The sequence below is a fragment of the Pseudomonas sp. NY15463 genome (genome assembly GCF_048068415.1).
Classification (GTDB): Bacteria; Pseudomonadota; Gammaproteobacteria; order Pseudomonadales; family Pseudomonadaceae; genus Aquipseudomonas; species Aquipseudomonas mosselii_C.
On record NZ_JBLUQD010000001.1, the window covers coordinates 275,971 to 390,343 of the forward strand.

The window sequence follows — 114,373 nt, forward strand, 5'->3', positions numbered from 1 at the left end:
AGGTCCCATTCGTGTTCATCGACACGGATGAAGTGGGTCTTGTCGCGGTTTTCGAGGAAGGGCACGCCCTTGCCCATGCGCGTGTCGCAAATGATTACCCGTGGTTGCGCGCCAGTGTGCGTGCGGGCCTGGTCGAACGCCTGCACCAACGCGTCGAGGTCGTTGCCATCGACGCGCTGCACATACCAGCCGAAGGCTTGCCAGCGATCGACGATCGGCTCGAAGGCCAGCACTTCGCTGGAATGACCATCGGCCTGTTGGTTGTTGACGTCGACGATGGCGATCAGGTTGTCCAGACGCCAGTGGCTGGCGGACATCACCGCTTCCCAGGTGGAGCCTTCGTTCAGTTCGCCGTCCGACAGCAGGTTGTACACCCAACTGTCCGAGCCTTTGCGCTTGAGCCCCAGGCAGGCGCCGACGGCGATACCCAAGCCGTGACCCAGCGAACCACCGGTGATTTCCATGCCGGGCGTGTAGGCGGCCATCCCCGACATAGGTAGGCGGCTGTCGTCGGCGCCGTAGGTCTCAAGCTCTTCCTCGGGGATCACGCCGGCCTCAATCAAGGCCGCATACAAGGCAATGGCGTAGTGGCCGATGGACAGATAGAAACGGTCGCGTTGTTCCCAGTCGGGGTTGGCTGGGTCCAGGCGCAGGGCGTGGAAGTAGGCCACCGCCAGCAGGTCGGCGGCGCCCAGAGCCTGGCCGATGTAGCCCTGGCCCTGAACTTGGCCCATGCGCAGGGCGTGACGGCGGATATTATGGGCGCGCGCAGCCAGGGGCCGCGCACCCGGGGTAGCGGGTACGGCGTTCATGGAGTGACTCCTTGCAGGATGCGAAAGTGAGGAATTAACGATTGACTAGGCTGGCCGGCACGCGGAACACCAGCAGCGCGCCGAACAGCAATACGGCGGTGATCAGGTACATGCCGATGGCGTTGCTGCCCAGGGTGCTGGTGATCCAGCCAATCAGGAACGGTGAGCAAAAGCCGGCCAGGTTGGCGAAGCTGTTCACCGCCGCGATGCCCGCAGCAGCCGAGACACCGCCGAGTAGCGTGGTTGGCAGCATCCAGAACAGCGACGAGGCGGACAGGATGCCGGCCGCCGCCAGGCACAGGCTCAGGATCGACAAGCTCAGGTGGCTGGCGAACAGCGCTGCCAGGCTCAGGCCCAGGGCGCCAGCGAGCATCGGTATGGCCAGGTGCCAGCGGCGTTCGCGGTGACGGTCGCCGCTGCGTCCGGCCAATAGCATGGCAACGATCGCGCAGCAGTACGGCAGGCTGGTGAGCAGGCCGATGTGCAACGGCTCGCTGACCCCGGCATTGCGCACCAGGGTCGGCAGCCAGAAGGTGATGGCGTACTGGCCCATGACCACGCAGAAGTAGATGCCGGCCAGCAGCCACAGACGTCGGTCGCGGATAAAGTCGCCCACCGAGCCGTGATGGGTCTTGTGCCGTTCGTCTTCGGCCAGTTCCGCACGCACCAGCGCTTTCTCTTCGGCGCTGAGCCAATGCGCTTGCTCGACGCCGTCCTTGAGGTAGCTCAGCACCAGCACCCCGACCAGTACGGTGGGCAGTGCTTCGAGCACGAACATCCATTGCCAGCCGGCCCAACCGTGCACTCCGGCGAAACGCTCCATGATCCAGCCCGACAGAGGCCCGCCAAGCATGCCCGACAGGGGAATGGCGATGAACCACAAGGCGGTCATCTTGGCGCGGCGGTAGGAGGGGAACCAGTAGGTCAGGTACAGCAGCAGGCCGGGTGCCAGGCCGGCTTCGGCAACCCCGAGGAAAAAGCGCAGCACGTAGAACTGCCAGGCGGTTTCGACGAAGGCGAACAAGGCCGAAATCAGCCCCCATGTGATCATGATGCGGGCGATCCAGCGCCGGGCACCGACTTTGTGCAGGATGATGTTGCTCGGTACTTCACACAGGAAGTAGCCGATGAAGAACATCCCGGCGCCCAAGCCATACACCGCTTCGGACAGCGCCAGGTCGTCCATCATTTGTAGCTTGGCGAAGCCGACGTTGACCCGGTCGAGGTAGGCGCACAGGTAGCACAGCATGAGAAAGGGCATCAGCCGCCAGGCCGTCTTGCGATAGGCGTGGCTGCGCGCGGCGGTGGCCGCGTCGAAGGCGAGGGTAGTCATGTCGATCTGATCTCTTGTTGTTATCGATTGCCCCGCCGTGGCGGGGCTCAGATACGAAATATCCGGGTGTGACGTGGGCGTCAGTGGATCAGCATGCCCCCATTGACGTCGAGGGTGATGCCGGTCAGGTAACTGGACAAGTCGCTGGCCAGGAACAGTGCGGCGTTGGCCACGTCGCGTGCTTCGCCCAGACGCCCGAGCGGGATGCCCTCGATGATGGCGTGGCGACGCTCGTCCTGCATCAGCCCACCGGTAATGTCAGTGTGGATCAGCCCAGGGGTGATGGCATTGACCCGCACGTTGTCCGGGCCCAGTTCGCGAGCCATCGCCTTGCCGAGCCCGAGCACGCCCGCTTTGGCTGCGCTGTAGTGAGGGCCGCCGAAGATGCCGCCACCGCGCTGGGCCGAGACTGACGACATGCAGATGATACTGCCGGCGCGTTGGGCGCGCATGCCAGGGATAACGGCCTGGGACATCAGCAGCGTGCCGCGCAGGTTGACGTCGAGGATGCGATCATAGTCCTTGTCGGTGATCTCCAGGGTCTTCACCGGCTGCGTGATCCCGGCGTTGTTGACCAACACATCGATGCGTCCGAAGTGCGCCAGCACTTGAGCCACCGCGTCACGCACCTGGGCTTGGTCAGCGACGTTGGCGGCTACGCCCAGATGTCCCTGACCAAGTTCGGCAGCGGCTGCGCGGGCGGCTTGCAGATCGAGGTCGAGGATCGCCACCTTGGCGCCGTGGGCGGCGAAGGTCTGGGCCGTGGCGCGGCCGATACCGCGGGCAGAGGCGGCGCCCGTGACGATTGCGAATTTGCCTTCGAGTAGCATGGGGAACTCCGACTGTTTGTTGTTGTGTGCACAGCTTGGTGTGCCGGCGCACGTGCGGCAACGCAGTGGCTTTCAGCCTATGCTGAAAAAAATTCAGCACTGGGCAGACGTGTGCGCAGACGGCAGAGTAGGGCGCCTGGGCGCAGCGCTTATTTCATGAAGGCAGTTCGATGAACCATGACTCGGGCAAGAAGCCCATACAGCTACCACCGTTGAAAGCAATTCAGGCCTTCGAGCAAGCGGCACGCTTTGGTAACGTGGCGCGCGCGGCCGAGCAACTGAACCTCACGCCCTCGGCGGTCAGCCATCAGATCGCCAATCTTGAGGCGTTGATCGGGCGCCCGTTGTTCTTGCGTACGGCCAAGGGGGTGAGCCTGACCGCCGCAGGCGAGCAGTACCTGCGCGAGGTGTCCGGAATCTTGCAGAGCCTGGCTACCGCCACCGAGCGCGCCGGTAGCGCGGTAGGCTTCGATTGCTTGCGCCTGCACGCAGCGCCCAGCTTCGGCTTGCTCTGGTTGCTACCCCGACTCGAGCGCTTTCGCGCCAGCCACCCGGATATCCAGATCAACCTGTCTTGCTCTTACGAGGCGCTGCATTTCGGTCGGCATCAGATCGACGTGGATATTCGCCATGGCTATCCCAACTGGCCGAGCCTGGAGGTGCGCACCATTCGCCACGAGCGTGCCACGGTGCTGGCAGCGCCGGCGCTGCTGGCGCGCCAGCCCATTCGCCAGCCGGACGATCTGCTGGGGCAAAACCTGATTCTGTCGGAGTCGGCGCTGGTGCAATGGCCGCAGTGGTTCGCCCAGCAGGGTGTATCGCTGCCCCAGGCGCCGTTCGCGCTGAGTTTCGACCGCTCTTACATGAGCCTGGAGGCGGCCAGCCATGGCTATGGGGTGGCCTTGGAAAGCTCATTGCTGGCGCAGGACTACGTAGCCCGTGGGCAGTTGGTGGATGTGTTCGGCGATGCGCTGGCCAGCCCTGTGAGTGCCCATCATCTGGTGTTCCCCCGTGGGCATGCCGAACTGACGCGGGTGCGAACCTTCTTGGAATGGATGCAGGGACAGCTGGGGCATGACTTCAGCTACTAGTGCCTTGCCTCGGTAATGAGCCGTTCACTTCTGGTGGCGTCAGTGGGCTTTATACGATCAGGGACACAAGCGGCTTTGCGCCGCGATGGGCTGCAAAGCAGCCCGTTTGGCGCCGGTCAGAAGCTCGCCTTGACCTGCAATCCCAGCACCAAGGCATCCTCGATGGCCTGGCCGGAGAACGCCCCCGGCTCGACGATGTACTGCACGTCCGGGCGCAGATTCAACCAGGGCGTGGCCTGGTAGCCGTAGCTCAGCTCGATCAGTTGCTCGGCGCCGTCGAGGTGGGGGAACTGCTGGCCGGCATCGAACGCTTCGTCTTCCTGTACTTGGCGGCTGCGCGGGTTTTGTACCGCGCGGCCATAACCCAGGGCGACGGTATCGCGCGGGCGGCCGTCGAACGGCTTGTACAGCACCACGCCGGCACCATACCAGCGGGTGAACGGCGAGGCGGCTTCGCTGGAGGCCGAGTATTGGCCAAAGGCATGCAGGCTGCGACCCGGCGAGGTCGAGTCGTTCCATATCGCCTGGTCGATCAGCAGGTAGTGGCCGCCACGCCCGGCCACTTGCTTGTCGCTGCCGATGCGTTTGACGTTGGAGCTGTCGTAGTAATACCCCAGTTTGTACTCGCCTGGCAGCTCAGCCTGTAGCTTGTACACCAGTTCCACCGGTAGCACGGTGCCGGTGGTGTGCTTGGGGCCCAGGTGCCAGGCGCGGGTGGGGTTGCCGTTGCTCTCGGGATCGACGTTGAACGCCGCCACGCGCAGTTGCCACGAGGGCGAAAGGTCATATTTGACCCGCGCCCCTAAGTGCGCGTTGGGGTAGTTGCTCCAGCCGCTGCCGCCGGACATGTTCAGCGGGTGGCCGCAGAAACCGGCGTTCATGAAGTTGCACAGGATGCCGCTGTCCAGACCGCCGAGGTCGTTGCCCATGGCCATGTAGCCGAGTTTGAGGTTCAGCGCCGGGGTGAAGTTGCGCTCGTAGCTCAGTTCGGTCAGGCGCGTATACAGGCCACCGTAGTTTTCCTGGATCGGCAGGCGGTTGCCCGCCAGGTCTTCGGAGGCGCTGTTGCCACGCCGATCGTTGATGGTCAACTGGATCTTGCCGGCGTTTTCCAGGCCATAGCGTTTCGATAGGTCGAACTGCACGCCGAGTTTGATATTTTGCGAATAGCGCGCCGAGCGGTGCAGGCCGCCGTGGGCGTTGTAGGCGGTTTCGCCGCTGTAGTCGCCGGTGAACGTGATGCCATCGGCTTCCATTCGATGGCGCAAGCCGCCCCAATCGCCGGTCAGCGTGTTGCGGGTCATCAGATCGGTGTCGGCGAAGGCGGCGCTGCTGGCCAATACCAGCAGCAAGGTAGGGGTGAGGCGCATTGCGGGGGACATTTCGGTTTCTCAGGGGGTGTTCGGGGCCTTTCGCAGGTGATGCCTGCTGCTGCGGGGACTGCACTGGCGTGAGTCCTCGCAGCATCGGGTGCGGCCTGCGCTGGCGTCAGCGGCTTACGGCAGGGAGTAGGCGATCACGTAGTCGCCACGGTCGGTCGACTGACGCGCACCGCCAGCGGTGATCACGACGTATTGCTTGCCGGTCTTGGGCGAGGTGTAGGTCATCGGGCCGCCTTGGCTGCCCACCGGCAGGCGGGCTTTCCAGATTTCGCTGCCGTTGCTGCTGTCGTAGGCACGCAGGTAGAAGTCCTGGGTGCCGGCGATGAACACCAGGCCACCTTGGGTAGACAGGGTTCCGCCGAGGGTCGGCAGGCCGATCTTGATCGGCAGGTGCATGCGAATGCCCAGGGGGCCTGTGTCTTCGACAGTACCAACCGGCACCTGCCAGGCGATCTGGCGGGTCTTCATGTCGATGGCGGTCAGGGTGCCGAACGGCGGGGCCTGGCACGGAATCCCGGCGACCGACAGGAAGCGGTTCTTGTTCACCGCATACGGGGTGCCCTTGAGCGGCACCGCGCCCATGCCGGTGTTCAGCGCTTCGCCACCGCCAGCGGCGGCGCCTTTGTTCTGCGACGGGATCATCTGGATCCACAGGCCCAGGCGCATGTCGTTGACGAAGATGAAGCCATGCACGGGGTCGGTGGAAATGCTGCCCCAGTTCATGCCGCCCAGCGACCCAGGGAAGCTCAGCGACAGGTCCGTGCCGGGTGCGGTGTACAGCCCGTCGTAGCGCATCTTCTTGAAGTCGATGCGGCACAGCAGCTGGTCATACGGGGTAGCGCCCCACATGTCCGACTCGGTCAGGGTCTGGGCGCCGATCTGCGGCATGCCGACCGATTTGGGCTGGGTCGGGGAGTAGGGCTCGTTGGGAATGTTACTTGGCTTGACCGGTACTTCATCGACTTGCGTGAGCGGCTTGCCGGTGGCGCGGTCGAGCACGTAGATCTGCCCGGCCTTGGTCCCGATCACCACTGCCGGAACGCGTTGGCCGTCGTCCTTGGTGAAATCGATCAGGCTCGGCTGCATCGGCAGGTCGAAGTCCCACAGGTCGTTGTGCACGGTCTGGTAGACCCACTTCTGGTTGCCGGTGGTGGCGTCCAGGGCCAGCACCGAGGCGCCGTAGGTGTGGTCCAGCTTGCTGCGCTCGACACCGTAGATGTCGGTGGACGAAGAGCCCATCGGCAGGAACACGGTGTTCATCGCCGGATCGTAGGACATCGGCGCCCAACTGTTGGGGGTGCTGCGCACATAGGTGCTGCCGTCGGCCGGTGCCTGGCGGTCTTCAGGATTACCCGGGTCGAAGGCCCAGCGCATTTGCCCGGTGATCACGTCGAAACCACGGATCACGCCGCCTGGCATGTCAGTCTGGACGTTGTCGGCGACGCGCCCGCCCACCACCACGGTGGTGCCGGCCATCAGCGGCGCGGATGACAACTGGTAGTAGGAGTCCGGCACATCACCCAGGCCGGCCATCAGGTTGACCTGGCCGTTGTTGCCAAAGCCCTGGCAGAACTCGCCGGTGTCGGCGTCCACGGCGATCAGGCGACCGTCGATGGTGTTGGTCAGCAGGCGACGCTGGCAGTTGGCACCGGCCGCTACGCTGACGACGCTGATCGGCGAGCTGTTCGGCTGGGTGGGCTGGGCGAGTGGGGCGCTGGCATCGAAGTAGGCCATGCCTCGGCAACGCTGCCAGACCTTGGACTGGGCGTTGATCGCGTTTTTCCACAGTTCCTTGCCAGTGTCGGCATCGAGGGCGATCAGGTTGTTGTGTGGGGTGCAGATGAACACCTTGTTGCCGATCTGCAGTGGGGTCAGCTGGTCTTCTGCACCGTTGCCGTCGCTGATGGCCACGTCACCGGTGTGATAGGTCCAGGCCACCTTGAGCTTGTCGACGTTGCCACGGTTGATCTGATCGAGGGCGGCGAAGCGGCTGCCACCTTCGGTGTTGCCGTAGTGGGCCCAGTCTTTCTGTTCCTTGCCGGCTTCGACCGGGCTCAGGCCAGGGCCGTTGCCCGTGGGGACAACGCTTGGGTGAGCGACGAACATGTTGCCGACCGCGATCACCAGTACCACCGCCAGCACAGCGGCCACGCCATAGGCGCCACGACCTGCTTTGGTTCCCTGGGCACGGGCCAGCATTGGGTAGACCAGCGCGACCACCAAGCCAATCGCGCCGAACATGAACAGGCGCGAGAACAGCGGCCAGAACACCAGGCCCGAATCGGCCAGGGCCCAGATCAGCGTGCCGATCAGAAATGCGGCGTATAGCCAGGCGCCGGCAGGTTTGCGGCGTGCGATGAGCGCGCCGGCGATTGCCATGGCCAGGCCGCCGATCAGGAAGTACCAGGAACCGCCCAGGCCGGCCAGCTTGACACCGCCGGCGGCCAGGAGCAGGCCGAGCAGGGCAATGATCACGCCCAGGCCGACTAGGATGAGTGTGGAGGCGCCAGAGGCGCGCGGGTTGTCTTTCATGCCAGGTATCTCGCAGGTGGAATGCGGCGCAGTTTAAGCCCTTAGCAAGCTAATTAACAAGTTAGTACATTTACATTCGGGACCGATTGTCGCAGGTGTAAATGCGTCGGGCTGTGGGGAAAAGTGTAGATCGGGTGGCGAAAAAGGGCTTAAAAAGCGGCGCTCCACGTGATGGGCATGTCATCGCCTCTCGACCATCGTCGTAGAGGGGCGGGTCAGGGCGCATTGCTATCAGCCTGGATAGAACACTGCCAGCCACACGGTCGTTACCCCGGCTTCGGTCCATTCCACCCGATGTTTGCAGTGCGGTGGGATGTTCAGGTGATCACCGGCGCGCAGCACGCGCGTGTCGCGCTCGTGGGCCAGGCGCAGCCCGGCGCTACCGCTGAGCACCGCCACCCATTCGCCTTCGGGCTGGTCGTACCAGAACCCCGGCGGGCTGGCCTGGCCGCTGGAGACGATACGTTCGATACGTAGGCCCGGGCGGCTGAGCAGGGCGTCGAACTGTTCGGCGGCCTGAGGATCGATGGCGGGCAGGGCAGTGAAGAGGTTGTCGGGCATGCGCGTCTCGGCTGTGGTTGATTCCAGGCCCTGATTGTAGGAAGGTTCCGGGCTTTGCCCACGGATATTCGCATGGACAAGCTGCTGGCGATCAAGGCGTTCATGGCCACTGTCGAGGCTCAAGGCTTTTCGGCGGCGGCGCGCCGGCAGGGCGTTGCGACCTCGTCGGTGACCCGCCTGGTGGATGCGTTGGAGGCAGAACTGGGCGCCACCTTGCTCAATCGCTCGACACGCCAGGTTAGTCTTACCGAAGCCGGTGCCGGTTACTACCAGCGTGCCAGGGACATCCTCGAAGCCCTCGCCGAAGCCGATGCGCGGGTCGCCGACCGTGGCGAGGAGCCGATTGGCGTGCTGCGCCTGTGCCTGCCCGTGGAGTTCGGCCGGCGGGTGATCGCCCCACACCTGGGCGGCTTCCTCGCACAGCATCCGGGACTGGAGTTGGACATCGACCTCAGCGACCGCTTCGACGACTTGCTCGAGGGGCGTTACGACCTGACCATTCGTCTGGGGGAGCCGGCCCCCAGCGACGAGTTGGTGTGTCGACAGTTGGGACGTTTCCAGCGGTGGCTGGTGGCCAGCCCCGAGTATCTGGCGCAACAGGCGGTGCTGGAGCATCCCCGGCAACTGCTCGCTTGCGCCTGCCTGCGCTTTCGCTATGGCCAGTCAGCGCGCCCCTGGCGCGTTCGCGGTGACGGTCAGGACCTCGAACTGAACGTCGCTGGCCCGTTGCGCAGCGCCAATGCCGACCTGCTGCGTGAAGCGGCCCTGGCGGGGAGCGGGGTAGCGCTATTGGCCGACTGGCTGGTGCGCGAGGATGTCGCAAGCGGGCGCTTGCAGCGCCTGTTCGCGCACTGGCAAGTCAGTCCTGGAAGTGCCAGCGACGCGATCAATGCCTTGTACCTACCCAATCATCGTGGGTCTCGACGGGTGATGGCGTTCGTCAACTTCGTCGAGGGGCTGCTGATCGACTAGCGTTGCGCACTACGCAACGACCTGTTGCGTGAGTGATGGATTCTACGCAACGCCACGTTGCGCCAAGATGCGCCTACATTCCCACGTGCATCGAGGCTTCCCCATGCTTCCCTCTCTTGCTGTCGCCCAGCCATCAGCCCCAGGCCTGAGCCGCGCCCTGGTGACGCTGCTGGCCTTCTGCTGCGGCGCCATCGTCGCCAATATCTACTATGCCCAGCCCATCGTCGGTTTGATCGCCCCGGACCTGGGGCTGTCCGCCGAGCATGCCAGCTGGATCGTCTCGCTCACCCAGCTGGGCTACGCCCTTGGCCTGTTGCTGCTGGTGCCACTGGCCGATCTGCTGGAGAACCGCCGGCTGATGATCGCCACGGCGGTACTGGCCACCGTCAGTCTGCTGCTGGCGGGTACCAGCGGGCATGGCCAGGGTCAGTTGTTTCTCGGCTATGCGCTGCTGATCGGCTTCAGTTCGGTGGCGGTGCAGATGCTCATCCCACTGGCCGCGCACCTGGCGCCAGAGCAGCAGCGTGGCCGTGTGGTGGGCAACATCATGGGCGGCCTGTTGCTGGGCATCCTGCTGGCCCGACCGTTGTCGAGCTTGGTGGCTGACCACTTTGGCTGGCGCGCGGTGTTCGTCGGCGCGGCCGGGGTGATGCTGGCGATCATCCTGCTGCTGGCCTTGACCCTGCCGCGCCGGGTGCCGGAGCACAAGGCCAGCTATGCCCAACTGATGGCGTCGTTGCTGGTGCTGCTGCGCCGTTATCCGCTGCTGCGTCAGCGCTCGCTGTACCAGGCCCTGATGTTCGGCGCTTTCAGCCTGTACTGGACCGCCGTGCCGCTGGCCCTGGCCGGTGAGTATGGCCTGTCGCAGAGCCAGATCGCGCTGTTCGCCCTGGTCGGTGCTGTCGGTGCGCTGGCGGCGCCGCTGGCTGGGCGCCTGGCCGATGCCGGGCATGCGCGGCGCGCTTCGCTGCTGGCCATGGGACTGGCGCCGCTGGCACTGCTGTTGGGGTTGAGTGCGCCGGGTGCCGGGGTGATCGGCCTTGGACTGACCGGTGTGCTGCTGGACTTCGCCGTGCAGATGAACATGGTAATCGGCCAACGTGAGGTGTACGCCCTGGACCCAGCCAGCCGCGGGCGGCTCAATGCGCTGTACATGACCAGCATCTTCCTTGGCGGCGCGCTGGGTTCGGCATTGGCCAGCGCGGTTTATAGCCAGTTCGGCTGGAGTGGCGTCGCGACGCTGGGGGCGGGGCTGCCGGGGTTGGCTCTGCTGGTGTTCCTGATCAAGTCGCGGCGCGCCTGAGGTGGCGACCGCTGGGCAAGTGCGGCACCGACTGGCCGCGCGACGCGCTCAACGGGTCAATGGCAGCACCACGCCAATCAACGCGAACAGGCTGCCACACCCCCGGTTGAAGCCCTTGCCGCCCTTGGCCAGCCAGGGCCGCACGCGAAAGGCCAGGCGCGCCAGCAGGTACTCGACCACGCATTCCACGCTGGCAAAAGTCGCCGCCATCACCACCAATTGCACCAGCAGGCCCCGTTGTGGGTCGATGAACTGGGGCAGGAAGGCACCGTAGAACAGCAGCACCTTGGGGTTGGCCAAGGCCGACAGCAGGCCTTGGCGGAACAACCCGGCGTTGTCCAGTCTTGCGGCGTTCGCAGTCTGCGCCAGCTGCAATGCCGGGCTGCGCCACAGTTGCACTCCCAGCCACACCAGATAGGCGCCGCCGACCCACTTGAGCACCGTCAGCACCGAGGCCGAGGCTTGCAGCAGGGCGCTCAGGCCGAACATCGCCAGGGCGATCAGCGCGCTGAAGCCAACCACCCCGCCGACGATGGTGAACAGCGTACGGCGTGCGCCATACAGCGCCCCGTGGGTGAGCGCCAGCAGGCTGTTGGGGCCTGGGGTCAGAGAAAGACCGATGCTGGCGAGCAGGTAGATGAGCCACGTGTCGAGTGCCATGCCGATGCCTTTGTGTATTGGACGGGGCCAGTGTAGGGCCGGCAACGGCTTTTGCAGGGTATGATCTGGTCATTCGACGGTAATATCTGGACAAGCCCATGACCCCTGATCTGCGCCTGTTGATCCTGCCGCTGCCTGAGTTCGCGTTGTTGCCGTTAGGCGCGTTCCTCGACAAATTGCGCTTTTCCGCCGATGACGAGGATTACAGCCGGCAGCGCTACTGCACTTGGCGCATTCTCGGCCTGGACGCCGAGCCGCTGGTGTCGAGCAGTGGTGCGGCGCTGCAAGTCGACCTGCTGCCTGCGCAGGTCGACTGGCAGGCATTCGATTACCTGGTGGTGTTCGGTGGGCGCAGTGCTGCTGCCACGGCGGCGCTGGCGACGCGCTATACCGCGCTGCTCAAGCGCGCGGCCAACGCATGCGTGAAGCTGGTGTGCATCGACAACGCGGCATTCTTGCTGGCAGCTTGCGGTTTGCTTGATGGCCATAAAGTGGTACTGCACTGGCGCCATGAGGCCGAGTTTCGCACCGCGTTTCCACGGATTCAGGTGTTGACCGAGCAGTTGTACTGCTTCGACGGTGGACGCATCAGTTGCGCCGGAGGCACTGCGGCCATCGACCTGGCGGTGGCGCTGATCGCCCGTACTAGCGGTCGGGAGCGTGCGCTCAAAGGCCTGGCCGACATGCTGGTGGACGAAAGCCGCGACAGTCGCCACGCGCTGCGTTCGCTGGACGCAGCGCCCGGGCACGCACGCCAGGTACAGCGGGCGGTGGCGTTGATGCGTCATCACCTGGGCACGCAGGTGTCGGTCGAGCAGTTGGCGGCGACGCTTGGGATCAGTCGGCGCCAGCTGGATCGACAGTTCCAGGCGAGTTATCAGATGAGCGCCAAGGCTTGGTGGCATGAAATGCGTCTGCAACAGGCGCGTTGGCGATTGCTCAATTCGAGTCATGGCCTGGGGCAGATCGCCGAGGAGGTGGGCTTGGGCGATGCCAGTTACCTGGGCAAGTGCATCCGCCAGCGTTTTGGCTGCACGGCGTTGGCGTTACGGCGCCAGGCGTTGGCTGGATAGGCGCAGCGCCCCTTCGCGGGTGTATTGCGCGAGGGGGCGAGCAGTTTCACTGCGGCGTTGCGAACAACCCCGTCCAGTAGATCCCGGCATCGCTCTTCGGGTCCACGGCATAGGCCGCGCCCATTTCGCGGTAATCGGGGTTCATCAGCGTGGCGCAGTGCCCAGGGCTGGCCAGCCAGCCGTCGACCACCTTGCGCGCACTGTCACGGCCGGCGGCGATGTTCTCGCCGATCTGCCGGTACAGATAGCCGGCAAGTTCGGCGCGGTCGCCTGGGGTGCGACCGTCCTTGTCCAGGTGATCGAAGAAATTCTGGTTGGCCATGTTGCGCGTATGGTTGGCAGCCACTGCCGCCAGGGTGGTGTTCCAGCTCAGCGCCGGTGCGGCGGGGAAGGGCTGGCCGCCACACTGGCGCGGTACGTTACGCGCCGCGTTGACCTCTTGCAGCAGCTTTTGGCCCTCGGCCTGCCAATCGCCCAGGCGGCCGCTGAGCAGCGGCCGGGCCAACACGATGCGCCAGTCGCGACCCTCCTGGCTGACGCCGATGTCGACGAACTGCGGATCGAGTATCACCTGGCAGAAGCTTTCTTCGATGGCCTTCATGGCCGCGCTGGCATCGCGCGGGCCAGACAGGCTGATGGCCTGCACGTTGACCATCGGGTAGGCGGCACGGCTCATGGCCTGTTGCAGGTCACGGGTGCCTTCGGGCGACAGCGCCAGGCGGGTGTCGCTGTTCAGCGGCCCCAGTTCCAGCGATGCCTCGCCGCCGCAGCGCTGGGTCTGGCTGCGGTAGCTGTTGATCGTATCGATCAGTTGCGCTTCTTCGCCGGTGAAGGCCGAGGCACTGGCCGAGGCCAACAGGCCCAGCGACAGGCCGAAAAGGCAGGCAACGGATGGGACGCGCATGTGGATCTCCCTGTAACTGGCAGCGTCGGGTTTTGCGCTGCTCATCCTACACAAGCCCAAGGCGTTTGGCCCGGTCCCGTGCGCTGTGCATGAACGCCGGGGCTATCGGCGGTTCATGGCAAAAGAGGGAATAGACCGTAGTCTGGCCGAAAAGTGCGACAACCTGTGCACGTCAAGCAGGATTGATCCAAGGCATGTCGCAGTCACCTCGCCGTGCTCGTGCGTGGTTCGCGGCTCCTTGTATCAATCGACACTGCACACGCGTGGCTGTTCCGCGGTGCCGGCCGCGCAGGCGGTGATAAACCCGCTCACCGCGAGCGCCCCTGCTAGCGCGCCAGCGCCTGGTTGGGCTTGTAGAACAGGAAGTGCGTGGTCTGCGCAGTGCGCCGGTAAGCCTTGGCCCACGCGGGATGCACGCTGCGATCATGGAAATACAAGGCGCCATCGGTGGCGTCCTTGAGCTGCTGGTTGAGCGCCTTGCGCGCGATTTCCTTGGCCACTGCGTAGCGCTCGGGCTCCTCGACCTGGTCAGGGCGCCCGTCGCACCACCAGGAGAACTGGCAGCTCTTGCTTTCCACCCCCTGCTTGACCACCGCGCAAATGCTGTCGGGGAAGCCGTCATGGCCCACGCGGTTGAGTACCACGTTGGCCACTGCGCTCATGTCCTCGGCGTCGGCGCCTTTGGCCTCCCAGTAGAGGGTGCGCGCCAGGCAGGTGATGCTGTCGTCCATGGGCGCCTGGCCCACCGGGTCTACCGCCTGGACCTCGGCGGGGGTGATCTTTTCCTTGGGTTTGGGCGGGGGTGCATCCTCGACCACTTTTTGTTCGAGCACCTGCGCCTTGTCTTCGGCGACCGCCGCCTTCTGGCTGTCGGCGGCGCTGAGTGGGGCTGTGCACAGGGCCAGGGAGAAGCCGAACAGCATCAGGTGAGCGCGCATGGTCGAGTGTCCGCTGAGAAGGTGACGGTGAGTCTAGCTGCGCGCCGTCAACTCAGGGTCAGGCTCAGCATCAGCGGCAGGGTGATGGCGGCGGCCACGGTTTGCAGGGCGATGATGGTCGCCATCAGCGGCGCGTTGCCGCCCATCTGGCGGGCCATTACGTAGGATGAGGAGGCGGTCGGCAGGGCCTGGAACAGCACCGCCACCACCGCTGCCGGGCCGCCTAGACCGAGTAGGCGGCACAGGCCCCAGGTGGTCAGCGGCATGACCAGGAACTTGAACAGCGAGGCAGCGAGCAGTGGTTTGGCCTGTTGGCCCAGCCGTGCGCCGCCCAGCGCCGCGCCCACGCACAGCAGCCCTAGCGGCAGGGCCGCCTGGCCCAATGCCTTGACCGTTGGTTCGAGCCCCGCCGGCAGGCCGATGCCAGTGACCCGCAGCAGCAGGCCACTGGCGCAGCCGATGATCAGCGGGTTGGCGAAGATCGCCTTGAGTACGCTGAGCGGCGAGCTATGACGCGCGCTGAAGCGGGCGAACACCAGTACGCAGAGCAGGTTCACCAGCGGCACGATCGAGGCGTTGGCCACGGCCGCCAGGGCGATACCTGCGCTGCCGTAGATCCCACTGGCTAGGGTCGCACCGATGTAGTTGTTGAAGCGCACGCCGCCTTGGAACACCGAGGTGAAGTCAGCCCCATCGTGGCTGGCCGCGCCCTGGTAGAGCAGCAAAAGCAGGGCGCCGAGTAGCGTGGAAAGCATCAGCACGCCGACCATGCCCAGCACCGGTACGCCGTCGAGGTTGGCGGTGGCCAAACCGTGGAGAAACAGCGATGGCAGCAGCACGTAGTAACTCAGGCGTTCTGCCCCTGGCCAGAATGTGTCGGCGAGAAAGCCGCGCACCCGCAGCCAGGTGCCCAGGGCGATGAGCAGGATGATGGGGGCCAGGGTGGTCATCAGCAGGTGCAGCATGTTCGTCGGTCCGTGGTCGGGTACCGGCACAGGTTAGCGGAGGGCAGTCAGCAGAAAAAACGGTGTTTTCTGCAGTGACCATTGAGAAAAACTCAACTGTATGGACGCAAGGCCTGGTGTGGGCCGCTGGTGTAGCGCTTACGCCGTGGTTCGGTTTGGCTCGAAACACTCGCTGCAATCCATCCGCACATTGCGCAACTTCGCTGTGCGCAGATGCGCCGCATACAGCGGCTCGGCGAAATAGCCGATCAATAGCGTGCGTCGACGACCGCCCTGCACGTTCAGGCTGCCGGCATGCACCAGGTCGACGTCGAACACCAGGATATCGCCGGCCTGCCCACTCAGTTGCTGCGTGTGCGACTCGTCGTCGAAGTTGAAGGGCGCCTCGCCCACGCCTGGGCGGTGGCTGGCCGGGACCAGACGGGTGGCACCGTTGTCCGGGCCATAGTCGTCGAGAAACGCCAGGGCGCTCACGCTGTCGCCCGGGCGTTGGCTCGACAGGTCACGGTGCAGCCGTTGATGGCCGCCACCGGGCATCGGTTCGCGGCCCTCGACCTGGGCCAGGAAGAAACGCTCGCCAATCAGTTCACCTGCCACTTCCAGTAGCGCTGGCAGGCGACACAAGGCCTGCACCGTGGGGTCGTGGTCGAGCTGTGCGTGGCGCCAGTCGTGGCCGCGAGGTACCGGCCATTGATCGCTGGGCAGGTAGCCTGAGTCGAACGTGGCGCGTAGCCCTGGCAGCCAGTGGCTGGGTATGGCCCCGCGCAGCAGGGCGTATCCGCTTCGATGCAGTTGTTGGCGATCCATCATGTCGTTCCCGGGCGCTAGGGGCATCGGGCGATGGTAGCGGCGCTGGACCAGGATGGCGAGTTGTGGCTCAGAAATGCGCCTTGAGTGCCTGCCGATAGAAGTCGAACGCATCCCGCGCCCCTTCGATGGCGGCCTCTTGCTGCGCGGGCAGCAGGTCCAGCCCGTCAAGCAGGGCGACGAATGCGCGCCAGTGCAGGCCACGCCCCTCGGGGTGGGCGGCCAGGTGGCGCGCGCCATGGCTTGCCCCCAGGCCGATCAGTTGGCTTTGCTTGAACAGGAACGCTGCGCCTAGGTTGGAGCCTTCGCTGCAATACAGCCAGCCGATCGCGTGCCAGGCGTCCGCAGGTTCCACCGACTGCGGCTTGGCCGGCACGTCCAGGCCCAGGTCGCACAGGTCGGCGCACACCGCCTGATAGCGCGGCAGCTCGCGCAGGCCCGGTAGCAGCGCGTTGAGTCGAGGCTGCTCGTAGAGTGCGTCGATGGCGCCGTGGAAGGTGTGTTGCAGGCGCAGGAAGCAGCCGTAGCGCTCCAGGTTCTCGAAGGGGCGGGCCGCCATCACCAGGGTGTCGACGCTATCGTGGTCGCTGCTGGAGCCGGCCTTCAGGCGTTTGCTCAGGGGCAGTTCCGGGATGGCTTGGAGCAGGGCATTCATGATGTCGTTCCAGTCAGTATTCGGGTTGCCTGCATGATGGTCAGCGACGCGGCTTCGGACAACGGGCTGACCATTAAGAATGCTTAAGGCCCGCGCCAGGGCCTAGAACGTCGACTCGCGAATCACCACCACCAGCGCCCGGCGTAGCGCTTGCAGCAACGGGCTGCGCGCAGTGCCTGTGATGATAGCCGTACCGCGCAAGGTCGTCAGGTCTGTCGCGTCAGCGGCCGCTGGGCTGAGCAGAACCCGGTACAGCGCCTGCTCCGGTTCAGGCACCTGCTGGGCATCGAGCTTGGCGGCCAGCGCCCCTTGGTACACCGAGGCCAGTTCCGGGGCCGAGGTGAGCTTGCCGGTGGCGGTCTGGCTGACATCGTCCACGTTCAGTCGCAGGCGCGCCCGACTGGCGTCCTCGGGCACGAACCAGGCCTCGGCACCGGCCAGGATGCGCTCGCGGTCGGCTTCGGTGACGAACGCCTCGACCCGTAGCTGGCGCTCATCTACCAACGTGCCCAGCCATTCGCCGGCTGGCAGCCATTCCCCCGCCGCCAATGGCTCGGCCAGATCTGCCATGCGCCCGGCAAACGGGGCGCGCACCTGCAATTGCGCCAGTTGATCCTGTAGCGCCTGACGCCGCTGCAAGGCCACCCGTAGCTCATCCTGGGCCACCGCCTGGCGTGCGGCGCCTTCGCTGGCGCGCACTTGCAGGCTGCCTTGCTGGCGCAGCAGGGCGATTTCCTGCTCCAGGCGCGTCAGATCGTGTTCCAGCCCAGGCGATACCAGGCGTAGCAGGGTCTGCCCGGCGTGTACCGACTGGCCGGGCTCGACTTCGATCGATTGCAACTGGGCATCAGCCGGGCTCACCAGGATCGCCTGCTGCTCGGCGCGTAGCAGCGCCGGGGCGTCGATGCGGCTGCTCCACGGCAGGATCGACAGGGTCAGCGCCAAGGCCAAGACGCCTGCGAATGTCAGGGTGTTGCGGTTCATGCGGTAGTCCTTGCGACGTTGGTGCCAGTGCCCAAGCTCCTGCCAGATCGGTCGCAGGATGAAGTGCACGATCTCGACGACGAACAGCAGCACGCCGAGCAACTTGAAGGCAAAGTGATAGACCAGCAGGGCAATTCCCAGGAACAGGAAAAAGCGGTACACCCACGTGGCGAAGGCATAGCCCAGCATTACCCGGTGCAGCCATGCACTGAAGTATTCCGGGCGTGGGTCCCCCAGGCCGAACAAGGCCTCGCGCAGGCGCCAGCGCGCCAGGGCGAAGGCGCGCTCTTGCAGGTTGGGCACATCCAGCAGGTCAGCGAACAGGAAGTAGCCGTCAAAGCGCATCAACGGATTGAGGTTGACCGCAAGCGTCAGGATCCACGTGGTACTGGCCAGCATGAACGCCGCACTGCGCAGCGGGCCGTCGGGCAAGAAACTCCAGGCCAGCGTGGCCCAGGCCGCCAGACACAGCTCCACGCCCATGCCGGCAGCGCCGATGGCCAGGCGCTGATGGCGTCGGGTCAGGCGCCAGGCACCGCTGGCGTCGGTGTATAGCACCGGCCACAACACCAGCAAGGCCACGCCCATGGTCGGCACCCGGCAGCCGAAGCGCTTGCAGGCGTAGGCGTGGCCAAACTCATGCAGCACCTTGCTCAGGCTCAAGGTACAAGCCGCCAGCAGCGCACCTTCCAGGCTGAAGAAGTGCAGGAACGTGTGGGTGAAGCTATCCCACTGGCGTGTGGTCAGGTACAGCCCCAGCAGCGCGGCCAGTACGCTCGCGATCACGAAGCCGCGCCCGAACACGCGCTGCACCGTTGGCAGGGTGCGCTCGAGAAACGCGTCCGGGCACAGCAGCGGGATGCGGATCGACAGGTAGTGTTGCAACAGCCAGCCGGCCCAGCCAGTCTGGCCGGCCTCGCTACGCTGACGCAGCTCGCCCAGAGCACTTTCGCCCGCCACATCGACCAATTGCTGGCTGCGCAGGAACTGCGCGAACTGCTCAACTTCCTGGGTTTGCATGGCCAGGGTGGTGCGTTGGCTGATCGCTTCGGCGACCCCCTGGGCGCTGCCTGCGGGCCAGTGGGCGAGCATTTCTGCCTCGGGCCAGCCGATGCGGTAGAAGCGGCCACGGGCCGGGTCTTCCAAGGTCCAACTGGGCGAGCCATCGCGCGAGCGGGGGCCCGGATGCAGGCGCAGGCTGCGGCGCAGGGCTGGCAGGCGGGCTTGGCCCGGGGGCAGGGCAGGTGCGTTCATCACCACCCCAGGTACACGCGTGCGGCGGCCAGCGGGCGACGCAGCAGGTAGTTGAACAGCAGCGTGCGCTCGCCATACAGCTTGGCGGTGCCTTTGAGACCCACCCGCAGGCGCGGGTCGTCTTCGCTGAACGCCGCTTGCAGGCGGTAGGCCATGGTTCCGTCACTGCTGGGCGAGGCGCGGTAGCCGTGGCGTTGCAGGGTCGCCTGCAGTGGGCTGCCGGGTTGGCTGTTGAGGAACAGGCGTACTTGTGCGCCGGGCGCCAGGGCGATGGCATCGGCCACCGGCAACAGCACCTCCAGGCGCGTATCGCGTGGGTCGGCCACCTGCATGATGCGCTCGCCCAGCGATACCGGGCGGCCGATCCAGTCGCTGGGGTCGTCGAAGATCGCCACCCCATCGCGGGGGGCGAGGATACGCGTGCGTTGCAGGTTGCCTTCGAGGTAGGCGACATCGGCGCGGGCCTGGTCGCGGCGGGTTTGCAGCTCGGCGAGCTGCGCCTTGGCGCGTTCGTCGAACAGCGCCTGCTGGCGGGCCTGGCGCAGTTGCGCTTCGGCGGCGGCCAGGCCCTGGCGGGCGTTTTCCAGGCGGCTGTCCAGCTCGCGATGGTCCAGCTGCACCAGCGCCTCGCCCTGGCGCACGGTTTGGTTGGGTTGGACCAGGATGCGCTCGACCACCGCCTGCAAGGGGGCTCGCAGCACCGCAGGCTCGCGGGCGACGATCTCGGCGGGGGCCAGTACGCTCTGGTGCACCGGCAGCAATGCCAGCGCCAGCGCCACGGCGGCGCCGATCATCACGGCGCGCTTGGGGCGTCGACGCAAGCGCTGCAACAGCGCGGGCTGGCTGTGCTGCGTGAGGCTGGCCCATGCGTGGGAATAGGCGTCTTGCAACAGTTGCAATAGCGCACGCTCGGCATTGCCGGGAGCCCCCTCGCGGCTCAGCAGCAAGGCCCCCAGCCATTCTCCGTCGCGTCGACGCAGCGGCAACCAGATCAATTGCGTGGCCAGGTAATCCGGCCACGCCTCACGGCTTTCTGGGGGAGCATCTGTGCAGCTCAGCACGCGCAGTTCAGTGGCCTGCGCCTGGCCCTGCCAGTACTCGCACAGGCGCCCCAGCCACTGCACGAAAGGCGCGTTGGCCTCGACCTGGGACAAGCCCGAGCAGTGCGTGACCCCCGGCCCGCCGACTTGCCACAGCAGGGCTTCGTGGTAGTCGAACAGTTGGCGGCTGTCGTTGACCATCAGGAATCCCAGTCCGCTCAGGTCGGCTTCGGCGCGGGCGCGGCGCTCCAGTTGCAGCAGCAGCGCCATGCGCTCGGCGCGTGTGTCCCGGGCGGGCCGTACGGCAGCGTTCACGATCCGGCTCCTGGCGGCGCGAGCAAGGCCACGCCACTCATGCCCGGCAGCAGTGCCGAGGTGTCGCCGGTCATGCGCGCGAACACCTTGAGCGACTGGCTGACCGGGTCGATGGCGGCGCCCAGGCGCTCGACCTGGGCCTGGTAACGCTGGCCGGTTTCATCGAGCTGTACCTCGAATGTCTGCCCGGCCTGGAGCCAGCCGAGCCAGGCCGACGGCACGATCAGCTCCAGCTGATAGACACTGTCGTCGTAGATGGCCAGCAGCTCGGTGCCCTCGGCCACGTGCTGCCAGCGCTGCACCATGCGCTGCGAGACACGTCCGGCGAATGGCGCATTCAGCGTGCAGCGCCCGAGCATGGCCCGGCCCACGCCGCTTTCGGCCTGGGCGATGGCCAGGTCGGCGCGGGCCTGGGTGACTTCGCTCTGGCTGATCGACTCCAGCGCATCGAGCTTGCGCGCCACGTCGAGCTTTTTCTGCGCCCCGGCCAACGCGGCCTGACTACGGCTGAGCTGGGCCTTTTGCACCGAGCAGTCGAAGGCCGCCAGGCGCTGGCCCTGCTTGAAGGTATCGCCTTCCTTGACCTCCAGTTCCACCAGCTTGCCGCTGATCTCGCTGGACAACACGGTCTGGCGGATCGGGCTGAGCTGCACCCGCAGCTCGCCGTCTGCACGGTCGGCCTGGGCGCGTTCGGCGGCTACCGCCATCAGGATCGCCAGGATGGCCGCCCACTTGCGTTGCCTAGCGGCCATGGTCGTGCTCCACCGGCACCAGCTCGGCCCCGCGCAACGAACCCAGGCTTTCCCACATATCCAGATGCACGACCTGGCGTGCTACTGGGGCTGGCGTGGCCTTGGCCAGCACCGGCAGCGGTGGGGTGAGCGCGACCTGCTGGGCGGCGGCGATACCGGCCGGGATCTGGCCCTGGTTCAGGCGCACGCTGTTGGCGGCGATGGCCTGGCTCAGTTGGGCGATGCCGGCGCCGGCAATACGCTCAGGCAAAGGATCCAGGCCGGCGGCCTGGTACACCGCGCCATGCGCCACTTGCAGCTCGGCATAGGCGCGATCCCGAGTGCGGGTCGCCAACACGGTTTCGGTGGCGGTGCGCACACGCTCCAGGCGGCTTTGCGCCTGGCTGGCGTAGGCCCGCTCGCTCTGTTGGTAGATGCCACGTTGGACCTGTTGCAGTTCGCTCGAACGCTCATACACCTGACTGGCGCGCTGGAACTCGCGCCAGGCCACGTTGACTTGGGTCAGCACGGCCATGCGCATGGCTTGGCGGCGCAGCGCGGCCAGTTGCTGGCGGCTCTCGCCGGTCTGCTTGACGCTGGGGTAGGCCAGGACGTTGAGCAGGTTCCAGCTCACCTGCAGGCCGGCGTCGGCCCAGTGATCATTGACCAGGTAGCTGTTGCTGTCGTAGTTGCTGCCGACGAACAGGTTGGCCCCTGGCAGCAGCTTGAGCAGCGCGGCGCGCGATTCGAGCACGGCGTTACGCGCCTGGTAGCTTTCGCTGCGGATCTCCGGGCGCTGGATCATCGAGGTGACTTCCAGGTCGGCCAGATCGTAGGCCAGCGCTGGCCGGGCATAGCTGCTCTCGGCCGGTGCAGCCAGGCTGTAGGCGGTGTTCGGCGGCAGGTTCATCAGGCTGGCCAGGCGCGCCTTGGCCACCGATAGCTCAGCGTCAACCACTTCCAGCTGGCGGACCATCTCCAGCAGGCTTTTCTGGTAGCGCAGCGATTCGATTGGCGCCTGCAAGCGTTGGCGCTCGCCTTCGCGGGCTTGCTCCAACGCTGCGCGGGCATCGCTCAGCGCTTGTTGCACCTGGGATTGCAGGCGCTCGGCGCCGGCTGCCTGCCAGTAAGCTTCACGCACCTGCTGGACGATGTCGGCGACTACCTTGCGGCGCGTTTCCTCAGCGGCCAGGACCTTGTTGGCCTGGGCTTTGGCGCTGAAGTAGCTGACGCCGAAATCCAGCACGTTCCACGAAAGGCGCAGGTTGGCGTCGCGGCTGGCGCGGTCGGTACTGGTGGAGGGTTCCAGCGATTGCCGGCCAGTGGTCACCGACTCGCTGGAGGAGCCCGCCACGTTGTCGCGCCCGCGCCAACCGGCGCTGGCCGCCAACTGCGGCAGCAGGCCGAGGTTGGCCGTGCTCAGGGTGTTGTCCTCGAGTTGGCGCTGCATCAAGCCGACGCGCTGTTGCACGTTGTACTTCACGGCGCGGGCCATGGCCTCTTCGAGGGTAACCGGTCGGGTCAATGGCTCTTGTGCAGCGAACAGGCTCTGGCGGTCGGCGTTGGACTCGGCCAGTTGCTGCTCCGGGGTCAGCGGCTCGGGTTTCACGGCGCAGGCTGACAGGCCCAGGGTGGCGCAGGCGATGGCCAGGCTCAGCGAGACGCGGTTCAAAGTCGTGCGGGTCATGTGTTCAAGCGTCCTTGATGCTTTCAGGCAATGTGTTGGAAGTCGTCGTTGGCCCATTCGCCCAGCTGTTCGAGCAGTTCCAGGGCCTCGCGGTACAGGGCGCCGCTGGTTTGCTGGCCAAGCTGCTGGCTCAGGTTCGCCGGGCGCTCGTCGGTGGCGTGGCGGGTGCCCTGCGGGTCTTGGCCCTGGCTGCGGATATGCAGCGGCAGGCGTTGTTCGCGGCCGTTCTCGTCACGCAATACCAGGCTCAGGCGTACCTCGCCGTGACGTTGCAGGTAGCGGCTGTCGATGCGGATCTCGCTGCTGCGCGCGTCGAAACTGGCCCAGCTCGGCAGTGGCAGGCCGTTGGCCAGGGTCACCCGCTGTACATCGGCGCCTTCGGGAATGTCTTGCGCCAGGTGCAGACTGACCCAGCGGCCGTCCTGCGTGCCGAGGTCGACCTCGGCGCGCAGGGTCTTGCCGTCGAAGTGCACGGCGCTGGCGCCGTCGCCCTGGAAGCCGCTGTCGGTGATGATGCGGTCGGCATTGGCCAGTTGCCTGGCGAGGGTGGTGCGGTTGCTGGCCAGGCCGCCGTCGTCCAGGGTGCTGTGACGCACGCTCTCGGGGGCGGGTTGGAACAGCGGGTCGTTGCCGGGCTCGACTGCGTTGAACGTGCGTTCTTCACGCTCGGACGCGGCCTGGCTGACGGCGACGGGCAACGCCGGGTTAGCGGCGGCATTGACCACCGGGGTCACCGGGTCGCTGCTGGCCGGGTTCGCCACGACCAAGGTCAGGGTGACCTCGGTGCTGCCGCCCTGGCCGTCGTCGGCGCGCAGGGTGATGCTGTAGCTGCCTGGCGTGGTGGGTGCCGTGCCGCTGAGGGTGTGGCTGGCCGGGTCGAACTGGAGGCCTTCGGGCAGCTCGCCGACTACTTGCCAGGTGAGGTTGTCGTCGTTGGCGTCGCTGAACAGGCTGTCGGGCAGCTGCACTTGGTAGGCTTGGCCGATGCTCACTTCGGGCAGGTGGTAGCTGCCATCGGCCACCGGGACCGCGTTGGCCACCGCCAGCTCCAGAACCAAGGTGGTGGACGCGCCGCTGGCGTCGGTCACCTTGAGGGTCAGGTTGAGGCTGCCGAGCTCGCGTGGCGCGGTGCCGGACAAGGTGCGCGTGACCGGGTTGAACGTCATGCCGGTGGGCAGGCCGCTGATGCTGTAGGTCAGTGGCGCGCCTTCTGGGTCGGTGAACAGGTCGGCCGGTAGCTGCACGCTGTAGCGGGTGCCGGCTTGGGCGCCGGTCAGGGCATAGTCGGCGTAGGCCTCGTTGAGCACCGGTGGCTGGTTCGGCGGCAGCAGGGTCACGTCGATGTTGAAGCTGTTGCTGGCCAGGGCGTCGCTGGCGCTGCCGTCGTTCAGCATCAGGGTCAGCGCGTGGCTGCTGGGCTGGGCTGGGGCGTCGGCGCTGCTGGTCCAGGTCAGCTGACGGACCAGTGCGTTGGCCTGGGCGCGAGTCAGGGCGGTGGTGAAGGTTAGGGTGGTGACGTTGCCGTCGCGCACCAGGGTCGCCACCTGATTGCCGTCCAGCAGCACGTTGTTGCCATCAAGGCTGTAGCCGTTGCCGGCCAGCAGGCCGATGCTGTCGCTGGCCTGGCTGCTGATACTCAGGCTCGCGCCTTGGTAGTCGTCGGCCGCGTCCAGCTCGGCGTCACTGAGGGTCAGGCTCGGGTCGAGCAGTACCGGGGTGCGGTCGTCTGCCTCCAGTTGCGGGCCGTCCTGCGGCTGACTGGCGATGACCGTGGCAGCGTTGCCGAGCACCAGCACGCCGTTGTCGGTGATCAGCACGTGGCTCGCACCGCCGACCTGCTCGCTGCCGCTCAGGGTGTTGCCTACGGTGGTGTAGCGATTGAGTGTGCCGTCCTGCTGGGTGACGAACAGCACCGAGCCGTCTGCAGATACCGCGATGTCGGTGATGCTGCTGCCACCTTGCACGCTGCCAAGGTAGGTGAGGGTGCCGCTGTCGCTGTCGAGGCGGTAGCCGGTCACCTGGCTGTCGTTCGCCACGTAGACGGTCTTGCCGTCGGCGCTCACGCTCACCTGTTGCAGACCACTCAGGGCGCCATCGCCTTCGCGACTGTAACCCAGCAGCGTCAGATCGCCCTCGCTGCCCTGGCGGTAGACGATCAGGCTCGAGCCGTTGCTCGAGTCGGTGACCACGAACACCAGGTCGCCCTGGGTGACCACCGCGCTGGGCGACCACAAGTGGGGCGCGCTCCACATGCTGGCTTCCAGGCCGCCGCCGTAGGTGATTTCGCCGCTGGCACTGTCGCGGCTGAAATACAGCACGGTGTAGGCGTTGATCACGAACAAGGTCTTGCCGTCGTCCGACAGGGCCAGGCCACGCATGTCGTAGAGGGCGCTGGCGTCGATCTCGTACTGGCTGACCACGGTGGTTTGCAAGGTCAGGCGGCCCTGGCCATCGGCGCTGAAGCACAGGATGGCGTTGCCGTCGCGGTTCAGTGCGTAGAGGCTTTTGCCGTCGCTCGATAGTTGCAGGTGGCCCAGGCCGAAACCGCTGTCCAGGGTGCTGACGTGGGTCAGGGCGCCGCTGTCGTCGCGGCTGAACAGGGCGATGTTGCCCTGGCCATCGACGATGTACACGCGCAGGCTGTCGGCAGACACTACGCTGGTGGTGGGTGTGCCCAGGCCATAGTCGCTCAGGTCCAGATCCTGGACCCGCTCCAGGTCGCCCAGCGACAGCACCGGGTCGTCGGCCAGCACCGGGGCGTCGTTGACGGCGGTGATGTTCACGCGCAGCACCAGGCTATCGGCGGCAAGGCCACGCTGGTCGGTGAGGGTGACGGTTACCGCCACGCTGGCCACGGGCACGTCGCTGCTGTTGGCGTAGGTGATCTGGCGCAGGGCGTTTTGCACATCGGCGGTGGTCGGTATCTGCCCGGTGGCGTCACTGAAGCGCAGGGTGAGCACGCCGTCGCTGACGCTCAAGGTGCCGATCACCTTGCCGTCCTTGATCAGGTTGCCATTGTCCAGGCTCAGGCCGTTGCCATCCTTGAAGCCCAGTTGGTCGCTGCTGGTGTGGCCATCGCCCAGGGTCACGCGGATCACCGCGCCGTCGTAGTTGCCAAGGCCTGCATTGAAGGCGTCCATCTGGCTGTCGCCGACGCTGGCGTCTGGCGCCAGGTAGACCGCCTCGCCCTGCTCGGTGTAGCCAACGGCACTGCCACTGGCCTCCAGGGTTGGGGCGGTGTTCGGGCTCAGCGCCGGGGCCAGCGTGACCTGCGCCTGGCGGGTGGCGCTGCCGAGGTCGCCGCCACCGCCGCTGTCGCGCACGCTCAGGCTGATGCTGCGAGTGCCGCTCAAGTTGTCGCCGCTGTTGCTGTAGGTGAGGCTGTTGACCATGTCCTGGGCGCGCTGCACATCGCCGTTGACGTACAGCACCAGTTGGGTCTGTCCGCCGCTGCGGATGATCGTGTACAGCTGCCCGCTGGCGCTGGTCTGTACGCCGGTCAGGGTGTTGTCCAAGTCAATCTTGCCACCGTCGACGCCGATGATGTCGCCGCTGGCGGCTGGGGTGAGGGTCAGCACCACTTGCCACACCTGCTGGTCCGCCTCGACCACATCGATCGTGGTGTTCTCGAACAGTTTTACCGGCTCGCTTTCGGCATTGTAGGTGGGCCTCAGGCCGGTGGTATCGACCACCGGGGCATCGTTGACACCCTCCAGGGTCAGTTCCACCAGGCGGCTGTCGCGGTAGCCCTCACCGTCGTTGAGCTGCACACGCAGGCTGGCGCTGCTGGCCGGGTCCTGGCTGGTATTGCGGTAGGCGATGCTGCGCAATACCTGCTGGGCGTTGGCCTGGCTGACACTGGCGATGAAGGTCAAGGTGAGGGTGCCGGTGCTTTGCACGAAGGTGGCGATGGCCTGGCCATCGAGCAGCACCTGGCCGTTCTGCAAGGTCAGGCCGCTGCCTGCGAGCAGGCTGAACACGTCTTCGGCGTTGTCACCGCCGTCCCGCGCGATCACGATGCTGGCGCCGTCGTAGTCGCCCAGGCCGCCATTCAAGGCGTCCAGTTGCGGGTCGTGCAGGGTGCCGCCGGGCAGCACGGCCACGGCGTCGCCGTCCTCGATGTAGGTGGTGGCCTTGGCCGTCAGGTCGAGCACCAGCAGGCCTTCGTTGCCGAAGTTGCCGGTGAGGTAGAGCTGGGTTGCGTCGGCGCTGAAGTTGGCGCTGCGGATCTCGTTCAGGTTTACGTTGGCGATGCTCAGGGCCTGGCCGGCGCCGAGGCTGCCATCGCTGCCCAGGTGGTACAGGCTCAGCTGGCTTTCGCCCACGACGATCAGGGCGCTGCCGTCGCTGCTGACCAGCAGGGTTTTCGGCACGCTGTCGAGGGTGAGCGTGCTGCCGAGCGGGGCCAGGCTGCCGTCGGCACCCACTTGCAGGCTGTACAGCGTGGTGCCGTCGGCCAGATACAGGGTCTGGCCGTCGCCCGCCAGTGCCAAGCTGTTGGCATAGTGCTCGCCGGCACTGCCGGCCAGGTGCTGCACCAGGCTCAGGGCACCGTCGTCGCCCACGCGGTAGACGCTGACCAGGGTGCTGCCGCCGGAGGTGGCGGCATACAGGTACTTGCCGTCAGCCGACAGTTGCAGGTCGGTGTACCAGGCGTCGGCACCGGCTGCGTTGAAGCGGGCGGTCTGGGTCCAGCTGTCGCCGCTGCGGGTGAACACCAGCAGGCCGCGGTCGCTGCTCAGGTAGGCGGTATTGCCCAGCACCTGCACGTCGTTGGCAAGCCCTGCGTCGGCGGCGAACGTGCCCAGCGCGGTCAGGGCGCCGCTGCTGCTGTCGCGGCTGAACACCGCGATGCCATGGCTGTCGGTGCTCAGGTACACGGTCTTGCCGTCGTTGGACAGGCCGAGCCCGCTGCTGCCTTCGCCCAGGCCGTTGCTGGCGGTTGCCTCCACGGTGCTGCTCAAGCTCAGCGAGCCATCGCTGGCACGGGTGAATACATACAGCGTGCTGAAGTTGACATTGCCGCCCGTGCCGGTGCTTTCGTCGTACACCCACTCGCTGGTGCTGCGCAGCACGTAGACCTGATCGCCGATGCTGACTACGCCATTGATACCGGCATAGGGGTCGGGCCAGTCGCCTGACTGCACCCGCTCGGCCAGCTCCAGCGCACCGATGTCCGCGCCCAGTACCGGACTTCGGCGGCTGACGTTGACCTGGGCGGTGAGGGTGGTGCTGGTAGTATCGCTGCCGCCGTTGGCCGTGCCGCCGCTGTCCTTGACCGCGCTCAGGGTGATGCTGCGCACGCCCAGGGTGGCGCCGCTGGCGTCGTTGTTGGCGTAGCGCGCACCATCGACCACTGCGGCGGCCGCGCTGGCGCTGATGCCGGCGCTGGAGCCCAGCACCACGGTGGCGGTGCCGTCGCTCAAGGTCACGCTGTAGCTCAGGCCGCCTGCGGTGACGCCGCTACCGGCGACCAAGGCGATTGGCGTGCCGTCGAGGTTCAGGGTTTCGCTGGCAGCATCTTGCACGCCGCTGACGGTGAAGGTCAGGCGGGTGATGGTCTGGCTGGCTTCGACCGCATCGATGGCGCTGGCGTCGAACAACTTGACGCTGTCCTTGCCGGGCTCTTGCAGGCTGTCCACAGCAGTGCCGCTGACCACTGGCGCATCGTTCACAGTGGCGATCTGCACCCGCAGTTCGCGGGTGGTGGTGCCACTTTTGTAGTCGTCCTGGAAGGTCAGTTTCAGGCTGACACTGGCCTGTGGGTCGTTGCTGGTGTTGGTGTAGGCAATCTGCCGCAGGACCTGGTTGGCCACGGCCGTGGTGGTGTCGGCGGTGAAACTGACGGTTATTTTGCCATCGGCGCTGGTGAGGGTGGCGATGGTCGCGCCGTTGAGCTGGATCTGCTCGCCGACGCGCGTCAAGCCGTTGCCAGCGGTGAAGTCGAACACATCGTCGCGGCTGGCGCCGCCTTCGCGCTCCAGGGTGATGACCGTCCCGTTGTAGTTGCCCGCGCCACTGGCCAGGGCGTCGAGTTCGACATCTGAGATGCCCAGGTTGGCGCCGGGGTGAATGGTGTCGGCCTGGCCTTCGGTGTAGTCGAGTTGGGCCGCGTCGGAGACGCTGATCATGGCCAGCCCACCTGCGGTGAAGAAGCCGCCGCCGTAGATCGAGCTGCCATCGGCCGAGACGGCGATGCGGTAGGCACGGCCTGCGGTGCCAGTCACCTGCTTGACGAACACCGGCTTGCCGTCCTCGCCGATGCTGTAGATACGCAGGGCGCCAGTGTTGGTGCCGGCGAACAAGGTCTTGCCATCGGCGGAAAGGCCCAGGCCCCAGACCTGTCCGCCCGTGGCGAGCTGTTGCAGGCCGGTCAAGGTATTGCTGGCGGCCTCGTACTGGAAGGTCAGGATCGAGCCACTGGTGCCGTTGGTCACGTAGACGAAGCCGCTGTCAGACACCGCCACGCTGCGGGCGAACGAGGTCAGGCCGTTGCCGGTGATCTGTGCGGTGCGCGTGAGGTTGCCTGCGCCATCCGCCTCGTAGACCACCAGGATACTTGATCCAACCACGTAGACATTGCCGCGGGTGTCGGTGGCCACGGCAAAGGCGGTATTGAAGGTGCTGTCGGTGATCACCGTGGCTGCTGACAGCACGCCGTCGGCGTCGCTGCGAAACACCAGCAGGGTATTGCCGGCCACGGCATACAAGGCACTGCCGTCCTGGGCCATGACCATTTGCTTGATCTGCGTGCTGCCGGCATCGAGGCTCTGGCCAGTGGCGGTCAGGCTGCCGTCGGCATTGACGTCGAACACGCTGACCACGTAGTTGCCGCCAGCGGCTTTCTGGCCGACGACATACACGTGCTGGCCATCGGCCGAGTACACCGCGGAAGCGGCGCCCAGCAGGCCGTCCACCTCCACGCCATTGGCCGCGTTGCCATCGTCGCTGGTGCCTTGGACGATACGCTGGATCAAGCTCAGCGCTCCGCTATCGGCGTTACGGCTGTAGACGTACAGGGTGCTGTTGCCGCCCGGTGTGATGGCGTGGCCGGCATTGCTGTTGCCCAACACGAACACTGTGCGCCCGTCGTCGGAGACTTCAACGCTGTACACATAGTCGCTGAAACCGCTCAGACCGCCCTCGTGGGTGTACACCAGGGTGCTGCTGTCCACCTCGATGGCCGGTTTGCTGTTGGCGGCTTCGGCCTCGGAGATGATTCGCAGGGTCAGCTCGGTGCGCGTGGAGGCGCCTGCGCTGTCGGTGACGGTCACGGTGATGGTGTGATCGCCGACCACGCCTGCGGTGCCGCTGATGGTACGGGTGTCGGCGTCGAAGCTCAGGCCGGCTGGCAGGTCTTCGACCGCCCAGGTCAGCGTGTCGCCGTAGGTCTTGTCCTGGTCGCTGAACAGGTCCTGGTCGAGGGTGACGCTGTTGCCGCCCACGGTGATCAGCACGGTGTCGCTGGCCGTCGGGTTGAGTTCCGGGGCGCGGTTGGCGATTTGCGCCACCTCGAGGGTAAGTTCGATCGCAGCACGTTGTCCGCTGGCGTCGGTGACCGTGACGGTGACGTCGAACGCGCCGGTGGCGCTGGTGGTGCCGCTGATGGTGCGGGTCAGGTGGTCGAAGCTCAGGCCCTCGGGCAGGCCGCTGACGCTCCACACCAAGGCATCGCCGTCGGCATCGCTGAACAGCCCGCTGGGCAGTACGGTGCTGTAGGCGGTTTCGCTGGTAGCTGCTGGTGGCGTGTAGCTGCCGACGTTGCCCACCGGCACGCTGTTGGCGCGCAGGGTCAAGCTTAGGACGCCGCTGGCCAGCAGGCCGTCGCTGACCGCAACTTGCAGGGTCATCAGGCTGCCGGCCACGGTGTTGCTGGCGGCTCTGTAGGTGAGCTGCTGCAGTACCTGGTTAGCCACGGCCTTGGGCGTGTCGGCAGTGAAGGTGACGGTCAGGGTGCCGTCGTTGCCCACGCTGAAGGTGCCGATGACGACATCGTTGTGCTTGACGGTGCTGCCGTCCAGGGTCAGGCCGTTGCCGTCGGCCAGGCCGAAACTGCCACCGCTGACGCTCGGGTCGACAGTGATGCGGGTGCCCTTGTAGTTGTCGAGGACTTCGAAGTTGGCGTCCCTGAAGCTCAGGTTTTCACCGAAGGTGTTGGCCTGGCCCAGGTTCAGGGCCTGCACGCGGGTGTAGCGGGTGGTGTTGTCGCCCGTCACCAGCAGCGAGCCGTTGCTGGAGAGCGCAATGTCCTGGCCGGTGGTGTTGCTGGCTTGGTTGCTGGTCAGGGTGAGGTTGCCGTTGGCATCGACCTGGTAGACGTTGAGCGCGCCGTTGCTCGATGCGGCGTACAGCTGACGGCCGTCGTCGCTGATGGCCAGGCTGCTGACACCGGTCATGCTCACGCTGCCAGCGGGCGTCAGGGTGCTGCCGTCGAAGCGCACGAGGGTGATCGTGCCGGTAGTGGGGTCGCCGATGTACAGGGTCTTGCCGTCGGGGGCGATGACCAGGCTGTCACGGGTGCTGTTCTGGGTCAGACCGTCGAGGCTGATGTTGGTCAGTTGCTGCGGCAGTTTGCCTTCGCTGTCGCGCTGATACACGGCCAGCGTAGGGCCGCTGCCGGTATTGCCCTTGTACAGCACGAACAGTGTGTCGCCGTAGCTGACGATCACACCGCCGCGGTTGTTGCCGATGGTCAGGGCTCGGGTGAAGACGCTCAGCGCGCCGGTATCGGTGTTGCGGCTGAAGACCACCACGTCGTTGCTTTCGGTGCCGGCATACACGTACTGGCCGTCGTCGGAAATCGCCAGGCTGCCGCTGATGCTGCCGTTCTGCGTTGAGTAGGCGCTGCTGGCGCTGATCTTGCCGTCGCTGCCGATGCTCAGCAGTGTCACGTCGGTGCCGCCGTTCTGGGTGTAGATCGACGTGCCATCGGCGCTAATGAGCATGTCGGTGATGCTGCCCAGGCTGCTGTTGCTGTAGGTTTGCAACTGGGTCAGGGCACCGCTGGCATCGACCGCGAAGACCTGCACACTGCTGCCTCCGGCGACGTAGGCGAAACGCCCGTCGGCCGACCACAACACTTCGCTGCCGGCACCGATGCCCAGGTCGCCGGCGCTGTAGGTTTCGCGGCTGTTGAGGCCGCCGCTGTCGCTCAACAGCGGCGCTACGTTGACCTGGTTGTCGAGGGTGACGCTGGCTTTGATCTGGCTCAGGTCGGCATTCTGGCCGCCCTCATCGGTCAGGCTCTTGAGGGTGATGGTGACGGTGGAGCTTTCGACCGACTTGTCCAGCACCTGATAGCGCATGTTGTCGATGACAGTCTGCACGTCGGCGGCAGTCACCGGTGCATCGGCGGCGTTCAGTTGCAGGGTGATGTTGCTGACGCCTTCGACGACGCTGACCTGCCAGGTGTAGCCATGGCTGGTCACGCCGGCCAGGGCGTCCTGCAGGACGATTTGCGCACCGTCGATCACCAAGGCCTGGTTATCTGCGCTGCTGTTGACCTGCAGAGTGAGTTGGGCCAGCGGCTGATTGCTGCTGTCCAGGGATACCCTGACGTTGTCGAACAGGTTCACCGGCGCGAAGCTGTCGGTGGCATCCTTGATGGTCACCTTGCTGTCAACGGTGTCGGCCGCGACCCCCGGTGTGGAGGCCGTAGCGTCGACTTTGGCAGCCACTGCTTCTGCGGTAGCCACTGCCGCTGCATCCAGCAGGATGCGCGGTTCCAGGGCCAGCGCCAGGCGGGCGCGCGGGCTGCGATTGCGAGCGTTCGGGTTGATGGTCATGGTCTCGAAGTCCTGTCGATGAATGCGGGCGCGGCCTGGGGTCACTCGACCAGGCGTGCGTAAAACTCGTGCTTGATCTTGTCGGCGATGTCGTCCAGCAGGTGCTGGATCTGCTCCTGCCCTTGGTTGAAGGTCGGCGCGTCGGCGAAGGTCATGCTGCCGCCGCCCTGAGCGCAGGTCTGCAACGGCACCCCGGCGACCCGATCAAACAGCTGGCGGCCGAAGTCCTGCGGATCGCCCGGGCGCACACCGATGAAATGGAACTTCAGATGGCGGCCACGGAAGCTCTCGCACAGGTCCTGGAAGCGCTTGGACGCGGTCACGGTGCCACCTGGGTCGTTGTTGCCGCTCTGCACCGCTTCGCCGACCTGGCCGGCGTTGAAGGCATCGGTGTCGAACCAGTCGCCGATCGTGTTGGCCAGCATCACGATGATCTTGGCGTTCTGAGCGTTGTCGCTGTCGGGGAAGTCCAGCGGCAATTCGCTGTCGCCCCAACCGGCGCTGCCGCGCATTTCCGGCGACAGGGCATGGCCGGCCCAGCCCATGGCGATGGCGTAGTTGACGTTGAAGCCGGTACGCATTTCGTCGAGGCGCTCCTCGACCTTGCTCAACTGGTTGGTCAGCGGTAGCAGGGCGGCGCGTGGGCAGCCAACGTTACCGATGATGAAGCGGGTGTCGTTGACGCCGGTGGCCTGGCCGAAGTCGGGGTTGGGGCCGGTCCAACTGATGCTTGGCTCCAGTGGGTGGTTTTCGGGCAGGTCGTGGCGGTAGTAGACGCGGGTGAACTGGCCGACCGGTGGTTGATCCCAGAAGTAAACCTGGCCCGGATACAGACCACGGTTCATGCACACGCGCTGGGTGCGCGGGTCGGGCATGCGCCCGTCGCCCAGGTCGCGGATGCCGGTGCGCCACAGCGAGGTCAATTCTACCGGGCGGATGGCCGCGCCGGTCGCCCAGCGGCGCAGGCGCCCGGTGTCTTCGCGGTCGTACACGTTGACCACCTGGCTGTAGGGCACCAGCGACAGCCAGATGCGTTTTTCGCTGTTCTCGTCGTCATCCAGCAGGCGCGCGGCGAAGCGCTTGAACAACTGGCGCAAGGCGGCCAGTTCGGTATTGTTCTCGGTGCCGCTGTTGGGGATCACGATCGCCACTTCGGTCGCGCGCGCTACCACTTCGACGGTGGAGTGCACGCGCATCTGCTTCACTTGCCCGCCCAACAGCTCGGGGTTGGCCTCGAAGTTGACCTCGACCTTGTAACGCACCCGCTGGTCGTTGTCGGTCTGCTCTTCGAGTTCGACGTTCTGCGGGCCGATCTGCCTGGCCAAGCTGCTGTCCATCCCCAGGTTGTTGACCACGTAGCCATACGCCAACTGGTGTAGCACGGTGGGCGATTTCTCGTTTTTCATCAGCCGCTCGTTGCCCACCGCCATGGCCGCGGCGTCGGTCGCGCGCTTGACCTGCGCAGCGCTGCTGGTCATGCGGTGGGTATCCAGGGCATAGGCGGTGGCGAGCAGTGCACCGCCGATGGCTAGAACCATGAACGAGGCGATGCTGCCGCGTTGGCGGTGGCGGGCGCCGGTCATGGTGGGTTTGCGGGAGGGCATGGGCGTTGGGGCATCCGGGGTGGCGGGCGAGGGGATCGCGCGGGATGCAAAGATAAGAATAATTCCCAATATCGCTCAATGGGCGCTTCATTAAGAATGCTTAAGGGAGGTGCTGCGTGGCGTGTCTGTGCGCAGTGAGTGCCTACGCCGGGTTGGCGCGGGTGATAGGCCCGTCGCTCGATGAGCGGGGCTGAGGCGGGGCGTGGGAGCTATAGCTGTGCTGCCTACCTCACGCGGGTAGGCAGCAGGTTTGGATCTTAGTCCTTGGCCAGGTTCGAGCGGCCCTGGCGCTCGCTCTTGTACTGCATCGCCACCGACGGTGCCGGCTTCGCGCTACCGGTCTCCAGCCATTGACGCAAGCGGCTGGCATCGGCGAAATGGGTGTACTTGCCGTAGGCATCGAGGATGACCATGGCTACCGGGCGGTTGTCCATCTTGGTGAGCAGCACCAGGCAGTGGCCCGCTTCGTTGGTGAAGCCGGTCTTGGTCAGCTTGATGTCCCAGTTGTTCTTGTTCACCAAATGGTCGGTGTTACGAAAGCCCAGGGTGTAGTTGGGTTTGCGGAACGCCACGGTCTTTTCGCGGGTGGTGGACAGCTCGCTGAGCATCGGGTACTTGCGTGCAGCCATCAGCAGTTTGGCCAGGTCCTGGGCGGTGGACACGTTCTGCGTCGACAGGCCGGTGGGTTCGAGGTAGCGCGTGTGGTTCATGCCCAGGCTGCGTGCTTTGGCGTTCATGGCCTTGATGAAAGCCCCGTACCCCCCAGGATAGTGGTTGGCCAGGCTATTGGCTGCGCGGTTCTCCGAGGACATCAGGGTGATCAGCAAGGTTTCGCGGCGGTTCAGCTCACTGCCCAGACGAACCCGCGAGTACACGCCTTTCATCTCCGGGTTGTTGGCGATGGTCATGGTGAGCATTTCATCCATGGGCAGCTTGGCGTCGAGCACGACCATCGCGGTCATCAGTTTGGTGACCGAGGCGATGGGACGCACGCGATCGGCGTGGCTAGCGTACAGCTCCTTGTTGGTGTTCAGGTCAATCAGCAGGGCGCTGCCTGAGGCCAGGTGAAGCTTGCTGGGGTCTGGCTGGACTTTGGCCGGGGGTTGTGCAGCAGCGGTCGACGGTAGGGTCGCAGTACCTGTGAGCAACAGCAGCAGGCTGAGGATGGACAGGGATGTTTTCACGTTGAGGCTCACTAAATGTTGGTATGTCGTTGGCTGTGCAAGGGTTTTCCCCCAAAAAACCGCTGCATTGTGGAGTATGGCCCAAACCCTGTCGAATGCCTTATGACTAAAGGGCGCAAGGTGAACGAAATTTAATCCTGTACCCATTACCGACATTTCCTACTTCGCCAATTCGGCCCAATCATTGGCCGAATTCAACCCGTTCGCATCGGGCGTGACGCTGACTGCCGGGAAACTTGCCTGACCTCAGGAGGTAGGGCGAGCGTCACGACCGATGCGGTTTGGCTAGGAGGCACCCGGCCTCGGCGGCTGTCGTGGGTCAGCTATGCGTCAGTGAGAGGCTGCTGATAATGCACACCGAGCCATCCTCGGCAGGGGTCGAGTCGGTGTAGTCGATTTGGTTGTAGACCCCGCCGTGAAACTCGAACAGACGAGAGTCCCAGGTGTCGTCGAGCAGCAGGGCGCCGGATGAACCCGATGCGCCATTGCACACTGCTGCAACGGTGACCAGTCCTTTGGCGGTGACGTGGATGCTGACGGTGAACTTCGCCCCTAGAGGCACGCCTTTGAGTACGGTTGTGTTCACTGGCGTGGTTTGGTTGTACGTGGTGCGAAAGCCCATGGTGATGTTCCCCTTGTTCCAGAAAACCTTCACCGGAGGGCTGTCATCCCCCCGTACATGCACCTGCGCTATCACCACCTTTTGCGCCGAATTGACCTGGGTGAGGGTCATCTGCTGGCGGTTCCAATGGTTCGCTGCACTGGCTAGCGTCCAGTTGGTCGATTCAGACCATTCACAACGGGTGCGATGCGTGCTTTTGCTCGAGGCACCCAGGGTGGGGGCTGAGAGCTTTACCGAACCATCGGACAAAACGCTCACGAAGCTCGGGTACTGGGCAATTGCCGCAGCACCATTGAGTTCGAGCGCAATGGGGTTCGTTGGCGAGGCGGGTACGGGGGTGGTGATCGTCAGGGCGTTGATGTTTACGGTCACGGGCACTTCTCCTTTTCGGTGGAGGACGAGGACGGCAGTCCAGAACGGACTGCGGCTCGGTGGCCGTCTAACCGTGCAGCTTGCGGTTGCGGGGTGAGCACCCGCATCCAGGTGATTTCCCGTTTGGTCCTGTCACCAAGGCCAAGCAGTGAAATCAGTGTTTCCGGTGGGATCGGTGATCCCGTCCCTGGGCACTTTTTAGCATAGCGAGCTGACTGTGCGGTAGTCGCCTGAGCTGAGATTCTAGATCTCCTGCCCCAGACCTTCGGGTATTTATCGCTGAACGGCCCGATTTTCAGGCTGGGTGCAGACCGCCTCGAGATACTTCCAGCGGTGCCTAGATACACACCATGAGCAGCGCTGCGACCAGTGCAGGTGGCATCACCACCAACCCTACGCGCAAAAAATGCCAGGCACTGACATTCACCCCTTCACGGCGGATCGCCACCAGCCAGAGCAGTGTGGCCAGGGACCCGGTGATCGATAGGTTCGGCCCCAGGTCGACGCCGATCAGCAGCGCCGCAGTGGTCTGTCGTGGTAGCTCTGCCAGTGAGCCCATCGACCCTGCAATCAACCCCGTGGGCAAGTTGTTCATCAGGTTACTGGCCAGGGCGGCAGCGCTGCCTGCCACCCAGCTGGCCTCGATGGGTGAGGTGTGGGCCAGGTTCGACAGCGCCTGCGCAAGGCGCACCACCAGGCCGGTTTGGGCGAGTGCTTCGACCAGCACGAACAAACCTGCCACCAGCGGCAGCACGCCCCAGGCCACATGGCGCAGCACCGGCATTGGGCTGCGCCGCTGCTGCAGGTGGATCAGCGCCGTCGTCGCCACGCCCGCGCAGAACGTCGGCAGGCCCAGTGCGCGGTCCAGTGCCGAGGCGCCCAGCAATAAGGTGGCGGTAGCGCCGATGCCCACTGCGCACAGGCGCGCGCCTGAAGTCAGGGGCTGGGGGTCCACGCTCAAGGCCAGCGGTTGGCGGATCTGCCGACGTTGGGCGATGCGCAGCGCCAGGTAGGTAAGCACGATCGCCGCCAGCGACGGCAGGCTGAACTGCCTCAGCCAATCCAGCAGCGGTGGCATCTGGCTTGCGAACACCACCAGGTTCGCCGGGTTGGAGATCGGCAGTACAAAACTGGCCGCGTTGGCAATGAAAGCACAAATGAACAGATAGGGCAGGGGGTCGGCTTTAGCGGCCTTGCATGCGGCGTACACGGCTGGGGTCAAGACCACGGCCGTGGCGTCGTTGGACAGGAACACGGTAACCAGGGTGCCGACCAGGAAAACCAGGTCGAACAGCCGTTGTCCCGAGCCCCGCGCGTGCTGGACCGCGTAGCGGGCGAGCCAGTGGAACAGCCCTTGCTGGCGGGCAAGTTCGGCCAGCACCATCATGCCGATCAGAAACAAGTACACGTCGCCGCCTTCGGCCACGGCGGCCAGCGCGCTGGTTGGCGTGATCAACCCCAGACCGACCAGCAGTAACGCACCGCCGATTGCCCAGATGTACTCCGGGATACGCCAGGGGCGCAACAGGACACCGCAGGTGGCCAAGGCGGCCACCGTCCAGATGATCGATGGATGTTCGCTGACAGGCATGGTTGGGTCAGATTCCGGCTGGGGTAGTCGAGGATGATGGCGCGGTGCTGCGGCAGGTTTCGGGCAGCGCTACCAGCACGAGCAGGAAGGCGCCGCTGGCGATACCCGCCAGGGTCAGGAACGCGGCGTCGTAGCCGGCTGCCTGAACCACCCAGCCGGCAATGCCGGGGCTCAGTGCAGCGCCCAAGCCGAACACGGTCGTCAGTGCACCGAGGCTGACATTGAAGCGCCCGGTGCCTTCGGTCAAGTCCTTGACCACCACCGGGAACAACGCGCCGAAGATCCCGGCGCCGATGCCATCGAGCAGTTGCACGCCCACGAGCCAGAACGGATTATCGCTGACCACGTACAGCACACCACGCAGCGGCAGGATGAGAAAGCCGGCCAGCAGGAACGGCTTGCGCCCCCAGACCTCGGCCTTGTTCCCCGCCAGCAGCGCCATCGGCACCATCACCAGTTGCGCCGCAACGATGCAGGCCGAGGTGAGCGGGGTGGCCAGTCGCAGATCGGTCTGCGCGAGTTTCTGGCTGACCAGTGGCAGCATTGCCGCATTGGCCAGGTGGAACAGCGCGCAGCACACGCCGAACACCAGCAAGGTGCGGTTGTGCAGCAACAGCTTGAGCCCTGCGGGCTGGTCATCGGCGCCTGGGCCGTGCACCAGCCCGCGCGCCAGTTGATGATCGATGGCGGCGCCAGGCACTCGACCCACGGCCACGATGCTGGCCACGGTCATCAGCGCCATCAGGTAGAACACCACCAGTGGGCCGAACAGGTAGGCGAGGCCGCCGGCCAGCAGTGCCGAGCAGGCGTTGCCGGCGTGGTTGAACGTTTCGTTGCGACCGATACGCCGCGTGAACGCCCGCGGGCCGGTGATACCCAGCGAGATGGCGGCAATCGCCGGGGCAAACACAGAGCCGGCCAGGGCCCCGAGCGTCTGTGTCAGGGCCACCCAGCCGAACGACGACAGCCACGGCAGCAGCAGGCAACTGCCGGTGACCAACAAGGCCGCGATCACCACCACGGCGCGCTTGGCCGGTGTGCGGTCGATCAGTGCGCCGGCCGGCGTTTGTGCCAGCAGCGCTCCAATGCCCGCCAAGCTCATCACCAGGCCGATGTTCGCCGGCTGCCACTGCTGCACGGCAAGCAGGTAGATCGCCAGATACGGGCCGAGGCCATCGCGTACGTCGGCCAGGAAGAAGTTCAGCCAGTCCAGCGCGCGTTGCTGAGAAGCCTGGGAGCTTGAGTGTGCCAAGGATGCTGTCTCGAAAAAGCCGTTGGGGCGCAGCCGGCTGCTGCCGTGTGCGCAGGTTAAAGTGCAGTGCCTTGGCGATACACGACGCTCGATCCGCGTCGGCAAGCTGCCGATGCCGACACTCACTGCCACCTGTGCAAAAGGACTGTCGTGAAGGGCGATAGGTTCCAGCCGGGCATTGCTGGCCTAGGCCCGTGGAGGGGGATGTAGGCAGTGTCCTGGTGCGTATTGCCGATTGTGGGGCAATGGCGAGAAAACCTGCTAGTCCGGGCGGCCATCGGTGGTTTCGAGCAGGCAAAAAAAGCCCGCCGAGGTGGCGGGCGGTAAACGGCGTAGGGAGCACGCACAACAACAGATTCGGAGGCACCAGCGGCGCTGGCGTTGGCCTGTGGAACATGTCGACACTCTACCCACGGATCGGCTTGGCCTGAAATCAATGCTTTCAATAGTGGTCATTGATGGCATCGTGGGTAGCGCTTACCAGCGCGGTGGGCCGTAGTAGACTGGTGGCGGGCCGTAGTAACGGTGGTACACCGGCGGCGGGGCGGGCACGTAGCGCTCGACCACATACGGCTGTGGCTGGTAGTAGACCGGTGGCGGTGGAGCCTGAACGTACACCGGCGGCGGCGCGTAGACCGGTTGCTGTTCCACGTACACGGTACGGTCACGCCCGCCACTGACTGCCGCGCCGACCACAGCACCCACCACGGCAGCGCCGATGACCGGGCCCGGGCCACCCCAGCCGCCGTGCGCCGAAGCCTGGCCGCTGAGGGCCAGCGCACCAACCAGCAGGGCGATTCCAGGGATGAGACGTTTCATGATCATTCCTCGCAAGACAACCCCACGCTTGGGGCCTGACTACTATGACCGCGCAGAACGCCAACTGCGCACTGGGCAACGGTAAAGGTTGTGTAAGGAGCGACCGGCGGTCACCTCTGTTAGGCTAGATCAATCGTTTCAGCCGTATTTGAGGAGGCGTAGATGAGCATCATCCCTAGCCGGGACACGGTCCTGTGCATTTCCCTGGCCGGTCGCCCCGGCACCTTCGGCGTACGCTTTCACAACCACCTCTATCGACAGTTGGGGCTCGACTACTACTACAAGGCAATGACTACCCAGGACCTGCCAGGCGCCATCGGTGGGATTCGCGCCCTGGGCATTCGCGGTTGTGGCGTGTCGATGCCGTACAAAGAGGCCTGCCTGGCACTGGTGGACGAGATCGACCCGTCGGCTGCTGCCATCGAGTCGGTGAATACGCTGGTCAATGATGCGGGTCGCCTGAAGGCCTACAACACCGACTACCTGGCGGTTCGCCAGTTGTTGCAGCAACACCAGGTCGATCCGCACACGGCGTTCGTCCTGCGCGGCAGTGGTGGCATGGCCAAGGCTGTCGCCTGTGCGCTGCGTGACGCGGGGTTCAGGGATGGCACACTCGTCGCCCGGAACGAGCAGGCCGGGCGGCACTTGGCTGACATGTGCGGCTACCGTTGGTTGCCCGCGATTGACGATATAAGCCCGCCGATGCTGGTGAACGTGACCCCGATTGGTATGGCCGGTGGCCCTGAGGCGCAGCAGTTGGCGTTTCCCGAGACTGCGATCGATGCAGCTGAGTGGGTGTTCGACGTGGTCGCGATGCCCGCGCGCACTCCACTGATCCAGCGTGCCGAGGCGCAGGGCAAAGCGGTGATCACCGGCCTTGAAGTGATCGCGTTGCAGGCCTTGGAGCAATTTGTGCTGTACACCGGCGTGCGGCCTACTCAAGCGCAGGTGGACGCGGCGGTCGCCTACGCCCGGGAAGGCTGAACGCGGGTACGAGGGAAGTGGCGCTGTGCCACCTCCACTCCACGGGTGCGGCGCTCAGAACACCCGTTGCCCATGGTCGAGCTGCTGGTCGACCAGCGCACGGCCATGCGCCAGTGACACATGCTGGGCATTGTCCAGGTCGCTGAAGAACTTCATCGGCATCGACAGGCGCCGGCTGGTATGACCCTGTGGGTCGGTGATCAGGCAGCCTGCGGCATACGGCAGGGGAGCGCCAGGGTGGGGCATCACGCTGGCGGTGATGGTGTGCTCACGGTACTCACAGTGCAGCGATTGCATCGTCCTTACCTCGCTGTGGTCTGGAAGGGCATGTACTTCTCATATACCACGACGAGGGGCCGAGGGGTCCCGGCCCGACGAACGCGCGGCGCGTGCCTCAGCCTTCGAGGTCGGTCGGCTGGATGACTTCGACCCAGTAGCCGTCAGGGTCCTTGATGAAGGCCAGGTGATTCATGCGGCCGTCCTGCAGGCGCTTCTGGAATGGCACCCCAAGGGCTTCGAAACGCGCGCAGGCGGCGCGCACGTCCGGTACCGAGACGCAGATGTGGCCGAAGCCGCGCGGGTCGGTGTTGCCATCGTGGTAGGCGAACGCAGGATCGCTCTCGGTACCGTGGTTGTGGGTCAGTTCGAGCACGCCAGGGATCGACTTCATCCACTGGTGGCGTTCGGCGTCGTCAGCAGGAATCTGCGCGGGGTCTACCAGGGCCAGGAAATACAGGCTGAAGGCGGCTTGCGGGAAGTCGCGCTTGTCCACCAGGCGGAACCCCAGCACACGGGTGTAGAAATCCAGCGACTTCTCGATATCCTTGACGCGCAGCATGGTGTGGTTGAACACGAACTGGGCGGTTGCGGCATCTGGCTGGGCGGTGACGCCGGGCAGGGTATGCAGGTCTTGCAGGCTCATGGGGACTCCAGAATCAGGGTCTAAAACAAGTGGGCCATGATACGGCAGTCAGCCAGTCGCGCAAATGAAAGCGCCCTGCACGGTGGCAGGGCGCTGGAATTAGAGGCCCGCATGTGCGGGCGCGTGATGGGGTCGCTAGTCCTTTAGCTGGTTCGATACTGAAACAGCAGGTGTGAAAAAAGTGTGAAGTGTACGTTGACATTTCATCAGCGTACCCAGCTCTCCACTGCTTGGGCGCCGTACTGTTGCTTCCAGGCTTTAAGGCCTCGGTGATTGCCGCCTTTGGTTTCGATCAACTCCCCGGTATGCGGGTTTTCGTAGACCTTCACCACGCGCGGGCGGCGTTGCTGTTTGGCCGGAGTAGCCAGGTTATGGCTCACCGCCTTCGGATCGAGGATGGCGATGATGTCGCGCAGGCTCTTGTCGTAGCTTTTCATCAGCCCGATCAATTTTTGCTCGAACTCGATTTCGCGTTTGAGACCGGCGTCCTTTTTCAAGGCTTCCAGTTGAGCCATTTGTTCCTGAAGCGCTTTTTCGGCAGCACGAAACTCTGCAAGTCTGGACACTGTCATCACTCCTGTAAGTCTGCCGTGGCATGACGTGACGAACATGACTACTTGGACTGAACGCCGGCCACGCGGATAGGTAACACTGTTCGCTCACGAGAGTGTAGTAGCCACTTGCATACGGGTAAACAGCAAACTTAAGGTCAAAATGTCGGGAACTTTGTGGCGTTTTCGTACTGTATGTGAAGTCGCCCGTGCAGGTCGCTGAAAGCGCGTCTAGACCATGGTCCAATGGCCTGTCCCAGAGCGTTCAGCGCACCCTTTACGGTACGTGTGGAGTTATTCCCGTTCCTCGTACAGCACCGGTAGTCATTGGCGACCGGGACAATATTCGCTTTTATGTCTGGATGTTCCAATCGCATGTTTGCCGCTTTTCTTCTCGCCCGGGGACGTCGTGTTGTCGGGTTGCTCTTGCTGTGTGCCTGTGTTTCGACAGAAGCGGCCGGTTTTCTTGAAGACAGCCGTGCCAGGCTTGAATCACGCACAGTGTATTTCAATCGTGATTTTCGCGATGGGCGCAGCAGTTCAAGCCAGGGCGAGTCCAAGCGCGAAGAGGCAGCCCAAGGGTTCATTCTCAATGTCCGATCCGGTTATACCCAAGGTCCGATTGGTGTTGGCGTCGATGCCTTGGGCATGGCGGGCTTCAAGCTCGATTCGAGTCCGGCCGACAGTAACAGTGGCTTGTTGCCCTCTACCGGACATGATCCACGCGGTTCGGTCGACCAATACGCCAAGTTCGGCGTGGCCGGCAAGGTGAAAGTGTCGCAGACCCTATTCAAGTACGGCGCCATGATGCCCGATGTGCCCTTGCTCAAGTACAACGACGGACGTTTGTTGCCGACCTTGTTCCACGGTGCCTGGCTGACGTCGCAGCAGGTGCGCGATTTCACCTTTACCCTGGCTCGTCTGAACCAGTACATCGCACGTGACTCGACCGACCGCCAGGACATTCGCGTGCATTGCAAGAACAAACGCTATGCCTGCGATATCGAAGCCGACCACTTCGATTTGGGTGGCCTCGACTACCGCTTCAATGATCGGGTCACTGCGCAGTATCAGGTGTCGAAGCTCGACAACATCTACCGCCAGCACTTTCTGGGCGTAGTCGCCAGTCAGCCGTTGGCGGTGGGCTCGCTGTCGACTGACCTGCGTTTGATCAAGAGCGATGACATTGGCAATGCCCGCGCAGGCGAGATCGACCATCGCGCCTTCAGTGGCCTGTTCGGCTACAGTGTGGGCGGTCACAAGCTCAGCTTCGGCTGGCAGCGTATGTTCGGCGAAAGCGCCATGCCTTATCTCGATGGCAGCAACCCATACCTGGTCAACTATGCCCAGGTCAACGACTTCGCTGCCGCTCAGGAACGTTCCTGGCAACTGCGCTATGACTATGATTTCAAGGCTCTGGGTGTGCCCGGCCTGACGTTCCTGACCCGCTACATCAATGGCGACCACATCAAAGTGCCGGGCAGTGACACCCAAGGCCAGGAATGGGAGCGCGACACCGAGCTGCGCTACCAGGTGCAGGGCGGCACCTTCAAGGATGTCAGCGTACGCCTGCGTAACGCCACCTACCGCAGTAACTACGCGAGGTGGGCGCGGGACATGGACGAGACACGGGTGATTGTCAGCTACAATTTCTCGGCGTTCTGACCGGCCGCACTTTGCCAAAGGCGAACGGCCCACCGACAATGCGCGCGGGTAACTAGGCAGACCAGGTGATGAAGCACTTGCTGTTGATCGGTATCGGGCCTGGTGATCCCCGGCAGATCACCTATGAGGCGGTCGATGCGCTGCGCCGTGCAACGGTGTGTTTCGTGCTCGACAAGGGCGCGCATGTCGACGCGTTGCTGCACCTGCGCAAGGCCATTCTGGCGCGCTATCGGCCTGAGGGTGGCTATCGCCTGGTGCAAGTCTCGGACCCGCAGCGCGACACCGAGGCCGTTGACTATCCCGGCGCGGTCCAGGCCTGGCACCAGCAGCGTGCGACGCTGTATGCCCGGCTGATCGAAGAGCAGCTCGGTGCCGGGGACATCGGGGCCTTCCTGCTGTGGGGCGAGCCTGGCTTGTACGACAGTACGCTGCGCATTCTTGAGCAGGTGCGCGGGTGCGGTGTTGCCCTGAGCCTGGAAGTGATCCCCGGCATCAGCAGCCCGCAGGCCCTGGCCGCCCGCCACCAGATCCCGCTCAACCGCGTCGGTGAGCCGTTGACCGTGCTGCCGGGCAGGCGTCTGGCCGCGCAGGGGCGGGTGGACAACGTGGTGGTGATGCTTGATGGGCAGTGCGCGTTCGCCGCGTTGGACGACCCGGCGCTGCACATCTATTGGGGCGCTTATCTGGGAATGCCGGAGCAAGTGCTGATCGCCGGGCCGCTCCAGGCGGTGAAGTCACGCATTCTGCAGGTACGCGAGCAGGCCCGGCGGCGCAACGGATGGATCATGGACACCTACCTGTTGCGCCGTGAGGGCTGAGGCCTGGTTCAGCGCATGGTCACCGCAGTCCTGCGCAACAGGCTCAGCGCTGGCGCAGCATCGCGCCGGTAAAATTGAACAGGCGCAGCTCATCCAGTTGTCCCAGGCTATGCGCCACCTGCCCAAGCAGCGCCGCGCGCTGGCGCCGTGGGTCGAAGCGCAGGCGCAGTAACGGGGCGCAGGCCGATTGGGCGTGCTGCCAGGCCGGCTCGTCCTGATACAGCTCGACGGCTGCCCGCGCGAGCCCCTCGGCAGTGCTCTCGACACGCCCCGGCCACGCGTGTGGCCCACCCATGCCTTCGACGCCTATCGGTGTGGTCACGCTGGGTGTACCGCAGCGCAAGGCGTCGAGCAATTGCCCCTTGACCCCAGCACCTACCCGTAGTGGCGCCAGGCACACGCGGGCACTGCCTATCACCGCCTCCACGTCGGCGACCCAGCCGTGTATATGCAGGCCCTCGTGTGGGGCATGCAGCGCCTGGCTGCGCGCGTCAAGGTTGGCACCGTACACATGCAGCTGCGCCTCGGGCAAACGCCGACGCAGCATTGGCCAGAGGTTGTGGCGCAGCCACAGCAGTGCATCGAGCGTGGCAGGGTGGCCTAAATTGCCGAGGCTGACAAAGTCGGCGCGCTCGGCGAAGGGGCGCGCCGAAGGCAGCGCATCGACGCCGGGTGGGCAGTGGTGCAGCAGGTAGTCCGGTACACCGAAGCCATTGATCAGCAGGTCCATCTCGGCATCCGAGGTGACCAGAGTCAGGTCGCAGCGCCACAGCGCCGCCAGCTCTCGCGCGCTGAGTGGCGAGCGGGCCATCTGTCGGTACAGCTCAGGCCCCGGGGTGCTGAACAGGGTGTGGAAGTCGTTCGGGTCCAGGCCTTCGATCAGGCGCCGACGCAGTAGCTGCTGGCGCGCATCGCGCAGGCTTTGCAGGCCCCAACTGAACAATATGCACAGCGCGTTCGGCAATTGCTGGCGCAGAACGCGGCCAAAGCGTTCCTCGCTGTCGAAGCGGTCGAACAACACCACGTCGGCCGTTTGCGTGGCCAGGTCGCTGCCGTCCTCGGCGATGCGCTGCTCGACGATGCCCAGTCTGGCCAGGTCAGCCTTGTAGATGCCTGGCGTGGCCGGGCAGGCGAAGGTGACGTGCCAGCCCTCGGCGCGCACGTGCTCTAGCAGTTGCAGCAGGTGCCGACCTGCGCTGTAGGCTTGCGGCTCGGGCCAGTGAAGGGCAGCGACCAAAAGGTGGGGCATGGTGCAGGGCCTTGAACCAGTGAAAGGCCCTTATTTAAGCATGCGCGGCGCGTTTAAGGGGTGCCTAGGATGCTTAACATCTTTTCGCGAAGCAGCTCGATGCTGAACGGCTTGCCGATCACGTGCATGCCTTCGGGCACCTCCACACTATCGGCATAGCCGCTGGCGAACAGTACCGGCAACGTGGGGCGCAACTCACGCGCCTTGGCCGCCAGCGCATCGCCACGTATGTCGGGCAGGCCGACATCGGTCATCAACAGGTCCAGGGGCTGGTTCAGGTCTCTGAGTATGCGCAATGCGGCAGTGGCATCCTCAGCCTCGAGAATCGTATAGCCCAGCTCGTCGAGCACTTCGACAATCAGCATGCGAACGATGTCGTCGTCTTCGACTACTAGCAGGTGCATAGGTACGGGTCCTGTTTCGATGAATGGTCTCTACTCTGTGCGCAGGGCCTTGGCAGAAGTTCCCAAGCTTACCGGGCCATGAAAATAGATGGAACGATTGGCGCGTGCCGCCTTCAAATACTGGCTAAATGCCCTGCCAGTATGGCCAAAGGTGGTTAAACTCGCTGTATAAACCGGCCGGTGTGGCGCAGGGTGATTCACACAAGACGTAGCCGCCAACACTGTTCAATGGACTTTTCGCTCGGGCCTCAATCACATGATTCAAGCAGCCTCGATGGATCAACGCAGCTTTCGCAAGCTGCTCAGCCGCAACGTCGGCCTGCCCTTGGGAGTGGGGCTCTTGGGGGCCGTGGCGTTCGTCGCGGTGGTCAACTACCTGCTCTCGGCCATGCAGTGGGTAGAACATACCGATCGGGTGATCGGCAATGCCAACGAGACGGTCAAGCTGTCGATCGACATGGAAACCGGCATGCGCGGCTTCTTGATCACCGGCGACGAGCGCTTCCTGGACCCCTACGAGGTCGCCAAGCCGCGCATCTTCAGCAGCCTGGACACCTTGCGCGAACTGGTCATTGATAACCCGACCCAGGTTGATCGCATTGACCGCCTGATAGCTCTGCAACGCGCCTGGAACGACTTCGGCAGTGAAATGATTCAGCAGCGTCGCAGCCATGGTGATTACCAGGCGTCCATCGGCAATGGCCGCGGCAAGCGCATCACCGATGAGATCCGCAAGGAATTCGAGGGCTTTATCGGCACGGAACAGCAACTGCGCATGGCTCGCAACCAAACCGTGAGCACGGTCACCGTCACGGCGATCACCGCGTTCGTGCTGTTCATCGTGGCCCTGAGTGCCTTGCTCGCCTACCTTGGGCGTCGCGACCTGCTGGCGTTATCCAACAGCTATGTCGAAAACCTGCAAGGCCAGCAGCGTGCCGCCGAGCGCCTACAGCATCAGGCGTGGCTGCGCACGGGGCAGACCCAGTTGGCCGAACAGGTGCTTGGGCAACTGACCCTGCCGATGCTGGGCGACAATATTTTGCGCTTTTTCGCCACCTACCTGGGCAGCGTGGTGGGCGCAGTCTATGTGCGTGACGATCACGGCCAACTGATCCGGGTGGCCAGTTATGGGCTCGACGCCGAGCATCAGGCCCGCGAGCAGGTGCTTGGCCAGCACGCCGGCCTGCTGGCCCAGGCCCTCCAGCAGGGCCGTCTGCTGCGCCTGGACGATCTGCCTGAGGACTACTATCGCCTCAGCTCAGGCCTTGGCAGTGGCCTGCCGCGCAGCGGTGTGTTGATGCCCGCCCGGCATGATGGTGAGGCCAACGGTCTGGTCGAGCTGGGCCTTCTGCGCCCGTTGCAGGACCGCGACCTGGAGTTGTTGGAACTGTTGGGCGGCAACCTGGGCATTTCCATCGAGACTGCCCGTTATCGCCAGCGCCTACAGGAAGTGCTCGCCGAGACCCAGCAGCTCAATGAGGAGTTGCAGGTCCAGCAAGAGGAACTCAAGACTGCCAACGAGGAACTCGAAGAGCAGTCCCGGGTGCTCAAGGAGTCACAGGCTTACCTGGAGACCCAGCAGGCGGAACTGGAGCAGACCAACGAACAACTGGCCGAGCGCACTGAGGCCTTGGATCGCAAGAACAGCGAGCTGAACAGCGCCCAGCAAGAATTGCAGGCGCGTGCCGACGACTTGCAGCGTTCGAGCAAGTACAAGTCCGAATTCCTCGCCAACATGTCCCACGAGCTGCGCACACCGCTCAACAGCTCGCTGATCCTGGCCAAGCTGCTGTCCGAGAACGCCGAAGGTAACCTCAGTCAGGAGCAGGTCAAATTCGCCGAGTCGATCTATTCGGCGGGCAACGACTTGCTCAACCTGATCAACGATATCCTCGACATTGCCAAGGTCGAGGCCGGCAAGCTCGAAGTACGCCCCGAAACCACGCCGCTTGAACGTCTGGTCGAAGGGTTGCAGGGCATGTTCCGGCCGCTGGCCCAGGACAAGGGCCTGCAATTTACCGTGGAGCTGGAGCACCCTCTGCCTGCGACCCTGTTCACCGACCGTCAGCGCCTGGAGCAGATCCTCAAGAACCTGTTGTCCAACGCCATCAAGTTCACCGAGCGAGGTCAGGTGAGCCTGCGTATCAGCCATCAGATGGGAACGGGGATCGTGTTCGCCGTGCGTGATACCGGCATCGGCATCGCCGCCGACCAGCACCAGGCGGTATTTGGCGCGTTCCATCAGGTCGATGGCACCAGCAACCGCAAATACGGCGGGACCGGACTTGGCCTGTCGATTTCACGCGATCTGGCGCACCTATTGGGTGGGCAGATCAGCGTCGACAGCAGCCCAGGGCAGGGCAGCGTGTTCAGCCTGATCCTTCCCGAGCACTTCGAAGCGTCTGAGCAACTGCCGGTTCACAGCCTGCGTCCGGCCGTGGACGAGCTGCCGCCAGCCCCGGCCTTGCCCGCGCCGGCGCGTTCGGAGCGCTCGGCCCCGGCCTTTGTCGACGACCGCGAGCTGGCGCCGTTCAGCAACCGCTGCATCCTGGTGATCGAGGACGAACCGAACTTTGCGCGTATTCTCTACGACCTGGCGCACGAACTGGGCTATAGCTGCCTGGTAGCCCAGGCCGCTGACGAAGGCTTCGAGTTGGCCGCCCAGTACCTGCCCGACGCAATCTTGCTGGACATGCGTCTGCCCGATCATTCCGGGCTCACCGTGTTGCAACGTCTCAAGGAGCAGCCTGGCACGCGGCATATCCCGGTGCACATTATTTCGGTGGAGGACCGGGTCGAGGCGGCCATGCACATGGGCGCGGTGGGCTATGCCGTCAAGCCGACCAGCCGCGAAGAACTCAAGGAGGTGTTCGCCCGCCTGGAGGCCAAGCTCACGCAGAAGCTCAAGCGCATCCTGCTGGTGGAGGACGACGATCTGCAGCGCGAGAGCATCGCCCGTCTGATCGGTGACGATGACATCGAGATCACCGCCGTAGGCCTGGCTCAGGAGGCGCTGGCGCTGCTGCGCGAGCATGTTTACGACTGCATGATCATCGACCTCAAGCTTCCCGACATGCTCGGTAACGAGCTGCTCAAGCGCATGACCTGCGAGGACATCCGCAGCTTCCCGCCGGTGATCGTCTACACCGGCCGCAACCTGACCCGCGAAGAAGAAACCGACCTGCTCAAGTATTCGCGTTCGATCATCATCAAGGGCGCACGCTCGCCCGAGCGCCTGCTCGACGAAGTGACGCTGTTCCTGCACAAAGTCGAGGCGCAGTTGTCCAACGAACGGCAGCGCATGCTCAAGACCGCCCGCAGCCGCGACAAGGTGTTCGAAGGGCGCAAGGTGCTGCTGGTGGACGACGACGTGCGTAACATCTTCGCCCTTACCAGCGCGCTGGAGCACAAGGGGGCCATCGTCGAAATCGGCCGCAACGGGCGCGAAGCGATCGAGGTGCTCGAGGCCAACGATGACATCGACCTGGTGCTGATGGATGTGATGATGCCGGAAATGGATGGCTATGAAGCCACCCGGCTCATCCGTCAGCAGCCGCGCTGGCGCAAGCTGCCGATCATCGCCGTGACCGCCAAGGCGATGAAAGACGACCAACAGCGCTGCCTGCAGGCAGGTGCCAATGATTACCTGGCCAAACCGATCGATCTGGACCGCCTGTTCTCGCTGATACGGGTCTGGTTGCCGCAATTAGAGCGAATTTGAAATCTTGACCAGTGACCGCAACACCGACATTGAAATCCGTTTGCTGATCGAGGCCATTTACCTCAAGTACAGCTACGATTTTCGCGACTATTCCGGCGCTTCGATCAAGCGTCGCATCCTGCATGCCATGCGGCAGTTCGAGTGCCGTACGGTCACCGCCCTACAGGAGCGCGTGCTGCACGACCCCGGTATGTTCATGGAGTTGCTGCAGTACCTGACTATTCCGGTCAGCGAGATGTTTCGCGACCCCGGGCATTTCCTGGCGCTGCGCAACGAGGTGGTGCCGCTGCTGCGCACGTGGCCGTCGATCAAGGTCTGGATCGCCGGTTGCAGCACGGGCGAGGAGGTTTACTCCATGGCCATCTTGTTGCGCGAAGAAGGCCTGCTGGAACGCACCATCATCTACGCTACCGACATCAATCCCCACTCGCTGGAGCGCGCCAAGCAAGGTATTTACTCGATGCAGAGCCTGAGCGAGTACGAGGAGAACTATCGCCTGGCGGGAGGACGCCGGGATTTTTCCGAGTACTACACCGCCGCCTATGGCAACGCGATCATGGACAGCAGCCTGCGCGAGAACGTGACGTTCGCTGACCACAGCCTGGCCACCGATAGCGTGTTCTCCGAAACCCAGTTGGTGTCGTGCCGCAACGTGCTGATCTACTTCAACAAGGCCCTGCAAGACCGGGCGCTGGGGCTGTTCCATGAGTCGCTGTGTCACCGCGGCTTCCTGGTCTTGGGCAGCAAGGAGTCCGTGGACTTTTCGGCTTACAGCGAGCGTTTCGAGCCGCTGGTGCGCCCCGAGCGGATCTACCGTAAATCATGAAAGGCATCCGCGCAGTGGTCATCGGCGCTTCGGCGGGCGGGGTGACGGCGTTGCTCAACGTGCTGGGCGCATTGCCGCGGGATTTCGGCCTGCCGGTGCTGTGCGTGCTGCACCTGCCTGACCGACGCCACAGCCAGCTGGCCGAGGTGCTGCAACGGCGCTTGCAGTGCCCGGTGCGCGAGGCTCAGGACAAGGCACGCATCGACAACGGTGTGGTGTATGTCGCCGGGCCTGGCTATCACCTGTCGGTCGAGCGCGACTTCACCTTGTCCCTCAGCCAGGAGGAGCCGGTGCATTTTTCGCGCCCGGCCATCGATTATCTGTTCGAGTCGGCGGCCGACGCCTACGGCCCGAGCCTGCTCGGCGTGCTGCTCACCGGGGCCAATGAAGATGGCGCCCGAGGGTTGCTGCGAATCAAACAGAATGGGGGGCGGACCGTGGTCCAGGACCCCCGCGATGCACAGGTGGCGATGATGCCCGAGGCCGCGTTGGCCCTGCACAGCCCAGACCATATTCTTTCTTTGAGCGGTATCGGGCAGTTGCTCGCCACCCTGGAATCCAGCGCATGCTAAGCCACATTACCGCCAAATTGCTGATCGTCGACGACCTGCCAGAGAACTTGCTCGCGCTCAATGCCTTGATCCAGGGCCCGGACCGAGAGGTTCACCAGGCCCGCTCGGCCGAACAGGCCCTGTCGCTGCTTCTCGAACATGAGTTCGCCCTGGCCATCCTTGATGTACAGATGCCTGGCATGAACGGTTTCGAGTTGGCTGAACTCATGCGCGGTACCGAGAAGACCCGCAACATCCCCATCGTATTCGTGACCGCCGCCGGTCGCGAAATGAACTACGCGTTCAAGGGCTACGAAAGTGGCGCGGTGGATTTTCTGCACAAGCCGCTGGACACCGTTGCGGTCAAGAGCAAAGTCGCCGTGTTCGTCGAGCTATTCCGCCAGCGCAAGGCCCTGGATCGGCAGTTGCAGGCACTGGAGCGCAGTCGCGCCGAGCAAGAGCAGTTGCTGACCCAGCTACAAGTCGCACGGGTTGAACTGGAGCGGGCGGTGCGCATGCGTGACGATTTCATGTCGATCGTTTCCCATGAGGTACGCACACCGCTCAATGGCCTGATCCTGGAAACCCAGCTGCGCCGGATGCACCTGGACAGGGGCAACCTGGCGGCGTTCAGCGAAGACAAGCTCAAGGCCATGGTCCAGCGCGACGAACGGCAGATCAACAGCCTGATCCGGCTGGTCGAAGACATGTTGGACGTCTCGCGTATTCGCACCGGCAAGCTGTCGATCCGGCCAAAGGTATTCGACCTCGGTCAGTTGGTGCAGGGGCTGGTGGAAACCTTTGCCACCCAGGCCCAGGCGTTGGGTACGCGCATCGAGCTGCAGAGCTGCGGGACCTTGCCGGGCGAGTGGGACGAGTTTCGCATCGAGCAGGTGCTCGCCAACCTACTGTCCAATGCCTTGCGTTACGGCGAGCGCAAGCCGGTGCAGGTACGCGTTTTCGCAGATGGCGCGATGGCTTGTGTGCAGGTACAGGATGCCGGTATCGGCATCAGTGCGCAGAACCAACAGCGGATTTTCCAACAGTTCGAACGCGTAGCGGCCCAGCAGGCCTCCGGTGGCCTGGGCCTTGGGCTGTATATTTCCGAGCAGATCGTGTTGGCCCATGGTGGGCGGATCCAGGTGTTCAGCACTGAAGGGCAGGGTGCCACGTTCAGCGTCTACCTGCCGCTGCCTGCACTGTCGCAACAAACCGACCACGTGCAGGCAACCTCCGCGTAAGCGTGGGGTCTGATAGCTATCCTATTGAATTCGAAGGCGTTGTCATGAGTGAAGATGCACAAGATGTGGTGTTGATTGTCGAGGATGAGCCGGCCATCCGTATGATCCTGCGCGATTACCTGGCGGGTGAGGGCTACCATGTGTTGGTGGCCGAAGATGGCGAAGAGGCATTCGCGATTCTGGCCAGCAAGCCGCACCTGGACCTGATGGTGACCGATTTCCGCTTACCTGGTGGCATCTCCGGGGTAGACATCGCCGAACCTGCTGTGAAGCTGCGCCCGGACCTGAAAGTGATCTTCATCAGTGGCTACCCCGCCGAAATCCTTGAGTCCGGCAGCCCCATCGCACGCCGCGCGCCGATTTTGGCCAAGCCGTTCGATCTGGATACCCTGCACCAGCAGATCCAGACATTGCTGTGCTGAGTCACGCCTGCAAGCCTGTCGTTGCATACGGCAGGGGCTGGTCGGGGGCCTGCGCCTACGCCACCCGCTCCAGCACATCCAGCAATTGCACGAACGCCTGTGTCAAACGGTGCGTGGGCGCCAGGTGAACCAACGGCACACCGGCCTGGTGTGATTCACGCATCTTGATCGAACTGCTCAGGTACACCGGCAGCACTGGCAGCCCTTGATCACGCAACTGATCTACCAAGGTTTGGTGCAGCGCGGTACGGCCTGCGAACTGGTTCACCACGATGCCCTCGACCTGTAGCGCGCTGTTGTGCTCTTCGCGCAACGCTTGCACCTCAGCCATGACACTGTGCAGCGCCTGGCCCGAGAAACTGTCGCAGTCATAGGGAATCAGCAGTCGCTCAGCGGCGACCAGGGCGCTGAAGGTGAAGAAGTTCAGCGCCGGCGGTGTGTCGATGTAGATCCGTTCGTAGTCTGCCGAGAGTGCCACCAGCAGCTTGCGCAGCTTGTTGATCTTGAACTTGCTCTGCAGTTTGTCCTGAAGTTCGGCAAGGTCCGGGCTTGCGGTGATCAGGTGCAGGTTGGCGTAGCGCGTCTCGGTGATCGCGACGCGGTGTTTCTTGCCGCAGGCCGCGTGCGGGGCCAAGGTCTGGCGGAAAAAGTCGGTGATGCCCGAGGGGATCGCCGCACCGGTCAGGCCGGAGAGGTAATAGGTGGCGTTGGCCTGGGGGTCGAGGTCCACCAGCAACGTGCGGTAGCCTTCTGCGGCGCTGGCAGCGGCGAGGTTGCAGGCGATGCTGGATTTGCCGACGCCGCCTTTGCGATTGAACACGACACGACGCATGGTTGGATCGTCCTTGATGGAAAATGTCAGAGCGAAGTCAATCCTATGACGGCAACATGACAGTATTAAGACAGGGCGTGGCACTGCGCGAGCGCAAGTACCGCGCCAGAGCAGTTGTGCAGTATGCTCGTCGTTCACTTCAACGCAAGGAGGCCACCATGGGTGTGCGCGGCAACGACCGTCAGGTCGATAACATCGAGTTCAACGTGAGCGATATCGCCCGCAGCAAGGCGTTTTATGGCGAAGTGTTTGGTTGGCAGTTCGTCGATTATGGGCCTACCTACACCGAATTCAGCGATGGTCGCTTGACCGGTGGCTTCAGCACGGGCGAGCCGGTGCGTCCAGGAGGCCCCTTGGTGATTGTCTACGCCGACGACCTGGCACACACCCAGCGCCGCATCGAAGCGGCAGGCGGACGCATCAGCCGCGCCGTATTCGCCTTTCCGGGCGGACGACGCTTTCACTTCCTCGACCTAGATGGCTACGAGCTGGCGGTGTGGTCGACCAGCGAGGCGTGACAGACGCGGTTGCGTCCATGCTGCTTGGCCAGGTAGAGCGCTTTGTCCGCCGCATTGAGGGCGTCGTCGGGCGTGCTGTCGGGGGCCTGCGGCCAGTGCGCGACGCCCAGTGACACGGTAATACTGCCCACCGGATCGATCGGAGTGTGCTGCACGGTGCCGCGCAGGCGTTCGGCCACCGTCGCGGCCACCGCCAGGCTCGCCTCGGGTAGCAGCATGAGGAACTCTTCGCCGCCGGTGCGGCACAGCACATCGCCTTCGCGGCAAGCGCCGCGCATCAGTTCGGCCAGGCGTTTGAGCACCTGATCGCCGACGTCGTGGCCATGCCCATCGTTGACGTGCTTGAAGTGGTCGACGTCCAACACGATGACGGCAAAGCTGCGGGCTTCTTCTTCCAATCGCGCTATCGCCACGGTCAGGCCCCGGCGGTTGACCAGCCCGGTGAGTGGGTCGGTACGCGCATCGAGGTCGAGCCGACCGATGCGTTCGTGCATCAGGTTCAGGCCCAGCAGCAGTGCACGCTTGAGTTCAGCCGCCTCGAAGTACCACGCGGGTACTCGTTCGATGCGCTCGCTGGTGCCGTTGCGGTCCATGCTGCGCGCGCCTGCGGCCAGTTGCCAGAGCGGACGCACGATGATCAGCGCCAGCCACCACAGCAGCAGGCAGCCCAATAGGGCCAGCGGCGCCGAAATTCCCACCACGTTGAGGACCAGATGGTTCAGCGGCGCCACGGTCGCGGCCAGTGGCTGCTGTGCGACCACGCCCCAGCCTGTAGTGGGCACCGTGGCGTAGCCGGCGAGCATCTGCACACCCTGGCTGTTGATTACCGCGCGGGTGCCGCCGGGGGCGGTGGCCAGCCCATCGATCAGCGTGTTGCCTTCGACCTGCGTACCGACCCGCTGGCCATCGGGGTGATAAAGCAGGCGACGGTTACGGTCGACCACATACAGGTACGAGCCGTCCTGATAGAAATGTTCGCCCAACAGGCTATTGAGGATGTTGCGTTCACGCAGGTAAAGACTACCGCCCACGTAGCCCAGGTAACGGCCTTGGGCATCGAACACCGGCTGCGACAGCATCACCACGAGGTTGTTGGCCGCCGACAGGAACGGCGTGGACACCAGCGTGCGACGCTCGCGCAGCGCTTGCTGGGAACCGGGGGAATTGGACTGGGTGCCGATCAGGTGCTGCAGCGAAGCCGGCGAGATGGCGCGTAGCACGCCGTTGGCATCGACCAGGAAGGTCGAGTTGAACGCGTAACTCTGGTGCAGCACACGCTCGGTTTCTGCCAGCTGCGCCGCGTCGTTACCTGATTGGTGACTCTGCACGCCAGCGCTGAAACGCAGTTGTTGCAGCGCATTATTGATGAAGGCGTCGGTAATCGCGGCGAGCTTGGCGGCATACACGCGATTGGATTCCAGCGCATGGTCGATCAACAACTGGCGCTGTACGCGGTAGCTGGCGAAATAGCTGGTCAGTAGCATTACCAGCGCAGTTAGCGCGCAGAGGACCAGAATCAAGGTGCGCAGGTCCAGGCGCAGTCCGAGCTTGGCGTATGGCAATCCGTGTCTCGCAGGGCGGTGATGAATGATTACCTTACTCGCTAAGGGGTTACCTTGCCATCGGCATCGCGTGGCGGCTGCAACTGTTCAAGCGCGATGTTCACCTCACGCATACGCTGCTCGACAATCGCCTGGACCTTGGGGTCGTTGGCGCTTTCGCGCATCAGCCGATTGAGCTTCTCGCCCAGGCGCTTGCCTTCGTCGGTCTCGCCCAGCGCCTTGGCCTTGGCCGGGTCACGGGTGGCTTCGACGATGCGGGCGAACTCCTGATCGTTGAAGTGCTTCTCGCTGTACAAACGGTACAGGTCCTGGCGTTGGTCCTCGACCGTGAGGTGCTGGCGCAGGATTTCGCGGATCTTGGCCTCGGGCACCTGGCGATGGGTCATGGCCAGCAACTGTGCCATGCGTTCGATGTTGTGGTCGTAGGCTTCCTGCAACGGCAGGTTATCGACGATCTGTTGTTCGCGGCTGGGTTTCTGGTCGCAAGCCGTCAGGGCGGTGAGCAGCAGCGCGAGCAGGCATTTACGCAGAATGGGCATGGCAGGGCCTTGGGCACGGTTCAAGGCGGCGAGTGTACTGCATGCCAGCCCCCTGCCAGGAGAGGGCTGGGTAAAAAAACCAGAGTCTCGACTACAGCAGCAAGATCGACCAGGCCGACACCAGCAACAAGCCTGCAAGGCCTTGGTTGAAGCCGCGCAGCGCCTTTGGCGAACGCAGCCAGCGAGCGCTGCCCAGGCCTAGCAAGACCCACACCGCCATGCACGGTATTGCGACCAGCAGGAACACCAGCGCCAGCCTCCACACTGGCAGCACGGGCGTGGCAAACACCCCGACCACTGCCACTGCCATCAGCCACACCTTGGGGTTGATCAATTGCAGGGTGGCCGCGCTGCAGGCGCTCAAGCGACTGCCATTGGCCGCCTGCAACGGCTCGCCGGCGGCGCGTAGCAGGCGCCAGGCCAGCCAGCTCAGCCACAGTACGCCGGCCCCACTCATCAGCTGTTGCGCCAGCGGATGGCGCAACAGCACTTCGCCCAGCCCCAGGCCGACCATCAGCACGATCGCCGCAGCTGCACCGCAGGCTGCCAGCACGGGCCCCAGGCTTGCGCGCAGGCCATGTTGGGCACTATGCGCGAGCAGCAGCAGGTTGGTCGGCCCCGGGCTGATGCTGGCGGCCAGGGCAAAGAGCAGAAACGGCAGGAGGGTAGGCGACATGCGAAGGGCTCCGGTCAATCGAAGCTGCATGATCGCTTTGGCCTGCACTTCAGTCTGGAAGGTTTGAGCAGCGCTTGCGGTAGTCGGCGGGTGTGAGACGGTAGGCGCGACGGAACCAGCGGCCCAAGTGACTCTGGTCAGCGAAGCCCAGGGCCATGGCAACCTCGGCCGGGGTCTCGCCACGGGCCAGGTGTTGCCGCGCGCGGGCCAGGCGCAGTTGAATCAGATAGGCGTGCGGTGCCAGACCGAAGGCCGACTTGAACGCACGGGTCAGGCGGAAACGGTCCACACCGCAGACCTGCGCCAGCGTTTGCAGGTCGATGTCCTGATCAAGGTGAGCGTGCAGGTAGTCGCGGGCCACCTGCGCCGTGAGGGGCAGGCGCGGATCTGGGTCCAGCCGCTTGCGCCATTGCAGGTGCCCGGTCAGGCAGGCCAGCAGGTCGTCCAGGGTGGTCTGGCGGACGATGCGCAGTTCTTGCTCGTGCACGCTCTGGAAGGCCCGTAAGGTGGCCCCGGCCAGCCGCGTGTCGCGGTGCAGGGTGGCCGCAAAGCTGGGCAGCGCATGCGAGGGCGCGTGCTCGAACAGCGCGCGCACCTCGGTTTCCAGCCACTGGCTGTCCAGATACAGGGTCGAGTAGGTGAAGCCCTCGGCGGTTGGCGCCAGGCCATCGTGGAGGTCGCCCGGTTCGAGCAGGAACACCTGGCCGGGCGTGCTTTGCAAGCGTACCCGGCGACAGTTGAACTGCTGTACACCCTGCTCGGTGACGCCGACCAGGAAGGTGTCGTGCCAATGCGGGTCGTAGGCGTGGCCGGTGAAATGCGCGCGGACCGACTCGATGCCGGTATCGGCGTCCTGTCTGAGGTCGATCCAGTGGCTCATGGCAATCCGCAGGATGAAGGAAAGGTGCCTACCATAACCCAACCCTGGCTGAGGGTCTGGAACGAATGTGCAACCGTCAGTCGGGCCATGCAACGCTGGATTTTCAGTCTGGTGCTGAAAGTGTTGCTGTGATTTACAGGTTTTTCTTTGCGGTCGGGGCGCTAAGATGCGCGTCATCCACTATCCCAAAGGAGTCACCGTTGATGGACACCGTTGCCCTGGCCAAGCGCCGCTATACCACCAAAGCCTACGATGCCAGCCGACGTATCCCGCAGGCGACTGTCGATGCGTTGCTCGAACAATTGCGTCACAGTCCTTCGTCGGTCAACTCCCAGCCCTGGCACTTCATCGTTGCCGACAGCGCCGAGGGCAAGGCACGCCTGGCCAAGAGCACTGAGCCGGACTTTGCCTACAACACCGCGAAGATCCTCAATGCCTCCCACGTGATCGTGTTCGCTGCGCGCACCGACATGACCGATGCGCACCTGCAAGCAGTGCTTGAGCAGGAAGACCAGGACGGCCGTTTCCGCGACGAACAAGCCAAAGCCACTGGCGATCAAACCCGCCGCTTCTACACCGACCTACACCGCCTGGACAACAAGGACCTGCAGCACTGGATGGAGAAGCAAGTCTATCTGGCCCTGGGCACGGCGCTGCTGGGCGCAGCGGCCTACGGGTTGGACGCGACGCCCATCGAGGGTTTCGACAGCAAGGTGATGGACGCCGAACTGGGCCTGCGTGAGCGCGGCTTCACCAGTGTGGTGGTGCTCGCCTTGGGCTACCGCAGTGAAGATGACTTCAATGCAGGCCTGGGCAAGTCGCGTCTGCCGGCGCAGCAGGTGTTCACCTTCCTTTGACCGCGCTCACCGCGAGCAGGCCTCGCCCCGCGTCACGGGTGCCCTAGGCGAGCCTGCTCACCACAGCGTCAGTGCCGCTGCGCCAATGACCTGCCTGAATACCGCGATGGCGCGTTCTACCTCTTGCTCTTGGGTATAGCGCCCAAGGCTCAGGCGTACGCTATTTCGCGCCTGCTGCTCGTCCAGGCCCAGGGCAAGCAGCACGTGGGAGGCTGCCTTGCTCGCCGAGTTGCAGGCCGAGGTGCTCGACAGGGCCAGCTCGCTGGCCAAGGCCAGGCTGTTGAAGCCTTTGCTGTCGATGCACAGGTTTAGGGTGTGCGGGATACGTTGGACGGGGCAGCCATTCAGGCGTACGCCCGGCAATGCCAGCAGACCGTCGCGCAGGCGTGCCGAAAGCCGCTCGATACGCTGGTATTCGGCATCGCCTGGCCGGCCGGCGAGGGCGAACGCGCTGCCCATGCCGGCGATCTGGTGGGTCGCCAGGGTACCGGAGCGCAGGCCCTGTTCATGGCCGCCGCCGTGCATCTGCGCGCGTAACACCTCGCGTGCACGCGGGCCGACATAGAGCGCGCCAATGCCTTTGGGGCCGTAGACCTTGTGGGCCGAGAACGACATCAAATCCACGGCTTGGTGGGCCAGGTCGAGGGTGACCTTGCCTATCGCCTGTGCGGCATCGACATGCAGCAGCGCGCCGTGCGCGCGCACCCGTTTGCCGATGTCGACGAAGTCGGTGACAGTCCCCAGCTCGTTGTTCACCGCCATCAGCGACACCAGGCGAGTGTCGGCGCGCAATGCCGCTTGCACGGCGTCGGGCTGGATCAGGCCGTGGGCGTCGGGTTCGAGGCGAGTGATTGCCCAGCCCTGGCGTTCCAGTTCGGCGGCGGTGTCGAGCACGGCTTTGTGCTCCAACTGGCTGGTGATCAGGTGTGCGGGCTGCCCTGCGCCTTGGGCGATGCCCTTGAGCGCCAGGTTGTTGGATTCAGTTGCGCCAGAGGTCCATACCAGCGTGTCGGCGTGTGCGCCGAGGTGCTCGGCAACTTGCTGGCGAGCCTGATCGACTGCCGCGCGGGCGGCTTGGCCATAGGCATGGCCGCTGGAAGCGGGGTTGCCGAAGGTGGCCTCGCGGCCAAGACACGCGAGCATGGTTTCAATGACTCGGTCGTCAACCGGCGTGGTGGCGGCATAATCGAAGTAGAGCGGGGCGGTGGTCATGATCGGGCGCTTGTCCGTGCAGGGACGCCGGTGTTCGGCATCCATGAACCGCATGCTACGGGGAGGCTGCGGCGAAGGTTTTCTCTTCTTACCGCAACGCTCGCGCTTTGTAGAAATAACCTTTCGCCATGAGCTTATGACGGAGAAAAAATTTCTCCGCATACCGACAACCTGTGCATCTAGCCTTGGGCCAAGTGCTGCGCACCACGACTCCTCAGGCGTTTTCCAGCGCTTGCTGCTCCTCGGCCGCGACCCGTTCGCACAATTCGATGATCTGCTCGCGCATCCAGCGATTGGCCGGATCCTGATCGGTGCTTTCGTGCCAGTACAGATGGGTCTCCAGCGCCGGTACTTCCACCGGCAGTGGTTGGTAGCGCAGTTGATGACGGCGGGCGAAGCGCTCTGGTACGGTCATGACCATGTCGGTTTGCTGCAATACCTGAGAGGCCATCAGGTAGTGCTGCGAACGCAGCGCCACGCGCCGTTGCACGCCCATCTTGCCCAGCGCCAGATCGACATAGCCCAGGCCGTTGCGCCGGCTGGAGATGTGGATATGGGTCATGCTCAGGTAAGTGTCCAGGGTCAGCTTGCTGTCAGCCAGTGGATGGCCGGGGCGCATGGCGCAGACGTACTGGTCCTGCATCAGCTTGACGTGACGCACCTGCGGATCGGTATTCAAGGGTGCGTCCACCGCGAAATCCAGGCGTCCGGCGGCCAATTCCTTGGTGGTTTCGCGGCGTTTGCACAGGAAACTCTCGATCACCAAGGCTGGGGCCAGGCGCCGCAGGCGCTGGAACAGCGCCGGTAGGATCACCGCCTCAGTCAGGTCGGTCATGCTGATGCGAAAGGTCTTGCTGGCCTGCTGCGGGTTGAAGATGCGGCTTTCCTGCACCGAGGTGCGCAGCAACGACAGTGCATTGCGCACCGGGCCGATGATGTTCTGTGCCATGGGCGTGGGGACCATGCCTTGGGCGGTGCGCACGAACAGCGGGTCGTTGAAGGTTTCGCGCAGGCGTGACAGGGCGTTGGAGACTGCCGGTTGGGTAATCCCGACGATCTGCCCGGCACGGGTCAGGTTGGCTTCGGTATAGATGGCGTCGAAGACGATGAACAGGTTGAGGTCGACCTTGCTGAGGTTCATGGGCGCCGCTCTTTGTTGGAGTTATGGCGGGATCATATATCGGTTATGAATGTTTATACACGTAGAAAATAGGTTAGGTGGATGAAGGGCAGCTGTTCTAGGCTCTGCCCCATGTTCTTCATTGACTGAAGGTAAGCCCCGATGGATTTCGCCTATTCGCCCAAGGTCCAGGCACTGCGCGAGCGCGTCAGCGCATTCATGGACGCCTACGTGTATCCGGCTGAGCCGGTGTTCGAGCGCCAGGTCGCCGAGGGCGACCGCTGGCAGCCCACCGCGATCATGGAGGAACTTAAGGCCAAGGCCCGCGCCGAGGGGTTGTGGAATCTGTTTCTGCCGGAGTCCGAGTACGGTGCCGGGCTGAGCAACCTGGAGTACGCCCCGTTGGCCGAGATCATGGGCCGTTCGCTGCTGGGGCCGGAACCGTTCAACTGCTCGGCGCCGGACACCGGCAACATGGAGGTGCTGGTGCGCTATGGCAGCCAGGCGCAGAAACGTCAGTGGCTGGAGCCGCTGCTGCGCGGCGAGATTCGCTCGGCGTTCGCCATGACCGAGCCGGACGTCGCCTCCTCAGACGCCACCAACATGGCCGCCACCGCCGTGCGTGATGGCGACCAGTGGGTGATCAATGGCCGCAAGTGGTGGACCTCGGGCGCCTGCGATCCGCGCTGCAAAGTGATGATCTTCATGGGCCTGTCCAACCCCGATGGCGCGCGTCACGAGCAGCATTCGATGGTGTTGGTGCCCGTTGATACCCCGGGCGTGAAGATCGTCCGGCCCCTGCCAGTGTTTGGTTACGACGATGCACCGCATGGCCACGCGGAGGTGCTGTTCGAGAACGTGCGGGTGCCTTACGAGAATGTGCTTCTGGGGGAAGGGCGCGGTTTCGAGATTGCCCAAGGGCGTCTTGGGCCGGGGCGTATCCACCACTGCATGCGCTCGATCGGCATGGCCGAGCGTGCCCTGGAGCTGATGTGCAAACGCTCGGTGCAGCGCACGGCGTTCGGCAAGCCGCTGGCGCGCCTGGGCGGCAATGTCGACAAGATTGCCGATTCGCGCATGGAGATCGACATGGCCCGGCTGCTGACGCTGAAGGCGGCGTACATGATGGACACCGTAGGCAACAAGGTAGCGCGTAGCGAGATCGCGCAGATCAAGGTGGTGGCGCCCAACGTGGCGTTGAAGGTAATCGACCGGGCGATCCAGATTCATGGCGGGGCAGGGGTCAGCGGCGACTTCCCGCTGGCCTACATGTACGCGATGCAACGCACGCTGCGCCTGGCCGACGGGCCGGACGAAGTGCACCGGGCGGCGATTGGCAAGTATGAGATTGGCAAGTACGTGCCCAAGGAGATGCTGCGTAGCGGGCAATGAGCGCAGGTCGCGCTTGGCGCGATGACCGCAGCCCCTGGAGGCGCGGCTTGAGCCGCGAATACCGGCAACGCCGGTGTCATCCCCCGCGTATCAGGTGTGGTCTGCATCGCTGACACTAACTGATGCTGGCCGTCGCTGGCTCACTGCGAAGGGCGATCCAGGCCAGAGCAGCGATCCAGGCGACGGACACGCCGTAATTGAGTCGCTGGTACAGGCAAAGGCAGCGAAAGCGTGGTGCGTAGCCAGGTTGGAACTTTGTTCATCAGCGGTGCTTCCTTGATAGCTGAGTCGAGGGTCTCTTGGTGGGGCCGTCTGTGAGAAAAGGCATTCTCCAAGAATACGCCAGAAACAATAAACCTCGAGTAATCAAGTCGTTGCCCTGGTAGGTAGGGCAGCTTGGCAGGCGGTGGGCACGCTCGCCATGGAGCAGAGGAGCGCCTTGCGACTGACAGTCGTCGGCCCCAAAACGGACGCATCGAGTACATCGCTTCGCGCAGTGTGCCGAATCATCCGTTGATTACTATTGTTGAAATTTATTCATGGGTAATTGGAAAATTCTCCAAAAATGGGAAATTCGATAAGCAATAAACTGGCAGGCATCTCAACTGGAGTTCCCCATGTCTGCTTACGAGTCACCCGCTTCGCCAGCTTCCGTTGCAAACGGCGCCGGCATCAGCGTCGCGATATTGGCCTTCTCTGCGTTCCTCATCGTCACGACAGAGTTCCTGATTGTCGGACTGCTCCCGAACCTTGCCAGAGACCTTGGCATCTCGATTTCTGTCGCCGGGCAATTGGTCACGCTTTTTGCGTTCACGGTCATGGTCTTTGGCCCGCCGCTGACGGCGGCGCTTTCCCATCTTGATAGAAAAAAACTGTTCATCTCGATCCTGTTGATCTTCGCTGCATCGAATACGCTCGCGGCGGTCTCGAACAACTTCTGGATTCTTGCGGTCGCGCGGGTAGTACCCGCGTTGGCGCTGCCAGTATTTTGGGGAACCGCAAGTGAAACCGCCGGACAACTCGCGGGCCCAGAGCGAGCAGGCCAGGCCATCTCCAGGGTTTACCTGGGTATCTCAGCGGCAATGCTACTCGGCATCCCGCTTGGCACTGTTGTCTCCAATGCCCTTGGCTGGAGAGGGGCCTTCTGGTTGCTCGCGGGGATGTCCTTGATCATGGCTGTGGCGATGTTGGTCTATATGCCGAGTGTTGCCCGTACCGCCAAAGTTGATTTTCTGAAGCAGGCGCGGATATTCAAAGACGCCTATTTCCTCTGCAACGTCCTCCTGTCGATCGTCGTGTTCAGCGCGATGTTCATCGCTTACACCTACTTGGCCGATATCCTTGAACGCGTAGCCGGCGTTGCCCAGGAAAATGTGGGGTGGTGGCTTATGGCATTCGGCGCCATCGGGCTGGTAGGTAACTGGATCGGTGGAAAGGTGGTCGACAAGTCGCCCATTATGGCGACAGGGCTCTTTTTGATCCTCCTTGCTATGGGGATGGCTGCGATCGTGCCCCTCGCGCATGCAGGCTTGCTTTTCTGCGCCGCACTGGGGCTGTGGGGCATTGCAAATACTGCGCTTTATCCGGTGAGCCAGGTGCGGGTCATGAGTTCGGTTTCGCACTCTCAGGCGCTTGCGGGAACCACGAACGTTTCCGCCGCCAACGCGGGTATCGGTATAGGCGCGATTGTTGGCGGCATGACTATTTCACGTCTTGGCGTGGAGTCCCTCGGCTATGTTGCAGCCGCAGTGGCGGTGCTCGCTTTAGTGCTTGTTCCGGTGGTTCGTAACTTGGCACCGAAGTAAAAATTCAAGCGCATACAGGCGCTTGAGCGCAGACGCGGAGCAGCTGCGAGTCAGACCGCTGCTGCGCGTTGCTGCTAGCGTTCTACGCATCCACAGACTTCGTGCCATGTGCGCTCAAGCGGGGAAGCAGGTAGTCCAGTATTGCGCGAACTTTGGGAAGCCCTTCGCGGCTTTTCAGCCATACCAGATTCATCGGCAGGCCATCGGTCGCCAGATCAGGCAACACCTCGACCAAAGCGCCAGAGTCTACGTGTCGCTGAGTCAGCCAGGTGGGTAACTGACCGATCCCGTGCCCTGCCAACACTGCTGCGACTTCCCCCTCTCCATCGCCAACAGCAATACGTGGTTGCAAGGTTCGACGTTCCATCTCCCCCGAATGGCGGCCCTTGAAGAACCAGGCATTGACCGTTCCATCGCTATGCCCATAACCAACACAATGGTGATGTTCGAGTTCGCGTTCGTTCTGCGGGGTGCCGTTGCGCTCCAGGTACTGAGGGGAGGCGCAGAAGATAAGGCGCTGCGCACCAAAATACTGGTGCCCCAGATTCGATGGCCACGCGTCAGGCCCGCCAATGCGAACGACTATGTCGATACCCTCGTACGCCGGATCGATAAAGCGATCCGTGAACGATATGTGGGGTTGAAGCCTGGGATGCAGTCGCAAGAAATCCATGAGCAACGGGAGCACATGTAGCCGTCCGTAGGAGGCTGGAAGATCTATACGAACCTTGCCGTGAGGCTCATTGCCTTCAGCCACGATGGCATGCTCTACCTCTTCCAGATCCGCCAGAACGGATGTGCAGGTTCTGTAGAACACAACACCGGCATCCGTGAGTGACAACGTGCGGGTCGTACGATTGAAAAGCCGTGCTCCGAGACGAGCCTCTAGACGTGCCACGCTCTTGCTCACTGCCGAACTTGTCAAATTCAGCCTTTCAGCAGCCGCAGTGAAGCTCCCAAAGTCAGCAACAGCAACGAATACATCGATGCCTTTGAGCCGCTCGGATGAGAACATCGAAAGCCTCCATTGATGAAATTCAATCAGCTTACTTGGTAATAAATAACGAAGGTATGCCTTAAATTCACCAATGGGATAGATCACTGCGATGCGTTGGGTTTTACTGCATATCGGGCAGTCCAGTATGAAGGACCTTGCTGTATCTATTCGCCAATTTCGATCCCGCATGAACGGACGAATTTGCTGTTTGGCCACCGGCAGCACAATGGGCCGCCAAGCGGCCCATCGGCTTCATCCTCTCACTGCAAATGCACTTTCAACTCCCCAGCCGCCTGGCGCATCGCGGCCTGCACGGCCGGCACCTGGTTCAACGGGTTGAGCAGCCCGTAGTCGTGGATCATGCCGTTGTAGCGCACCGCAGTCACCGTCACGCCGGCTGCGTTAAGGTTGCGGGCATAGGCTTCGCCTTCGTCACGCAGCACATCGAATTCGGCCGTCTGCACCAGCGCAGGTGGCAGGCCCTTGAGCTGTTCGGGGGTTGCCCGCAGTGGCGATGCGTAGATCTGGCTGCGCTCGCTTGCGTCGGTGGTGTAGCTGTCCCAGAACCATTTCATCATGGCGGTGGTCAGGAAGTGCCCTTCGGCGAACTGCTTGTACGAGGCGGTCTCGAAGCTGGCATCGGTCACCGGCCACAGCAGCAGTTGGAAGCGCAGTTGCGGTGTGCCGGCCTGTTTGGCCTTGAGCGCTACTACCGCCGCCATGTTGCCGCCGACACTGTTGCCAGCCACCGCCAGGCGGCTGCTGTCCACGCCGATCTGCTTGCCGTGCTCGGCGACCCAGCGCGTGGCGGCGTACGCCTGGTTTATGGCGGTGGGGTAGTGCGCCTCGGGCGATGGGGTGTAGTCGACGTAGACCGCTACCGCACCGGAACCGACCACCAGGTCGCGGATCAGGCGCTGGTGAGTGGGGAAGTCGCCAAGTACCCAGCCACCGCCGTGGAAGAACATGAACACCGGCAGATCCCCTTTGACCTTGGCCGGGCGCACGATGGTCAGCTTCAGCGCTTGGCCGTCGGCCTGGACAGTCCGTTGGCTGACTTCGATACCTGACAGGTCGACTTTCACCGAGGCCTGGGCTCCGGTCAGCACGGCGCGAGCGTCTTTCGGGCTGAGTTGTTCGAGCGGCTTGCCGCCGCCCTGGGCGAGGGCGTCGAGGAAGGCTTGGGTGTGCTGTTCGACGCCTGGGCTGCCAGCGGCGAAGGCGCTGCTGACCGAGAGCGCGAGGAGGCTGGTAGCGAGGGTCTTGCGGACAATGTTCATGGGCGGATCCTTTGCTGTCTGAGTGTTGGAGTGGGCGTCTTGCCTGGCCTTTGTGGCCATCGCAGCGACCTGTTTGCAGATTAAGCAGGTGCCTTTGATGGAAAAAGCGGCTATAACGCGTTTGACTGTCAATCAGAGCGTGACAATGAACCCCTACGAAGACATGCGAATCTTTGCCCAGGTGATGGAGGCCGGCAGTTTCACCGCCGCCGCCGAGCGTCTGGGGCTGTCCAAACAGTTCGTCAGCAGGCGTGTGATGCAGTTGGAAGCGCGTCTTGGCGTGCGCTTGCTCAACCGTTCTACCCGGCGACTGGATGCCACCCCCTTGGGCGAGCGTTACTATCAGAATGGGCTGCGCCTGTTGGGTGAGGTGCAACTGCTGGAGCAGGACATCAGTGGGCAGACCCTGGAACTGCGTGGCACCTTGCGTTTGAGCGCACCGCTGTCATTCGCCATTGCGCACTTGGGCTGCCTGTTGACCGAGTTCTTGCAATGCCATCCTGGGGTGGATGTGGAAGTGGACTTGAGCGACCGCGCCGTGGACCTGATCGGCGAAGGCTACGACTTGGCCCTGCGCATTGGCACGCTGGAGGACTCAAGCCTGGTGGCACGGCGCATTGCGGCCGTGGAGCGGGTGTACTGCGCCAGCCCCGGTTACCTGGCGGCACGTGGTACGCCGCAGGTGCCGGCGCAACTGCGCGGGCACGATTGCTTGCCTTACGGGCATGCACGGCAGGTGCAGTGGCAGTTCAAGGGGGAGGGCAAGGCCACCAGCATCGCGGTGAGCGGGCGTATGCGCGCCAACAACGGCGAAATGCTCAGGGACGCGGCAGTGGCGGGGATGGGGATTACCTACCTGCCGACATTCATCATCGGTGAGGCCCTTGAACAAGGGCGGCTGGTGCCGGTGTTGGAGGATTGGACGCTGCCAGCACTGCAGTTGTCGGCGGTGTATCCGCAGCACCGGCAGGTGGCCCGACCGGTGCAAGTGTTCGTGGCGTTTCTGCGCGAACGGCTGGCGAGGTTGTAACGGTGTCAAAGGCCGTCACGCTGCCAAGCGTTTGGGCGTTGCAAGGAGGCCCTAGGCCAGCTTGAACACGTGCTTGAGGTAGGCCACGAAGTTCTCGTCACGACACTGGGTCTTGCCGGGGCTATCGGAAATCTTCGCCACCGGCGCGCCATTACAGGCGGTCATCTTGATCACCATGTTCATCGGCTTGACCCCGGGGATGTCGCAGGTGAGGTGTGTGCCGATGCCGAAACTCACGTGGATTCGCCCGTGCAGCGCCCGATACAGTTCGAGCATCTTGGGGAAGTCCAGGCCATCGGAGAAGATCAGCGTCTTGCTCTGTGGGTCGATGCCTAGGCGTTCATAGTGGGCAATGGCCTTCTCGGCCCAGGCCAGCGGCTCGCCCGAGTCGTGGCGCAGGCCGTCGAAGAGCTTGGCGAAGTACAGATCGAAGTCTTTCATGAACGCGTCCATGCCGATGCAGTCGGTCAGGGCGATGCCCAGCAGCCCTCGGTATTCGCGCACCCAGCACTCCAGCGCGGCTGTCTGGCTGTCGACCAGCCGCGGGCCGAGTTGCTGGTGCGCCATGAACCACTCGTGGGCCATTGTGCCGATGGGCTTGAGGTCGTATTCGCGGGCCAGGTGTACGTTACTGGTGCCCACGAAGCGGCCGGGGAAATCGCGCTTGAGGATGTGCACCACTTCTTCCTGCACCCGGTATGAGAAGCGCCGCCGCGTACCGAAGTCAGCCAGTTGCAGGGCGGCGAGTTCATCGACGCTGGCCTCGGCCTTGAGCCAGTCGAGCTTCTGGTACAGGCGCTCACCGACCTGCTCGATCACCACCTCGCGGTGGCGATAGCGGTTGCGTACCTCGCTGATGATCGCCAGCAGCGGAATCTCGAACAGAATCACATGCAGCCACGGCCCGCGCACACTGATCGCCAGCTGGCCGGCGTCGTCCAGCCCTACGTGGACGTAGCGCAGGTTGAAGCGGAACAGGCTGAGAAAGCGTATGAAGTCCGGCTTGATGAACGGGATTTTCTCCAGATACGCCAGTTGGTCGAGGGTCACCGAGACTTCGCCAAGTTGCTCGACCTGATAGCGGATCTCAGCCAGGTAAGGTGACAAGTCCTCGTCGTTGCGGCAGCGGAACTCCCACTCCACTTCGGCGTTGGGGTAGTTGTGCAGCACCGCCTGCATCATGGTGATTTTGTAGAAGTCGGTGTCCAGCAAGTTCTGGACGATCCGGGGGCCGAATACGCTGTCGCTCATGGGCGGGCCTCCTGAAGGGCGGTGAGTTGGGTATCCAGTGCCTGTTCATCGGCACACAGTACGATGCCGGCGGCCTGCATGGCTGTGCAGGCGCTGCGCGCACCTTCGGCGCTCAGGGCGCGGCAGGCGGGCAGGTAGAGCAGCACGTCGAAACCAGCACGGCGCAATTGCAGGGCTGTGGTGCGCACGCAATAGTCCAGGGCCAGGCCCCCGACGATCACCGCCTGCACCTGTTGCACCTTGAGGTATTCGATTGCGCCGGTGGAGCGGCGTTCGGCCAGGTCGTGGTAGCAAGCGCCGTAGGGGTGCAGGTCGGGCTCGATGCCTTTCCAGACGAAATAGTCGTAGTCGATGGGAGCGGGCAGGCCGGGCAGCAACTCGAAGCCGGGGGTGCCGGGAACGCAGTGGCTGACCCAGGTCAGGTCGGCATTGGCCAGGGCCAGCGGCTGTAGCATCTGCGTGTGCTCGGCCACGACCCAGGCGGCATTGGCCGGGTGGGCGTCCTTGCTGCCCAGGCGCAGGCTGGCGCGGCGGGCCATGGCGTTGAGTGCCGGGGCGATCTGCTCGCCACCGGGCACTGGCAACTCGTGGGCGGCATTGGAGGTGAAGCCGTTCTGGGCGTCGACATCGAAGCTTGCGATTTTCATCTGGGGCGTCTCCTCGGCTGGAATGGCTATATATTTCATCTGGTGAATTAAGTATGTCAAGGCTTATTTAGTATATTATTTAGCGCTTGCGTTACTTAATTGCCCTGGTGGAATATGCGCATATTGAGCAGCGGAGCCCTGAAGTGAACACAGCAGAAGTCCTGGCCAGCGTGGATATTGTCGCGCTGCGCCTGTCACCTGAGTCGCAACGTCTGCAAGTGCTGTTGCACAAGCGTGAGCGTGACCCGCATGCCGGGCAGTGGGCCTTGCCAGGCGTCATCGTCAATGGCCGTACCCCGGACAACAGCCTGGATGCCGCCGCCGAGCGGGCGTTGGCCGAGAAGGCCAGGGTGCGGCCACGGCATCTGGAGCAGGTGGGGACCGAGGGCAATGCCTTTCGCGATCCGCGCGGCTGGTCTTTGAGCACCTACTACTTGGCCTTGCTCGATCCCAGTGTCGAGGTCAGCGAGCCATCGTTGGCCTTTCACGATCTGGACAACCTGTTGAACCGTCGGGTGCTGCTGCCGTTCGATCATGGCCTGCTGGTGGAGCGCGCGGTCGAGCGCCTGGCGGCCAAGAGCCTGTACACCAATCTGCCGTTGTACCTGGCGCCGGAGCGCTTCACCGTGCTCGATGCCCTGGCGGCGATGCAGGCGTGCCTGGGTCAGGTGGTCAACAACACCTCGGTGCGCAAGCGCCTGGAGCGCATGAAGAACGAAGGTTGGGTGCAAGATACCGGTGAGAAGCACCAACCGCGCCTGGGCCGCCCGCAGCAGCTGTATCGGCATACCCCCCAGCAAGTGCGGGGCTTCATGTTCGACCGCAGCCTGTTGGCGGGCGGCTGACTCAACACGGGCCTATACGGCCGTGCTCAGGCATGCGTTGGCTGCGAGTTGAGCGCGGCTTCGACGATCTCGATCCAATGGCGTACCGGCGTACGCCCGGCGCCGTCAAGGTGGAGTTGGCAACCGATGTTGGCGGTGGCAATGAGTTCGGGGTGGCCACTCTCCAAGGCGCTGAGGCGGTTGTCGCGCAGGGTACGCGAGAGTTCAGGCTGGGTCAGTGAGTAAGTGCCTGCCGAGCCACAGCACAGGTGGCCGTCAGGCACGTCGGTGAGGTGAAAGCCCAGGCGGGTCAGCAGGTGTTCCACGGCGCCGGCAAGTTTCAATGCGTGTTGCAGGGTGCACGGGCAGTGGAACGCCAGGCGCTGTTCTGCGCACAGGCCGAGACGTTCGAGCGGCTCGGCCTGTAGCACCTGCACCAAGTCACGGGCCAGCGCGCTGACCCGAGCGGCCTTGGCCGCGTAAAGCGGGTCGCGTTCGAGCAGGTGGGCGTAGTCACGCACGAAGGCGCCACAGCCACTGGCGGTCTGCACGATCGCTTCGGCACCGGCTTCGATGGCTGGCCACCAGGCGTCGATATTGCGTCGGGCCCGTTGCAGGCCTTGCTCCTGGGCATCCAGGTGATAGTCCAGGGCACCGCAACAGCCCGCTTCTCGGATCGGCTCGACACTGATCCCCAGACGATCCAGCAAACGCGCGGCAGCCGCGTTAGTGTTCGGCGACAGGGCCTGTTGCACGCAACCTTCGAGCATCAGAATGCGCCGTGAATGACGCGGCGCGGGGCGTTGGCCTGGATCGCTTTGGGTCGCCGCGAGCGTGTCCTTCAGGCGTCCTGGCAACCATGCGTGCAAGACCCGGCCGGTGTGCGCCAGGGCTTTGAATGCGCGCGGATGCGCCAGTACCGTGCGCAGCCCGTTGCGCAGCAGACGCTGGCCAAGTGGACGCTGTACCTGGCGCGCGACCACGGCGCGGCCGATGTCCAGCAGGTCGTGGTAGCGGACCCCGGAGGGGCATGTGGTTTCGCAGTTGCGGCAGCTCAGGCAACGATCCAGGTGCAGTTGGGTGCTGGCGGTGACCGGCTCGCCTTCGAGCACCTGCTTGATCAGGTAGATACGCCCGCGCGGGCCGTCCAGCTCGTCGCCGAGTACCTGATAGGTGGGGCAGGTGGCCGTGCAGAAACCGCAGTGCACGCAGGCGCGCAGTATGCTTTCGGCCTCTTCGCCGCGTGGCAGTTGCTTGGCGATGTCGCTCAGGTGGGTTTGCATGGCGTGGCCTCAGAGGTCTGGGTACAGGCGGCCAGGGTTGAAGATGCCCTGGGGATCGAGTTGGCGTTTGAGCGCCTGGTGATAGCGCATCAGCGCGGCGGGCATTGGGGCGCTGCTCTGCGTGCCGGGTGCGTAGGCCGTGGCGTGGCCGCCGAGCCTGGCGACCAGCTCGCGAATCTGCGATGCCGGAGCCTCGGACTTGAGCCAGCGCTGGGCGCCGCCCCAGTCGAGCAGTTGCTGTCCGGGCAGCGCCAGCGGGCCGCAGGCGAGCGGCAGCGACACGCGCCAAAGCGGCGCGGCGCCTTCGAAAAACGCCAAGCGCTGCTCGCGCAGATCGAGCCAGAAGTGGCTGTCCACCGGCTCCCCACCCAGCCGCTCACGGGCTGAACGAACCGAACCTGTGCCACCTTCCAGGCGCAGGTACAGGGCTTGGCCGTCATGGCAGGCAGCGCTGATCGGTAGCGCTTGCTGGCCCCACTCGGCCAGCGCGGCCAAGGCTTGATGATCCGCCATTGCCAGGCGCAGGCTCAGGCACTCACGGGGCCGTGGCAGCACCTTGATTGACACTTCGGTGAGCAGCCCCAGGCAGCCGAAACTGCCGACCATTAGCCGCGACACATCGTAGCCCGCTACGTTTTTCATCACCTGGCCGCCAAAGCGCAGCAGTTTGCCGTGGCCGGTGATCATCCGGGTGCCCAGGACGTGATCGCGCACGGCACCGGCCCATGGACGACGCGGGCCGGACAGTCCAGCGGCGACCATGCCGCCGAGCGTTGCACCCGGCCCCAGGTGGGGCGGCTCGCAGGCCAGCATTTGCCCGGCTGCGTGCAATACGGCCTCGATGTCTTGCAGCGGTGTACCGGCGCGTGCAGTCAGTACCAGTTCGGAGGGATCGTAGCTGACGATGCCGGTGTGCCCGCGGGTATCGAGGGTCTGGCCGAGTACCGGGCAGCCAAGCATGGCCTTGCTGTTGCCGCCTTGGATGATGAGCGGGGTGCCTTGTTCGAGCGCTTGATTGACCTGCTCCAGCAGGTCCTGGCTGATATCGGCGCTCATCAGAAGCGCTCCAGGTCAGGAAACGGCAGTTGGCCATGGTGCACGTGCAGGGCGCCGAACTCGGCGCAGCGTTGCAGGGTCGGAATGTTCTTGCCTGGGTTGAGCAGGCCCAGGGGGTCGAAGGCTGCCTTGATGGCATGGAACAGGCTGATTTCGTCGCGGTTGAACTGCGCGCACATTTGGTTGATCTTCTCGCGGCCCACACCATGCTCGCCGGTGATGCTGCCACCGACTGCCACGCAGAGCTCGAGGATCTTGCCGCCGACGACCTCGGCACGCTCCAGTTCCCCCGGTAGGTTGGCGTCGAACAGGATCAACGGGTGCAGGTTGCCGTCACCGGCATGGAACACGTTGGCTACCCGCAAGCCAAATGCGCCTGACAGTGCCTGAATACCTTGCAGCACCCGTGGCAGTTCGCGGCGGGGAATGGTGCCGTCCATGCAATAGTAGTCCGGCGAAAGGCGCCCCACGGCGGGGAAGGCGTTCTTGCGTCCGGCCCAAAAGCGCATCCGCTCGGCCTCGTCACAGGCCAGCCTCACCTCGCGCGCGCCAGCCGCCATGAGCAGCGCCTCGACCCGCTCGCAATCCTCCTGCACGTCGGCTTCCACGCCGTCCAGCTCGCACAGCAGGATCGCGGCGGCGTCCACGGGGTAGCCGGCGTGGATGAAGTCTTCGGCGGCGCGTATCGCCAGGTTGTCCATCATTTCCAGCCCGCCAGGGATGATCCCGGCCTTGATGATCTCGGCCACCGCGCGCCCGGCGTCTTGCGCGTTTTCGAAGCTTGCCAGCAAGACCCGCGCCACCTGGGGCTTAGGCAGCAGCTTGACGGTGACTTCGGTGACGATACCGAGCATACCTTCGGAGCCTGTGAACAGTGCCAGCAGGTCGAAGCCTGGACTGTCCAGGGCGTCGCTGCCGAGCACCAGTTGCTCGCCTTCGATGGTGAGGATCTCGATCTTGAGCAGGTTGTGCACGGTCAGACCGTACTTGAGGCAATGCACGCCGCCGGCGTTTTCGGCGACATTGCCGCCGATGGAGCAAGCGATCTGCGAAGAAGGGTCGGGGGCGTAATACAGCCCGTGGGGCGCTGCTGCCTGCGAAATGGCCAGGTTGCGCACGCCAGGCTGCACGCGCGCGTAGCGGCCTTGCGGGTTGATCTCAAGGATGCGGTTGAAGCGCGCCATCACCAGCAGGATGCCCTGGCTCAGGGGCAGTGCGCCGCCAGAAAGCCCGGTGCCGGCCCCGCGCGCCACCACTGGCACACCGCGCTGGTGGCACAGTCGCAGCAGGGTCTGCACCTGTTCCATGCGTTCGGGCAGCACGACCAGCAACGGCATCGTGCGGTAGGCCGACAGCCCGTCGCATTCGTAGGGCTTGAGGTCTTCACTGCGGTGCACAATGGCAAGGTCGGGCAGGGCCGCACGCAGGGCCGCGAGCAGAGCGGCCTTGTCCACGTTGGGCAGCGGGCCGTCGAGGACTGAGTCGTAGAGGATGTTCATGCGGCTCCTGGGTGAATGCTGATGGTTGTCCGGTAACACGCGCACCTATGCAGCGTAGACCTACGCGCAGCAATCCCTCAGCATCGGCACCCGAACAAACCGGATTTTGGGTTCTTCATGAAAAAACTCGTACGCATGGACGATCTGCAGGTCTTCGTCAGTACCGTCGACAGTGGCAGCTTCTCAGCCGCCGCGCGGCAGTTGGATATCTCGCCGGCCTTGGCCAGTGCCGCCGTACTGCGTCTGGAGCGTAACCTGGGGATCCGTCTGCTGGTGCGCTCGACCCGGCGCCTGCGCCTTTCGGACGAGGGACTGCGTTATCTGCCCTACGCGCGGCAGGCGCTCGAAGCGCTGGATGACGGTGAGGCGGCACTGGAGCAGGGCCGGGATGAGATCGCCGGTCCCTTACGTCTGGCCCTGTCCTCGGACCTGGGGCGCAACGTCCTGTTGCCGTGGCTGGACGAGTTCCAGGCGCGCCATCCCAGGATCATCCTCGACCTGCGCCTGAGCGATCAGGTGGCAGACCTGTTCGGCGACCGCCTGGATGCGAGCATTCGCTATGGCCAGTTGGCCGACTCCAGCTTGGTGGCGTTGCCGCTGCTGCCGGACAACCGCCGTACCCTGTGCGCTGCACCGTCCTACATCGCCCGCCATGGTGCGCCGCGCACGCCGCAGGAACTGATCGGGCACAACTGCCTGCGTTATGTGATGGGCGAGCAGACCCACGACCGTTGGGGCTTTCTGACACCCGATGGCTTGCAGACGGTGGTGGTCAATGGCGACCGTGTCTGTGACGATGCCGATGTGGTGCGGCGTTGGGCGCTGGCCGGGCTGGGAGTGGTCTACAAGTCGCGCCTGGATGTACTCCAGGATCTGCGCAGCGGGCGGTTGGTGGAGCTTTTCCCCGCGCAGTACGGACTGCCGGCGCCGTTGCAACTGGTGTGCGTGCACCGCCAGGCGGTGACGCCGGCGCTACAACTGTTGCGGGGTTTCCTGCTCGAACGCTTGTCTGACCTTGGCGCTTGAGCACTGCTAGCGCGGAGGTGCTCAGCGATTCAAATCGACCACCAGGCGCTCACCCAGCTGGCTGATGGCAACGCTGCCGAGGTAATTTGGCGCACCTGCGCATTCACGGCGCGCATGCATTACCATGCCGACTTTTGTCGTTCATCTGCCAGGAGCCCCGCGCATGACTACCCTGCATTTTCGTCAGCCCACGCTAGAAGACGCCGAGCGTTGCCACGCAATCGAAATCAGCGCCTATGAGGGTGACGAGGCCGCGACCCTGGAGAAGATCCGCACCCGCATTGCGCAGTACCCGGAGGGTTTCTTGTTGCTGGAGCGCCAGGGCGAGATCATCGGCTTTATCAACAGCGGCTGCGCCTTCACGGTGGAGATGGCCGATGAGGCATTCAAGGAACTGGTCGGGCATGACCCGGCAGCGCCGAACGTGGTGATCATGTCGGTGGTGGTGGATCCCGCGCACCAGGGGCAGGGCTACGCGCGGCGGTTGATGGACGCGTTCATCCAGCGCATGAACGCGCTGCACAAGCAGAGCATCCACCTGATGTGCAAGGAGCAGCACGTCGAGTTGTATCGCCGCATGGGTTACCAGTACGTGCAGCCATCGCCGTCCGAGCATGGCGGGATGGCCTGGCACGAGATGCTCATGCGGCTCTGACCGCCCTCGAGAGGGGCCGGTCGCAGGCGTGGCCGCGTGGACTCAATTGGCGCCCAGCACTTTGCCCAGCAGCGCGCACACCTGTTCGGCCGAGTAGGGTTTGGCGAGGAACTCGAAACCTTGGTGCCCGCCCTCGGCGATCGCTTCGCTATAGCCGGAGGTGAGGATCACGGGTAGGTGCGGGTGGCTCTGGCGCAGCTCGTGGCCTAACGCCAGGCCACCGATACCTGGCATCACCACGTCAGAAAACACCGCGTCGAACGGATCGACGGCGCTGGCGATCTGGCTGAGTGCGTCTTCGGCGCTGGTTGCCCAACTGATCACGTAGCCATGCTCGCGCAGGATCTGCGCGCTGAAACTGCCTAGATCGGGGTTGTCTTCTACCAGCAGGATGCGTTGCCTCTGGCCGTGGGGCACCAGGGTGGTGGCGGGGGCATCCGGGGCCGTTGCGGGCGCTGCTGCCTGCGGCAGGTACAGGGTGAAGGTGGTGCCTTGGCCCTCCACACTGCTGACCAGTACGTCGCCACCGGACTGCCGGGCGAAGCCGAACACTTGGGAAAGCCCCAGCCCCGTGCCCTGGCCGGCCGCCTTGGTTGTGAAGAACGGGTCGAAGATGCGCTCCAGCAGGTGCGGGGCGATGCCGACGCCGGCGTCGATGACCGAAATCGCGGTGAATGGTCCGGGGTGCGGCGGCTGGTCGTGCTGCGCGGGCATCTGCTGGTCTGGTTCCAGGCGCAGGCGCAGGGTGCCCTCGCCGTTGAGCGCGTCGCGGCCATTGATGATCAGGTTGATGATGGCGGTTTCCAACTGGCCGAGGTCGGCGTGCACGTGGCAGGGCGCCTCGGGCAACTCCAGCTTCACCTGAATGCGTGCGCCAGTGGCGCTGTCGAGCATGTCGGCCATCGCCTGTAGCCGCGCACCGGCATCCAGGACTTGTGGGCTCAGGGCCTGGCGGCGAGCGAAGGCGAGCAGTTGGCCGGTCAGCTGGGCGCCGCGATCGACGGTGTCGGACATGGTCTTGAGGTAACGCGTGCGGCGGTTTTCGTCGAGGTCCGGGCGTTGTAAAAAATGCAGCGACGAGCGCAGGATGGTCAGCAGGTTGTTGAAGTCGTGGGCCACACCGCCAGTGAGCTGGCCAATGGCTTCGAGCTTCTGGGCCTGACGCAGTACCGCTTCGGTGTGCAGCAGTTGGCCGGTGCGCTCCTCGACGCGTTGTTCGAGGGTGGCGTTGAGGGCTTCGAGGGCCGAGATGGCCTGACGCACCTCAGTATGCGCCTGGACCCGTTGGATATGCGCCCAGCAGCGTTCGGTAACCTCGCCAATCAGGGTCTGCTCGTAACGGCTCCAGATACGCGGAGCCTTGTCGTGGATGGCCATCAAGGCGGTCAGGCGGCCGTCCTTGATCAGCGGCATGCAGATGGTGGCGGTGACGCCGATGGCCTGGAAAGTCGCCGACTCGCGGGTCGGCAGCTGTGTGAGATTGTTGTCGATCACCAGTGGCAAACCGGCACGCAGGCGGCTGACGGCCAGGCGACCGAAGTCGGCCAGGCGGTATTGGCCCAGCAGCCTCGGCGAACCCGCCGCGACCCAGTCGCCGCAGATGGTGAAACCGTCCTGGTCAGCGTCCATCACGGCGTAGGCACAGCTTGACAAGTGCAGGTGTTCGCCCAGCAGTCGGGTGGTGGTTGCCATGATGCGTTCGGGATCGGTGGCGCTGGCCGCGGCTCGCCCGAGGCTGTCGAGAAAGTTCAAACGCCGGTTGGCGACCACGCTGGCTGTGGTCTCGGTGACCGTGTTGAGCATGCCGACCACCTGGCCGTGATGATCGCGGATGGGACTGTAGCAAAAGGTGAAGTAGGCCCGCTCCGGGCTACCGTGGCGCTTGATCAGCAGCGGGAAATCTTCGATGAACACCGCCTCGCCGCCTAGCGCACGCATCGCCATGCGCTCGATATCGCTCCAGGCTTCTCGCCAGACTTGGCTGAACGGGCGTCCGAGTGCCGAAGGCTTACCCCCGAGGATCTGCGCGAACGCGTCATTGTGCAGGGTGAGCAACTGTTCGCCCCACAGCACTGCTTGGGGAAAGCGTGAGGCCAGGCACAGCGCCACGCTGGTCTTGAGTACGTCCGGCCAGTCGTCCAGCGGGCCGAGAGGCGAGGCGCTCCAGTCGTGATTACGGATGCGCTCAGCCATGAGCCCGCCACCTTCAAGCCATTTCGCCATGATGCCTGTATCTGTCCTTGAATGAGGTCATCAGGGTGCACCCGTCAGCGCGACTTGGCGAGTGATTTGTGTCATGCGCGCGCCGTTGGCGAGGTGTCCTTGGCCTGGCGCACACGCGCATGCCTTTGGTGCAGGTGCGCCCGAAATCAGGTCATACTTCACAGGAATTTAGGCTCGATCAAGATGAAAATGTGCAACATGACCATTGTTCGTTGTGCCGAGCGCACGTGATTATCGCCTGCTCCCGGTGTTACGCAACCGGCCCGCATCTTGCTCCTGTAGTGGCCGTCATCCACCCGGAGCCCCGTGTCATGAGCGCATCCACTGAATTTCCGTTGTCCGAAGCCCCGCAGTCCTCGCGCAAAGGGCTGCTGCCCATTACGATGGTGTTGTTCAGCTTCACCTTCTTCACCGGCACCATGTTCGCAGGCGGCAAGCTGGGCATGGCCTTCAATTTCGTTGACATGCTGTGGATCGCCGTCATCGGTAATACCCTGCTGGCCTTGTATGCAGCCGCGCTGGCGTTGATCGCCTCGCGCAGCGGCTTGAACACCGTGCTGATGGGGCGCTTTTGCTTCGGCGAAGCCGGCAGCCGGCTCTCGGACATGTTGCTGGGGTTCGCCGAGCTTGGCTGGTATGCCTGGGGTACGGCCACGGTGGCGATCGTACTGGTCAAGCTGCTGGGCCTGGCCGAAGGTTTCAGCGTGCCGCTGATGGTGTTGTTCGGTCTAGGTTTCAGCCTTACCGCGATCATCGGCTTCAAGGGGCTGGATGGGCTATCGCGGGTGTCCGTGCCGCTGATGTTCGCCTTGCTGCTGGTTTCGATGTACATCGCCACCGGTGATGCCGGTGGTTTCGCCGGGCTGGCTGCGGTCGTCCCGCATGAGAGCCTGACCTTCTCGGCAGCGGTGACCATGGTCTTCGGTACCTTTGCCAGTGGCGCCACCCAGGCGACCAACTGGACCCGCCTGGCGCGCAGTGGCCGCGTCGCGGTAGTGGCAAGCGTCGTTGCGTTCCTGCTTGGCAACGGCTTGATGGTGGTGGCCGGTGCCTGGTGCGCTATGGTCTACCAGCAGGCCGACATCGTCGAAGTGATGATGCTCCAGGGCCTGTCGTTCGCGGCGGTGGTGATGCTGTGCCTGAACCTCTGGACCATCCAGGGCCCGACCATCTACAACGTTTCGGCCGCCGCCTGCCACCTGCTGCGCAGCGAACGCCGCCGCACTGCGACATTGTTGGCGGCAGCGCTGGGCATCGTGCTGGCGATTGGCGGCATGTACGAGATGCTGATTCCGTTCCTGGTGCTGTTGGGTTCGATCATTCCACCGGTAGGTGGGGTGATCATGGCCGACTTCTGGTATCGCCACCGTGGCCAGTACCCGGCGCTGGCTGGCGTGCAACTGCCACGCTACAACCTGATCGGGCTGTGCGCGTACGTCGTGGGCGCGGTGCTGGCCTACAGCTCGCCGTGGGTCGCGCCACTGGTAGGCATCGGCGCTTCGGCGGCTTGCTACATGCTGTTGCTGCAACTGGGCCGACGGGTCGCCGTGGGCCAGGCGCGAATCGAGCCGTGAGCCTGACCCTGGGCGAAATCCTGCGCCTGCCGGGCCTGGAGGCGATGTGCGTGCGCGCAGGCGCAGGCAACCTGCAGCGGCGGGTGCGCTGGCCCTACGTGGCCGAGAACGAGGGCATCGCCGAATGGGTGATGGGTGGTGAGTTGGTGTTCGTCACCGGCATCAACCATCCTCGCGGCGAGGCCAACCTGCTGAGCCTGGTTGAGGATGGCGATGCGGTTGGCATCGCCGGCTTGGTGATCCTTACCGGCGGCAGCTTTCTGCATGATATCCCGACTGCCGTCATCGACCGGGCCGAGCAGTTGGGCTTGCCGCTGATCGAGCAGCCATATGCGCTGAAGATGGTGGTGGTCACCCATCTGATCGGCACGGCGCTGGTGCAGATGGCCCAGGTACGCCGTACCCGTGATGACATCCTTGGGCAGTTGCTGACCGGCGACTACCCAAGCCTGGCTATCGCCCGTCAGCGCGCGGCACACCTGGCGCTGGACGAGCCCCGGCTCGTGGTCGCGCTACGCCTGAGTGGCGTCGAAGGGCTGTTCGAGCGGCATGGGCTGGCGCAGGGCGAGCGTGTCTGGCAGGCGACCCAGCAGGGCGTGGAAAACCATCTCGAAAGCTGGTGCGCAGCTCACCCCGGGGCAATCATGGCGCAGTTGCCGGGTGACCTGTTCGTGCTGTTGCTGGCGGCAGCGCCCGGCTTGCACGCCAGCCTTGCCGATCTGTACCGTGCACTGCTCGGGACGGCGGGGGCGTTGGGCCTGAACATGGGCTTGTCGAGCCTGGCCACTGATTGCAGCCAATACCGCAGGGCCCTGGAGCAAGCGCGCCAGGCACTGGAGGTGGCGCAGAACCTGCGCCCGGCCAACGGCCTGTGCGATTTCAGCGAGCTGGGCGTGCTGCGCTTGTTGCAAGGCGTCGGCGACCGCTCGCTGATCGACGACTTCGTCGCCCAGACCCTCGGCCCGCTGGTCACACCCGCTCGCAAGCATCCCCATGTGCTGGTGCATACCCTCGACGCCTTGCTCAAGGAAAACGCCAATGGCCTCAAGGCTGCCCAGCGTCTGGGCTTGCACCGCAACACCCTCAATCAGCGTATTCAACGTATCGAACAACTGAGCGGGCAATCCCTGGACGACCCGCTTTTTCGCATGAACGCATCGGTCGCCCTGTTGGTATGGCGCATGCGTGAAGCCCAAGGCAAGGAGTAACCCCATGAACATCATCAACGCACGCCTGCGCGGCAAACCCGGCCTGCACCGCATCCGCTTGGACGCTGAGCGCATCGCGGCTATCGAGCCGCAGGCCGAGGTACTGGCAGCTTCCACCGACGATCTGGACGCCAAGCAGAACCTAGTCGTGGCGCCCTTCGTCGAGCCACATATCCACCTGGACGCGACCCTGACAGCCGGCGAGCCGAAGTGGAACATGAGCGGCACCCTGTTCGAGGGGATCGAGCGCTGGGCCGAGCGCAAGGAAATCACCACCCACGAAGACATAAAACACCGTGCAAGGAAGACCATCGACATGCTGGCCGACCATGGCATCCAGCACGTGCGCACCCACGTCGATGTGACCGATCCCAAGCTCACCGCGCTCAAGGCTATGGTCGAGGTGCGTGACGAAGTGCGCCACCTGATCGACCTGCAGATCGTCGCCTTCCCGCAGGAGGGCATTGAGTCCTACGCCAATGGCCGTGCGTTGATGGAGCAAGCGGTGGCCCTTGGCGCCGATGTGGTCGGCGGCATTCCACATTTCGAGAACACCCGCGACCAAGGCGTGTCCTCGGTGAAGTTCCTGATGGAGCTGGCCGAGCGCACTGGTTGTCTGGTGGATGTGCACTGCGATGAGACCGATGATCCGCAATCGCGCTTTCTCGAAGTGTTGGCCGAAGAAGCCCGGGTGCGCGGCATGGGCGCGCGGGTAACCGCCAGCCACACCACCGCCATGGGCTCCTACGACAACGCGTACTGCTACAAATTGTTCCGCCTGCTCAAGCTGTCGGGCATCAACTTCGTTTCGTGCCCGACCGAGAGCATTCACCTGCAAGGCCGTTTCGACAGCTATCCCAAGCGCCGCGGCGTGACCCGCGTGGCCGAGATCGACCGCGCCGGGATGAACGTATGCCTGGGCCAGGACTCGATCGTCGATCCTTGGTACCCGCTGGGTAACGGCAACATCCTGCGGGTCCTGGAAGCCGGGCTGCATATCTGCCACATGCTCGGCTATGAAGACTTGCAGCGCTGCCTGGACCTGATCACCGACAACAGCGCCCGCACCCTGAACCTGGGCGAGCGTTATGGCATCGAAGTCGGTCGGCCGGCCAACCTGCTGTTGCTGTCGGCACCGGATGACTACGAGATGGTGCGTAGCCAGGGCCATGCGCTGGTGTCGGTGCGCCATGGCAAGGTACTGATGCGGCGCACACCCTCACAGGTCGAGCGCTTGGCCTGATACGCCCGCTGCATGCAGGCTCCCACGTCCATCGATCAGGATGGGTGTGGGGGCTCATCGCACGCTACGCGCCTCAGGTAGCCGAACCTTGCAACCACGCGCGCCAGCCGCCGAAGGCGCTGATGTCCTGCGCACCTTCAAGCCCTGCACCTTCGCAGATGAACCCGGTTTCCCAGCGCCCATCGGCCAATTGCACCTTGCCCAGCCCCAGCGGCGCTGGAATGCCGTCGAGGAACGAGCCCAGCTCGGCACTCGGCAGCTCCCACACCTCCACCGCGATTGCTACCCCGTGCTGCGCTACCCGGACCATGCCCGGACGCTGCACCGGCCCTCCGGGCAGGGCGTACAGGCGATAGCGCGGTGCACTGTGGGTGGCCTCCAGGAGGCGCCCGCCGCGTTGGCTCAACTGCCCGTTCAGGGGCAGCCCCGCCATATGCGCACCGCACACCACCACCCGGGTACGCTCATGACGTGCCGCACGGCCAATCGCTGCGCCGCCCTGGTAGTGGTGCGCCAGGCTAAGCAGGTACTGATCGGTGAAGGCTCGCCCGAACAGTGTGATGCCCCACGGCAGGCCATCGGCTAGGTTGGCGCTGGGCACGGCCACGGCGGCGTAGTCCAGCAGGTTCATGAAATTGGTGTAGTAGCCCAGCTCGGCATTGCGCAGCACCGGCTCCTGCTCCAGTTCGCGTAGGGTCACCGCACGCCCGATGGTTGGCGTGAGTACGCAGTCCAGGCCCGCCATCAGCCGGTCGCATTCGGCCTTGAGCTGCTGCAAGCGGTACTGGGCGCGGAAGGTGTCCACCCCGGAAACCTGTGGCGCCTTGGCCAGTACGGCGTGAATCACCGGCAGCACGGCCTCGGGCTGCTGTTGCGCGAGGTCTCCCACCACGCTGTAGCGCTCGGCTACCCAAGGGCCTTCGTACAGCAGCCGGGCGGCTTCGAGGAACGGCGCGAAGTCCAGCGTCACCGCCACGCCGCCGAGTGCTTGCAGGCGCTCGACGGCGGCCTGGAACAACCCAGGGCCTTGTGTGCAGCCGAAGAACTCCAGGTGTTGTGCGGCCGGTACGCCGAAGTGGAACGGGCGCACGTCGCCAAAGCTGGTAGCCGCGTTCCAGGCAGGGTTGGCGCGGCTGTAGGCGTCGACAGGGTCCGCCTGCGCGAGCAGCGCCAGTAGTTCGCTGGCCTCGGCTGCCTCGTGGGTGAAGGTGGTTACGCAATCCAGGGTGCGGCAGGCTGGCACCACGCCTGCGGTGCTCAGCAGGCCCTTGCTGGCCTTGAGCCCGACCAGCCCGTTGAGGGCCGCTGGCACCCGCCCGGATCCGGCCGTATCGGTGCCCAGCGCGAAGCTCGCCAAGCCCAGCGCCACGGCCAGCGGCGAACCTGCGCTGGAGCCGCCGGACGGATAGTCCGGGTGCACGCTGTTGCGGCAGGCGCCGTAGGGCGAGCGGGTGCCGTTGAGCCCGGTGGCGAACTGGTCGAGGTTGGTCTTGCCCAGCGGCACGGCACCCAATTCGATCAGTTGCCGCACCACCGTGGCCGATCGCTCAGGCACATAGGCGAAGGCCGGGCAGGCGGCCGTGGTGGGAATGCCGGCCAGGTCGATGTTGTCCTTGATCGCGAACGGCACGCCGTACAATGGCAGGTCCTGCGGCGTGCGAGCCTCCAGCGCGAGCAAGTAGGGCTCTAGCTCCTCGGCGCTGAGCAGGTGGATGAACAGGCAGAAATCCGGGTTCAGTCGCTCGGCTTGCTCGCGCAGTGCCAGGATCAGTTCGCGGGGCGTGGTCTGGCCGCTGCTGTAGCGGGCTTTCAGCACATTCAGGCGCAGGTCTTGTTTCATGCGGGTTCTCCTTCGGTCGGTTCGGCATGCACCACGACGATCACTTGCCCCGCGCGCACCGCGGTACCGGGCGCCACGCGGATTTCGCGCACACGGCCGGCGCAGGTGGCTTGCACCGGAATTTCCATTTTCATCGACTCCAGCACCACCAGGGTGTCGCCGGGGGCCACCTGCTCGCCAAGGCTCACCTGCACTTGCCACAGGTTGCCGGCGATGGGGCTTTCGATACCGGTGTGCCCGGCGGCCAGTGGCGCCTCGGCGGACACCGGGGCGCAGGCCTCGGTGCTTTCGAAGTGCGCCTGCCCGCTGTCCAGCCAACGCTGGCGCTCGGCGCCGAAAGCCGCTTGTTGTCGGGTGCGGAACTGCTCGATGCCGTTGGCGTGTTCGGCAAGCAAGTCCTGGTAGTCGGCCAGGCGTAGGCGGCTGTGCTCGATGTGCAGCGCGAAGCGGCCCAGCGGGAAGTCGCGGCGGATATCCAACAGTTCTTCAGCGCCCACCGGGTAGAAGCGAATCTGGTCGAAGAAGCGCAGCAACCAAGGCTTGCCATCGAACGCGGCGACCTGGCGGTAGCGGTTCCACATCTGCAAGGTGCGACCAACGAACTGGTAGCCACCGGGGCCTTCCATGCCGTACACGCACAGGTAGGCGCCGCCGATACCGACGGAGTTCTCGGCGGTCCAGGTGCGTGCCGGGTTGTATTTGGTCGTCACCAGACGGTGGCGCGGATCCAGCGGGGTCGCCACTGGTGCGCCGAGGTACACATCGCCCAGGCCCATGACCAGGTAGCTGGCCTCGAACACCGTGCGCTGCACCGCGTCCAGGTTGGGCAGGTCGTTGATGCGGCGGATGAACTCCAGGTTGCTCGGGCACCAGGGCGCGTCCTTGCGCACGGTAGTCATGTATTTTTCGATGGCCAACTGGCAGGCCGGGTCGTCCCAGGACAGCGGCAGGTACACGATGCGCGACGGCACCTCCAGGTCCTGTGCGGTGCACACGGCAGCCCACAGCTCGCGGACCACGGCCAGCAGATGCGCCAATGCCAGGGTTTCGGGCTGGTAGTGCACTTGCAGCGAACGAATCCCCGGCGTCAGGTCGACGACCCCGTCCAGCGCCCTGGCTTGCAGGGCTTGCATCAGTGCATGACCACGGAAACGCAGCACCAGGTCCAGCTCGGCGGCGCCGATCTCCAGCAACAGGTGGGTGTCACCGGACAGCCGCGCAACCAGGCGCGTATCGTCCTGACCGATATCCAGCACGATGGGCGATTGCAGCGCTCCGGCAACGGGCGAGGCGGGCACGTACTCGCTGACCGGCAGTAAGGCCAGGCGGCGCGCCTCGGCCAGATCGACAGGCATGAAACGCACCTTGTCACCGGCCTTGAGCTGGCCTAGCTGCCACAGGTCGGCCTCGATTACCGTGACCGGGCAGACGAACCCACCGAGGCTCGGGCCGTCGGGGCCGAGGATCACCGGCATGTCGCCGGTAAAGTCCACCGCGCCAATGGCATACGGGTTGTCGTGGATGTTGGATGGGTGCAGGCCGGCCTCGCCACCGTCCTCGCGGACCCACTCAGGCTTGGGCCCGATCAGGCGCACGCCGGTACGGCTGGAGTTGAAGTGCACTTCCCAATCGGTGCTGAAGAAGGTCTGGATATAGCCTTCGGTGAAGTATTCCGGTGCGCCGTGAGGGCCGTAGATGACGCGGATCTGACGGGTGTCTGGCAATCCGGGTTGGGCGGGCAGGGTGGCGCCGCTGCTGCGCTCAGTCAGCGGCGCCAGGTGCAGCACGTCCCCGGCGCGCAGGGCGCGGCCGGCATGCCCGCCGAACTGGCCGAGGGTGAAGGTGCTTTTGCTGCCCAGGTAGTCCGGCACCTGTATGCCACCGCGCACGCACAAGTAGCTGCGCGCACCGGGGCCGGCGATGGCGCCTATCGCCAAAACGCTGCCTGGGCCGATCGCCAGTGCGGTGTTCAGCGCTACAGGCTGGCCGTCGAGGGTCAGCGGCACCTCGGCACCGGTTACCGCCACGACAGCGTGGGTGTTGAAGCGCAGCGTAGGGCCCGCCATGGTGACCTCCAGGCCCGCCGTGCCTTCGGCGTTACCCAACAGCAAGTTGCCCAGGCGCAGTGCACGGCTATCCATCGGCCCAGACGGCGGCACTCCCACGGCCCAGTAACCGAGGCGGCCGGGGTAGTCCTGTACGCTGGTCTGAGTTCCGCCGCTGAGCACTTCGAGGGTGTCTGCCTGGTAGACCAGCGCTTCCAGGCACCGGGTCCAGGGCTCGCCATTGGCGAACGGGGTGTCGGCGAGGATCTGGCGCAGGTAGTCGCGGTTGGTCTGCACGCCGTACAGGACACTGTGCGCCAAGGCGTTGTCGAGCTGACGGCAGGCTTGCTCGCGATCATCGGCCCAGGCGATCAGCTTGGCGATCATCGGGTCGAAGTACGGCGGAATTTCGCAGCCAGCCTCAACCCAGGTGTCGATGCGCAGCGCCTGGCCATCGGCAGGTGGAAACTCGACGCAGGTCAGCAGGCCAGGGCTTGGCTGGAAGTCCTTGCCTGGATCTTCGGCGTACAGTCGCGCCTGCACCGCATGCCCGCGCGGGCGCAGGCCGGCGCGCAGGCTGTCGAGCGGCGGCAGGTCGCCGGCAGCGAGCTGGATCATCCAAGCTACCAGGTCGACGCCCCAGACTTGTTCGGTGACGCCGTGCTCCACCTGCAAGCGGGTGTTCACTTCAAGGAAGTAAAAACGTTGCGCATCGCTGTCGAAGACGAACTCGACGGTACCGGCGCTGCGGTAGTTCACCGCTTTGGCCAGCGTGATCGCAGCCTCGCACAGCGCTTGGGCCATGCCGGCTGGCAGGTTCGGTGCCGGGGTTTCTTCCAGCACCTTCTGGTTGCGGCGCTGCACCGAGCAGTCGCGCACGCCCAGGGCCAGCACCTCGCCTGCGCCATCGCCGAACACCTGAACTTCGAGGTGGCGAGCGCGCTGGATGTATTTCTCGATGAACACTCCGGCGTCGCTGAAGTTGTTCTGGCCCAGGCGCTTGACGGTCTCGAACGCATCGCGCAGCTCAGCGGCATCACGGCATACACGCATGCCGATACCACCGCCACCTGCGGTGCTCTTGAGCATGATCGGGTAGCCCACCTGTTCGGCGGCGCCCAGGGCGTCGTCGAGGCTGGCCAGCAGTTCGCTGCCTTCGAGCAGCGGCACGCCATGCTGGCGGGCCAGGGCGCGCGCGGTGTGCTTGAGGCCGAACACCCTCAGTTGCTCGGGCGTAGGGCCGACGAAGGCAATTCCGGCGGCTTCGCAGGCCTCGGCGAAGGCGGCGTTTTCGGACAGGAATCCGTAGCCTGGGTGAATGGCTTGGGCGCCGCTGGTCTTGGCGGCGGCGAGGATCTTCTCGACCACCAGGTAGGTGCTGGCGGCCGGGCCATCGCCCAAGCTCAGGGCCTGGTCGGCTTCAAGCACGTGGCGACTGGCGAGGTCGGCGTCGGCATACACCGCAATGCCCTTGACGTCGAGGGCGCGCAAGGTGCGTAGCACCCGGCAGGCAATGGCGCCACGGTTGGCGATGAGCAAGGATTCGAACATGACAACGTCCCCTGGAGGCGTCTGGCTGCCTCGGCTGGGTTGCGGGTCGTCCCGCAGTTTCATGGCTGCCCTGGGGTCGTCCCCAGGCAGGGGCTACGCGTTACGGGCGGGCGCGAGGCCTGCACGGAACACGCAGGCAGCGAACACGGCCAGGCGCAGGCGCGCGAACAGGCGGCTCAGTCCCATACCAGCACCTGCGCGGGGGTAGGGTTGTAGCCGTTGCAGGGGTTGTTCAACTGCGGGCAGTTGGAGATCAGCACCATCACGTCAATCTCGGCGCGCAGCTGCACGTACTTACCGGCCCCCGAAATGCCGTCTTCGAAGGTCAGGCCGCCTTCAGGGGTGACCGGTACGTTCATGAAGAAGTTGATGTTGGGGCTGATGTCGCGCTTGCCCAGGCGCCCGTCGTGGCAGCAGGCGCGCAGGTAGTTGTCGCGGCAGCTGTGCATATGGCGCTTGTCCAGGGCGTAGCGCACGCTGTTGCTCTCCTGGGCGCAGGCGCCGCCAAGAGTGTCGTGGCGACCGCAGGTGTCCTCGGTGATGGTCAGCATCGGTCGGCCGAGGTTGGAGTACAACACGCTGCCGGCGCCCAGGTAGACATTGCCCTGGTTGCGCAGGGTGCGCTGCACGTCGTAGCGCTCGCGGGGGTTGGCGGTGCTATAGAACAGTGTGTCGATGGCTTGGTTGCCTTCCAGGTCGAGGATGCGCAGGGTCTGTCCAGCCTTGACTTCGGCCAGCCACGGTTCGCCAGCAGGAATGGTCGAGCACGACATCGCGTGTTCGGGCAGCAGGGGGGCAGTCATGGTCCAGGTCCTCAGGCGAACAGGCGGTGGGTATTGATGAAGCCACGCGCGTTCTCTGGGCGCGAGGTGCGGCAATGCTCGGCGACGCTTTCGTCGGCGTGACTGAACGTCAGTTGCACGGGTTTGGGCGCGTAAGCGGGCGCGGGGTCCATCGGGTGCTGCAGGGCGGTCACTACGAACAGCGTATCCATCGGTGCGTACAGCTCGATGTAGTCACCGGCCTTGGCATTGCCGCAGGCAAAGTGCAGCGTACCGTCGGCGGCCACGTCGACCCGGCTGAACAGGTTGAGCGGCATGCTCAGGTCCGACAGCTGCAAGTCCCACTTGCCCATTTCCACCAGCAGGTTGTCGGTGCCATTGCGAAAGAAGCCGTTGCGCAGCTCCTGATAGCGGCCTTCGCCGTACTTGGCCTGTACCTCTTGGGCGTTGAGCACTCCGCCGATACTGTCGCTCCAGCCGCAGGTGTCATGGGTGATTGCCGCCAGCACCCGGCCCATGTCCGAGTACAGGCAATGGCCGGCGGTGAGCTTGGCGGTGTGCTGGCACTTGAGGCTGTCGGGCAAGTTGAGCCGTTCGCTTTTCTCGTGGGCGTTGAACAGCATCAGGCTGACGTTGGCGCCGCCTTGCAGGTCGGTAAAACGCACCAGCTGTCCGCGTTTGAGGACGAACGAGAGGTGGCCGCCGCCGGGCAGGTGCTCTTGGGCGAAAGATTGCGGATCGGTCATGGTCAGGTTCCTGGTTGCGGTTGGAGGAGGCGCTCGCAGGCGGCCACCGGGGCCGGTTGGCGGGCGCTGTTGAGCGGCAGGTCATAGGTGACCCGCGAGCCGTAGGCGTAGGGGGCATGGGGGTCGATGCGGGTCTTGTCGAACACCAGCAGGCGGGTGCCGAGGCTGAAACCTTCGCTGAGGTCATGGGTGACCATGAACACGGTCAGTCGGGTTTCCTGCCACAGTTCCAGCAGCAGCGCATGCATGTCCTTGCGAATCCCCGGGTCCAGGGCGCCGAATGGTTCATCGAGCAGCAGCACCTTGGGTTTCATCAGCAGTGCCTGGGCGATTGCCAGACGCTGCTGCATGCCACCGGACAATTGCGCGGGGTACTTGTCCAGAGCATGGCCCAGGCCAACTCGGGTCAGTAATGCAGCGGCCTGTTCGCGGGCGGCGCGCTTGCGCTGGCCGAGCAGGCGTCCAAGCAAGGGGGCATGCGGCAATTCCAGGCCCAGTGCGACGTTATCCAGCACGTTCAGGTGCGCGAACACCGAGTAGCGCTGGAACACCACGCCTCGGCTGGGGTCGGGTTCGCCCGCCAGAGGCTGGCCGCCCAACAGAATCTGTCCGCGCGATGGCTGCTCCTGGCCCAGCAGCAGGCGCAGGAAGGTGGACTTGCCGCAACCCGAGGCGCCGACCATGGTGCAGAACTCGCCTTCGGCGATGCTCAGGTTCAGGCCTTCGAGCACCACATGCTCGCCATATTGCTGCCAGACGTTGCGCACTTCGATGTAGCTCATGGACGGCCCCCTTCGTACCAGGGGAAAGCCCGCTGGGTCAGTTGCTTGAGCGAGCAGTCGGTGAGCCAGGCCAACAGCGTGATCCAGGCGACGTAGGGCAGGATCATGTCCATGGCCAGGTATCGGCGCACCAGGAAGATCCGGTAGCCCAGGCCGTCTTCCGAGGCGATGGCCTCGGCGGCGATCAGGAACAGCCAGGCCGAGCCCAGTACCAGGCGCAACGAGATCAGCAGGCGTGGCGCCAGTTGCGGCAAGACCACGCGCAGGATGTAGGTCCAGGTCGAGGCGCCCAGGGTCAGCGCCTTTATCCGCAGTTCGGCAGGGATCTCGCGGGCGCGCTGCTCAAGGTCGCGGGCCAGGATCGGGGTGATGCCGATGACGATCAGCATGACCTTGGACAACTCCCCCAGCCCGAATACGATGAACAGGATCGGCAGCAGCGCCAGCGGCGGCACCATCGACAGCACCACCATCAACGGCGACAACGAAGCACCTGCCAGCGGCAGCGTCCCGGCTACGATCCCCAGGCACAGGCCGGCCACCGCGCTAATGGCCAGGCCGCTGGCCAGGCGGGTCAGGCTCGATGCGGTGTCCTGCCACAGCAGGTAGGCGCCGCTGCGCTTGTCTTCGGTGAAAGCGACCTGCTTGATCGCTTCGCTCATCTGCACGGCGCTGGGCAGCAGCTTGTCACGCGGGTTGTCGGCCAGGCGTTGGGCTGACCCGAACAGGTAGGCGCACAGCAGCAGGGCGAACGGCAGGATGACCAGCATCAGCCGTGTGGAGCGGTCCGGGTGGCGATTCAAAAGGCGCATGGCGTGTCTCCGCTCACAGCTTGCCGTCAGCGGCCATCTGCACATACTGGGTGTCGAAACGCAGCTTGAGGTTGGCCGGGTCGCCTACGCTCACGCCGTTGGCAAAGCTCATGCCCACCGCGTTACTGCTTTGGGCAGCGCTACCGAGCAGACCGTGGTCGAAGGAGAACTGAGCGACCTTTTCCATGGTTTTGGGCAGTGCATGGCCGTTGACGAAGGCCAGGGTGGCCGGTGCGGTGGCGAACAGGTGGGTGGTCGACAATTGCGCCTCGTAGCCGTCGAGGTCGGTGCCGGAGGCCTTGGCCATGTGCTCCAGGGCCGCCTTGCCGGCCGCCGAAGGTTCAGCCATCAACGCCATCACTTCGTACCACGCGCCGGTCAGTGCTTTACCCAGCGCTGGGTTGTCGTGCAGGGTCTGGGTGTTGACCACCATCAGGTCGAGGATTTCGCCGGGGATGTCACTTGAGTCAAAGACCTGGGTCACATCCTGGCGCGTGTTGATCTGCCCGAGCATCGGGTTCCAGGTGGTCACCGCCTGCACCTGCGCAGTGTCGAAGGCGGCGGCGATGTCAGCGTCTGAGGTGTTGACCACCTTCAGGTCGCGCTCGGTGAGCCCGGCGCTGTCCAGGGCGCGCGCCAGCAGGTAGTGGGAGACCGACAGCTCGACCAGGTTGACGTCCATGCCCTTGAGGTCGGCGACGGTCTTGCCCTTGCCCTTGAGCACCACGCCATCGTTGCCGTTGGAGAAATCGCCGACGATCAGCGCGGTGCTGTCGACGCCGCCTGCGGCCGGGATGGTCAGCGCGTCCATGTTGGTCATGGTGCAGCCATCGAACTGGCCCGCGGTGTACTGGTTGATCGATTCGACGTAGTCGTTGATCTGGGTGAGCTTGATGTGGATGCCGTACTTGTCGGCCCACTTGTCGACGATGCCTTGGGCGGCAGCGTATTCCCACGGCATCCAGCCAGCGTAGATGCTCCAGCACAGGTTGAAGTCGGTCTTGGGCGCGGCCTTGGCGGCAAAGCTGGTCAGCACGACGCAGCCGGTGAGGAAAGCGGTCAGGAGGGGCTTTCGCATGGGGTGACTCCAGTTGGCGGTGGACGGACAAGGAGCAGCGCGACACCCATTGCGATGGGTGGTCTGGCGTCTCCCGGGCTTTTATCCCGCCGTGTAACCTCAACTGGAGGTCGTCAGCTCTCGGTCCAGGCACCTGCCGAGGCAGATCGGAACCCTAGCCAACCATTTGTGTTTTGCTGCAATAGCTCGCGCTACTCCCGCACCCCAGGGGTAATGCGAGAGGCGTGCCAGAATGCCTGTGCGCGGCGATAGACCCGCAGGCTCAAGGGTTTCAGGAGAAGGCCAGTGAGCCTTGGGGGACAGGCAAGTGGAGCGCCGCGCCGTTATGGTGCGCGGCGCACCATCTGGGCGCTGGCAACTCACCGCGCCGGGGCTCAAGGGTGCCGTGCAGCGTCTGCCAGCCAGCTCAGGAACGCGGTCACCGGTGCGTGCCGCTCCTTGCCTGGCACGCACGCAGCGACATAACGCGGCCCCGCCAGGCTGATTTCTGGTCTGTAGGGCAGTAGCTCTCCACGCCTGAGGCTGTCAGCGACCAGTACATTGCTTGCCAGCACCAGTCCATGACCGGCGATGGCCGCGCCCAACGCAAAGTGCTCATCGTCGAACTCGCGCATCTGCGCGGTTTCAAGCCAAGCCTGGCAATCGGCGGCCGTGCACCAGCTTTGCCAGTTGACTGAGAATGCGCCTGGAATGGTCAAGTTCAGGTTGATCAACTCGACCTGATCCACGTTCAGTGAGGCGATCAACTCGGGTGCGCCATAAGCCGAGAATCGCTCATCCATCAGCGCCTGGCAGAACAGCTTCGGGTCATCGCGGCTGACCGCGCGAATCGCAAGATCGACACTGGAGTCACGCAGAAGATCGACAACTTCATTGCGTGTGTCGACGCGCACATTGAACTGCGCAAAGCGTCTGTAAAAGCTACCCAAGCGTGGAATCAGCCAGGCTGCGGCCAGCCCTGGCGTCGTGGTAATGGTCAGGGTTGCCTGGGCTGTGCCTGGATAGAAAGCCTCCAGGCTGCTGCGAATGTCCAACAGTGCACGGTGCGTCTGCCGATAGAGCGACTCGCCCTCGGCGCTCAAGGCTACGCCCTGTCCAGACCGATTGAACAGCCGTGTACCGAGGTGGGTTTCCAAGGTTCTGATTTGGTGGGAAATAGCTGCCGGGGTCACGGCAAGCTCCTCAGCGGCCGCCTTGAAACTACCCAGCCTCGCTGCCGCCTCGAACGTACGCAGCGCGTTGAGTGGAAGAGTCGAAAACACGCAGAACTCCCTGGATGAATTGAATTGATGCGGGTGCAATTTATCTCATTTTTCTTGCCGTGCATGAGCCACTACCGTCTGTGATCTACCCACTCCACGGAGCACCCCATGCAAGGCCCTCGCAGAAAAATCCTTCAAGCGCTCCTGTATGAATCAATCGCCATCACGGTGTTGTCGCCCAGCATCGCCTTGATCTACGACGAAGGCCTGGTTCATGCGGGAGCGCTGTCGGTGATGTTGTCTGTTAGCGCGCTGGTGTGGAACGTGCTGTTCAACGCTGTTTTCGAGTATTGGGAGGCGCGTCAGCCGCAGCGGGCACGCACTTTGAGCAGACGGTTGCTGCACTCATTGGGTTTCGAGGGGGGGCTGGTGCTAATGCTGGTGCCTCTGGTCGCCTGGTGGCTGGGGATTTCCTGGTGGGCTGCACTGGTCACCGATCTGGGCTTGTTCGTTTTCTTCTTCTTCTATGCTCTGGTATTTCAATGGTGCTTCGACAAACTGTTCGACCTGCCCGTGTCCGCCAAGGAGGGGGTTTCGGTCAGTTCATGAGTCGCGCGAATTACCCATTGGCCGGCTTGCAGCAGCAACAGATGCCGTGAGCCGGTGATTGCCGGAATCGCTGCATGCCGGTTGACTGACTCCGGCCAGCGCTCAGGGTAACGGCGATCACGTGGGTGAAAGCTTGGGCTTGACCCTGAAGTGGCTATAGCCTTCACCCTGGCAGGACATTCGTCTCTCAAAGGCATCGATCATGAACAACCGAATTCCGCCGCCGCTGGTAGCCACACTGTTTGGCGTGCTGGCGTGGCTGGCGGCCGAGCACGTATCCGGCGCACGGGAATTTGCACTCGGCTGGCGTCTGGGGCTGGCGCTGGTTGTATTGCTGGTAGGCGTCGCTATTGCGCTAGCCGGTGTGCTTTCGTTTCGCCATGCGCGTACCACGGTCAATCCACTGAAGCCGCACGCGGCCTCGGCTCTGGTCCGCTCTGGCGTGTACAGATACACACGCAATCCCATGTACCTGGGGTTCGCCATAGCCCTGACAGCCTGGTCGATTTTTCTCGCCTGGCCGCCAGCGCTTCTGAGTGTGCTCGGTTTCGTGATCTACATGAACCGCTTCCAGATCGGGCCGGAAGAGCGAGCGCTTGCCGGCCTTTTTGGCGCGCAGTTCACGCACTATTGCGGCCAGGTCAGACGTTGGCTGTAGGCAATCCAACGTCTGCTGCCACAGCCCAGACAGGCAACCACACTGCGTGCGCTGTGCTGGGTGTAGGCTCCAGTGGATGGGTTGAATCAGCCGAGGCCGAACGTCTTGCGCAGGCCCGAATCGACGGGGCCTGCCGGCATGAAACGGCGCAAGCGCCGGAGTAGGGTGGCTTCGCCTTTGGGAGTGTGTCGCATCCGCCAGCTGCCAAGGGCGGCCTCGACGATGGTTGCCGCGACTGCTGCGGGCAACGGCGCCTTGCGCACGTTCAGCCCGATGGCCTGGGAGACGGTTGTCCGCTCGCCGGTATAGGCGGCGATGCGCGTGGCAGCCTGTGGCGCATTGATGTCGAGTTGGGTCTGGGTGAACGAGGGCTCGACCAGCGCGACGCGGATACCAAAGCGTCGTACCTCGTGGTCCAGGCTCTCGGACAATCCCTCCACGGCATGCTTGGACGCGCTGTACAACCCCATGTAGGGCGCTGGCAGGAAGCCCAGCACCGAACTGACGTTGACGATGCGTCCGGCACCTTGCCCGCGCATATACGGCAGCACCGCTTGTGTGACACGCAAGACCCCGAAAACATTGGTGTCAAACAGTGCCTGGGCCTCGCCGAGGACGGTTTCTTCCATCGCCCCGAGCAGTGTGGTGCCGGCATTGTTGACCAATACATCGATGCGTCCGGCCTTGGCGACGACATGCTCGATACCTTGGCGGATCGACGTTTCGTCGCGCACGTCCAGCTGGATCAGCTCGACGCCGGGTAGGGCCTGAGCGGTGTCCAGGTTGCGCACGCTGCCGAACACACGGCAGCCGCGCTTGGCGAACTGTTCGGCCGCTGTGCGGCCAATGCCTGATGACACACCGGTTATGACGACCACTGTGGGGTTGGACATACGAATACCTGTGGCTTGGGGAAATGGGCGGCTCATGCCGGTTGTGCCTGCTCGAGTGGCGCGTGGTGATGGGGACGGATACCGAACCAGATGGCATACATCGCCGGCAGGAACACCAGGGTTAGCACGGTGCCGGCGAAGGTGCCGCCGATCAGGGTGTAGGCCAGCGTGCCCCAGAACACCGAATGGGTCAGCGGGATGAACGCCAGGATCGCCGCCAACGCCGTGAGGATCACCGGCCTGGCGCGCTGCACCGTGGCTTCGACCACCGCGTTGAATGGGTCGAGGCCGGCCTGTTCGCTCTGGCGGATTTGTCCGATCAGGATCAGCGTGTTGCGCATGAGGATGCCGGACAGTGCGATCAGCCCGACCAGCGCGTTGATACCGAAGGGTTGCTGGAACAGGATCAGCGTCGGCACCACACCGATCAGCCCCAAGGGGCTGGTGAGAAAGACCATGATCATCGCTGCGATGAAGCGCACTTGCAGGATGATGATGATCAGCGTGACAGCCAGCATGATCGGGAACAGCGGCAGCATGGCCTTGCTGGCCTTGCCTGACTCCTCGATGGAGCCCGCCTGCTCGATGCGGTAGCCGCTTGGCAGCTTGTCGATGATGGGTTGCAACTGTTGGCTGATGGCGGTCGAGACGTCCGGCGGTTGCAGGCCTTCGGCGGTATCGCCACGCACGGTGAGGGTCGGCAGGCGGTCGCGCCAACGCATGATGGGCTCTTCCATGCGCACCTCGACGTCGCCCACCTGCGACAGCGCGACGCGTTGGCCATTGGCGCCAGCCAGCGTGAAATCCATCACCCGTGCCGGGTCGAAGCGGATGTCGCCGGCGGCACGCGCCACGACCTGCACCGTACGGATATCTTCGCGCACGGCGGTGACAGGGACGCCGCTGAGTAGAAACTGCAATTGCTGCGCGACGGCACTGGAGGTCAGCCCGACCGCCTGCAGACGATCTTGCTGCAGGTTGAAGTGCAACATGGGTACGCGGGTGCCCCAGTCGCTATTGACCGTGCGCATCAACGGACTGGCCTGCATCACCTGGCGCACCTCGGCGGCGATTTCGCGCAGGCGCTGTGGATCCGGGCCGGTGATCCGGTAAGCCACCGGGTAGGGCGAATACGGGCCAAACACCAACTGGGTGACGCGCACCTGCGCCTCGCTGGCCAGACCCTCGGCGATCGCCTTGCGCAAGCGGTGCTTGAGCGCCTCGCGCTCATCCGGGTTGTCGGTGCGTACGACGATCTTGGCGAACGAAGGATCCGGCAACTCCGGGCTCATGGCCATGAAGAAGCGCGGCGCGCCTTGGCCGATGTATGCGGTGACGATCTTCGCCTCTGCCTGTTGCGCAAGCCAAGCCTCGACTTTTTCCGCCGCGGCGCTGGTCTGGACGATCGAAGTGCCGTAGGGCATCTGGACTTCGACCATGACTTCGGGACGGTCGGAGATGGGGAAGAACTGTTTCTTGACCAGCGCCATGCCGAGCACGGCGGTCACGAACAACCCGACCACGGTGCCTGCGACCAGCCACTTATGGGTGATCACCCGGCCCAGCAGCCGACGAAAGCGGTTGTAGCGCGGGGTGTCGTAGAGCGCCTCGTGGCCACCCTCGATCTGTTTGATCGCGGGCAGCAGCTTGACGCCGAAGTACGGCGTGAAGATCACCGCGACCAGCCAGGAGGCGATCAGCGCGATACCGACGACCCAGAACATGTTGCTGGTGTATTCACCGGCCGTGGAGCGGGCGAAACCGTTGGGCATGAAACCGACGGCGGTGACCAGCGTGCCGGAGAGCATCGGCGCCGCCGTATGGCTCCAGGCATAGGCGCAGGCCCGCACGCGGTCGTAACCTTCCTCCATTTTCACCACCATCATCTCGATGGCGATGATGGCGTCGTCCACCAGCAGGCCAAGGGCGAGGATCAGCGAGCCCAACGTGATACGGTCAAAGTTCTTGCCGGTCGTGGCCATTACCACGAAGACCATTGCCAGGGTCAGTGGCACCGCCACCGCGACCACCACGCCGACGCGCCAGCCCATGCTGACGAAGCACACCAGCATGACGACCAGCAGCGCGACGAAGAACTTGATCATGAACTCGTCGACGGAGGCGCTGATGTTGACGGCCTGGTCGGTGACTTTGCTCAGGCTCATGCCCAGCGGTAGCTCGGCGTTGATCTGCTGCACTTGATCGTTCAAGGCCTTGCCCAGATCGAGCCCGTTCCAGCCTTCACGCATGATGATGCCGAGCAACAGGGCCGGTTCGCCGCCGTTGCGAATCAGGAAGGTGGCCGGGTCTTCGTAGCCGCGCTTGACTGTGGCGATGTCGGAAAGCTTGAGGGTACGGCCCTGGGCGATGATCGGGGTGTCGCGGATCTTCTGCAATTCATCGAAGGCGCCATCCAGGCGCAGGAACACATCCGGTCCACGGGTTTGCACCGCGCCGGCCGGGGTCAGGAGATTCTGTTCGTTGAGTGCGGCGAACACCGCCTGCGGGTCGATGCCCAGCGTGGCCAGTCGCTCGTGGGAGAACTCGACGAAGATGCGCTCGGCCTGTTCACCAATGATGTTGACCTTCTTCACGCCCGGTACATGCAGCAGGCGCTGGCGCAGGTTTTCGGCGTCGCGTACCAGGCGGCGCTGCGGCTCGCCTCGGGCTTTGAGTGCAAACAGGGCGAAGGTGACGTCCGAATACTCGTCGTTGACCAGCGGGCCGATCACTCCGGCGGGCAGGGTCTTGGCCTCGTCGCTGATCTTCTTGCGTGCCTGATAGAACTCCTCGGGCACTTGTGCGGGTGGCGTGGTGTCGAGCAGCGATAGGGTGGTGAAGGCCAGGCCCGGACGCGTGTAGGTTTCGCTACGGTCGTACCAGCGCAGCTCCTGTAGGCGCTTTTCGATCTTTTCGGCGACCTGATCCTGCATTTCCTGGGCCGTGGCGCCGGGCCAGGCGGTGACGATGGTCATCACCTTGATGGTGAAGGCCGGGTCCTCGGCACGCCCGAGTTTGAAAAAGGCAACCAGCCCCGCCAGGGAAATCAGGCAGACCATGAACAGGGTGATGGAGCGCTCGCGCACGGCGAGTGCAGAGAGGTTGAAACGGCCCTCGCTCATGGTTGACGTTCCTCGGCTACCGCCACGCTGGTCGGCTCGGCCAGGCGCACGGGCTGACCGTCGCGCAACAGGTGGGCGCCGAGTGCGACGATCTGCTCGCCCGGCTTGAGTGCACCGCTGACACGCGCGCGCTCGTCATCCAGCGACTGAACGCTGACGGGCGTCCACGTGACGTGTGTCGGTTGCCCGTCAATTCTCCAGATGCCAGGCCCGTGGCCTGCGTCGTAAAGTGCGGCGATAGGCACCTGGAGTGCGTTCGATGGGGCGCTCTGCGAATCACTGATGTTCACGGTGATGGTGGTGCCCAACGGTGCATCGGCCAGTTCGCCATCGAGCACATAGCGCGCCTCGAAGGTCCGGGTCTGGCGGTCGGCGACATCCGACAGTTGGCGCAGTCGGGTCGCGACGCTGACGTCGTGCCTGCCGAAGAGCCGGGCCTGGGCACTGGAGCCCACCACTGGGCGCAGGGTTTCCGGCAACTGCACCAGCGCTTCGCGTGGGCCGGCATGTGCCAGGCGCACCACAGCCTGGCCTGCGCCGACCACTTGGCCGGGCTCGGCCAGGGTTTCCATGACCACGCCATCGGCATCGGCCAGCAGTTCGGCGTAGCGGGTGGCGTTACTGGCAACCTGAGCCTGGGCCTGGGCTGCGCTGAGTTGCGCGCGGGCCGTATCGGCTGCGGCCTTGTACTGGTCGTATGTGGATGCCGAGATCGCCCCGGTGCCGCGCAGGATACGGTAGCGCGCCTCGTCATCGCTGGTCTGTTGCGCGCGTGCGCGTGCCGCGGCTACCGCTTCGCGCTGGGCCTGAGCGGCAAGTTGCAAGTCGACCGGGTCCAGGCGTAACAGGACCTGGCCGCGCTTGACGCTCTGCCCGGTGTCGACCAGACGCTGCGACACCTTGCCGGACACGCGAAAACCCAGGTCGCTTTGTACCCGGGCGGCGACGATGCCGGTGAACGCTCGCGACGTGGAGGTTGCCAACTGGACGGTGGCGACCCGGACCAGGGGGGCGTCGGTGCGCGGATCGGTGGGCGTCTTGTCGCTACAGGCGACCAACACGAGCGGCATGACGCCGAACAGGGTAGACAGAAGGAGGTTGCGCCGGCGCATGAGGAATCCATAGCGAAGTCATCGAGAGCCTCACTTTGATTCCTGTGACCAATTTAGTCAATAGTCACAACTCAGGGTGATAGACTGCGCAAGACCAGGCTGGACAGCAGCGCCGGGGCTTCATCGGTGGTGTCGAGCCCGTACTGAAGCAGCAGGGGATTGAAATACGGGCGCATGATCAGGTGGATCGCACGTGTGGCTTCATCCAGTGGCGTCTTGCGCTCGAAGTCGCCGCTCTGGCGGCCCGATTGCAGGATCTCGCCGAGGGTCTGCGCGATGAAACCTTCGTAGGCGAGGGTTGCCGGCCAGCGCCCGGAAGCGGCGGAGGCGGCGATTTCGTAGAGTTTGCGATCCTCGAAAAACAACGCCAGGCAGGCGTCCACCACCGTCTTGAGCATGCGCCGAAGCTTCTCGGGCGGGGTGTCTGCCGCATCGACTGCGGCCCTTACCTCGGTTTGTATCTGTTGCAGGCAGTTCGAGCAGATCAGCTCGCCGATGGCCTGCTTGGACTCGAAGAATTTATAGATATAGGCCTTGGAAAAGCCGATGGCCTTAGCCAGATCGGAAACCGTGGTCTTCTCGTAGCCATACAGCCGGAAGTGCTCGGTCGCCGCGGCCACGATCTGATCACGTACTTCGTGATCCACCGGACCACGTGCTGCAACTTTGGGGGAGGGAGTCTTGTTCATGAGCCATAGCCTACAGAGCGTCAGGGCGATGAACAATAAGTGACCAATATGTATTGTGGTTACTTATTGTTGTGTGCCTTTGCCTTGAACGCCATCGTATGCCGTCGAAGCGCCTGCGCTATCAGGTCGTCGCTTTGGCAGCGGATTGCAGGTGACGCATTCAGTGAATGCCTAGCGCTCGATCCAGCGACCAGCGCCCGGCACCTCGGCCGATCAGCAACAGCAGCAGGCCCGCCCAGACCAGGTGGGTCGGCCATGCGTCCGGGTAGACGAACACCTCGATTACCGTGGTCATGCCTAGCAATGCCAGGGCCGATAGGCGGGTGCACAGGCCCAGAACCAGCAATATCGGGAAGATGTGCTCGGCATAGGTTGCCAGGTGCGCGGCAATGTGCGGTGGCAGCAGTGGTAACAGATACTCGGTGCGGAACAGCTCGTAGGTGCCTGGCGTAATACTCAGCAGGCCCTCTACCTTGGTGCGCCCGGACAGAAAGAACGTCGCGCCGATCCCGACTCGCGCGACCAGGCAGAGGAACGCGTCACCGAGCCAGTGCTGCAGGGTATCGGCCAGGTGATTCCAGCGCTGGCGCAGCGCGGTGCGCTGATGGGGAGTGCGTGCGATGTCCATGTAGGCTGTCTCGCGTTGGGTTGAGGGGGCTGAACACCCTGGCGCCGAGCAGGCGGCCGAGCAGGTCGTGGAAGTCGAGTTGCGGTTGCGCCGCGAGTGCCAGGGCTGAAGCCCGGTCCAGGTCGTTGCCGGCTGCGCAGGCGTCCAGGAACGCGCAGCCGCCAACTTCCAGTGCCTGCCAGCTGACGCCGCTGGCATGGCCGACGAGCAAAACACCCTCGCCGCGCCAGAGCATTGCCTGGGGTATCGGCAGGGCCTGGCGGTTGCACTGCCAGATGGTGTAGATCGGTTGCTCGTTGAACCAGCGCCAGCGTACGCAGGCGCGCGGTTTCAGCTGGCAGGTCGCGAGGTCCGAGGCGCTCATGCCGGTCAGACTGGCAAGCTCCAGCGCCGCTTGCGAAGGGGCGGCGAAGGCTTCGCTCCACAGTCGATCCAGGCGTGCCACGGGGCCAAGGTAGGGAAGCTCCCGCGCGGGTTCGAACGCTTCGAGGAAGTCAGCGAAGTCCTCGCCGTACAACAACAGCCGCGCGTCGCTGGGTGGCGTTGTTCGAGCGTGGATGGCGGCCGCGGCACGCAGCCAGTCTGTGCCGACCAGACGTTCGAGGGTTGGGAAGTTGTCGCACAGTGCATCGACGCAACCTTTGAGTACGGTATTGCGATACACCTCGAAGCCCGCCTGTTGAGCGAGGCTTTGCAGCGCCGGGGCCGGGCGGTGGTAGAGGGCTTCGACGAAGGCGTCCTGGAAGGCGCCGAGGGCCGTGCTCATGGGCTCACCTGCGCCAGGTCGAGGATCGTCTGGGCACGCTCGCGCTCGGCCAGCAGGGCATCGAAGGCGGGCAGATGGTCGTCGCGCTCGATCAGTGTCGGCCTCGGGCCGATACGTTGAATCAGGTGTTCGTAAAGTGCCCAGACAGGTTCGGCGACAGGTGCGTCGTGGGAGTCGATCAACAATTCGGCGCCCGCGTCGTGACTGTGCCCGGCCAGATGGATTTCGAGGACCGTCGTCGTCGGGAAACGATCAAGATAGCGTTTGGCATCGAAGTTCAGGTTCTGTGCGCTGACGTACACATTGTTGATGTCCAGCAGCAGGCCACAGCCTGTGCGCTGCGTCAGCTCCGTCAGAAATTCGACTTCATCCCAGTCGTGACCCTCCAGGCGTACGTAGTGGCTGGGGTTCTCGATGGCGATGCGCCGGCCCAGCGCTTGCTGGGTGCGCTGGATATTGTCGGTTATCCGCGTCAGGGCTGCGTGGCTGCGCGGGAAGGGCAGCAAGTCCGGGAAATACCGACCGCGCCAGCTCGACCAGGCCAGGTGCTCGGAAATCAGCGGCGGTTGCACACGCTCGATCAGCGTGCGCAAGCGCAGAAGGTGCGTCTCGTCAGGTGCTGCATCGGCCGCCAGGGACAGCGAAACCCCATGCAGCGACAGCGGATGCCGTTCGGCGATCCGCTCCAACCAGGCAAGGCGCGGGCCACCGACCATGTAGTTCTCTGGATGTACTTCGAACCAGAGTTCCTGGGCGTTGCAGGCCAGGGCCTGGGCGTAGTGTTCGCCTCGCAGTCCCAGCCCGGCGCCCAGTTGAGAAGATGTGCTCATGGTCGGCGGCCTTGGCTCAGGCTTTGCTCGGGGTCAGCGAGCCCATGCCATTGGGCGTCTTGATGGTGGTGCAGGTGCCGGCCGGAACGTTTTTCCAGTGCATGCCGTCGTAGTCCTTCTTGGCGCTGCCCGCACAGGTGGTGCCGGCACCGGCCTTGCAGTCGTTCTTGCCGGCCTGGGCGACGCCGTAGCACTTCTCCATGGCCGCGCCATTGCTGGCCGTGGTGTTCATGTCGTCGGCCAGGGCGCTGCCGGTGATGGCGGCAAGGGCAAGGGCGGCGGTGGCGAGGGTCAGGGTTTTCATGCTGCGGTCTCCGCTTCGAGTGAGGGGCCGCGGAAGGCTTTCCGGCGGCTCGATGAGTAGTTCGCCAGCGGCGGCAATCCGGTTACAGCGCGGTAAATTTTTTTGAGAATTTCTTGCCGCGGCCCTAACGTATTGAGCGCATGCCTGTTTTCCCAGGCCAACGGCACGCCCGTACGTTGGGTGAGTGCGGGAAAGAATCTATCCACGTTGTAACCAGGACCGCCGATGCAACGAACTACCAGTCAGCAAATGCTGATCGCGCGTGAAGCTCAGTTGCAGGCGTTGCTACTGCGCGGCCTGGGCGGCGACAGCCGGGCGTACCGCGAGTTTTTGGGGGCGCTTGGCTCGCACCTGCGGGCTTTCCTGGGCCGTCGCCTGAGTCAGCGCCCCGGTGAGGTCGAAGACTTGCTGCAGGAAGTGTTGCTGGCCGTCCACAATGCCCGCCACACCTACCGCGCGGACCAACCGTTGACTGCCTGGGTGCAAGCCATCGCGCGCTACAAGCTGGCTGATCACTTTCGCGCCTTTGCGCGCCGCGAAGCCCTCCACGATCCGCTGCTGGACGACGAGCAAGAGCTGTTCGGTGTCGAGGATCACGAGCCCGCCCAGGCCAGCCGTGATCTGGGCAAGCTGCTGTGCCAGCTACCTGACAAGCAACGCCTGCCGATCGTTCATGTGAAGTTGGAGGGGCTGTCGGTGGAGGAAACCGCCAGCCTCACAGGGCTTTCCAGCGCTGCCGTGAAGGTCGGCATCCACCGTGGGCTCAAGGCCCTGGCGACTATCATCCGAGGATTGCGAAACCATGAAGACCAATGAACTGATCGACCTGCTGAGCGCCAGAGAGAGCGCGGTGGACCGACACCTCGCTGGCAAGCGGTTCGCTATCGCCTTGGTGGGCGGTGCCTTGGGCGCGGCGCTGTTGATGGCGGCGTTGTTCGGTGTACGACCTGACCTGGGCGAAGTTGCACGCACCCCTTTGTTTTGGGCCAAGGTCGCCTTACCCGGTAGCCTTGCGCTGCTTGCGTTGTGGCTGAGCAATCGCCTGGCACGGCCAGGTGTGCGGGGAGGGGCGGCCTGGGTGCTGTTGGCGCTGCCGGTGCTGCTGGTGTGGATCGGTGCTGCGCTGCAATTGGCCGCAGCACCTGCCGATATGCGCGCCGACCTGATCCTTGGCAAGACCTGGCGCACCTGCCCGCTGAACATTGCGCTGCTGTCGGTGCCAACCTTCGTCGGTGTGTTCTGGACGCTGCGCGGTCTTGCGCCAACTCGCCTGCGTATTGCCGGCGCGGCGGGCGGATTGTTGGCGGGCGCCACTGCGACCCTGGCCTACTGCCTGCACTGCCCGGAGATGGGCATTGCATTCTGGGGCGTTTGGTATCTGCTAGGCATGTTGCTGCCGACGGCTATCGGTGCGCTGCTTGGGCCTAGTGTGTTGCGTTGGTAGCGGCTACGTAACGAGCCGAATGCTGTATTTGCTCGATTCACGCAACAAAGTGTACGTTCCAAGCGTCTATTTCTCCGAATAGCAACCTAATACTCTAGCGCCATCACCTTTTAAGGAGCCGGGAGATGGCCACTTTCAAACTGCATTATCTGTTCGATCCGCTCTGTGGCTGGTGCTATGCCAGCGCCGGCGCATTACGTGGTCTGGCAGAGCGCTTCCCGGATGCACTGCAACTGCACCCCACGGGCCTCTTCGCAGGCCCCGGTGCGCGCGTGATCACGCCCGAATTTGCCGAGTATGCCCGTAGCAACGACCTGCGCATCGCTTCCCTGACCGGGCAACCCTTCGCGGCTGCGTACTTCGAGCAGATCCTGGGGGGCAGGGCGCTGCGATTCGACTCGATGCCGATGAGCCGGGCGTTGACCTGGGTTCGAGGTCACGACAGCGCGCTGGAGCCGAAGCTGTACGCAGTGCTGCAAACGGCCCGCTATGTCGAAGGGCTTGATACGTCATCGGCCGATGTCGTGGCGGCCTGCACTGCCGACTTGCTGAGCGGGGCGGGGTACGCGATTGACGCGCAGACCCTGCACACGACGCTTACCCAGCAAGCGCAGTTTGCCGAACAGACCGCTAGCCGCATCGAGGACGCACAAGCACTGATGCGCGAGGTGGGCGCAAGGGGTGTGCCGCTGCTGCTGGTCGAGATCAACCAAGCCATGCGTCCCATCAGCGGCGCGGATCTGTATCGCGATCCAGGCCGCTTGGTCGAAACCATCGAGCAACTGCTACAGCAAGCGGCCTGAGTGGTGTCGGGCAGCTCGACAGCTGTGCATTAACGGCGCTAGCGCTCATGCGCACTTCATGCACCGCGCAGTCCTCAGCCCAGCCGATCCGTTGCGCAAACCATGATCTGGAGCACCTTCATTGCAACGCCTACGGTCTAGAGTGAACACGCCGTATGGTTGGCGAATGCCTCGCCAGCGTGCGGTTGCTGCAACCTCATTCAGCAGCGCGGGCGGTGTTGGGTTCAGGCCCGCCTGGCCAGCCCTGTTGATACGGTAACCAGGCCGGCTGACTCACTCGGACAAGGAGGCTTTTATGAAAGCTGCTGTCGTTGCACCTGATCGTCGTGTTGAAGTGGTAGAGAAAAACCTTCGCCCTCTGGCGCACGGGGAGGCGCTGCTGAAGATGCACTGCTGTGGCGTCTGCCACACCGACCTGCATGTGAAGAATGGCGATTTCGGTGACAAGACCGGTGTGGTGTTGGGCCACGAGGGCATTGGCGTGGTCCAGGAAGTAGGGCCGGGCGTTACCTCGCTCAAGCCCGGTGATCGGGCCAGTGTCGCGTGGTTCTACCAAGGTTGTGGGCACTGCGAGTATTGCACCAGCGGCAACGAAACCTTGTGCCGTGAGGTGAAGAACGCCGGTTACACCGTCGATGGCGGCATGGCCGAGGCGTGTATCGTCAAGGCCGACTACTCGGTCAAGGTGCCCGACGGGTTGGAGTCGGCGGCTGCCAGCAGTATCACCTGTGCCGGTGTGACCACCTACAAGGCGGTCAAGGTCGCCAAGGTCCGGCCCGGACAGTGGATCGCCATCTATGGCCTTGGCGGCCTGGGTAACCTGGCGTTGCAGTATGCCAAGAACGTGTTCAACGCCAAGGTCATTGCCATCGACGTCAACGACCAGCAACTGCGGTTTGCGAGCGAAATGGGCGCGGACCTGACCATCAACTCGCGCACCCAGGACGCGGCGAAGATCATTCAGGAAGTGACCGGTGGCGCCCATGCCGCGGTGGTCACGGCAGTTGCCAAGGCGGCGTTCAATTCGGCGGTGGATGCGCTGCGCGCCGGTGGGCGACTGGTGGCGGTGGGGTTGCCATCGGAGGCGATGAGCCTGAACATCCCGCGGCTGGTGCTCGACGGTATCGAGGTGATCGGCTCGCTGGTCGGCACTCGTCAGGATCTGCAGGAAGCCTTCCAGTTCGCGGCTGAGGGCAAGGTGGTGCCGAAGGTGACGCTGCGGCCGGTGGAGGACATCAACCAGATCTTCGAGGAGATGCTCGAAGGCAAGATCGAAGGGCGCATGGTGATTCAGTTCTAAAGCGCCAGGCCGCCGCGCGCAATCTTGTAGGAGCGGCCTTGTGCCGCGAAAGGGCTGCGTAGCAGCCCCGGCGATCGTGTATGACACTGAAATCCTGGGGCTGCGCGCCCCTATCGCGGCACAAGGCCGCTCTCATAGAACTACACATAACTTGTTGATTTAGCAGGGACCTGTGGGAGCGGGCTTGCCCGCGAACACCGGCGAAGCCGGTGCCATACACCGAGTCGCCTGCTTCGCGGGCAAGTCGGGGCGCCGAACCGCCGCTCCCACAGGGTACGCGGCGCGCTTGCGAAATCAGTTCTCTGCACGACAGCGCAGCCCGGCAGGGCTGGGTGAACTCCTACAATGCCCTGATCGAATTGCTGATCGCCCGGGCGCATTCCAGGGCTGCCGGCGCCAACCGGCGTTCGGCTTCTTCTACGCTCCAGCGACTGGTCGGCGCCACCACATGCACCGATGCCACTGGTCGGCCCTGGCTGTTGCGCACCGGCGCGGCCACCGCCATGTCTCCCAGGAACAGCTCCTCACTGTTGATCGCATAGCCCTTGTGGCGGACCTCGGCGATGGCGTCGAGGATCGCCTGGGTGGCGGTACGGGTGTACTGGGTGTGACGTTGCAGCTCACTCGCCGCGAGCAGCGCCAGCACTTCATCGTCCTCCAGCAAACTCAGGTAGGCCCGCCCCGAAGCGCTGCAGTACATCGGGATACGGCTACCGATCGGCAGGTGGATGGGAATGAACTTCGGGCCGACGAAACGGGCCACGTAGAGCATGTCCGTGCGCACTGGCTCGGTCAGGTTGGTCGTCTCGCCAGTGGTCTGGGCAAGCTCGGCCAGGAACGGATTGGCCACATCCACCAAGGTATCTGCGGCCAGGTAGTTGTAGCCGATTTCCATCACCTGTGGGGTCAGCTGAAAGCGCCTGTTCTGCGGGTGCTTGCTCACGTAACCGAGGGCTTCGAGGGTGTGGATCATGCGCTGGGCCGAGCTTTTGTTGATGCCGGCGGCCTCGGCGACCTCAGCCAGGTTCATGCTACGGCGGCGGGCGTTGAAGGCGCGCAGTACCGCCAAGCCTTTTTCCAGTGACTGGTTGAACAGATTGTTTTCGCTGTCGCTCATACCTTGGCTCTTGTAATAAATGGGCTTTAAGTATCGATATGCGATATTTATAAATCTCTTTACGATTCTTGTAAATTGTTTATAGTGAAAAACACGCCTCCTGCCGATACCTGAGGCCAACCCTACGCATAAGCACAATAAGTCGCGTGAAATGGGAGTGTTCAGCAATGTATCAACGTCTTCGCGTGTTTACCTGCGCCCTGGCATTACTCGCCGGTAGCCTTACCTGCGTACTTGCCCAGGCCGAAACCTACAAGGTCGGCGCCACCGCAACGGGTGTGCCGTTCACCTTCCTCGATGTCAAAAGCAACAGTATCCAAGGGATGATGGTCGACTCCGCCCATGCCGTGGCCAAGGCGGCGGGTTTCGACGTGGAGATTACCCAGACCACTTTCGCCGCGCTGATTCCGTCGCTCACCGCCAAGAAGATCGACCTGATTTCCGCTGCCATGTTGCGCACCCCAGAGCGCGAGAAAGTGGTGCAGTATTCGGATCCGGTGTTCGAATACGGCGAGGGCCTGATCGTGCGTGACGACAACACCCAGGCTTACACCAGCATGGATGACTTCAAGGGCGAAGTGGTTGGCGCGCAGGTCGGTACGGTGTTTCTCGACGAACTCAACCGCCGTGGCTTCTTCAAGGAAGTGCGTGGCTACGACTCGCTCGCCGATCTGACCCGCGACCTGGCGCTGGGGCGTATCAAGGCAGGCTTCGGCGACCACCCGATCCTGGCTTACCAGAAAGCCCAAGGCACCTTGAAGAAAGTCCGCCTGGTCGACAGCTACAAGCCCCAGGTGATCGGCCAGGTGTGCCTGATCATGCGCAAGGGCGATCCGCAGATGCTCGCCCAGGTCAACCAAGGCATCGCCCGCATCAAGGCCGACGGCACCCTGGCCAGCATCATCGGCAAGTGGCAGCTGGACTGATCCTCGTCAGCCGGTGCCTTCGCCAGGCACCGGTTTCCTGATTCCCCCATCGCGGACACCCTTATGTTTCTCCAGAACGCTCTGGACTTCCTGCCCATTCTGTTGAATGGCGCGGTGGTCACCGTGCAGGTCACGATTGCCTCGTTCCTGCTGAGTTCGATCATTGGTTTGGCCTTCGCGCTGATGATGGTATCGAAGGTGCGCGCAGTGGCGCTTTGCGGCATTACTGTGGTCAACGTCATTCGCGGCCTGCCGATCATCGTGCAACTGTTCTACATCTACTTCGTGCTGCCGGAGTTCGGCATCCAGCTCACGGCCTTGCAGGCCGGTATCATTGGCCTGGGCATCGCCTACTCGGCATACCAGGCTGAAAACTTCCGCGCCGGCATCCAGGCCATCCAGCAGGGCCAGATCGAGGCCGCCGAGTCCATCGGCATGCGCGGGCCAATGATCATGCGTCGGGTCGTGCTGCCCCAGGCGTTTCGTATCGCTTTGCCGCCCTACGGCAACACCCTGGTGATGATGCTCAAGGACTCCTCGCTGGTGTCGACCATCACGGTTGCCGAGATGACCCGCGCCGGTCAGCTGATCGCCTCGTCGACCTTCGAGAACATGACGGTCTACACCTTGGTGGCACTGCTCTATCTGTCCCTGAGCCTGCCGTTGTCGTATGCCCTGCGCCGTCTCGAGGCGCGTATCGCCACGAGGAAATCCGCATGATCACTATCCAGTCCCTGCACAAGAGCTATGGCAATACGCGGGTGCTCGAAGGTATCGATCTGGGCGTCGAGAGCGGGCAGGTGGTGTGCCTGATCGGACCCTCGGGGTCGGGCAAGTCTACCTTGCTCCGTTGCATCAACGGCCTGGAAACCTATGAAGGGGGCGACATCCTGGTGGAGGGCAAGCGGGTCGATCGCAACCACAAGAGCATTCATGACATCCGCACCGAGGTGGCCATGGTGTTCCAGCGCTTCAACCTGTTCCCCCATCGCACGGCGTTGCAGAACGTCATGGAAGGGCCGGTATTCGTGAAAAAAGAGCCCCTTGTCGCGGCCCGCGAGCATGCCCGCAGCCTGCTGGAGAAGGTCGGCTTGGGGCACCGCATGGACGCCTACCCGGACGAGCTGTCCGGTGGCCAGCAACAACGCGTGGCGATTGCCCGGGCACTGGCCATGCGGCCCAAGGCAATCCTGTTCGACGAGCCGACCTCAGCACTGGACCCCGAACTGGTGGGTGAGGTGCTGGCGGTGATGCGCAAGCTGGCGGACGAAGGTATGACCATGGTGGTGGTGACCCATGAAATGGGCTTTGCCCGTGAGGTGGCGGACAAGGTCTGCTTCCTGTACGGCGGGCGCATCATCGAAGAGGGGCCTGCCGGCGAGGTGCTCGGCACGCCGCAGCAGCCGCGCACCCAGGAGTTCCTGCGCCGTCTGTTGAATAACTCTGGGGGGCAGGCATGAGCGCTCGCGCGTGGGTCTTGCCGCCGTCGCTGTGGGCTGCCACGGCCAACCCCGGGGTACACACGCCAGCGCTGCAGGATGACCTGCAGGTTGACGTGGCGGTGGTGGGGGCCGGCTACACCGGGCTGGTCACGGCGCTGCACCTGGCGCGCCAAGGCGTGCGGGTCTGCGTGCTGGATGCCGGTGAGCCGGGCTGGGGCGCCTCGGGGCGCAACGGTGGACAGGTGATTCCCGGCCTCAAGCATGATCCCGAGCAATTGCTCCGGCTGTACGGTCCTGAGCAGGGCCAGCGCCTGATCGAGGTGGCCGGGGGCGCTGCCGACGAGGTGTTCGAGCTGATCCGGCACTACGACATCCAGTGCGATGCCACGCGCAAAGGCTGGATTCAGCCGGCGGCCACGCCTGCCGCGATGCGCATAATCGAACGCCGGGCCGAGCAGTGGCGCCAGCGGGGAGTGGCGGTGGAAATGCTCGACCAGGGCCGTGTCGCCCAGCGCATCGGCAGTTACGACTATCTGGGCGCCTGGGTCGATCCGCGCGCGGGCAGCGTGCACCCGCTCAATTATGTGCGCGGCCTGGCCCGGGCTGCGCAGCAGGAGGGCGCGCAGATCCATGGCCATACCCGCGTCACCGGCTTGCGCCGCGACAGCCGTGGCTGGACCCTGAGCACCGCGACCCGGCGCGAGGTCCGTGCTGAGCGCGTGGTGCTGGCCACCGATGGCTACACCGACGAACTCTGGCCCAAGCTGCGCCAGACCGTGCTGGCGGCCAACAGCTTCATCGTCGCCACCCGCCCATTGCCGGAGCACCTGCGAAACACTGTGCTGCCCAAGGGGGAGGTGTGCTCCGACGCCCGGCGCCTGCTGGTGTACTTCAAGCAAGATGCCCAGGGGCGTTTGCTGATGGGGGGGCGCGGCCCGTTTGCCGAGCCGCGCTCGGACAGTGACTGGAATCACCTGCGCAATTCGGTGTTCGGCCTGTTCCCGCAGCTCAAGGGCGTCGAATTCGAATACCAGTGGGCCGGGCGCGTGGCGCTGACCCAGGATTTCCTGCCGCATCTGCACGAGCCGGCCCCGGGGCTGAGCATCCTGCTGGGCTACAACGGTCGGGGTATCGCCATGGCCAGCACCTTGGGCCGTCACCTGGCGCAGCGCCTGCTGGGGCAGACCGAGCATTTCCCGTTTCCGGTCTCGCCGATCCGGCCGATTCCGTTTCATGGGCTACAGCGGCTGTACCTGGGGGTGGGGATTGCCTGGTACCGCTTGCTCGATGCCATTGCCTGAGTTCAAGGAGAGGTCTGCATGCAGCCTGTAGTGATCAAAGCCGTGACCGATGCGCAGTTCAGCGACGCGCTGGCGGTGGCCAAACCGGTGGGCGATGGGCTCGCCCATACCCGTACCGCGGGGCAGTACGATCTGCCGGGTGTCGAAGCCTCGACTGGCATCTGGGAGTGTACGCCGGGAAGCTTCCGGCGTGCGTTGAAGCAGGCCGAATACAGTTACATCATCAGTGGCGAGGGCAGCTTCACCCCGGATGGCGGCCAGCCGCTGGAGTTCTGCGCCGGTGATACGCTGTGCTTCCCTGAGGATTGCCAGGGCACGTGGGTCGTGCGCCGCACGTTGCGCAAAAGCTATGTGGTGTTCGGGTAATCGCAGCCGTCAGCGCGGCGTGTTGGGGGGCGGCGCTGCCGGCCCCCTCCATTGAAGCGTTCAGCGATAGTGGCGGTGGGCGTGTTGACGCTCCCATTGCCGACGGCGCTCGGCCTCTTTGCGCGCTTGCTCCTTGCGCCATTTGGCCTTGCGCAGATCTTCCCTGTGCGAGTGCCAGCGGCCATCGCGCCAGTAGCGGTCATTGCCCGCCAGCTGCGCGCCGTTGGCGGTGCGGGTCAAGCCGGCCAAGCCTGGCCATGGGGTGTCGGATGCCGGGCGGGTATACGTGGTATCCGCTCTTTCAGTGACCAGGGCAGGCGAGACCGGCTTGGCCTGCATGGCGCAGGCGTTGCCCATCGAAACAAGTGCGAACAGGCCAGCCAGCAGCCATTGCGGGGCGTAGGGTTTCATTGGGTAGAACTCCTCGGACCAGGTCCATGAACGAATGGCCGCCTGCGCTGAAGCCGCTGGGGCGTGCCGGGTAACCTGTTCAAATAGACGCCAAACAGGCCAGAAGTTCTCCCTCGCTTTAGAAAATAGCCAATAAATTCAGTAATTTACAATTCGCTTACCGAATCCTTACGTTAGCCTATCATGACCACTGGCGTCGCGCGTCCAGGGTTTAACATGAGAAATATTAAACAAGAACTCAAAATAATTGAGTTTGTTTCATGATCGTCTGGCCATGACAATCGCCCTCATTGAATTTTCCCGCAGACGCTAGCCTGCCAATTGCTGGCGGTGCTGCAGTCCCTTTCGCGTTCAGGGTGTGAGGCCAACATGAGCCAGGAGTTTGCATTTGCCATCAAACGCGTTCGTTTCGATGAGCAATATCAGCCGTCGGACAATACGCGTATTACCACCAACTTTGCCAACCTGGCACGAGGCAGTAGCCGTCAGGCGAACCTGCGCAACACCTTGCAGATGATCGACAATCGCTTCAATGCGTTGGCGCACTGGGATAACCCGAGCGGCACGCGCTATGCACTGGAACTGGACATCGTGTCTGTCGAAATGACCCTCGACGATCCGCGCGCGGTGCCTGCGTTGCCATTGATCGAGCTATTGAAAGTTACCGTGCTCGACCGCCACCGCAATGCACGGATCGATGGCATCGTCGGCAACAATTTCTCGTCCTACGTGCGCGACTATGACTTCAGCGTGCGGTTGCCGGAGCATAACCAAGGTCAGCCGACCTTTAGTGTTCCCGATGATTTTGGCGTTCTGCACGGCAAGCTGTTCAAGTGCTTCGTGAACTCCAGTGCCTACCGGACGCATTTCAGCAAAGCCCCGGTGATCTGCCTGAGCGTTTCCAGCAGCAAGACCTACCGGCGAACCGAGAATCGGCATCCTGTACTGGGTGTCGAATACCGCCAGGATGAAGACTCCTTGACGGATGAATACTTCCAGAAGATGGGCCTGAAGGTGCGTTACTTCATGCCGCCGCACAGCGTCGCGCCCTTGGCGTTCTACTGTGCAGGTGACCTGCTGGGCGATTACACCCCCCTTGAGTTGATCGGCACGATCAGCACGATGGACACCTTCCAGAAGATTTACCGGCCCGAGCTTTACAACGCGAATTCGGCAGCCGCTAGCGCCTATCAGCCCAGCTTGCAGCACCAGGACTATTCACTGACGCGGATCGTCTATGACCGAGAGGAGCGAAGCAGGTTAGCGGTCGAGCAGGGGCGCTTTGCCGAAGAACACTTCATCAAGCCGTACCACGCCATGCTTGCGCAGTGGTGCGCTCGCTATGCCGCCTGAATGCCCTGAACGACAAGGTCTTGGATCATGACAAAACTGTTGCCTACTTCAACTGCTGGCAGCCTGCCGAAACCGAGCTGGCTCGCCCAACCTGAAACGCTTTGGTCACCCTGGAAACTGCAAGGTGAAGCGCTGCGAGAGGGCAAGCGGGATGCGTTGCGCCTGGCATTGCACGAACAACAACAGGCCGGCATCGACATCGTCAGTGACGGCGAGCAAACGCGCCAGCATTTCGTCACGACGTTTATCGAACACCTCAGCGGTGTCGATTTCCAGAAGCGCCAGACCGTGCGAATTCGCGACCGCTATGACGCCAGTGTGCCGACCGTCGTGGGCGCGGTGGCGCGTCAGAAGCCTGTATTCGTGGAGGACGCAACGTTCTTGCGCCAGCACACCTCGCAACCCATCAAATGGGCGCTGCCAGGGCCGATGACGATGATCGATACGCTGTATGACGCGCACTACAAGAGCCGCGAAAAGCTGGCCTGGGAGTTTGCCAGGATTCTCAACGAGGAGGCCCGCGAACTCGAGGCGGCGGGTGTGGACATCATCCAGTTCGACGAGCCGGCCTTCAATGTCTTCTTCGACGAGGTCAATGCGTGGGGCGTGGCTACCTTGGAGCGCGCGATCGAGGGCCTGAAGTGCGAAACCGCCGTGCACATTTGCTACGGCTACGGCATCAAGGCCAATACCGATTGGAAAGGCACATTGGGTTCGCAGTGGCGGCAATATGAACAGGTTTTTCCGAGGTTGCAGCAATCGAGCATCGATATCGTCTCGCTGGAGTGCCACAACGCCAATGTGCCCATGGAACTGATCGAGTTGATCCGTGGCAAAAAAGTGATGGTCGGTGCCATCGA

97 protein-coding genes and 1 riboswitch (2 of these 98 running past the window's edge) are annotated in these 114,373 nt (G+C 64.0%); of the genes, 36 read left to right on the plus strand and 61 right to left on the minus strand.

Annotation, left to right across the window (positions count from 1 at the left end):
• The 3 genes from ACNFIC_RS01390 to ACNFIC_RS01400 form a co-directional block, all read right to left on the minus strand.
• On the minus strand, nt 1-812 hold the 5' portion of the coding sequence (locus tag ACNFIC_RS01390) for a transketolase (protein ID WP_138217435.1). The gene continues 37 nt to the left of window position 1, outside the view; only the first 812 of its 849 coding nucleotides appear in the window; the start codon lies at nt 810-812; the stop codon falls past the left edge of the window.
• Between the two features lie 34 nt (nt 813-846).
• The gene (locus ACNFIC_RS01395; protein WP_138217436.1) at nt 847-2,145 is read right to left on the minus strand and encodes an MFS transporter; all 1,299 of its coding nucleotides are present in this window, start codon (nt 2,143-2,145) and stop codon (nt 847-849) included.
• A gap of 80 nt (nt 2,146-2,225) precedes the next feature.
• Nucleotides 2,226-2,975, minus strand: a complete 750-nt coding sequence (locus tag ACNFIC_RS01400; protein ID WP_138217437.1) for an SDR family NAD(P)-dependent oxidoreductase — start codon at nt 2,973-2,975, stop codon at nt 2,226-2,228.
• A gap of 170 nt (nt 2,976-3,145) precedes the next feature.
• On the opposite strand from ACNFIC_RS01400, the gene ACNFIC_RS01405 reads away from it, so the two are divergent.
• Nucleotides 3,146-4,066: a LysR substrate-binding domain-containing protein gene (locus ACNFIC_RS01405; protein WP_138217438.1), complete on the plus strand. Its 921-nt coding sequence runs from the start codon at nt 3,146-3,148 to the stop codon at nt 4,064-4,066.
• A gap of 116 nt (nt 4,067-4,182) precedes the next feature.
• Here ACNFIC_RS01405 and ACNFIC_RS01410 read toward each other — a convergent pair whose 3' ends face one another.
• The 3 genes from ACNFIC_RS01410 to ACNFIC_RS01420 all read right to left on the minus strand — a co-directional run bounded on the left by ACNFIC_RS01410 (nt 4,183) and on the right by ACNFIC_RS01420 (nt 8,541).
• On the minus strand, nt 4,183-5,448 hold the full coding sequence (locus tag ACNFIC_RS01410; protein WP_416779425.1) for a carbohydrate porin: 1,266 nt from the start codon (nt 5,446-5,448) through the stop codon (nt 4,183-4,185).
• A gap of 114 nt (nt 5,449-5,562) precedes the next feature.
• Nucleotides 5,563-7,980: a glucose/quinate/shikimate family membrane-bound PQQ-dependent dehydrogenase gene (locus ACNFIC_RS01415; protein ID WP_416779427.1), complete on the minus strand. Its 2,418-nt coding sequence runs from the start codon at nt 7,978-7,980 to the stop codon at nt 5,563-5,565.
• 231 nt (nt 7,981-8,211) lie between these two features.
• Nucleotides 8,212-8,541: a cupin gene (locus tag ACNFIC_RS01420; protein WP_138217441.1), complete on the minus strand. Its 330-nt coding sequence runs from the start codon at nt 8,539-8,541 to the stop codon at nt 8,212-8,214.
• A 72-nt stretch (nt 8,542-8,613) separates the two neighbouring features.
• Here ACNFIC_RS01420 and ACNFIC_RS01425 point away from each other — a divergent pair, with 72 nt between their 5' ends.
• Together ACNFIC_RS01425 and ACNFIC_RS01430 are read left to right on the plus strand one after the other, a co-directional pair.
• A complete protein-coding gene (locus ACNFIC_RS01425) occupies nt 8,614-9,513 on the plus strand; it encodes a LysR family transcriptional regulator (protein ID WP_416779429.1) in 900 nt (299 codons plus the stop codon).
• A 103-nt stretch (nt 9,514-9,616) separates the two neighbouring features.
• Nucleotides 9,617-10,816, plus strand: a complete 1,200-nt coding sequence (locus tag ACNFIC_RS01430; protein WP_416779431.1) for an MFS transporter — start codon at nt 9,617-9,619, stop codon at nt 10,814-10,816.
• 48 nt (nt 10,817-10,864) lie between these two features.
• Here the strand turns inward: ACNFIC_RS01430 and ACNFIC_RS01435 are convergent, their stop codons facing one another.
• Nucleotides 10,865-11,476, minus strand: a complete 612-nt coding sequence (locus ACNFIC_RS01435; RefSeq protein ID WP_138217444.1) for a LysE family translocator — start codon at nt 11,474-11,476, stop codon at nt 10,865-10,867.
• Nucleotides 11,477-11,574: 98 nt separating this feature from the next.
• Here ACNFIC_RS01435 and ACNFIC_RS01440 point away from each other — a divergent pair, with 98 nt between their 5' ends.
• Entirely contained in the window at nt 11,575-12,549 is a 975-nt protein-coding gene (locus ACNFIC_RS01440; protein ID WP_138217445.1) for a GlxA family transcriptional regulator, read from the plus strand.
• Nucleotides 12,550-12,595: 46 nt separating this feature from the next.
• On the opposite strand, the gene ACNFIC_RS01445 is transcribed toward ACNFIC_RS01440, so the two are convergent.
• The 16 genes from ACNFIC_RS01445 to ACNFIC_RS01520 all read right to left on the minus strand — a co-directional run bounded on the left by ACNFIC_RS01445 (nt 12,596) and on the right by ACNFIC_RS01520 (nt 40,058).
• Nucleotides 12,596-13,453 (minus strand): CAP domain-containing protein, encoded by an 858-nt coding sequence (locus ACNFIC_RS01445; RefSeq protein WP_138217446.1) that lies wholly within the window; start codon nt 13,451-13,453, stop codon nt 12,596-12,598.
• A gap of 326 nt (nt 13,454-13,779) precedes the next feature.
• Nucleotides 13,780-14,391 (minus strand): cell wall hydrolase, encoded by a 612-nt coding sequence (locus ACNFIC_RS01450; protein WP_138217447.1) that lies wholly within the window; start codon nt 14,389-14,391, stop codon nt 13,780-13,782.
• 47 nt (nt 14,392-14,438) lie between these two features.
• Nucleotides 14,439-15,356, minus strand: coding sequence for an AEC family transporter (locus ACNFIC_RS01455; protein ID WP_138217448.1), 918 nt, complete (start codon nt 15,354-15,356; stop codon nt 14,439-14,441).
• A gap of 138 nt (nt 15,357-15,494) precedes the next feature.
• Entirely contained in the window at nt 15,495-16,166 is a 672-nt protein-coding gene (locus ACNFIC_RS01460) for a phytanoyl-CoA dioxygenase family protein (protein ID WP_138217449.1), read from the minus strand.
• 67 nt (nt 16,167-16,233) lie between these two features.
• Complete coding sequence (locus ACNFIC_RS01465) at nt 16,234-16,818, minus strand: biliverdin-producing heme oxygenase (RefSeq protein WP_138217450.1); 585 nt, start codon at nt 16,816-16,818, stop codon at nt 16,234-16,236.
• 102 nt (nt 16,819-16,920) lie between these two features.
• Complete coding sequence (locus ACNFIC_RS01470) at nt 16,921-19,056, minus strand: HlyD family efflux transporter periplasmic adaptor subunit (protein WP_416779436.1); 2,136 nt, start codon at nt 19,054-19,056, stop codon at nt 16,921-16,923.
• Nucleotides 19,056-20,411 (minus strand): efflux RND transporter periplasmic adaptor subunit, encoded by a 1,356-nt coding sequence (locus ACNFIC_RS01475; protein WP_416779438.1) that lies wholly within the window; start codon nt 20,409-20,411, stop codon nt 19,056-19,058. The genes ACNFIC_RS01470 and ACNFIC_RS01475 overlap by 1 nt, the downstream gene beginning before the upstream one ends.
• Nucleotides 20,408-21,163 (minus strand): efflux RND transporter periplasmic adaptor subunit, encoded by a 756-nt coding sequence (locus ACNFIC_RS01480; protein WP_416779439.1) that lies wholly within the window; start codon nt 21,161-21,163, stop codon nt 20,408-20,410. The genes ACNFIC_RS01475 and ACNFIC_RS01480 overlap by 4 nt, the downstream gene beginning before the upstream one ends.
• Nucleotides 21,153-22,829, minus strand: a complete 1,677-nt coding sequence (locus ACNFIC_RS01485; protein WP_416779441.1) for a TolC family protein — start codon at nt 22,827-22,829, stop codon at nt 21,153-21,155. The genes ACNFIC_RS01480 and ACNFIC_RS01485 overlap by 11 nt, the downstream gene beginning before the upstream one ends.
• Nucleotides 22,830-22,852: 23 nt before the next feature.
• Entirely contained in the window at nt 22,853-32,614 is a 9,762-nt protein-coding gene (locus ACNFIC_RS01490; protein ID WP_416779443.1) for a putative Ig domain-containing protein, read from the minus strand.
• Nucleotides 32,615-32,655: 41 nt separating this feature from the next.
• Nucleotides 32,656-34,218: a Tad domain-containing protein gene (locus ACNFIC_RS01495; RefSeq protein ID WP_138217455.1), complete on the minus strand. Its 1,563-nt coding sequence runs from the start codon at nt 34,216-34,218 to the stop codon at nt 32,656-32,658.
• A gap of 257 nt (nt 34,219-34,475) precedes the next feature.
• The gene (gene pbpG / locus ACNFIC_RS01500; protein ID WP_138217456.1) at nt 34,476-35,402 is read right to left on the minus strand and encodes a D-alanyl-D-alanine endopeptidase; all 927 of its coding nucleotides are present in this window, start codon (nt 35,400-35,402) and stop codon (nt 34,476-34,478) included.
• Nucleotides 35,403-35,721: 319 nt separating this feature from the next.
• Nucleotides 35,722-36,396, minus strand: a complete 675-nt coding sequence (locus tag ACNFIC_RS01505; RefSeq protein WP_416779445.1) for a polysaccharide lyase family 7 protein — start codon at nt 36,394-36,396, stop codon at nt 35,722-35,724.
• Between the two features lie 337 nt (nt 36,397-36,733).
• A complete protein-coding gene (locus ACNFIC_RS01510; protein WP_416779448.1) occupies nt 36,734-37,987 on the minus strand; it encodes an arsenic transporter in 1,254 nt (417 codons plus the stop codon).
• Between the two features lie 7 nt (nt 37,988-37,994).
• Nucleotides 37,995-39,239: an MFS transporter gene (locus tag ACNFIC_RS01515; protein WP_138217459.1), complete on the minus strand. Its 1,245-nt coding sequence runs from the start codon at nt 39,237-39,239 to the stop codon at nt 37,995-37,997.
• 477 nt (nt 39,240-39,716) lie between these two features.
• A complete protein-coding gene (locus tag ACNFIC_RS01520) occupies nt 39,717-40,058 on the minus strand; it encodes a hypothetical protein (RefSeq protein ID WP_138217460.1) in 342 nt (113 codons plus the stop codon).
• 162 nt (nt 40,059-40,220) lie between these two features.
• On the opposite strand from ACNFIC_RS01520, the gene ACNFIC_RS01525 reads away from it, so the two are divergent.
• On the plus strand, nt 40,221-41,042 hold the full coding sequence (locus ACNFIC_RS01525; protein WP_416779450.1) for a shikimate 5-dehydrogenase: 822 nt from the start codon (nt 40,221-40,223) through the stop codon (nt 41,040-41,042).
• Nucleotides 41,043-41,096: 54 nt separating this feature from the next.
• Here the strand turns inward: ACNFIC_RS01525 and ACNFIC_RS01530 are convergent, their stop codons facing one another.
• From ACNFIC_RS01530 to ACNFIC_RS01540, 3 genes are all read right to left on the minus strand, one after another.
• Nucleotides 41,097-41,339, minus strand: a complete 243-nt coding sequence (locus ACNFIC_RS01530) for a hypothetical protein (RefSeq protein ID WP_138217462.1) — start codon at nt 41,337-41,339, stop codon at nt 41,097-41,099.
• A 97-nt stretch (nt 41,340-41,436) separates the two neighbouring features.
• Nucleotides 41,437-41,964: a lactoylglutathione lyase gene (gene gloA / locus ACNFIC_RS01535; protein WP_138217463.1), complete on the minus strand. Its 528-nt coding sequence runs from the start codon at nt 41,962-41,964 to the stop codon at nt 41,437-41,439.
• Between the two features lie 206 nt (nt 41,965-42,170).
• Complete coding sequence (locus ACNFIC_RS01540; RefSeq protein ID WP_138217464.1) at nt 42,171-42,530, minus strand: histone-like nucleoid-structuring protein, MvaT/MvaU family; 360 nt, start codon at nt 42,528-42,530, stop codon at nt 42,171-42,173.
• A gap of 360 nt (nt 42,531-42,890) precedes the next feature.
• Here ACNFIC_RS01540 and ACNFIC_RS01545 point away from each other — a divergent pair, with 360 nt between their 5' ends.
• Both ACNFIC_RS01545 and cobF read left to right on the plus strand, forming a co-directional pair.
• Nucleotides 42,891-44,180: an OprD family porin gene (locus ACNFIC_RS01545; protein WP_416779453.1), complete on the plus strand. Its 1,290-nt coding sequence runs from the start codon at nt 42,891-42,893 to the stop codon at nt 44,178-44,180.
• A 68-nt stretch (nt 44,181-44,248) separates the two neighbouring features.
• A complete protein-coding gene (gene cobF, locus ACNFIC_RS01550; protein WP_416779454.1) occupies nt 44,249-44,998 on the plus strand; it encodes a precorrin-6A synthase (deacetylating) in 750 nt (249 codons plus the stop codon).
• A 43-nt stretch (nt 44,999-45,041) separates the two neighbouring features.
• On the opposite strand, the gene ACNFIC_RS01555 is transcribed toward cobF, so the two are convergent.
• Nucleotides 45,042-46,247, minus strand: a complete 1,206-nt coding sequence (locus ACNFIC_RS01555) for a glycosyltransferase family 4 protein (protein ID WP_416779456.1) — start codon at nt 46,245-46,247, stop codon at nt 45,042-45,044.
• Nucleotides 46,248-46,300: 53 nt separating this feature from the next.
• On the minus strand, nt 46,301-46,651 hold the full coding sequence (locus ACNFIC_RS01560; protein ID WP_416779458.1) for a response regulator: 351 nt from the start codon (nt 46,649-46,651) through the stop codon (nt 46,301-46,303).
• Between the two features lie 256 nt (nt 46,652-46,907).
• Here ACNFIC_RS01560 and ACNFIC_RS01565 point away from each other — a divergent pair, with 256 nt between their 5' ends.
• From ACNFIC_RS01565 to ACNFIC_RS01585, 5 genes are read left to right on the plus strand one after another with little or no spacing between them, the layout of a single operon-like run.
• On the plus strand, nt 46,908-50,372 hold the full coding sequence (locus ACNFIC_RS01565) for a response regulator (RefSeq protein WP_416779460.1): 3,465 nt from the start codon (nt 46,908-46,910) through the stop codon (nt 50,370-50,372).
• Nucleotides 50,373-50,376: 4 nt separating this feature from the next.
• Nucleotides 50,377-51,198 (plus strand): CheR family methyltransferase, encoded by an 822-nt coding sequence (locus ACNFIC_RS01570; protein WP_138217470.1) that lies wholly within the window; start codon nt 50,377-50,379, stop codon nt 51,196-51,198.
• A complete protein-coding gene (locus ACNFIC_RS01575) occupies nt 51,195-51,770 on the plus strand; it encodes a chemotaxis protein CheB (RefSeq protein WP_138217471.1) in 576 nt (191 codons plus the stop codon). The genes ACNFIC_RS01570 and ACNFIC_RS01575 overlap by 4 nt, the downstream gene beginning before the upstream one ends.
• Nucleotides 51,764-52,990 carry a hybrid sensor histidine kinase/response regulator gene (locus ACNFIC_RS01580; RefSeq protein ID WP_138217472.1) on the plus strand — a complete coding sequence of 409 codons (1,227 nt, stop codon included), beginning with the start codon at nt 51,764-51,766 and terminating at the stop codon, nt 52,988-52,990. Before ACNFIC_RS01575 ends, ACNFIC_RS01580 begins: the two co-directional genes overlap by 7 nt.
• 44 nt (nt 52,991-53,034) lie before the next feature.
• Nucleotides 53,035-53,412: a response regulator gene (locus tag ACNFIC_RS01585; protein WP_138217473.1), complete on the plus strand. Its 378-nt coding sequence runs from the start codon at nt 53,035-53,037 to the stop codon at nt 53,410-53,412.
• A 55-nt stretch (nt 53,413-53,467) separates the two neighbouring features.
• Here the strand turns inward: ACNFIC_RS01585 and ACNFIC_RS01590 are convergent, their stop codons facing one another.
• Complete coding sequence (locus tag ACNFIC_RS01590; protein ID WP_416779463.1) at nt 53,468-54,244, minus strand: ParA family protein; 777 nt, start codon at nt 54,242-54,244, stop codon at nt 53,468-53,470.
• Between the two features lie 158 nt (nt 54,245-54,402).
• On the opposite strand from ACNFIC_RS01590, the gene ACNFIC_RS01595 reads away from it, so the two are divergent.
• A complete protein-coding gene (locus tag ACNFIC_RS01595; RefSeq protein WP_138218149.1) occupies nt 54,403-54,762 on the plus strand; it encodes a VOC family protein in 360 nt (119 codons plus the stop codon).
• On the opposite strand, the gene ACNFIC_RS01600 is transcribed toward ACNFIC_RS01595, so the two are convergent.
• The 4 genes from ACNFIC_RS01600 to ACNFIC_RS01615 form a co-directional block, all read right to left on the minus strand.
• Nucleotides 54,726-56,324 carry a diguanylate cyclase gene (locus ACNFIC_RS01600; RefSeq protein WP_416779465.1) on the minus strand — a complete coding sequence of 533 codons (1,599 nt, stop codon included), beginning with the start codon at nt 56,322-56,324 and terminating at the stop codon, nt 54,726-54,728. The two genes, ACNFIC_RS01595 and ACNFIC_RS01600, sit on opposite strands and share 37 nt — an antisense overlap.
• Before the next feature lie 41 nt (nt 56,325-56,365).
• Nucleotides 56,366-56,863 (minus strand): hypothetical protein, encoded by a 498-nt coding sequence (locus ACNFIC_RS01605; RefSeq protein ID WP_416779467.1) that lies wholly within the window; start codon nt 56,861-56,863, stop codon nt 56,366-56,368.
• A 91-nt stretch (nt 56,864-56,954) separates the two neighbouring features.
• Nucleotides 56,955-57,539 (minus strand): LysE family translocator, encoded by a 585-nt coding sequence (locus ACNFIC_RS01610; protein WP_416779469.1) that lies wholly within the window; start codon nt 57,537-57,539, stop codon nt 56,955-56,957.
• 49 nt (nt 57,540-57,588) lie between these two features.
• Nucleotides 57,589-58,419 (minus strand): AraC family transcriptional regulator, encoded by an 831-nt coding sequence (locus ACNFIC_RS01615; protein ID WP_138217478.1) that lies wholly within the window; start codon nt 58,417-58,419, stop codon nt 57,589-57,591.
• Between the two features lie 203 nt (nt 58,420-58,622).
• Here ACNFIC_RS01615 and nfsB point away from each other — a divergent pair, with 203 nt between their 5' ends.
• On the plus strand, nt 58,623-59,276 hold the full coding sequence (nfsB, locus tag ACNFIC_RS01620) for an oxygen-insensitive NAD(P)H nitroreductase (protein WP_138217479.1): 654 nt from the start codon (nt 58,623-58,625) through the stop codon (nt 59,274-59,276).
• A 57-nt stretch (nt 59,277-59,333) separates the two neighbouring features.
• Here nfsB and ACNFIC_RS01625 read toward each other — a convergent pair whose 3' ends face one another.
• Together ACNFIC_RS01625 and ACNFIC_RS01630 are read right to left on the minus strand one after the other, a co-directional pair.
• A complete protein-coding gene (locus ACNFIC_RS01625) occupies nt 59,334-60,488 on the minus strand; it encodes a cysteine desulfurase family protein (protein WP_416779472.1) in 1,155 nt (384 codons plus the stop codon).
• A 214-nt stretch (nt 60,489-60,702) separates the two neighbouring features.
• The gene (locus ACNFIC_RS01630) at nt 60,703-61,629 is read right to left on the minus strand and encodes a LysR family transcriptional regulator (protein ID WP_416779474.1); all 927 of its coding nucleotides are present in this window, start codon (nt 61,627-61,629) and stop codon (nt 60,703-60,705) included.
• Nucleotides 61,630-61,770: 141 nt separating this feature from the next.
• Here ACNFIC_RS01630 and ACNFIC_RS01635 point away from each other — a divergent pair, with 141 nt between their 5' ends.
• Together ACNFIC_RS01635 and ACNFIC_RS01640 are read left to right on the plus strand one after the other, a co-directional pair.
• Complete coding sequence (locus tag ACNFIC_RS01635; protein WP_416779476.1) at nt 61,771-63,000, plus strand: acyl-CoA dehydrogenase; 1,230 nt, start codon at nt 61,771-61,773, stop codon at nt 62,998-63,000.
• A 617-nt stretch (nt 63,001-63,617) separates the two neighbouring features.
• Nucleotides 63,618-64,805 carry an MFS transporter gene (locus tag ACNFIC_RS01640; protein WP_138217483.1) on the plus strand — a complete coding sequence of 396 codons (1,188 nt, stop codon included), beginning with the start codon at nt 63,618-63,620 and terminating at the stop codon, nt 64,803-64,805.
• A gap of 82 nt (nt 64,806-64,887) precedes the next feature.
• Here ACNFIC_RS01640 and ACNFIC_RS01645 read toward each other — a convergent pair whose 3' ends face one another.
• A complete protein-coding gene (locus ACNFIC_RS01645; RefSeq protein WP_138218150.1) occupies nt 64,888-65,820 on the minus strand; it encodes a LysR family transcriptional regulator in 933 nt (310 codons plus the stop codon).
• Nucleotides 65,821-66,062: 242 nt separating this feature from the next.
• The gene (locus ACNFIC_RS01650; RefSeq protein WP_416779478.1) at nt 66,063-67,082 is read right to left on the minus strand and encodes an alpha/beta hydrolase; all 1,020 of its coding nucleotides are present in this window, start codon (nt 67,080-67,082) and stop codon (nt 66,063-66,065) included.
• A 145-nt stretch (nt 67,083-67,227) separates the two neighbouring features.
• Between ACNFIC_RS01650 and ACNFIC_RS01655 the strand changes: the two genes are divergently transcribed.
• On the plus strand, nt 67,228-68,112 hold the full coding sequence (locus ACNFIC_RS01655; RefSeq protein ID WP_416779479.1) for a LysR family transcriptional regulator: 885 nt from the start codon (nt 67,228-67,230) through the stop codon (nt 68,110-68,112).
• Nucleotides 68,113-68,163: 51 nt separating this feature from the next.
• On the opposite strand, the gene pncB is transcribed toward ACNFIC_RS01655, so the two are convergent.
• Both pncB and ACNFIC_RS01665 read right to left on the minus strand, forming a co-directional pair.
• Nucleotides 68,164-69,363 (minus strand): nicotinate phosphoribosyltransferase, encoded by a 1,200-nt coding sequence (gene pncB / locus ACNFIC_RS01660; protein ID WP_138217486.1) that lies wholly within the window; start codon nt 69,361-69,363, stop codon nt 68,164-68,166.
• Nucleotides 69,360-70,010 carry a nicotinamidase gene (locus ACNFIC_RS01665; protein WP_416779481.1) on the minus strand — a complete coding sequence of 217 codons (651 nt, stop codon included), beginning with the start codon at nt 70,008-70,010 and terminating at the stop codon, nt 69,360-69,362. The genes pncB and ACNFIC_RS01665 overlap by 4 nt, the downstream gene beginning before the upstream one ends.
• A 143-nt stretch (nt 70,011-70,153) precedes the next feature.
• Here ACNFIC_RS01665 and ACNFIC_RS01670 point away from each other — a divergent pair, with 143 nt between their 5' ends.
• A complete protein-coding gene (locus tag ACNFIC_RS01670; RefSeq protein WP_138217488.1) occupies nt 70,154-70,855 on the plus strand; it encodes an NUDIX hydrolase in 702 nt (233 codons plus the stop codon).
• Nucleotides 70,856-70,881: 26 nt separating this feature from the next.
• Here the strand turns inward: ACNFIC_RS01670 and glcF are convergent, their stop codons facing one another.
• The 3 genes from glcF to glcD are packed head-to-tail and all read right to left on the minus strand — an operon-like array spanning nt 70,882 to nt 74,672.
• The gene (gene glcF / locus ACNFIC_RS01675; RefSeq protein ID WP_416779483.1) at nt 70,882-72,117 is read right to left on the minus strand and encodes a glycolate oxidase subunit GlcF; all 1,236 of its coding nucleotides are present in this window, start codon (nt 72,115-72,117) and stop codon (nt 70,882-70,884) included.
• A 9-nt stretch (nt 72,118-72,126) separates the two neighbouring features.
• Entirely contained in the window at nt 72,127-73,173 is a 1,047-nt protein-coding gene (gene glcE, locus ACNFIC_RS01680; RefSeq protein WP_416779484.1) for a glycolate oxidase subunit GlcE, read from the minus strand.
• Nucleotides 73,173-74,672: a glycolate oxidase subunit GlcD gene (gene glcD / locus ACNFIC_RS01685; RefSeq protein ID WP_138217491.1), complete on the minus strand. Its 1,500-nt coding sequence runs from the start codon at nt 74,670-74,672 to the stop codon at nt 73,173-73,175. The genes glcE and glcD overlap by 1 nt, the downstream gene beginning before the upstream one ends.
• Nucleotides 74,673-74,789: 117 nt before the next feature.
• On the opposite strand from glcD, the gene ACNFIC_RS01690 reads away from it, so the two are divergent.
• Both ACNFIC_RS01690 and ACNFIC_RS01695 read left to right on the plus strand, forming a co-directional pair.
• Nucleotides 74,790-75,698, plus strand: a complete 909-nt coding sequence (locus ACNFIC_RS01690) for a LysR family transcriptional regulator (protein ID WP_416779486.1) — start codon at nt 74,790-74,792, stop codon at nt 75,696-75,698.
• Between the two features lie 163 nt (nt 75,699-75,861).
• Complete coding sequence (locus ACNFIC_RS01695) at nt 75,862-76,353, plus strand: GNAT family N-acetyltransferase (RefSeq protein WP_138217493.1); 492 nt, start codon at nt 75,862-75,864, stop codon at nt 76,351-76,353.
• 42 nt (nt 76,354-76,395) lie between these two features.
• On the opposite strand, the gene ACNFIC_RS01700 is transcribed toward ACNFIC_RS01695, so the two are convergent.
• Nucleotides 76,396-78,576, minus strand: a complete 2,181-nt coding sequence (locus ACNFIC_RS01700) for an ATP-binding protein (protein ID WP_416779489.1) — start codon at nt 78,574-78,576, stop codon at nt 76,396-76,398.
• A gap of 311 nt (nt 78,577-78,887) precedes the next feature.
• On the opposite strand from ACNFIC_RS01700, the gene codB reads away from it, so the two are divergent.
• From codB to codA, 3 genes are read left to right on the plus strand one after another with little or no spacing between them, the layout of a single operon-like run.
• On the plus strand, nt 78,888-80,150 hold the full coding sequence (gene codB, locus ACNFIC_RS01705; protein ID WP_416779491.1) for a cytosine permease: 1,263 nt from the start codon (nt 78,888-78,890) through the stop codon (nt 80,148-80,150).
• On the plus strand, nt 80,147-81,358 hold the full coding sequence (locus tag ACNFIC_RS01710; protein ID WP_138217496.1) for a PucR family transcriptional regulator: 1,212 nt from the start codon (nt 80,147-80,149) through the stop codon (nt 81,356-81,358). Before codB ends, ACNFIC_RS01710 begins: the two co-directional genes overlap by 4 nt.
• A gap of 4 nt (nt 81,359-81,362) precedes the next feature.
• Nucleotides 81,363-82,601: a cytosine deaminase gene (codA, locus tag ACNFIC_RS01715; protein WP_138217497.1), complete on the plus strand. Its 1,239-nt coding sequence runs from the start codon at nt 81,363-81,365 to the stop codon at nt 82,599-82,601.
• A 73-nt stretch (nt 82,602-82,674) separates the two neighbouring features.
• Here codA and atzF read toward each other — a convergent pair whose 3' ends face one another.
• The 8 genes from atzF to ACNFIC_RS01755 form a co-directional block, all read right to left on the minus strand.
• Nucleotides 82,675-84,441 (minus strand): allophanate hydrolase, encoded by a 1,767-nt coding sequence (gene atzF, locus ACNFIC_RS01720; RefSeq protein WP_416779493.1) that lies wholly within the window; start codon nt 84,439-84,441, stop codon nt 82,675-82,677.
• Nucleotides 84,438-88,037 carry an urea carboxylase gene (gene uca / locus ACNFIC_RS01725; protein ID WP_416779495.1) on the minus strand — a complete coding sequence of 1,200 codons (3,600 nt, stop codon included), beginning with the start codon at nt 88,035-88,037 and terminating at the stop codon, nt 84,438-84,440. The genes atzF and uca overlap by 4 nt, the downstream gene beginning before the upstream one ends.
• 176 nt (nt 88,038-88,213) lie before the next feature.
• Nucleotides 88,214-88,840, minus strand: a complete 627-nt coding sequence (locus ACNFIC_RS01730) for an urea amidolyase associated protein UAAP2 (protein ID WP_416779497.1) — start codon at nt 88,838-88,840, stop codon at nt 88,214-88,216.
• An 11-nt stretch (nt 88,841-88,851) separates the two neighbouring features.
• Nucleotides 88,852-89,565 (minus strand): urea amidolyase associated protein UAAP1, encoded by a 714-nt coding sequence (locus tag ACNFIC_RS01735; RefSeq protein ID WP_416779499.1) that lies wholly within the window; start codon nt 89,563-89,565, stop codon nt 88,852-88,854.
• A gap of 2 nt (nt 89,566-89,567) precedes the next feature.
• Nucleotides 89,568-90,347: an ABC transporter ATP-binding protein gene (locus ACNFIC_RS01740; RefSeq protein ID WP_138217502.1), complete on the minus strand. Its 780-nt coding sequence runs from the start codon at nt 90,345-90,347 to the stop codon at nt 89,568-89,570.
• A complete protein-coding gene (locus ACNFIC_RS01745; RefSeq protein ID WP_138217503.1) occupies nt 90,344-91,159 on the minus strand; it encodes an ABC transporter permease in 816 nt (271 codons plus the stop codon). The genes ACNFIC_RS01740 and ACNFIC_RS01745 overlap by 4 nt, the downstream gene beginning before the upstream one ends.
• A 13-nt stretch (nt 91,160-91,172) precedes the next feature.
• Nucleotides 91,173-92,237 (minus strand): putative urea ABC transporter substrate-binding protein, encoded by a 1,065-nt coding sequence (locus ACNFIC_RS01750; protein ID WP_138217504.1) that lies wholly within the window; start codon nt 92,235-92,237, stop codon nt 91,173-91,175.
• Nucleotides 92,238-92,305: 68 nt separating this feature from the next.
• Nucleotides 92,306-92,406: riboswitch (guanidine-I (ykkC/yxkD leader) on the minus strand.
• A gap of 205 nt (nt 92,407-92,611) precedes the next feature.
• Complete coding sequence (locus tag ACNFIC_RS01755) at nt 92,612-93,499, minus strand: LysR substrate-binding domain-containing protein (protein WP_416779502.1); 888 nt, start codon at nt 93,497-93,499, stop codon at nt 92,612-92,614.
• Nucleotides 93,500-93,607: 108 nt separating this feature from the next.
• Between ACNFIC_RS01755 and ACNFIC_RS01760 the strand changes: the two genes are divergently transcribed.
• Together ACNFIC_RS01760 and ACNFIC_RS01765 are read left to right on the plus strand one after the other, a co-directional pair.
• Nucleotides 93,608-94,048: a PACE efflux transporter gene (locus ACNFIC_RS01760; RefSeq protein WP_138217506.1), complete on the plus strand. Its 441-nt coding sequence runs from the start codon at nt 93,608-93,610 to the stop codon at nt 94,046-94,048.
• 202 nt (nt 94,049-94,250) lie between these two features.
• A complete protein-coding gene (locus ACNFIC_RS01765; protein WP_138217507.1) occupies nt 94,251-94,706 on the plus strand; it encodes a methyltransferase family protein in 456 nt (151 codons plus the stop codon).
• An 86-nt stretch (nt 94,707-94,792) separates the two neighbouring features.
• Here the strand turns inward: ACNFIC_RS01765 and ACNFIC_RS01770 are convergent, their stop codons facing one another.
• The 8 genes from ACNFIC_RS01770 to ACNFIC_RS01805 form a co-directional block, all read right to left on the minus strand.
• Nucleotides 94,793-95,599, minus strand: coding sequence for an oxidoreductase (locus ACNFIC_RS01770; RefSeq protein ID WP_138217508.1), 807 nt, complete (start codon nt 95,597-95,599; stop codon nt 94,793-94,795).
• Nucleotides 95,600-95,631: 32 nt separating this feature from the next.
• The gene (locus ACNFIC_RS01775; RefSeq protein ID WP_416779505.1) at nt 95,632-98,721 is read right to left on the minus strand and encodes an efflux RND transporter permease subunit; all 3,090 of its coding nucleotides are present in this window, start codon (nt 98,719-98,721) and stop codon (nt 95,632-95,634) included.
• Complete coding sequence (locus ACNFIC_RS01780) at nt 98,718-99,833, minus strand: efflux RND transporter periplasmic adaptor subunit (protein ID WP_416779507.1); 1,116 nt, start codon at nt 99,831-99,833, stop codon at nt 98,718-98,720. The genes ACNFIC_RS01775 and ACNFIC_RS01780 overlap by 4 nt, the downstream gene beginning before the upstream one ends.
• Nucleotides 99,834-99,904: 71 nt before the next feature.
• Entirely contained in the window at nt 99,905-100,522 is a 618-nt protein-coding gene (locus tag ACNFIC_RS01785; RefSeq protein ID WP_416779509.1) for a TetR/AcrR family transcriptional regulator, read from the minus strand.
• A 160-nt stretch (nt 100,523-100,682) separates the two neighbouring features.
• The gene (locus ACNFIC_RS01790; protein ID WP_138217512.1) at nt 100,683-101,150 is read right to left on the minus strand and encodes a DoxX family protein; all 468 of its coding nucleotides are present in this window, start codon (nt 101,148-101,150) and stop codon (nt 100,683-100,685) included.
• Complete coding sequence (locus ACNFIC_RS01795; protein ID WP_416779512.1) at nt 101,062-101,916, minus strand: DNA-binding domain-containing protein; 855 nt, start codon at nt 101,914-101,916, stop codon at nt 101,062-101,064. The genes ACNFIC_RS01790 and ACNFIC_RS01795 overlap by 89 nt, the downstream gene beginning before the upstream one ends.
• Nucleotides 101,913-102,746, minus strand: coding sequence for a DUF692 domain-containing protein (locus tag ACNFIC_RS01800; RefSeq protein WP_416779514.1), 834 nt, complete (start codon nt 102,744-102,746; stop codon nt 101,913-101,915). Before ACNFIC_RS01800 ends, ACNFIC_RS01795 begins: the two co-directional genes overlap by 4 nt.
• A 16-nt stretch (nt 102,747-102,762) precedes the next feature.
• Nucleotides 102,763-103,050, minus strand: coding sequence for a DUF2282 domain-containing protein (locus tag ACNFIC_RS01805; RefSeq protein WP_138217515.1), 288 nt, complete (start codon nt 103,048-103,050; stop codon nt 102,763-102,765).
• Between the two features lie 225 nt (nt 103,051-103,275).
• Here ACNFIC_RS01805 and ACNFIC_RS01810 point away from each other — a divergent pair, with 225 nt between their 5' ends.
• From ACNFIC_RS01810 to adhP, 4 genes are all read left to right on the plus strand, one after another.
• Nucleotides 103,276-103,866, plus strand: coding sequence for a sigma-70 family RNA polymerase sigma factor (locus ACNFIC_RS01810; protein WP_416779515.1), 591 nt, complete (start codon nt 103,276-103,278; stop codon nt 103,864-103,866).
• Entirely contained in the window at nt 103,853-104,494 is a 642-nt protein-coding gene (locus ACNFIC_RS01815) for a DUF1109 domain-containing protein (RefSeq protein WP_416779517.1), read from the plus strand. The genes ACNFIC_RS01810 and ACNFIC_RS01815 overlap by 14 nt, the downstream gene beginning before the upstream one ends.
• Nucleotides 104,495-104,619: 125 nt before the next feature.
• Nucleotides 104,620-105,297, plus strand: coding sequence for a DsbA family protein (locus ACNFIC_RS01820; RefSeq protein ID WP_416779519.1), 678 nt, complete (start codon nt 104,620-104,622; stop codon nt 105,295-105,297).
• 295 nt (nt 105,298-105,592) lie between these two features.
• A complete protein-coding gene (gene adhP / locus ACNFIC_RS01825) occupies nt 105,593-106,597 on the plus strand; it encodes an alcohol dehydrogenase AdhP (protein ID WP_416779520.1) in 1,005 nt (334 codons plus the stop codon).
• Between the two features lie 340 nt (nt 106,598-106,937).
• Here adhP and ACNFIC_RS01830 read toward each other — a convergent pair whose 3' ends face one another.
• Nucleotides 106,938-107,714 (minus strand): IclR family transcriptional regulator, encoded by a 777-nt coding sequence (locus ACNFIC_RS01830; RefSeq protein WP_416779522.1) that lies wholly within the window; start codon nt 107,712-107,714, stop codon nt 106,938-106,940.
• Nucleotides 107,715-107,881: 167 nt separating this feature from the next.
• On the opposite strand from ACNFIC_RS01830, the gene ACNFIC_RS01835 reads away from it, so the two are divergent.
• The 5 genes from ACNFIC_RS01835 to ACNFIC_RS01855 all read left to right on the plus strand — a co-directional run bounded on the left by ACNFIC_RS01835 (nt 107,882) and on the right by ACNFIC_RS01855 (nt 111,749).
• Nucleotides 107,882-108,640, plus strand: coding sequence for an ABC transporter substrate-binding protein (locus ACNFIC_RS01835; RefSeq protein WP_416779523.1), 759 nt, complete (start codon nt 107,882-107,884; stop codon nt 108,638-108,640).
• Between the two features lie 63 nt (nt 108,641-108,703).
• A complete protein-coding gene (locus ACNFIC_RS01840) occupies nt 108,704-109,360 on the plus strand; it encodes an amino acid ABC transporter permease (RefSeq protein WP_138217522.1) in 657 nt (218 codons plus the stop codon).
• Entirely contained in the window at nt 109,357-110,100 is a 744-nt protein-coding gene (locus ACNFIC_RS01845; protein ID WP_138217523.1) for an amino acid ABC transporter ATP-binding protein, read from the plus strand. Before ACNFIC_RS01840 ends, ACNFIC_RS01845 begins: the two co-directional genes overlap by 4 nt.
• The gene (locus tag ACNFIC_RS01850) at nt 110,097-111,383 is read left to right on the plus strand and encodes an NAD(P)/FAD-dependent oxidoreductase (RefSeq protein ID WP_416779525.1); all 1,287 of its coding nucleotides are present in this window, start codon (nt 110,097-110,099) and stop codon (nt 111,381-111,383) included. Before ACNFIC_RS01845 ends, ACNFIC_RS01850 begins: the two co-directional genes overlap by 4 nt.
• Nucleotides 111,384-111,401: 18 nt before the next feature.
• Nucleotides 111,402-111,749, plus strand: a complete 348-nt coding sequence (locus ACNFIC_RS01855; protein ID WP_138217525.1) for a cupin domain-containing protein — start codon at nt 111,402-111,404, stop codon at nt 111,747-111,749.
• A 60-nt stretch (nt 111,750-111,809) separates the two neighbouring features.
• Here the strand turns inward: ACNFIC_RS01855 and ACNFIC_RS01860 are convergent, their stop codons facing one another.
• The gene (locus ACNFIC_RS01860) at nt 111,810-112,160 is read right to left on the minus strand and encodes a hypothetical protein (protein ID WP_240791697.1); all 351 of its coding nucleotides are present in this window, start codon (nt 112,158-112,160) and stop codon (nt 111,810-111,812) included.
• 369 nt (nt 112,161-112,529) lie between these two features.
• On the opposite strand from ACNFIC_RS01860, the gene ACNFIC_RS01865 reads away from it, so the two are divergent.
• Nucleotides 112,530-113,513 carry a DUF1852 domain-containing protein gene (locus ACNFIC_RS01865; protein ID WP_416779527.1) on the plus strand — a complete coding sequence of 328 codons (984 nt, stop codon included), beginning with the start codon at nt 112,530-112,532 and terminating at the stop codon, nt 113,511-113,513.
• A 27-nt stretch (nt 113,514-113,540) separates the two neighbouring features.
• Nucleotides 113,541-114,373: the 5' portion of a methionine synthase gene (locus ACNFIC_RS01870; RefSeq protein ID WP_416779529.1), read on the plus strand. 193 nt of this gene lie beyond the right edge of the window; only the first 833 of its 1,026 coding nucleotides appear in the window; its start codon is at nt 113,541-113,543; its stop codon lies off the right edge, out of view.

Coding starts and splice junctions, on each gene's coding strand:
- ACNFIC_RS01485 (WP_416779441.1), bottom strand. CDS start 22,829: ATGACCCGCACGACTTTGAACCGCGTCTCGCTGAGCCTGGCCATCGCC.
- ACNFIC_RS01530 (WP_138217462.1), bottom strand. CDS start 41,339: ATGCAATCGCTGCACTGTGAGTACCGTGAGCACACCATCACCGCCAGC.
- ACNFIC_RS01730 (WP_416779497.1), bottom strand. CDS start 88,840: ATGACTGCCCCCCTGCTGCCCGAACACGCGATGTCGTGCTCGACCATT.
- ACNFIC_RS01855 (WP_138217525.1), top strand. CDS start 111,402: ATGCAGCCTGTAGTGATCAAAGCCGTGACCGATGCGCAGTTCAGCGAC.
- ACNFIC_RS01695 (WP_138217493.1), top strand. CDS start 75,862: ATGACTACCCTGCATTTTCGTCAGCCCACGCTAGAAGACGCCGAGCGT.
- ACNFIC_RS01735 (WP_416779499.1), bottom strand. CDS start 89,565: ATGACCGATCCGCAATCTTTCGCCCAAGAGCACCTGCCCGGCGGCGGC.
- atzF (WP_416779493.1), bottom strand. CDS start 84,441: ATGAAACAAGACCTGCGCCTGAATGTGCTGAAAGCCCGCTACAGCAGC.
- ACNFIC_RS01525 (WP_416779450.1), top strand. CDS start 40,221: ATGAGCATCATCCCTAGCCGGGACACGGTCCTGTGCATTTCCCTGGCC.
- ACNFIC_RS01590 (WP_416779463.1), bottom strand. CDS start 54,244: ATGCGTCGTGTCGTGTTCAATCGCAAAGGCGGCGTCGGCAAATCCAGC.
- codA (WP_138217497.1), top strand. CDS start 81,363: ATGAACATCATCAACGCACGCCTGCGCGGCAAACCCGGCCTGCACCGC.
- ACNFIC_RS01790 (WP_138217512.1), bottom strand. CDS start 101,150: ATGGACATCGCACGCACTCCCCATCAGCGCACCGCGCTGCGCCAGCGC.
- ACNFIC_RS01625 (WP_416779472.1), bottom strand. CDS start 60,488: ATGACCACCGCCCCGCTCTACTTCGATTATGCCGCCACCACGCCGGTT.
- ACNFIC_RS01630 (WP_416779474.1), bottom strand. CDS start 61,629: ATGAACCTCAGCAAGGTCGACCTCAACCTGTTCATCGTCTTCGACGCC.
- ACNFIC_RS01700 (WP_416779489.1), bottom strand. CDS start 78,576: ATGGCGAAATGGCTTGAAGGTGGCGGGCTCATGGCTGAGCGCATCCGT.
- ACNFIC_RS01665 (WP_416779481.1), bottom strand. CDS start 70,010: ATGAAAATCGCAAGCTTCGATGTCGACGCCCAGAACGGCTTCACCTCC.
- ACNFIC_RS01430 (WP_416779431.1), top strand. CDS start 9,617: ATGCTTCCCTCTCTTGCTGTCGCCCAGCCATCAGCCCCAGGCCTGAGC.
- ACNFIC_RS01520 (WP_138217460.1), bottom strand. CDS start 40,058: ATGAAACGTCTCATCCCTGGAATCGCCCTGCTGGTTGGTGCGCTGGCC.
- ACNFIC_RS01480 (WP_416779439.1), bottom strand. CDS start 21,163: ATGGCCGCTAGGCAACGCAAGTGGGCGGCCATCCTGGCGATCCTGATG.
- ACNFIC_RS01750 (WP_138217504.1), bottom strand. CDS start 92,237: ATGCGAAAGCCCCTCCTGACCGCTTTCCTCACCGGCTGCGTCGTGCTG.
- ACNFIC_RS01490 (WP_416779443.1), bottom strand. CDS start 32,614: ATGACCATCAACCCGAACGCTCGCAATCGCAGCCCGCGCGCCCGCCTG.
- ACNFIC_RS01460 (WP_138217449.1), bottom strand. CDS start 16,166: ATGATGGATCGCCAACAACTGCATCGAAGCGGATACGCCCTGCTGCGC.
- ACNFIC_RS01415 (WP_416779427.1), bottom strand. CDS start 7,980: ATGAAAGACAACCCGCGCGCCTCTGGCGCCTCCACACTCATCCTAGTC.
- ACNFIC_RS01495 (WP_138217455.1), bottom strand. CDS start 34,218: ATGCCCTCCCGCAAACCCACCATGACCGGCGCCCGCCACCGCCAACGC.
- ACNFIC_RS01740 (WP_138217502.1), bottom strand. CDS start 90,347: ATGAGCTACATCGAAGTGCGCAACGTCTGGCAGCAATATGGCGAGCAT.
- ACNFIC_RS01835 (WP_416779523.1), top strand. CDS start 107,882: ATGTATCAACGTCTTCGCGTGTTTACCTGCGCCCTGGCATTACTCGCC.
- ACNFIC_RS01440 (WP_138217445.1), top strand. CDS start 11,575: ATGACCCCTGATCTGCGCCTGTTGATCCTGCCGCTGCCTGAGTTCGCG.
- ACNFIC_RS01820 (WP_416779519.1), top strand. CDS start 104,620: ATGGCCACTTTCAAACTGCATTATCTGTTCGATCCGCTCTGTGGCTGG.
- ACNFIC_RS01585 (WP_138217473.1), top strand. CDS start 53,035: ATGAGTGAAGATGCACAAGATGTGGTGTTGATTGTCGAGGATGAGCCG.
- ACNFIC_RS01615 (WP_138217478.1), bottom strand. CDS start 58,419: ATGAGCCACTGGATCGACCTCAGACAGGACGCCGATACCGGCATCGAG.
- cobF (WP_416779454.1), top strand. CDS start 44,249: ATGAAGCACTTGCTGTTGATCGGTATCGGGCCTGGTGATCCCCGGCAG.
- ACNFIC_RS01805 (WP_138217515.1), bottom strand. CDS start 103,050: ATGAAAACCCTGACCCTCGCCACCGCCGCCCTTGCCCTTGCCGCCATC.
- ACNFIC_RS01510 (WP_416779448.1), bottom strand. CDS start 37,987: ATGCCTGTCAGCGAACATCCATCGATCATCTGGACGGTGGCCGCCTTG.
- ACNFIC_RS01435 (WP_138217444.1), bottom strand. CDS start 11,476: ATGGCACTCGACACGTGGCTCATCTACCTGCTCGCCAGCATCGGTCTT.
- glcD (WP_138217491.1), bottom strand. CDS start 74,672: ATGAACATCCTCTACGACTCAGTCCTCGACGGCCCGCTGCCCAACGTG.
- ACNFIC_RS01580 (WP_138217472.1), top strand. CDS start 51,764: ATGCTAAGCCACATTACCGCCAAATTGCTGATCGTCGACGACCTGCCA.
- nfsB (WP_138217479.1), top strand. CDS start 58,623: ATGGACACCGTTGCCCTGGCCAAGCGCCGCTATACCACCAAAGCCTAC.
- glcE (WP_416779484.1), bottom strand. CDS start 73,173: ATGAGCGCCGATATCAGCCAGGACCTGCTGGAGCAGGTCAATCAAGCG.
- ACNFIC_RS01400 (WP_138217437.1), bottom strand. CDS start 2,975: ATGCTACTCGAAGGCAAATTCGCAATCGTCACGGGCGCCGCCTCTGCC.
- ACNFIC_RS01595 (WP_138218149.1), top strand. CDS start 54,403: ATGGGTGTGCGCGGCAACGACCGTCAGGTCGATAACATCGAGTTCAAC.
- ACNFIC_RS01845 (WP_138217523.1), top strand. CDS start 109,357: ATGATCACTATCCAGTCCCTGCACAAGAGCTATGGCAATACGCGGGTG.
- adhP (WP_416779520.1), top strand. CDS start 105,593: ATGAAAGCTGCTGTCGTTGCACCTGATCGTCGTGTTGAAGTGGTAGAG.
- ACNFIC_RS01640 (WP_138217483.1), top strand. CDS start 63,618: ATGTCTGCTTACGAGTCACCCGCTTCGCCAGCTTCCGTTGCAAACGGC.
- ACNFIC_RS01470 (WP_416779436.1), bottom strand. CDS start 19,056: ATGAACGCACCTGCCCTGCCCCCGGGCCAAGCCCGCCTGCCAGCCCTG.
- ACNFIC_RS01635 (WP_416779476.1), top strand. CDS start 61,771: ATGGATTTCGCCTATTCGCCCAAGGTCCAGGCACTGCGCGAGCGCGTC.
- ACNFIC_RS01575 (WP_138217471.1), top strand. CDS start 51,195: ATGAAAGGCATCCGCGCAGTGGTCATCGGCGCTTCGGCGGGCGGGGTG.
- ACNFIC_RS01545 (WP_416779453.1), top strand. CDS start 42,891: ATGTTTGCCGCTTTTCTTCTCGCCCGGGGACGTCGTGTTGTCGGGTTG.
- ACNFIC_RS01690 (WP_416779486.1), top strand. CDS start 74,790: ATGAAAAAACTCGTACGCATGGACGATCTGCAGGTCTTCGTCAGTACC.
- ACNFIC_RS01405 (WP_138217438.1), top strand. CDS start 3,146: ATGAACCATGACTCGGGCAAGAAGCCCATACAGCTACCACCGTTGAAA.
- ACNFIC_RS01650 (WP_416779478.1), bottom strand. CDS start 67,082: ATGAACATTGTCCGCAAGACCCTCGCTACCAGCCTCCTCGCGCTCTCG.
- ACNFIC_RS01770 (WP_138217508.1), bottom strand. CDS start 95,599: ATGTCCAACCCCACAGTGGTCGTCATAACCGGTGTGTCATCAGGCATT.
- glcF (WP_416779483.1), bottom strand. CDS start 72,117: ATGCAAACCCACCTGAGCGACATCGCCAAGCAACTGCCACGCGGCGAA.
- ACNFIC_RS01655 (WP_416779479.1), top strand. CDS start 67,228: ATGAACCCCTACGAAGACATGCGAATCTTTGCCCAGGTGATGGAGGCC.
- ACNFIC_RS01850 (WP_416779525.1), top strand. CDS start 110,097: ATGAGCGCTCGCGCGTGGGTCTTGCCGCCGTCGCTGTGGGCTGCCACG.
- codB (WP_416779491.1), top strand. CDS start 78,888: ATGAGCGCATCCACTGAATTTCCGTTGTCCGAAGCCCCGCAGTCCTCG.
- ACNFIC_RS01395 (WP_138217436.1), bottom strand. CDS start 2,145: ATGACTACCCTCGCCTTCGACGCGGCCACCGCCGCGCGCAGCCACGCC.
- pncB (WP_138217486.1), bottom strand. CDS start 69,363: ATGAGCGACAGCGTATTCGGCCCCCGGATCGTCCAGAACTTGCTGGAC.
- ACNFIC_RS01800 (WP_416779514.1), bottom strand. CDS start 102,746: ATGAGCACATCTTCTCAACTGGGCGCCGGGCTGGGACTGCGAGGCGAA.
- ACNFIC_RS01865 (WP_416779527.1), top strand. CDS start 112,530: ATGAGCCAGGAGTTTGCATTTGCCATCAAACGCGTTCGTTTCGATGAG.
- ACNFIC_RS01465 (WP_138217450.1), bottom strand. CDS start 16,818: ATGAATGCCCTGCTCCAAGCCATCCCGGAACTGCCCCTGAGCAAACGC.
- ACNFIC_RS01445 (WP_138217446.1), bottom strand. CDS start 13,453: ATGCGCGTCCCATCCGTTGCCTGCCTTTTCGGCCTGTCGCTGGGCCTG.
- ACNFIC_RS01560 (WP_416779458.1), bottom strand. CDS start 46,651: ATGCACCTGCTAGTAGTCGAAGACGACGACATCGTTCGCATGCTGATT.
- ACNFIC_RS01610 (WP_416779469.1), bottom strand. CDS start 57,539: ATGTCGCCTACCCTCCTGCCGTTTCTGCTCTTTGCCCTGGCCGCCAGC.
- ACNFIC_RS01605 (WP_416779467.1), bottom strand. CDS start 56,863: ATGCCCATTCTGCGTAAATGCCTGCTCGCGCTGCTGCTCACCGCCCTG.
- ACNFIC_RS01765 (WP_138217507.1), top strand. CDS start 94,251: ATGAACAACCGAATTCCGCCGCCGCTGGTAGCCACACTGTTTGGCGTG.
- ACNFIC_RS01815 (WP_416779517.1), top strand. CDS start 103,853: ATGAAGACCAATGAACTGATCGACCTGCTGAGCGCCAGAGAGAGCGCG.
- ACNFIC_RS01455 (WP_138217448.1), bottom strand. CDS start 15,356: ATGCTGCACCTGCTGATGACCACCCTGGCCCCCATCATCCTGCTCATC.
- gloA (WP_138217463.1), bottom strand. CDS start 41,964: ATGAGCCTGCAAGACCTGCATACCCTGCCCGGCGTCACCGCCCAGCCA.
- ACNFIC_RS01745 (WP_138217503.1), bottom strand. CDS start 91,159: ATGCGCCTTTTGAATCGCCACCCGGACCGCTCCACACGGCTGATGCTG.
- ACNFIC_RS01450 (WP_138217447.1), bottom strand. CDS start 14,391: ATGCGCGCTCACCTGATGCTGTTCGGCTTCTCCCTGGCCCTGTGCACA.
- ACNFIC_RS01565 (WP_416779460.1), top strand. CDS start 46,908: ATGATTCAAGCAGCCTCGATGGATCAACGCAGCTTTCGCAAGCTGCTC.
- ACNFIC_RS01780 (WP_416779507.1), bottom strand. CDS start 99,833: ATGCGCCGGCGCAACCTCCTTCTGTCTACCCTGTTCGGCGTCATGCCG.
- ACNFIC_RS01645 (WP_138218150.1), bottom strand. CDS start 65,820: ATGTTCTCATCCGAGCGGCTCAAAGGCATCGATGTATTCGTTGCTGTT.
- ACNFIC_RS01830 (WP_416779522.1), bottom strand. CDS start 107,714: ATGAGCGACAGCGAAAACAATCTGTTCAACCAGTCACTGGAAAAAGGC.
- ACNFIC_RS01420 (WP_138217441.1), bottom strand. CDS start 8,541: ATGCCCGACAACCTCTTCACTGCCCTGCCCGCCATCGATCCTCAGGCC.
- uca (WP_416779495.1), bottom strand. CDS start 88,037: ATGTTCGAATCCTTGCTCATCGCCAACCGTGGCGCCATTGCCTGCCGG.
- ACNFIC_RS01860 (WP_240791697.1), bottom strand. CDS start 112,160: ATGAAACCCTACGCCCCGCAATGGCTGCTGGCTGGCCTGTTCGCACTT.
- ACNFIC_RS01555 (WP_416779456.1), bottom strand. CDS start 46,247: ATGCCCCACCTTTTGGTCGCTGCCCTTCACTGGCCCGAGCCGCAAGCC.
- ACNFIC_RS01840 (WP_138217522.1), top strand. CDS start 108,704: ATGTTTCTCCAGAACGCTCTGGACTTCCTGCCCATTCTGTTGAATGGC.
- ACNFIC_RS01785 (WP_416779509.1), bottom strand. CDS start 100,522: ATGAACAAGACTCCCTCCCCCAAAGTTGCAGCACGTGGTCCGGTGGAT.
- ACNFIC_RS01775 (WP_416779505.1), bottom strand. CDS start 98,721: ATGAGCGAGGGCCGTTTCAACCTCTCTGCACTCGCCGTGCGCGAGCGC.
- ACNFIC_RS01760 (WP_138217506.1), top strand. CDS start 93,608: ATGCAAGGCCCTCGCAGAAAAATCCTTCAAGCGCTCCTGTATGAATCA.
- ACNFIC_RS01425 (WP_416779429.1), top strand. CDS start 8,614: ATGGACAAGCTGCTGGCGATCAAGGCGTTCATGGCCACTGTCGAGGCT.
- ACNFIC_RS01795 (WP_416779512.1), bottom strand. CDS start 101,916: ATGAGCACGGCCCTCGGCGCCTTCCAGGACGCCTTCGTCGAAGCCCTC.
- ACNFIC_RS01810 (WP_416779515.1), top strand. CDS start 103,276: ATGCAACGAACTACCAGTCAGCAAATGCTGATCGCGCGTGAAGCTCAG.
- ACNFIC_RS01410 (WP_416779425.1), bottom strand. CDS start 5,448: ATGTCCCCCGCAATGCGCCTCACCCCTACCTTGCTGCTGGTATTGGCC.